Source organism: Citrobacter sp. Cu096 (genome assembly GCF_030332285.1).
GTDB classification, from domain to species: Bacteria; Pseudomonadota; Gammaproteobacteria; order Enterobacterales; family Enterobacteriaceae; genus Citrobacter; species Citrobacter meridianamericanus.
Map to the genome: position 1 here is coordinate 1,152,330 of NZ_JAOWID010000030.1, position 115,343 is coordinate 1,267,672.

Annotated in this window: 107 protein-coding genes and 3 pseudogenes (2 of these 110 cut by a window edge); 44 read left to right on the forward strand and 66 right to left on the reverse strand. The window is 51.6% G+C overall.

The window, feature by feature from the left end:
* Positions 1 to 776, forward strand: partial view of an aminobutyraldehyde dehydrogenase gene (gene patD, locus OGX99_RS19875; RefSeq protein ID WP_151219277.1) — the 3' portion only. It extends 652 nt beyond the left edge of the window; only the last 776 of its 1,428 coding nucleotides appear in the window; its start codon lies off the left edge, out of view; it ends in the stop codon at positions 774 to 776.
* 211 nt (positions 777 to 987) lie between these two features.
* On the opposite strand, the gene OGX99_RS19880 is transcribed toward patD, so the two are convergent.
* Both OGX99_RS19880 and yncL read right to left on the reverse strand, forming a co-directional pair.
* The gene (locus OGX99_RS19880) at positions 988 to 1,140 is read right to left on the reverse strand and encodes a hypothetical protein (protein WP_278237963.1); all 153 of its coding nucleotides are present in this window, start codon (positions 1,138 to 1,140) and stop codon (positions 988 to 990) included.
* 179 nt (positions 1,141 to 1,319) lie between these two features.
* Positions 1,320 to 1,415 (reverse strand): stress response membrane protein YncL, encoded by a 96-nt coding sequence (gene yncL / locus OGX99_RS19885; protein ID WP_071524268.1) that lies wholly within the window; start codon positions 1,413 to 1,415, stop codon positions 1,320 to 1,322.
* A gap of 192 nt (positions 1,416 to 1,607) precedes the next feature.
* On the opposite strand from yncL, the gene OGX99_RS19890 reads away from it, so the two are divergent.
* Positions 1,608 to 1,781, forward strand: coding sequence for a GhoT/OrtT family toxin (locus OGX99_RS19890; protein WP_016153148.1), 174 nt, complete (start codon positions 1,608 to 1,610; stop codon positions 1,779 to 1,781).
* A gap of 19 nt (positions 1,782 to 1,800) precedes the next feature.
* Here the strand turns inward: OGX99_RS19890 and OGX99_RS19895 are convergent, their stop codons facing one another.
* The 3 genes from OGX99_RS19895 to OGX99_RS19905 are packed head-to-tail and all read right to left on the reverse strand — an operon-like array spanning position 1,801 to position 8,250.
* Positions 1,801 to 3,960 (reverse strand): virulence factor SrfC family protein, encoded by a 2,160-nt coding sequence (locus tag OGX99_RS19895; RefSeq protein ID WP_286544837.1) that lies wholly within the window; start codon positions 3,958 to 3,960, stop codon positions 1,801 to 1,803.
* Entirely contained in the window at positions 3,957 to 6,938 is a 2,982-nt protein-coding gene (locus OGX99_RS19900) for a virulence factor SrfB (RefSeq protein WP_278237962.1), read from the reverse strand. The genes OGX99_RS19895 and OGX99_RS19900 overlap by 4 nt, the downstream gene beginning before the upstream one ends.
* Before the next feature lie 4 nt (positions 6,939 to 6,942).
* Positions 6,943 to 8,250: an SrfA family protein gene (locus OGX99_RS19905; protein WP_252838798.1), complete on the reverse strand. Its 1,308-nt coding sequence runs from the start codon at positions 8,248 to 8,250 to the stop codon at positions 6,943 to 6,945.
* Positions 8,251 to 8,532: 282 nt separating this feature from the next.
* Here OGX99_RS19905 and OGX99_RS19910 point away from each other — a divergent pair, with 282 nt between their 5' ends.
* Both OGX99_RS19910 and OGX99_RS19915 read left to right on the forward strand, forming a co-directional pair.
* Positions 8,533 to 10,131 carry an ABC transporter substrate-binding protein gene (locus tag OGX99_RS19910; RefSeq protein ID WP_151219273.1) on the forward strand — a complete coding sequence of 533 codons (1,599 nt, stop codon included), beginning with the start codon at positions 8,533 to 8,535 and terminating at the stop codon, positions 10,129 to 10,131.
* A gap of 17 nt (positions 10,132 to 10,148) precedes the next feature.
* Complete coding sequence (locus OGX99_RS19915; RefSeq protein ID WP_151219272.1) at positions 10,149 to 10,382, forward strand: YdcY family protein; 234 nt, start codon at positions 10,149 to 10,151, stop codon at positions 10,380 to 10,382.
* A gap of 60 nt (positions 10,383 to 10,442) precedes the next feature.
* Here OGX99_RS19915 and OGX99_RS19920 read toward each other — a convergent pair whose 3' ends face one another.
* On the reverse strand, positions 10,443 to 10,892 hold the full coding sequence (locus tag OGX99_RS19920) for a DMT family transporter (RefSeq protein WP_151219271.1): 450 nt from the start codon (positions 10,890 to 10,892) through the stop codon (positions 10,443 to 10,445).
* Positions 10,889 to 11,407, reverse strand: coding sequence for a GNAT family N-acetyltransferase (locus tag OGX99_RS19925; protein ID WP_187252395.1), 519 nt, complete (start codon positions 11,405 to 11,407; stop codon positions 10,889 to 10,891). The genes OGX99_RS19920 and OGX99_RS19925 overlap by 4 nt, the downstream gene beginning before the upstream one ends.
* A 37-nt stretch (positions 11,408 to 11,444) precedes the next feature.
* Between OGX99_RS19925 and OGX99_RS19930 the strand changes: the two genes are divergently transcribed.
* Together OGX99_RS19930 and curA are read left to right on the forward strand one after the other, a co-directional pair.
* Positions 11,445 to 12,020, forward strand: coding sequence for a helix-turn-helix domain-containing protein (locus OGX99_RS19930; RefSeq protein WP_151219269.1), 576 nt, complete (start codon positions 11,445 to 11,447; stop codon positions 12,018 to 12,020).
* A gap of 58 nt (positions 12,021 to 12,078) precedes the next feature.
* A complete protein-coding gene (gene curA / locus OGX99_RS19935) occupies positions 12,079 to 13,116 on the forward strand; it encodes an NADPH-dependent curcumin/dihydrocurcumin reductase (protein ID WP_252838797.1) in 1,038 nt (345 codons plus the stop codon).
* A 30-nt stretch (positions 13,117 to 13,146) separates the two neighbouring features.
* Here the strand turns inward: curA and pqqU are convergent, their stop codons facing one another.
* Positions 13,147 to 15,267: a TonB-dependent receptor PqqU gene (pqqU, locus tag OGX99_RS19940; RefSeq protein ID WP_187252398.1), complete on the reverse strand. Its 2,121-nt coding sequence runs from the start codon at positions 15,265 to 15,267 to the stop codon at positions 13,147 to 13,149.
* A gap of 258 nt (positions 15,268 to 15,525) precedes the next feature.
* On the opposite strand from pqqU, the gene yncE reads away from it, so the two are divergent.
* Positions 15,526 to 16,587 carry a 7-bladed beta-propeller protein YncE gene (gene yncE, locus OGX99_RS19945; RefSeq protein ID WP_286540576.1) on the forward strand — a complete coding sequence of 354 codons (1,062 nt, stop codon included), beginning with the start codon at positions 15,526 to 15,528 and terminating at the stop codon, positions 16,585 to 16,587.
* Positions 16,588 to 16,761: 174 nt separating this feature from the next.
* Here the strand turns inward: yncE and ansP are convergent, their stop codons facing one another.
* From ansP to OGX99_RS19965, 4 genes and pseudogenes are all read right to left on the reverse strand, one after another.
* A complete protein-coding gene (gene ansP, locus OGX99_RS19950; RefSeq protein ID WP_286544847.1) occupies positions 16,762 to 18,204 on the reverse strand; it encodes an L-asparagine permease in 1,443 nt (480 codons plus the stop codon).
* A gap of 278 nt (positions 18,205 to 18,482) precedes the next feature.
* A complete protein-coding gene (locus OGX99_RS19955; protein WP_286544850.1) occupies positions 18,483 to 20,024 on the reverse strand; it encodes a methyl-accepting chemotaxis protein in 1,542 nt (513 codons plus the stop codon).
* Positions 20,025 to 20,465: 441 nt separating this feature from the next.
* A pseudogene (locus OGX99_RS19960) lies at positions 20,466 to 20,603 on the reverse strand (zinc-binding dehydrogenase); the annotation flags it as partial.
* Positions 20,604 to 20,605: 2 nt separating this feature from the next.
* A pseudogene (locus OGX99_RS19965) lies at positions 20,606 to 20,947 on the reverse strand (LysR family transcriptional regulator); the annotation flags it as partial.
* 120 nt (positions 20,948 to 21,067) lie between these two features.
* Here OGX99_RS19965 and OGX99_RS19970 point away from each other — a divergent pair.
* Positions 21,068 to 21,685 carry a glutathione S-transferase family protein gene (locus tag OGX99_RS19970; RefSeq protein ID WP_151219266.1) on the forward strand — a complete coding sequence of 206 codons (618 nt, stop codon included), beginning with the start codon at positions 21,068 to 21,070 and terminating at the stop codon, positions 21,683 to 21,685.
* A gap of 69 nt (positions 21,686 to 21,754) precedes the next feature.
* Here OGX99_RS19970 and OGX99_RS19975 read toward each other — a convergent pair whose 3' ends face one another.
* Together OGX99_RS19975 and OGX99_RS19980 are read right to left on the reverse strand one after the other, a co-directional pair.
* A complete protein-coding gene (locus OGX99_RS19975; protein ID WP_286544854.1) occupies positions 21,755 to 23,065 on the reverse strand; it encodes an MFS transporter in 1,311 nt (436 codons plus the stop codon).
* 75 nt (positions 23,066 to 23,140) lie between these two features.
* A complete protein-coding gene (locus tag OGX99_RS19980) occupies positions 23,141 to 24,337 on the reverse strand; it encodes an L-talarate/galactarate dehydratase (RefSeq protein ID WP_286544857.1) in 1,197 nt (398 codons plus the stop codon).
* A gap of 271 nt (positions 24,338 to 24,608) precedes the next feature.
* On the opposite strand from OGX99_RS19980, the gene OGX99_RS19985 reads away from it, so the two are divergent.
* Together OGX99_RS19985 and pptA are read left to right on the forward strand one after the other, a co-directional pair.
* Positions 24,609 to 25,661, forward strand: a complete 1,053-nt coding sequence (locus tag OGX99_RS19985; RefSeq protein WP_502873436.1) for a LacI family DNA-binding transcriptional regulator — start codon at positions 24,609 to 24,611, stop codon at positions 25,659 to 25,661.
* 34 nt (positions 25,662 to 25,695) lie between these two features.
* A complete protein-coding gene (gene pptA, locus OGX99_RS19990; protein WP_151219263.1) occupies positions 25,696 to 25,923 on the forward strand; it encodes a tautomerase PptA in 228 nt (75 codons plus the stop codon).
* A gap of 28 nt (positions 25,924 to 25,951) precedes the next feature.
* Here the strand turns inward: pptA and OGX99_RS19995 are convergent, their stop codons facing one another.
* Positions 25,952 to 26,524, reverse strand: a complete 573-nt coding sequence (locus OGX99_RS19995; RefSeq protein ID WP_286544860.1) for a flavin reductase family protein — start codon at positions 26,522 to 26,524, stop codon at positions 25,952 to 25,954.
* 157 nt (positions 26,525 to 26,681) lie between these two features.
* Here OGX99_RS19995 and nhoA point away from each other — a divergent pair, with 157 nt between their 5' ends.
* Positions 26,682 to 27,527, forward strand: a complete 846-nt coding sequence (gene nhoA / locus OGX99_RS20000) for an N-hydroxyarylamine O-acetyltransferase (RefSeq protein WP_286544863.1) — start codon at positions 26,682 to 26,684, stop codon at positions 27,525 to 27,527.
* 56 nt (positions 27,528 to 27,583) lie between these two features.
* On the opposite strand, the gene OGX99_RS20005 is transcribed toward nhoA, so the two are convergent.
* The 7 genes from OGX99_RS20005 to OGX99_RS20035 all read right to left on the reverse strand — a co-directional run bounded on the left by OGX99_RS20005 (position 27,584) and on the right by OGX99_RS20035 (position 37,455).
* Complete coding sequence (locus OGX99_RS20005; RefSeq protein ID WP_286544865.1) at positions 27,584 to 28,477, reverse strand: PhzF family isomerase; 894 nt, start codon at positions 28,475 to 28,477, stop codon at positions 27,584 to 27,586.
* Positions 28,478 to 28,575: 98 nt separating this feature from the next.
* Entirely contained in the window at positions 28,576 to 29,256 is a 681-nt protein-coding gene (gene narI, locus OGX99_RS20010) for a respiratory nitrate reductase subunit gamma (RefSeq protein WP_187252403.1), read from the reverse strand.
* A complete protein-coding gene (narW, locus tag OGX99_RS20015) occupies positions 29,253 to 29,948 on the reverse strand; it encodes a nitrate reductase molybdenum cofactor assembly chaperone (protein ID WP_187259641.1) in 696 nt (231 codons plus the stop codon). The genes narI and narW overlap by 4 nt, the downstream gene beginning before the upstream one ends.
* Positions 29,948 to 31,492, reverse strand: coding sequence for a nitrate reductase subunit beta (gene narH, locus OGX99_RS20020; RefSeq protein WP_151219257.1), 1,545 nt, complete (start codon positions 31,490 to 31,492; stop codon positions 29,948 to 29,950). Before narH ends, narW begins: the two co-directional genes overlap by 1 nt.
* Positions 31,489 to 35,229 (reverse strand): nitrate reductase subunit alpha, encoded by a 3,741-nt coding sequence (locus tag OGX99_RS20025; RefSeq protein ID WP_286544869.1) that lies wholly within the window; start codon positions 35,227 to 35,229, stop codon positions 31,489 to 31,491. The genes narH and OGX99_RS20025 overlap by 4 nt, the downstream gene beginning before the upstream one ends.
* 49 nt (positions 35,230 to 35,278) lie before the next feature.
* On the reverse strand, positions 35,279 to 36,664 hold the full coding sequence (locus OGX99_RS20030; RefSeq protein WP_151219255.1) for a NarK family nitrate/nitrite MFS transporter: 1,386 nt from the start codon (positions 36,662 to 36,664) through the stop codon (positions 35,279 to 35,281).
* 212 nt (positions 36,665 to 36,876) lie between these two features.
* Entirely contained in the window at positions 36,877 to 37,455 is a 579-nt protein-coding gene (locus OGX99_RS20035; RefSeq protein WP_151219254.1) for a TetR family transcriptional regulator, read from the reverse strand.
* A gap of 116 nt (positions 37,456 to 37,571) precedes the next feature.
* On the opposite strand from OGX99_RS20035, the gene OGX99_RS20040 reads away from it, so the two are divergent.
* Entirely contained in the window at positions 37,572 to 39,059 is a 1,488-nt protein-coding gene (locus OGX99_RS20040; RefSeq protein WP_187252404.1) for an MFS transporter, read from the forward strand.
* Here the strand turns inward: OGX99_RS20040 and OGX99_RS20045 are convergent, their stop codons facing one another.
* From OGX99_RS20045 to yddG, 3 genes are all read right to left on the reverse strand, one after another.
* The gene (locus tag OGX99_RS20045) at positions 39,060 to 39,500 is read right to left on the reverse strand and encodes a GFA family protein (RefSeq protein WP_444505652.1); all 441 of its coding nucleotides are present in this window, start codon (positions 39,498 to 39,500) and stop codon (positions 39,060 to 39,062) included.
* Positions 39,501 to 39,583: 83 nt separating this feature from the next.
* On the reverse strand, positions 39,584 to 40,663 hold the full coding sequence (gene ompD / locus OGX99_RS20050; RefSeq protein ID WP_252838789.1) for a porin OmpD: 1,080 nt from the start codon (positions 40,661 to 40,663) through the stop codon (positions 39,584 to 39,586).
* 458 nt (positions 40,664 to 41,121) lie between these two features.
* Positions 41,122 to 42,003 carry an aromatic amino acid efflux DMT transporter YddG gene (gene yddG, locus OGX99_RS20055; RefSeq protein ID WP_252838788.1) on the reverse strand — a complete coding sequence of 294 codons (882 nt, stop codon included), beginning with the start codon at positions 42,001 to 42,003 and terminating at the stop codon, positions 41,122 to 41,124.
* A gap of 286 nt (positions 42,004 to 42,289) precedes the next feature.
* Between yddG and fdnG the strand changes: the two genes are divergently transcribed.
* From fdnG to OGX99_RS20075, 4 genes are all read left to right on the forward strand, one after another.
* Complete coding sequence (gene fdnG, locus OGX99_RS20060) at positions 42,290 to 45,337, forward strand: formate dehydrogenase-N subunit alpha (RefSeq protein WP_252838787.1); 3,048 nt, start codon at positions 42,290 to 42,292, stop codon at positions 45,335 to 45,337.
* 12 nt (positions 45,338 to 45,349) lie between these two features.
* Complete coding sequence (gene fdnH / locus OGX99_RS20065) at positions 45,350 to 46,234, forward strand: formate dehydrogenase N subunit beta (protein ID WP_151225463.1); 885 nt, start codon at positions 45,350 to 45,352, stop codon at positions 46,232 to 46,234.
* On the forward strand, positions 46,227 to 46,883 hold the full coding sequence (gene fdnI / locus OGX99_RS20070; protein WP_151219249.1) for a formate dehydrogenase-N subunit gamma: 657 nt from the start codon (positions 46,227 to 46,229) through the stop codon (positions 46,881 to 46,883). The genes fdnH and fdnI overlap by 8 nt, the downstream gene beginning before the upstream one ends.
* Before the next feature lie 132 nt (positions 46,884 to 47,015).
* On the forward strand, positions 47,016 to 47,618 hold the full coding sequence (locus OGX99_RS20075; protein ID WP_151219248.1) for an inorganic diphosphatase: 603 nt from the start codon (positions 47,016 to 47,018) through the stop codon (positions 47,616 to 47,618).
* 100 nt (positions 47,619 to 47,718) lie between these two features.
* On the opposite strand, the pseudogene OGX99_RS20080 reads toward OGX99_RS20075, so the two are convergent.
* From OGX99_RS20080 to sra, 4 genes and pseudogenes are all read right to left on the reverse strand, one after another.
* Positions 47,719 to 47,935, reverse strand: a pseudogene (locus tag OGX99_RS20080) (type II toxin-antitoxin system RelE/ParE family toxin).
* An 80-nt stretch (positions 47,936 to 48,015) separates the two neighbouring features.
* Positions 48,016 to 49,731 (reverse strand): ABC-F family ATP-binding cassette domain-containing protein, encoded by a 1,716-nt coding sequence (locus OGX99_RS20085; protein ID WP_151219247.1) that lies wholly within the window; start codon positions 49,729 to 49,731, stop codon positions 48,016 to 48,018.
* Positions 49,732 to 50,040: 309 nt separating this feature from the next.
* Complete coding sequence (maeA, locus tag OGX99_RS20090; protein WP_151219245.1) at positions 50,041 to 51,738, reverse strand: malate dehydrogenase; 1,698 nt, start codon at positions 51,736 to 51,738, stop codon at positions 50,041 to 50,043.
* Positions 51,739 to 51,916: 178 nt separating this feature from the next.
* The gene (gene sra, locus OGX99_RS20095; RefSeq protein ID WP_079937903.1) at positions 51,917 to 52,057 is read right to left on the reverse strand and encodes a stationary-phase-induced ribosome-associated protein; all 141 of its coding nucleotides are present in this window, start codon (positions 52,055 to 52,057) and stop codon (positions 51,917 to 51,919) included.
* Between the two features lie 227 nt (positions 52,058 to 52,284).
* Between sra and OGX99_RS20100 the strand changes: the two genes are divergently transcribed.
* Positions 52,285 to 52,716, forward strand: a complete 432-nt coding sequence (locus OGX99_RS20100) for an OsmC family protein (protein WP_005126807.1) — start codon at positions 52,285 to 52,287, stop codon at positions 52,714 to 52,716.
* Between the two features lie 45 nt (positions 52,717 to 52,761).
* Here OGX99_RS20100 and OGX99_RS20105 read toward each other — a convergent pair whose 3' ends face one another.
* The 6 genes from OGX99_RS20105 to OGX99_RS20130 are packed head-to-tail and all read right to left on the reverse strand — an operon-like array spanning position 52,762 to position 58,477.
* Positions 52,762 to 53,532 (reverse strand): 3-hydroxybutyrate dehydrogenase, encoded by a 771-nt coding sequence (locus tag OGX99_RS20105; RefSeq protein ID WP_151219243.1) that lies wholly within the window; start codon positions 53,530 to 53,532, stop codon positions 52,762 to 52,764.
* Between the two features lie 11 nt (positions 53,533 to 53,543).
* Positions 53,544 to 54,938, reverse strand: coding sequence for a GntP family permease (locus OGX99_RS20110; RefSeq protein WP_210905093.1), 1,395 nt, complete (start codon positions 54,936 to 54,938; stop codon positions 53,544 to 53,546).
* Between the two features lie 43 nt (positions 54,939 to 54,981).
* On the reverse strand, positions 54,982 to 55,905 hold the full coding sequence (locus OGX99_RS20115) for a 3-hydroxyacyl-CoA dehydrogenase family protein (RefSeq protein WP_151219242.1): 924 nt from the start codon (positions 55,903 to 55,905) through the stop codon (positions 54,982 to 54,984).
* A complete protein-coding gene (locus OGX99_RS20120) occupies positions 55,895 to 57,100 on the reverse strand; it encodes an acetyl-CoA C-acetyltransferase (protein ID WP_252838784.1) in 1,206 nt (401 codons plus the stop codon). Before OGX99_RS20120 ends, OGX99_RS20115 begins: the two co-directional genes overlap by 11 nt.
* A 10-nt stretch (positions 57,101 to 57,110) precedes the next feature.
* Complete coding sequence (locus OGX99_RS20125) at positions 57,111 to 57,767, reverse strand: CoA transferase subunit B (protein ID WP_151219240.1); 657 nt, start codon at positions 57,765 to 57,767, stop codon at positions 57,111 to 57,113.
* A gap of 2 nt (positions 57,768 to 57,769) precedes the next feature.
* The gene (locus OGX99_RS20130) at positions 57,770 to 58,477 is read right to left on the reverse strand and encodes a CoA transferase subunit A (RefSeq protein ID WP_252838783.1); all 708 of its coding nucleotides are present in this window, start codon (positions 58,475 to 58,477) and stop codon (positions 57,770 to 57,772) included.
* Between the two features lie 142 nt (positions 58,478 to 58,619).
* On the opposite strand from OGX99_RS20130, the gene OGX99_RS20135 reads away from it, so the two are divergent.
* Positions 58,620 to 59,510, forward strand: coding sequence for a LysR family transcriptional regulator (locus OGX99_RS20135; protein WP_286544885.1), 891 nt, complete (start codon positions 58,620 to 58,622; stop codon positions 59,508 to 59,510).
* Between the two features lie 19 nt (positions 59,511 to 59,529).
* Here OGX99_RS20135 and OGX99_RS20140 read toward each other — a convergent pair whose 3' ends face one another.
* The 7 genes from OGX99_RS20140 to OGX99_RS20170 are packed head-to-tail and all read right to left on the reverse strand — an operon-like array spanning position 59,530 to position 66,446.
* Positions 59,530 to 60,465, reverse strand: coding sequence for an ABC transporter ATP-binding protein (locus OGX99_RS20140; protein WP_286544888.1), 936 nt, complete (start codon positions 60,463 to 60,465; stop codon positions 59,530 to 59,532).
* The gene (locus tag OGX99_RS20145; protein ID WP_151219238.1) at positions 60,458 to 61,444 is read right to left on the reverse strand and encodes an ABC transporter ATP-binding protein; all 987 of its coding nucleotides are present in this window, start codon (positions 61,442 to 61,444) and stop codon (positions 60,458 to 60,460) included. The genes OGX99_RS20140 and OGX99_RS20145 overlap by 8 nt, the downstream gene beginning before the upstream one ends.
* On the reverse strand, positions 61,441 to 62,337 hold the full coding sequence (ddpC, locus tag OGX99_RS20150) for a D,D-dipeptide ABC transporter permease (protein WP_187252416.1): 897 nt from the start codon (positions 62,335 to 62,337) through the stop codon (positions 61,441 to 61,443). Before ddpC ends, OGX99_RS20145 begins: the two co-directional genes overlap by 4 nt.
* Positions 62,334 to 63,356, reverse strand: coding sequence for an ABC transporter permease (locus OGX99_RS20155; RefSeq protein ID WP_151219236.1), 1,023 nt, complete (start codon positions 63,354 to 63,356; stop codon positions 62,334 to 62,336). The genes ddpC and OGX99_RS20155 overlap by 4 nt, the downstream gene beginning before the upstream one ends.
* 43 nt (positions 63,357 to 63,399) lie before the next feature.
* A complete protein-coding gene (locus OGX99_RS20160; protein WP_151219235.1) occupies positions 63,400 to 64,962 on the reverse strand; it encodes an ABC transporter substrate-binding protein in 1,563 nt (520 codons plus the stop codon).
* A gap of 15 nt (positions 64,963 to 64,977) precedes the next feature.
* Complete coding sequence (ddpX, locus tag OGX99_RS20165) at positions 64,978 to 65,565, reverse strand: D-alanyl-D-alanine dipeptidase (RefSeq protein ID WP_151219234.1); 588 nt, start codon at positions 65,563 to 65,565, stop codon at positions 64,978 to 64,980.
* A 14-nt stretch (positions 65,566 to 65,579) separates the two neighbouring features.
* Positions 65,580 to 66,446, reverse strand: a complete 867-nt coding sequence (locus tag OGX99_RS20170; RefSeq protein WP_151219233.1) for a MurR/RpiR family transcriptional regulator — start codon at positions 66,444 to 66,446, stop codon at positions 65,580 to 65,582.
* 399 nt (positions 66,447 to 66,845) lie between these two features.
* Here OGX99_RS20170 and hdeB point away from each other — a divergent pair, with 399 nt between their 5' ends.
* The 4 genes from hdeB to OGX99_RS20190 all read left to right on the forward strand — a co-directional run bounded on the left by hdeB (position 66,846) and on the right by OGX99_RS20190 (position 71,032).
* The gene (gene hdeB, locus OGX99_RS20175; RefSeq protein ID WP_043016321.1) at positions 66,846 to 67,175 is read left to right on the forward strand and encodes an acid-activated periplasmic chaperone HdeB; all 330 of its coding nucleotides are present in this window, start codon (positions 66,846 to 66,848) and stop codon (positions 67,173 to 67,175) included.
* 155 nt (positions 67,176 to 67,330) lie between these two features.
* Entirely contained in the window at positions 67,331 to 69,274 is a 1,944-nt protein-coding gene (locus OGX99_RS20180; RefSeq protein WP_151225456.1) for a methyl-accepting chemotaxis protein, read from the forward strand.
* A 179-nt stretch (positions 69,275 to 69,453) separates the two neighbouring features.
* Positions 69,454 to 69,768: a helix-turn-helix domain-containing protein gene (locus OGX99_RS20185; RefSeq protein WP_151219231.1), complete on the forward strand. Its 315-nt coding sequence runs from the start codon at positions 69,454 to 69,456 to the stop codon at positions 69,766 to 69,768.
* Positions 69,761 to 71,032, forward strand: a complete 1,272-nt coding sequence (locus tag OGX99_RS20190; RefSeq protein ID WP_252838781.1) for a type II toxin-antitoxin system HipA family toxin — start codon at positions 69,761 to 69,763, stop codon at positions 71,030 to 71,032. The genes OGX99_RS20185 and OGX99_RS20190 overlap by 8 nt, the downstream gene beginning before the upstream one ends.
* 96 nt (positions 71,033 to 71,128) lie before the next feature.
* Here OGX99_RS20190 and OGX99_RS20195 read toward each other — a convergent pair whose 3' ends face one another.
* Both OGX99_RS20195 and OGX99_RS20200 read right to left on the reverse strand, forming a co-directional pair.
* A complete protein-coding gene (locus OGX99_RS20195) occupies positions 71,129 to 72,496 on the reverse strand; it encodes a glycoside hydrolase family 10-like protein (protein ID WP_286544894.1) in 1,368 nt (455 codons plus the stop codon).
* Positions 72,497 to 72,508: 12 nt separating this feature from the next.
* Positions 72,509 to 72,796, reverse strand: a complete 288-nt coding sequence (locus tag OGX99_RS20200; RefSeq protein ID WP_151219229.1) for a VF530 family protein — start codon at positions 72,794 to 72,796, stop codon at positions 72,509 to 72,511.
* Between the two features lie 698 nt (positions 72,797 to 73,494).
* Between OGX99_RS20200 and OGX99_RS20205 the strand changes: the two genes are divergently transcribed.
* From OGX99_RS20205 to OGX99_RS20235, 7 genes are read left to right on the forward strand one after another with little or no spacing between them, the layout of a single operon-like run.
* Positions 73,495 to 74,049, forward strand: a complete 555-nt coding sequence (locus tag OGX99_RS20205; RefSeq protein ID WP_286544897.1) for a fimbrial protein — start codon at positions 73,495 to 73,497, stop codon at positions 74,047 to 74,049.
* A gap of 14 nt (positions 74,050 to 74,063) precedes the next feature.
* Positions 74,064 to 74,777, forward strand: coding sequence for a fimbrial biogenesis chaperone (locus OGX99_RS20210; protein ID WP_247604998.1), 714 nt, complete (start codon positions 74,064 to 74,066; stop codon positions 74,775 to 74,777).
* Positions 74,764 to 77,241, forward strand: coding sequence for a fimbria/pilus outer membrane usher protein (locus OGX99_RS20215; protein ID WP_210905087.1), 2,478 nt, complete (start codon positions 74,764 to 74,766; stop codon positions 77,239 to 77,241). Before OGX99_RS20210 ends, OGX99_RS20215 begins: the two co-directional genes overlap by 14 nt.
* The gene (locus tag OGX99_RS20220; protein WP_151219226.1) at positions 77,238 to 78,581 is read left to right on the forward strand and encodes a fimbrial protein; all 1,344 of its coding nucleotides are present in this window, start codon (positions 77,238 to 77,240) and stop codon (positions 78,579 to 78,581) included. The genes OGX99_RS20215 and OGX99_RS20220 overlap by 4 nt, the downstream gene beginning before the upstream one ends.
* A 7-nt stretch (positions 78,582 to 78,588) precedes the next feature.
* The gene (locus tag OGX99_RS20225; RefSeq protein ID WP_210905086.1) at positions 78,589 to 79,245 is read left to right on the forward strand and encodes a fimbrial biogenesis chaperone; all 657 of its coding nucleotides are present in this window, start codon (positions 78,589 to 78,591) and stop codon (positions 79,243 to 79,245) included.
* A gap of 55 nt (positions 79,246 to 79,300) precedes the next feature.
* The gene (locus OGX99_RS20230; protein ID WP_210905085.1) at positions 79,301 to 80,065 is read left to right on the forward strand and encodes a winged helix-turn-helix domain-containing protein; all 765 of its coding nucleotides are present in this window, start codon (positions 79,301 to 79,303) and stop codon (positions 80,063 to 80,065) included.
* Entirely contained in the window at positions 80,052 to 80,522 is a 471-nt protein-coding gene (locus OGX99_RS20235) for a YqeJ family protein (RefSeq protein WP_252838774.1), read from the forward strand. Before OGX99_RS20230 ends, OGX99_RS20235 begins: the two co-directional genes overlap by 14 nt.
* 259 nt (positions 80,523 to 80,781) lie before the next feature.
* On the opposite strand, the gene OGX99_RS20240 is transcribed toward OGX99_RS20235, so the two are convergent.
* Positions 80,782 to 81,315: a GNAT family N-acetyltransferase gene (locus OGX99_RS20240; protein WP_286545330.1), complete on the reverse strand. Its 534-nt coding sequence runs from the start codon at positions 81,313 to 81,315 to the stop codon at positions 80,782 to 80,784.
* Positions 81,316 to 81,425: 110 nt separating this feature from the next.
* Between OGX99_RS20240 and tam the strand changes: the two genes are divergently transcribed.
* Together tam and OGX99_RS20250 are read left to right on the forward strand one after the other, a co-directional pair.
* Positions 81,426 to 82,184, forward strand: coding sequence for a trans-aconitate 2-methyltransferase (gene tam, locus OGX99_RS20245; RefSeq protein ID WP_286544902.1), 759 nt, complete (start codon positions 81,426 to 81,428; stop codon positions 82,182 to 82,184).
* Between the two features lie 131 nt (positions 82,185 to 82,315).
* Entirely contained in the window at positions 82,316 to 82,693 is a 378-nt protein-coding gene (locus OGX99_RS20250) for a GFA family protein (RefSeq protein ID WP_151225452.1), read from the forward strand.
* Here OGX99_RS20250 and OGX99_RS20255 read toward each other — a convergent pair.
* The gene (locus OGX99_RS20255; protein ID WP_286544905.1) at positions 82,690 to 83,604 is read right to left on the reverse strand and encodes a bestrophin family protein; all 915 of its coding nucleotides are present in this window, start codon (positions 83,602 to 83,604) and stop codon (positions 82,690 to 82,692) included. The two genes, OGX99_RS20250 and OGX99_RS20255, sit on opposite strands and share 4 nt — an antisense overlap.
* A 321-nt stretch (positions 83,605 to 83,925) precedes the next feature.
* Here OGX99_RS20255 and OGX99_RS20260 point away from each other — a divergent pair, with 321 nt between their 5' ends.
* Positions 83,926 to 84,813 carry an AraC family transcriptional regulator gene (locus OGX99_RS20260; RefSeq protein ID WP_151219188.1) on the forward strand — a complete coding sequence of 296 codons (888 nt, stop codon included), beginning with the start codon at positions 83,926 to 83,928 and terminating at the stop codon, positions 84,811 to 84,813.
* 14 nt (positions 84,814 to 84,827) lie between these two features.
* Here the strand turns inward: OGX99_RS20260 and OGX99_RS20265 are convergent, their stop codons facing one another.
* From OGX99_RS20265 to sad, 11 genes are all read right to left on the reverse strand, one after another.
* Entirely contained in the window at positions 84,828 to 85,391 is a 564-nt protein-coding gene (locus tag OGX99_RS20265; protein WP_151219187.1) for a helix-turn-helix domain-containing protein, read from the reverse strand.
* A gap of 18 nt (positions 85,392 to 85,409) precedes the next feature.
* The gene (locus OGX99_RS20270) at positions 85,410 to 86,132 is read right to left on the reverse strand and encodes an EAL domain-containing protein (protein ID WP_286540637.1); all 723 of its coding nucleotides are present in this window, start codon (positions 86,130 to 86,132) and stop codon (positions 85,410 to 85,412) included.
* Positions 86,133 to 86,139: 7 nt separating this feature from the next.
* Positions 86,140 to 87,174, reverse strand: coding sequence for a fimbrial protein (locus OGX99_RS20275; protein ID WP_286544908.1), 1,035 nt, complete (start codon positions 87,172 to 87,174; stop codon positions 86,140 to 86,142).
* Between the two features lie 82 nt (positions 87,175 to 87,256).
* Positions 87,257 to 89,755, reverse strand: a complete 2,499-nt coding sequence (locus tag OGX99_RS20280) for a fimbria/pilus outer membrane usher protein (RefSeq protein WP_187252452.1) — start codon at positions 89,753 to 89,755, stop codon at positions 87,257 to 87,259.
* 15 nt (positions 89,756 to 89,770) lie between these two features.
* On the reverse strand, positions 89,771 to 90,475 hold the full coding sequence (locus OGX99_RS20285) for a fimbrial biogenesis chaperone (protein ID WP_053088687.1): 705 nt from the start codon (positions 90,473 to 90,475) through the stop codon (positions 89,771 to 89,773).
* Between the two features lie 205 nt (positions 90,476 to 90,680).
* Positions 90,681 to 91,232: a fimbrial protein gene (locus tag OGX99_RS20290; protein WP_003843639.1), complete on the reverse strand. Its 552-nt coding sequence runs from the start codon at positions 91,230 to 91,232 to the stop codon at positions 90,681 to 90,683.
* 600 nt (positions 91,233 to 91,832) lie between these two features.
* Entirely contained in the window at positions 91,833 to 93,284 is a 1,452-nt protein-coding gene (locus tag OGX99_RS20295; protein WP_210905069.1) for a tagaturonate reductase, read from the reverse strand.
* 106 nt (positions 93,285 to 93,390) lie between these two features.
* The gene (locus OGX99_RS20300) at positions 93,391 to 93,918 is read right to left on the reverse strand and encodes a GNAT family N-acetyltransferase (protein WP_151219183.1); all 528 of its coding nucleotides are present in this window, start codon (positions 93,916 to 93,918) and stop codon (positions 93,391 to 93,393) included.
* Between the two features lie 80 nt (positions 93,919 to 93,998).
* Positions 93,999 to 94,358, reverse strand: coding sequence for a DUF4186 domain-containing protein (locus OGX99_RS20305; protein ID WP_151219182.1), 360 nt, complete (start codon positions 94,356 to 94,358; stop codon positions 93,999 to 94,001).
* On the reverse strand, positions 94,358 to 95,284 hold the full coding sequence (glsB, locus tag OGX99_RS20310) for a glutaminase B (RefSeq protein WP_151219181.1): 927 nt from the start codon (positions 95,282 to 95,284) through the stop codon (positions 94,358 to 94,360). Before glsB ends, OGX99_RS20305 begins: the two co-directional genes overlap by 1 nt.
* A gap of 159 nt (positions 95,285 to 95,443) precedes the next feature.
* The gene (sad, locus tag OGX99_RS20315; RefSeq protein WP_286544914.1) at positions 95,444 to 96,832 is read right to left on the reverse strand and encodes a succinate-semialdehyde dehydrogenase; all 1,389 of its coding nucleotides are present in this window, start codon (positions 96,830 to 96,832) and stop codon (positions 95,444 to 95,446) included.
* 102 nt (positions 96,833 to 96,934) lie between these two features.
* On the opposite strand from sad, the gene ptrR reads away from it, so the two are divergent.
* Positions 96,935 to 97,810 (forward strand): putrescine utilization regulator PtrR, encoded by an 876-nt coding sequence (gene ptrR / locus OGX99_RS20320; RefSeq protein WP_151219180.1) that lies wholly within the window; start codon positions 96,935 to 96,937, stop codon positions 97,808 to 97,810.
* On the opposite strand, the gene OGX99_RS20325 is transcribed toward ptrR, so the two are convergent.
* Genes OGX99_RS20325 through dtnK form a run of 3 tightly spaced genes read right to left on the reverse strand, consistent with a single transcriptional unit; the run spans position 97,807 to position 100,793 of the window.
* On the reverse strand, positions 97,807 to 98,568 hold the full coding sequence (locus OGX99_RS20325) for a DeoR/GlpR family DNA-binding transcription regulator (protein ID WP_151219179.1): 762 nt from the start codon (positions 98,566 to 98,568) through the stop codon (positions 97,807 to 97,809). The genes ptrR and OGX99_RS20325 overlap by 4 nt on opposite strands.
* A gap of 1 nt (position 98,569) precedes the next feature.
* Positions 98,570 to 99,556, reverse strand: a complete 987-nt coding sequence (locus tag OGX99_RS20330; RefSeq protein WP_151219178.1) for a D-threonate 4-phosphate dehydrogenase — start codon at positions 99,554 to 99,556, stop codon at positions 98,570 to 98,572.
* Positions 99,549 to 100,793, reverse strand: coding sequence for a D-threonate kinase (gene dtnK / locus OGX99_RS20335; RefSeq protein WP_286544916.1), 1,245 nt, complete (start codon positions 100,791 to 100,793; stop codon positions 99,549 to 99,551). Before dtnK ends, OGX99_RS20330 begins: the two co-directional genes overlap by 8 nt.
* Positions 100,794 to 100,963: 170 nt before the next feature.
* Between dtnK and OGX99_RS20340 the strand changes: the two genes are divergently transcribed.
* The 7 genes from OGX99_RS20340 to OGX99_RS20370 all read left to right on the forward strand — a co-directional run bounded on the left by OGX99_RS20340 (position 100,964) and on the right by OGX99_RS20370 (position 108,208).
* Positions 100,964 to 102,133 (forward strand): iron-containing alcohol dehydrogenase, encoded by a 1,170-nt coding sequence (locus OGX99_RS20340; RefSeq protein ID WP_286544918.1) that lies wholly within the window; start codon positions 100,964 to 100,966, stop codon positions 102,131 to 102,133.
* On the forward strand, positions 102,126 to 103,010 hold the full coding sequence (locus tag OGX99_RS20345) for a dihydrodipicolinate synthase family protein (protein WP_252838371.1): 885 nt from the start codon (positions 102,126 to 102,128) through the stop codon (positions 103,008 to 103,010). Before OGX99_RS20340 ends, OGX99_RS20345 begins: the two co-directional genes overlap by 8 nt.
* Before the next feature lie 76 nt (positions 103,011 to 103,086).
* Positions 103,087 to 104,499, forward strand: coding sequence for a sodium:solute symporter family protein (locus OGX99_RS20350; RefSeq protein WP_286544921.1), 1,413 nt, complete (start codon positions 103,087 to 103,089; stop codon positions 104,497 to 104,499).
* Position 104,500: 1 nt separating this feature from the next.
* A complete protein-coding gene (locus tag OGX99_RS20355) occupies positions 104,501 to 105,670 on the forward strand; it encodes a sialidase family protein (RefSeq protein WP_187259473.1) in 1,170 nt (389 codons plus the stop codon).
* Complete coding sequence (locus OGX99_RS20360) at positions 105,670 to 106,140, forward strand: NanQ anomerase/TabA/YiaL family protein (protein ID WP_252838369.1); 471 nt, start codon at positions 105,670 to 105,672, stop codon at positions 106,138 to 106,140. The genes OGX99_RS20355 and OGX99_RS20360 overlap by 1 nt, the downstream gene beginning before the upstream one ends.
* Positions 106,141 to 106,818 (forward strand): SDR family NAD(P)-dependent oxidoreductase, encoded by a 678-nt coding sequence (locus tag OGX99_RS20365; RefSeq protein ID WP_151219171.1) that lies wholly within the window; start codon positions 106,141 to 106,143, stop codon positions 106,816 to 106,818. It abuts the gene before it with no gap.
* A gap of 196 nt (positions 106,819 to 107,014) precedes the next feature.
* A complete protein-coding gene (locus tag OGX99_RS20370; protein ID WP_151219170.1) occupies positions 107,015 to 108,208 on the forward strand; it encodes a sugar transporter in 1,194 nt (397 codons plus the stop codon).
* Positions 108,209 to 108,245: 37 nt separating this feature from the next.
* Here the strand turns inward: OGX99_RS20370 and OGX99_RS20375 are convergent, their stop codons facing one another.
* Positions 108,246 to 108,911, reverse strand: a complete 666-nt coding sequence (locus tag OGX99_RS20375; RefSeq protein WP_151219169.1) for a MarC family NAAT transporter — start codon at positions 108,909 to 108,911, stop codon at positions 108,246 to 108,248.
* 257 nt (positions 108,912 to 109,168) lie between these two features.
* Between OGX99_RS20375 and marR the strand changes: the two genes are divergently transcribed.
* The 3 genes from marR to marB are packed head-to-tail and all read left to right on the forward strand — an operon-like array spanning position 109,169 to position 110,257.
* A complete protein-coding gene (marR, locus tag OGX99_RS20380; RefSeq protein WP_040231108.1) occupies positions 109,169 to 109,603 on the forward strand; it encodes a multiple antibiotic resistance transcriptional regulator MarR in 435 nt (144 codons plus the stop codon).
* A gap of 18 nt (positions 109,604 to 109,621) precedes the next feature.
* Entirely contained in the window at positions 109,622 to 110,005 is a 384-nt protein-coding gene (marA, locus tag OGX99_RS20385; RefSeq protein ID WP_003032424.1) for an MDR efflux pump AcrAB transcriptional activator MarA, read from the forward strand.
* 30 nt (positions 110,006 to 110,035) lie between these two features.
* Complete coding sequence (marB, locus tag OGX99_RS20390) at positions 110,036 to 110,257, forward strand: multiple antibiotic resistance protein MarB (protein WP_151225441.1); 222 nt, start codon at positions 110,036 to 110,038, stop codon at positions 110,255 to 110,257.
* A gap of 30 nt (positions 110,258 to 110,287) precedes the next feature.
* Here the strand turns inward: marB and eamA are convergent, their stop codons facing one another.
* Positions 110,288 to 111,187, reverse strand: a complete 900-nt coding sequence (gene eamA / locus OGX99_RS20395) for an O-acetylserine/cysteine exporter (RefSeq protein WP_286544924.1) — start codon at positions 111,185 to 111,187, stop codon at positions 110,288 to 110,290.
* 198 nt (positions 111,188 to 111,385) lie between these two features.
* Between eamA and ydeE the strand changes: the two genes are divergently transcribed.
* A complete protein-coding gene (ydeE, locus tag OGX99_RS20400; RefSeq protein ID WP_151219165.1) occupies positions 111,386 to 112,573 on the forward strand; it encodes an efflux MFS transporter YdeE in 1,188 nt (395 codons plus the stop codon).
* A gap of 40 nt (positions 112,574 to 112,613) precedes the next feature.
* Here the strand turns inward: ydeE and urtE are convergent, their stop codons facing one another.
* The 4 genes in view from urtE to urtB are tightly spaced (at most 9 nt apart) and all read right to left on the reverse strand, a layout consistent with a single transcriptional unit that may run on beyond the window.
* On the reverse strand, positions 112,614 to 113,312 hold the full coding sequence (urtE, locus tag OGX99_RS20405) for an urea ABC transporter ATP-binding subunit UrtE (protein WP_151219164.1): 699 nt from the start codon (positions 113,310 to 113,312) through the stop codon (positions 112,614 to 112,616).
* Positions 113,313 to 113,321: 9 nt separating this feature from the next.
* Positions 113,322 to 114,119, reverse strand: coding sequence for an urea ABC transporter ATP-binding protein UrtD (gene urtD / locus OGX99_RS20410; protein ID WP_286545332.1), 798 nt, complete (start codon positions 114,117 to 114,119; stop codon positions 113,322 to 113,324).
* The gene (gene urtC / locus OGX99_RS20415; RefSeq protein ID WP_286544928.1) at positions 114,119 to 115,192 is read right to left on the reverse strand and encodes an urea ABC transporter permease subunit UrtC; all 1,074 of its coding nucleotides are present in this window, start codon (positions 115,190 to 115,192) and stop codon (positions 114,119 to 114,121) included. Before urtC ends, urtD begins: the two co-directional genes overlap by 1 nt.
* On the reverse strand, positions 115,192 to 115,343 hold the 3' portion of the coding sequence (gene urtB, locus OGX99_RS20420) for an urea ABC transporter permease subunit UrtB (RefSeq protein ID WP_286544930.1). Its footprint extends 1,423 nt past the window's final position; the window shows 152 of its 1,575 coding nt (coding positions 1,424-1,575); its start codon lies off the right edge, out of view — the gene reads right to left on this strand; its stop codon occupies positions 115,192 to 115,194. The genes urtC and urtB overlap by 1 nt, the downstream gene beginning before the upstream one ends.

The window sequence follows — 115,343 nt, forward strand, 5'->3', positions numbered from 1 at the left end:
GCATGGTCTCCTTGACCGGCTCCATTGCAACCGGCGAACACATTATCCAGCATACTGCGCCTTCGATTAAGCGCACGCATATGGAACTGGGTGGTAAAGCCCCGGTCATCATTTTTGATGATGCCGATCTGGATGCGGTGGTGAGCGGCGTGCGAACCTTTGGGTATTACAACGCCGGACAAGACTGCACTGCCGCTTGCCGAATCTATGCCCAGAAAGGCATTTATGATGCGCTGGTTGAGAAACTTGGCGCCGCGGTTGCCAGCCTGAAAACCGGTTCACCGAATGATGAGTCGACAGAGCTGGGGCCAGTAAGCTCTCAGGCGCATCTTGATCGCATCACCAAAGCGGTTGATGAGGCTAAAGCGTTGGGGCACATCAACGTTATCACCGGTGGTAAGAAAGTGGAGGGGGCAGGCTACTATTTCGCCCCGACGCTGCTGGCTGGGGCAAAGCAAGACGATGCCATTGTGCAGAGGGAAGTTTTCGGTCCGGTGGTCAGCGTAACGGTCTTTGATGATGAAGATCAGGTATTGGCGTGGGCTAACGATTCGAAGTACGGGCTGGCATCCTCCGTCTGGACCCGGGATGTGGGGCGCGCGCATCGATTTAGCGCTCGCCTGCAGTATGGTTGCACCTGGGTCAATACACACTTCACGCTGGTCAGCGAGATGCCGCACGGCGGGCAAAAACAGTCTGGTTATGGCAAGGATATGTCGGTTTACGGGCTGGAAGATTACACGATTGTTCGCCATGTCATGATCAAGCATGAGTAGTCTCTGAAGCGCGAGCGGTAAATGGGGCACGGATAGCTAAATATTGGCAAACGTGCGTCTATACTATTCGTGCCACTGGCCTCGTCGCCATCGGACGGCGGTAAGTTGGAAATATCCGCGAGGTCAGGCTAATTGATACAACAAAGCCCCGGTTGAATATCGGGGCTTTGTGCTTTCAGGTATACCGTCCGGTTATTAGCGGCGTAAGCTGCTAAGTCAGGCGAGTAACGCACAAACGCTCAGAACCAGTCCCAGTTGTTCCGGCGTCAGACCTGTCGTCAATAATCGCCGGTTCAGCAGGCTGCCCAATAGTGAAGCAAATGCCAGTAACAATCCCGTTCAGCCAAGGGATCTCAATTTCCATCAGCATACCGGCACAACACCGAGGCGTTATTTAGATACCTAATGCCATAGAAGGATTAGGGGGATTACATACTAAGGATAATTTACCCGGAAGTGTGAGAGTGGGAAGATGGTGTACTAATGGCAGAGAGAAAAACCTCTCTGCCAGCGGACGCTGCGATTAATTAAACAAGAACCACATCAAGCAAACCAGCCAAACCTTGCGGAAATCAGACTGAAAAGTCCTACAGCAGCAAATATATTTATCAGCACCACCGTTTTACTGGAAACATTCATTTGTGCCACCTTTCGTTTAAACCCTTATGGGTATAGTACGGGTTATAACTATCCGCAATAGTACGAATTCCGAACACAATGAAAACGGTGTGTTTTACCGCTGTTTCTCTTAAAATAATTAATAAAACTTGATGTGGGTCATGAAAAAGAGCATATTGCGCGCGATTTCACCTTTCGGCCCGGATGCCTTACATGTCTCTGTACCAAAAAATGTTGGTTTTTTATGCGGTGATGGCCGCTATCACGGCAATCATCACCTGGTTTCTTTCCCGCGATAAAAAGCGGATTCGTTTTCTCAGCGCAGTATTAGTCGGGGCGACCTGGCCGATGAGTTTTCCCGTCGCGTTAATGTTTTCTCTCTTCTGATGACGGCGTAAACGCCGTTTCAGGCGGAAAGCAGGGCATCTAATCGTTTTCTGTCGGCGTCACTGACGTCCTGCGGATGCTGATACCCCACGTTCTCATTCGCACGGGTATATAAAGCGACCAGCCAGTCGTAAACGTAGCGACTTGCGCCGTGCGAAGGTTGTTCATCCAGTTTCGTCAGGCGTAACATTGGCTGTTGCTTAGGCGCGCTAAAAATAGCCGATCCTTTTTGGATCCTGCTGGCCGGACGCTGTTCCTCGGCAACGTTAGCAAATCCAAGCCAGGTAATAAAATCGCCAATATCGGCGTGAAGTTGCGCGGCGCAGACGTTTTCTCGCTGCAAAATGCGCTGTAAGCGTTGCGGCATCTCCAGGCGATAGCTGGCGGTAACGAGGATATCGGCAACCTGCCTTAGCGTACGGGCGTCGAGGCGTAACCGGCGCGCATTATTTTCATCGCGACACCACTGGCGCACGTGGTTTATCCACATTTTGTGCGCCTGATATCCGATCTCTTTGTTTTCCGGCGAGTGTTGCGTGTCGCGCACCTCGGCAAACAGGTCAATATCTTCATTAAAGAGTCCGCTCACCTGTTCCTCGCGTGGCTGCTGAATACGCAGCAGCGACTCAAAGAGGCGCATCGGCGGGAGCAAACCATCAAGGAGTTCGCCATGCTTTGCCGCCTGAGCCTGTAACTGGCGGATCACCCACTCATTGCTACCGGATTCGGCTTCAACGGGATGAATCCAGCCGATCAGGGTTTGGCGTACGTGCTGTTGGTGCTGCTCACGCAGGGAATCCAACCTGGCCTGGCGCTGCTGTGGCGAGGTGGCTTGAGTCAGCCACTCGACAAGGCGCTGTAAGCTGTGTTTATCCAGCGCCTGCAGTGTGCCCCAGTGCAGTCCGGGCTTACCCATTAATTGCTGTACGGATTCATCCAGGTTTTGCTGAGTGCTAAAACGCGCATCCTGCGGGGTAATGGCCCACACCACGCCCGGCAATGCGGCGTCATGTACGGGCTGAGTATCGTTAACCCAGCCCAGCAGCTTGCGGGTGATAGCAGGCGTCTGGGAACGGGTCGATACCGCATTACAGATTAAGAGCACATCCGGTTGCAGATGCTGGCGGTAATGTTCCAGCATCCAGCCTAATTTGGCCTGCCACAGTGGATGGAGATGAACATCCGGGGCGAGGGGAATATCAAGCAGATCGACATTCCCCAGTTCAGCGTTTTCAACTGTCAGGACCAGTTCGCGCGTGAGCAGCGCCAGTGATGCCTGAGGGAGACTAACCGCGTTGAGCAACTGATGATTTTCAACGGGATGAACCACCACATCGCTTTGCGCCTCATTCCCGGTTAACGCCATCTGGGTAAGAAAACTTTCCGCAGGTAAACCGAAATGATCGACCAGCAGGCTCAGCGGTGCCGCTAATTCTGACGCGTTCCCGGTTTGCTGCAGCGTATGCGCCAGCGCCAACCACTGTTGCGTCAGTTCTGGTTGCTCTCCCCACAGTAACGCCCAGGCGTTTGCCCGGGTCGTCAGGTCCAGTGCGGGTAGCAGCGTGGCAAACTGATGCCATAGCGTATCGTCGATTTGCTGCTGATTGGTTGGCACGCAGGCGCGCCAGAAGCGGCCAATCGACGCAACATCTTGTGCAGTAATGCCCTGTACTGGATGACGTTGACGTAGCGTTTGCCATTTTTCCAGGCGCGACTCAATAATCGATTTCTCAACCTGGCGATTGTCCGGGAGCGCACTGAACTGGGCGATAAACAGTTGTACCAGTTCGGCTTCGCTGAGTAACCGCAGGCGCAATGGCCATTCACTATCAAGCGGATTTTCTTCCTGCGTGAAACGGATCGCCATATTGGTTGGCGCATGACCGGGATTAATATGCGAAAAGTAATCAAAACTGCGATCCGGAGTGACGATATTCACTTTGCCATTGGCGTTGTTGCACAATGCCGCGAGCAGATGCGCTTTCGCCGATTGTGAATGTCCATATAACCCAATGCACCCTCGCGATGAAAAAGCCGTCTTTAACGCAGATTCCTGCACGGCGGCTAACGTGAGCTGGGCCAGCAGGGCATCTGCTTCATCATCAAGACGTGCCGAGCGCTGACGGGTATCAGATACCCATTCGATGACGGCCTGCGCGGTATTTAACATCTTACTCATTTCAGGTACACGCTCCCGCTATCAATCCAGTAATGGCTACCGCTATGGCGACGGTCTGCCAGCGTATTCAGTTTTAACGTTAAGGCATGGGCGGCAACGGGAGTGCCATCCTGTAACCAGGCGTCGCTCAGTACGAAGAATTCCGGTCCGCTTTCTTTGCTACCACCGCGTAGTTGCAACCGGACATTCAACACGCCATCTCCGGCGATGGTTTTTGCCAGTTCGGCAGAATTTATGCTGAGCGTATACAACGGCGTGGCAGGCCAGCGACTGTTTGCCAATTGACGGAAACCTAACGTCACGTTACCGCGCAAAGGAAAGTGCAGGCGGGTATCCAGCTTAGCGCCGGGCTTATCCAGATCGATATCGTGATACCAGATATTCTCATCGCGCAGCGTATTGACCGTATTATCCAGCACGCCGAGATATCGTACGGTTGAGTAAGCGCCGATATCGGCAGCTTTAAAGTTAAAGCGTGGAAGACGTAAATCCAGCGCCAGGCTACACAACATGGCACCTACTGCTGCGGTGGATTTGGGGTTACCAATCCGTCCTTGCTGGCTAAACGGATACCACTCATGTACGCGGTAGTTATCCATCCAGATCATACGATTAACCGGAACGGGCTGCAGATGGCGGATCAACGCCTGTACGCCGGGTAAACAGGCGGGTCTGCCGGTCACTAATAAAATATCGCAGCGATAGTGCGAAATGGCCTCACAGACCGCGTGCAGCGGCGCAGTCAGAGTAAATTGTCCCGCCAGTAACGCTTCTTGTAGCTGCCTGAACTGTACCTGTAAGGGAACGTTCAGAACATCAAACGCTGGCGATCCTGCTGGCAACGCATGGTCGATGGCCTGTTGGATATAATTCATCACGTTACGTGTGGGTCGCTGGCTGAGCAGCTCGCCAAAGGTGGCATGCAGCCCGGCTACCGGATCGTTAATATCACTTTGTTCCCAGGCAGAGAGCACCGCATGACCAAGCGGCATAAAGAGCTGTAATGCCGTTTGTTGACGCAAAATCGCCTGAGTATCGATGCGCCCGGAATCGCCGAATAGCGTCGCCAGCAATGCGGCGGCATCAGTCACGCCAGCCTGTTGTAAGCGGGTTTGCAACGCGGGCAAAACGCAACGCTGAATTACGTCCAGCAGCATGTCATCCCCCGCGACCTTAAAACCTTCACGGAACAACAGATGCGGGGTAATTTTGACGTTCGCCCCAACGCCATCATCAAGCTGGTAATGAACCACGGCCATATCCGTTGTCCCGCCGCCAATGTCGATCGACGCCACGCGCAGCGCACGACCTTTAGTCTCACCGGGTTCCGGCAGACGGTCCGGGCGGGCAAGGGCGTTAAAGAACGATTCAGTGTGGCCATCATAGTGGGAGATAGCCTCGTTATACAGCCACACCAGTTGCCCACAGCTGGCCTCATCCCATTCCATCTGGATCTCAGGTACGGGAACCACGCTCTTTTCTTGTTGTTTACGAGTGGTGAAATCTTCATCCTGCGGGTGCCAGCCCATCGCTTTCCACACCAACGCAATAGCCTCAAACATGCGCAGGCGGAAAATTTCGCGCTCCTGTTTGGGCATTGCCGACGGCAGGGTCAGGATCAACGTCCGCAACTGACGAGGAGAGGCCGGGAATCCAAGACGCAATCGCGTTGCCACGCTGTTAATTTGGCCCAGCGCCTGAGCCAGAATTTCGCACAGCATATGTGTCATCAGCGTGCTGCGACTGTATTGCGGTGAGAATACCGGCAGACGATCGTCCTGCGGCAGGCTAAACAGCGGTTGCCCGTCATCGTTCATCAGGTTCATCAGCGGGAAGGCGGTAGCCAGCGGCTCGCGCTGGGTTTTGCCATTCATCTGGCTAAAGCGCCAATCATGTAGCACCGGCGTTTCGTCCCACAGATAACGGCGTGGGCTGGAGATCCCACTGCTGCCTTCAGTGCCCATACGCTGCATCGCCAGCTTACGGGCTTCGTCACCCACGCGGACAATCGACGGCCAGATAAAGGCGTCATCACGACCGCTCTCCACAGAAAAGTGCTGCTTGCCAAAACGCGCTTCAGAAAACTCCAGTCGGCTGGTGAACAGTGGGTCGTTGAGATACTGCGGCTCGCTTAACGAACGCACCTGTAATTCAGCAGTCTGACGCAGTCCGTCATTGGCGTCGCCATGATCTTCAATCAGCACGCCGCAGGTGTGTGTATTACCAATATCCAGAATGAGATCGACGGGAATGGCGGGTGTACTGAGGGTGTGCGTAACCAGCTTCACTTCCGGCACCGAAAGTTGTTCGCCTAACAGGGTCAGCACATTCAGCCAGTGTGCCTGATATTCAAAATTACGCAGTGCCTGCTGGATCTCGTGTTCAGAGCGGTTCTCATGCTGTGTGACATGATGCATAAAAGACTCACGCAACCAGCCGTCAATCCATGTCTGGTCGAGGAAATCGGCAATTTCATTGTCATGCCAGGCCAGCGCGAATCGTGTCCCGTTGAGCAGGTCGTTTTCATTAGGCGTTAACGCTGCAGGGGCATTTTCAGTGAGCTGGCTGTCCAGAGCTACGGTAACGCGGTGGGTGTTGCCCGCGCTGTCGGGCTGCGCCAGTTTTCGTACCTGCACGCGTGCCCAGTTATCCGGACCTTCAACAAACGTGCGCGGTGGGTTAAAGCGCAGAAACGGCAGTGGCAGCCAGACGCCGTCGAGGACATCAAGCGAATAATGCAGCGTCTGGGTGCTTTCCGGTTTCACCACTTCGGGCTGACCGCCGGTACTGCCTGGCAAGGTATAGCGACCCGTTGCCAGATCGAAATCCAGCCGTAGTAGGGGACCGTTTGCCGTTTTGCGCACAAAGCGACCATGATGCGCAGATTCTTGCGGCGTCAGGCCAAAATCCAGGAATTGCACACCGCTATTGGCGATGAGCGTCACGCTCTGTTTGTAATCACACAGATTCACCAACATAAAATCAGGCACCTATCTTTTTGATCGTCAGAGGGATTTCCGCGTGATCGTCATAACGTGCGGTACACGCGGCGACGTCATTGGTTCCCGCTTTGCAGGTAATTTCAGGCATTGGATAACGTGACCCGTCCGTGCAACGGGCATTCCCGCGACTCTTAATCATTAATTCACCCGACTGGTGCAAACCGGAGAAAATCTCGGCTCGACAAACGATATTGTCACCATGAACCACGCGAGCAGTGCCTTTATTGGCCTGGATTTGATAGCGTAGCGACGGCGCTTTGCCGCTGACCGGATCTTTAACATCGACCATTACACGCCAGTTGCCGTTGAGAAAACGCGTTGTTCCTGCCTTCATCTGGTTGGCATCCATGACCAGCGCATCTTTCGGAATCGCGGCGATCACGACAGGTCCTTCCACAGGTTTCTCTTTCTTCGCGACCGGGATCACTTCAGCCCGATGCAGCGGCAGTGCAGATGTCAGTTCTGGCAGCGGAGCCATATCTGCCTTCGCAACGTCAACAGGGATGACTGCGGGAGTGGGCTGGACTGTCTGTTGTTTCCACAACAGTGGCCCTACAATGGCGGCAATGATTACTGCGGCAACCGGCAGGCTCCACAGCGGCAGGCGGCGCGCGGGTTTCTCTTGTGCCAGTGGCGGTGTGACTTCAGGTTCGTTAACTATAACCGGCGGCTGTGGTTCAGGTTCAGCCGGTTTAGCCAGCTCGACGACCGGCGTCAATAAAGGCGTATCAGCCTCGGCGAAGGTGATTTCCGGGCTGCTTTCTTCTTCCGGCTCCGGCTCTGCTACGGTAACGACAGGAGGAGTATCAGCAAGTCGCAGGCAATCGAGCACCTCGTCGCGAGGATTTTCGTTCAGATTGACGAAGCCCCAGAACGTAATAACGGGTTTGCCTTCAACCAAAAAAACGTGATTCTCACCAGGAAACTGGATGGCTTTTTCGAGCAGTGAGCCAAACAGCTGTAGTGAGGTTTTCCCCGATTGCAGGCTTTTACGGCTCAGAGCAGCCGCATTTTCCAGCGTGCTCCCCAGATAGCGCAGCGCACGAAAACGAGCCTCCTCATCAGCGGCTTTCCACGCAACGACTTTCCCTTCGATCGGGGAATACCAGTCCACCCGATCGCCGTTGTCGTTAATTTGTGGGATCGCCAGACAATCCACCATTGCCTGTTGTTTACGCAGACGAAGCGTTTCGCGAATTTGCAATGCTGAATCAAACACGGCCTGACCACCGCCACCCACGGCCTGATAGTCATCCAAATTGCCGCTGCGCAAGAGAGTTTTTGCCACGTTGTTACCCCTTAGACTTCTTCACGTATCTACTTTACGTTTTATAAAAACGAGCAAACGGTGAAAGAGAGGCAAAAAGGGGCTAATTTTCATGGCATAGAGTGCCGGGAAAAATCTTGACGTTTCGAAAAAGACTTAAGGGAAATTAATTCGCTTAGAGTGATGGATTATTCAGCGAAATACACCGGATTAGAATAACCTGATAGTGATTCGTTATTGGTCAGTTTTTGTCAGCTATGCTCTGATATCACGGTTAATAATAAAATAAGAAGGCTTATAATCATGATTGCAAGGAAAACGTTACTCGCGCTGACGCTCAGCGCTGTCATACCGTCAGGCGCTGCATTGGCGGCCAATACTGACACTATCATCTACTGCTCTGAAGCGTCGCCTGAGTCATTTAACCCGCAAATCGCCAGCTCAGGCCCGTCGTTTGTGGCCAGTTCACAAGTGCTGTATAACCGACTCATCAACTTCGACCCGGTAAAAAATACGCCGGTACCGTCTCTGGCGACGGACTGGACGATTTCGCCGGACGGTAAGATCTACACCTTTACCCTGCGTCAGGGTGTAAAATTCAACAGCAATAAATTCTTTAAACCGACGCGCGACTTCAATGCTGATGACGTGATTTTCTCGGTATTAAGGCAGAAAGATGCCGATCATCCGTACCACAAGGTTTCTCAGGGAAGCTACGAATACTTTAACGATGTCGGTCTGGATAAACTGATTAAAGAAGTGAAGAAGCTCGATGATTATCACGTTCAGTTTGTTCTGAATGAACCTAACGCCGCGTTTCTTGCCGACTGGGGAATGGATTTCGCCTCCATTCTTTCAGCGGAATATGCCGACGCGATGCTGAAAAAAGGCACCCCGGAAAACGTTGATAACTGGCCAATTGGCACCGGGCCTTACGTGTTGCAGCAGTACAAGCAGGATTCGCAAATCCGTTATCTCGCCAACCCGAACTACTGGGATGGTGCGGTCCCGACAAAACACCTGATCTTCTCAATCACGCCGAACGTTCAGACGCGGCTGGCAAAACTGCAAACCAATGAATGCCAGATAATCCCGGCACCAGCGCCCGTACAGTTTGACGAGATTAAAAAGAATAAAGATTTGACGCTGCATTCGGTTGACGCGTTGAACGTTGGATATCTGGCGTTTAACACCGAGAAAAAACCGTTTGATAACGTGCTGGTGCGTCAGGCTCTGAACTACGCAACGGATAAAAAGGCCATTATTAACGCTGTCTTTTTAGGTTCTGGTACGGTGGCAAAATCACCGATTCCGCCGAATATGCTGGGGTTCAATAAAGATCTGCAGGATTACGCATACGACCCGCAAAAAGCGAAAGAACTGCTGAAACAGGCGGGGCTGGAAAACGGTTTTGAAGCGACACTGTGGTCAATGCCGGTTCAGCGTCCGTACAACCCGAACTCCCGACGGATTGCCGAGATGATCCAGAGCGACTGGGCAAAAGTTGGCGTGAAGGCGAAAATTGTGTCCTACGAGTGGGGCGAATATCTTTCTGGAATGCGTAAAGGTGAGCATGACACCGCTTTGTTCGGTTGGATGTCGGACAACGGCGATCCGGATAACTTCGCCGATGTACTGCTGGGCTGCGACAGCATTAAAACCGGATCTAATGCCGCGCGCTGGTGCGATAAAGCGTATAATTCGCTGGTTGAAAAGGCGAAACTGGTGAGCAAACCTGAAGAACGCGCCGCGCTTTACCAGCAGTCACAAGAGATTTTCTATCAGCAGGCACCGTGGATTGCGCTGGCGAACGGTAAAACGTTCTACGCGACACGCAGTAATGTCAGCGGATACAGCGTGAGCCTGATGGGCAGTGATTTTTCGAAAGCAAAGTTAAATTAATGAGTTAAGGAGAGGTTATGTCGCATCTGGATGAGGTTAGCGCACGGGTTGATGCCGCCATTGAAGAGAGCGTCATTACGCATATGAATGAATTGCTGATTGAACTCAGCGATGATGACGTGCTGAGCCGGGAAGATCGCTACACCCAGCAACAGCGTTTGCGTACAGCGATCGCACATCATGGCCGTCAGCATAAAGAAGATATGGAAGCCCGTCGCGAACAGTTGACCAAAGGCGGCTCTATTCTTTGATATTTCCTTGCCGGACCTTATCCGGCCTACAGGCACATTCTGTAGGTCGGATAAGCGCAATTAAAATGAGCGTCGCGCCACCAACCAGGCCCCGACGACCAGCAGCACCGCACCACAGACTGGCCCCACCAGCGCCCGCAGCGGCACGCCGTGGCTGCGCAAAATATCCAGCACCAACCCGCCAATTAACTGGCTGGCGACCAGCACCGCGATAGTCGTCGCTGCGCCCACATTTTGATATCCGCTGATACTGGCAAAAACGAAGAACGATCCCAGCAAGCCGGGGATTAGCGTCCACCAACGTACGCTGGAGACCAGCTCTGCAAATCCTGCCGCACCTTGCTTAAACCACAATATGCTGACAAATAATACGATCCCGACCAGCGAGTTCAATAACATGGCGATGAGGATCGTCGAGGATGTCTGCGTAATGCGCACCATCAAGGTATTTTGCACCACCAGACCAATACCCGCCGCAATCAGAAAGGAGAGGGTCAGCGTCTGGTTCATCTGCCGGCATCCGGTTCGCGACGATCGTCTAACTGCAACTGCATGAAGGTCAGATCCAGCCAGCGGCCAAATTTGGTGCCAACCTGCGGCATTTGCGCGGTGGTTTTAAAACCCAGCGTGCTGTGCAGATGCAAAGACGCCTGATTCTGAGACTCAATACCGGCCACCATCACATGCTTGCCGCATACACGAGCTTCTTCTATCAGCCTGCTAAGCAGCGCTCGTCCCAGGCCCTTTCCCTGATGCTCAGGATGGACATACACCGAATGTTCAACGGTATGGCGAAATCCATCAAAGTTACGCCAGTCGCCAAAGGAGGCATATCCCGTAACCACGCCATTATCTTCACTTACCAGCACCGGATACCCCATCAACTGGCGGGCTTCGTACCAGGAAATACGGTTTTCGGCATCGACCGTTTGATCGTTCCAGATAGCCGCCGTATGCAGTACCGCGTGGTTGTAGATTTCGGCAATAGCTGCACAGTCTTCTTTGCTAGCAAATCGAATTGACATGTTGAACCTCAAGGCTTGTTCACTATAGTATTACAATATGAATACTATTGAAGACAGCATAAATCAACGGATCGCGGCAAGAATTCGCATTGAGCGGGAATCTCGCGGCTGGTCACTGACGGAACTTGCCGAGCGCGCGGGCGTGTCGCGGGCGATGATCCATAAAATAGAACGCGGTGAAAGCAGCCCAACGGCCACGCTGCTGGGCAGGCTCTCCGGCGCCTTTGGTATCAGCATGTCTATGCTGATTGCGCGGGCCGAAATGCAGGAGGGCAAGCTGCTGCGCTTCGCTGACCAGCCCGTCTGGCACGACCCGCAAAGCCATTATTTACGCCGCCATGTTTCGCCGCGCAGCGATCTGCCGATTGATCTGGTGCAGATAGAATTGCCTGCCGGCAGCGATATTCCGATGCCAGCCTCTTCTTATGTGCAGGCCAGACAGCTTATCTGGCTCCAGCAAGGGGAGTTAGTCTTTGTGGAGGGGGACGTGCGACATGAAATGCAGGCGGGCGATTGCCTGGAGCTTGGCCCACCAAATGACTGTCGGTTTATCAATGAAACTACACAACCCTGCGTTTACCTGGTTGTGCGGTTAAACCCTGGCGTCAGCTAAATGGCAGGTCCGGGCTGCTACTATTGATGGATTCATGCCAAAAGCAGAGGAGCACATCATGGGTCAACAGACTAATCGTAATCGCCGCTGGGTACTGGCTTCCCGCCCACATGGCGCGCCAGTTACGGACAACTTCCGTCTTGAAGAAGATGAGGTTGCAACGCCGGGTGAAGGTCAGATTTTACTGCGCACTGTTTTTCTTTCTCTCGATCCCTATATGCGTGGACGCATGAGCGATGAACCGTCTTACTCCGCACCGGTTGAGATTGGCGGCGTTATGGTTGGCGGTACCGTAAGTCGCGTAGTGTCATCTAATCATCCTGACTATCAGACTGGCGAGTGGGTGCTGAGCTACAGCGGATGGCAGGACTATGACATCTCCGATGGGAACGGGCTGGTGAAACTTGGCGATAACCCCGAGCATCCCTCCTGGGCACTGGGCGTTATGGGTATGCCAGGTTTTACCGCCTATATGGGACTGCTCGATATCGGTCAGCCGAAAGCGGGAGAAACGCTGGTTGTGGCAGCCGCGACAGGCCCGGTTGGCGCAACGGTAGGACAGATAGGTAAGCTCAAAGGTTGCCGGGTGATCGGCGTTGCAGGCGGCGCTGAAAAATGCCGCCATGCCACCGAAGTACTGGGTTTTGATGTCTGTCTCGATCACCACGCACAAGATTTCGCGCAACAGCTGGCAAAAGCCTGTCCACAGGGGATCGATATTTACTATGAAAACGTCGGCGGAAAGGTATTTGACGCTGTCCTGCCGTTACTCAACACGTCTGCGCGCATTCCGCTTTGCGGACTGGTCAGCGGTTACAACGCCACATCGCTCCCTGCCGGACCGGACAGATTACCTTTGCTGATGGCAACGCTGCTGAAAAAACGTATCCGCATGCAGGGCTTTATCATTGGTCAGGATTATGGTCACCGCATTCAGGAGTTTCAGCGCGAGATGGGACGTTGGGTTAAAGAGGGCAAAATCCATTACCGCGAGCAAATCACCGACGGTCTGGAAAATGCGCCGCAGACCTTTATCGGCCTGCTGACCGGCAAAAACTTTGGCAAGGTGGTTATTCGTCTTGCCGACGATGCGTAAATCGGAGGGCGGGAGTCATTCCCGCCAGTTTTACTCAAAACGCCATGCCAGATTAATTCCTAAACCGTAGTTTCGTCCTGGCGCCGGTTCGTAGTATCTGCCGTTTGACTCATTCACAATCACCGAGCCGACATAAGTTTTATCGAACAGATTATCCACCCGAGTGAACAGGTCGATCATGAGACTGCTGTAATAAAATTTATAACCGGTATTCAAACCAACAACGGTATAGGACGGGGCTTTCGCTGTATTTTCATCATTGGCCATAATGTTGCCCATATAACGAACTTCTGTTCCCGCATACCAACCTTCATCAGGCACGTAGCCCAGTGACGCAAATCCCATGTTTTGCGCTATGCCGGGCAGTCGGTTGCCGTTGCAGTTTTGATCGCCACAGACGTTGCTGCGATAAGTTGCATCCAGCCAGGTCCATGCCGCTTTTACGCGCCAGTTTCCTGCAAAACGTTGGTCCCAGGCTAACTCGGCGCCCTGACGGCGGGTTTTACCGGCGTTTTTATAGGTCGTCCTTCCACCGCTGCTACTGTCAACGACGATTTCGTCATCCGTGTTGGTCTGGAACAGGGCGGCGGTAAACAATCCGTCACCGATACGCGTTTTACTGCCAATTTCAACGGTATCATTTGTTGCAGGCTGTAGGTTAAAATTCATCCCACTTTGACCATCAGCGCGGTAAGACAATTCATTGATGGTCGGCGTTTCGAACCCGCGTCCCGCAGCCAGGTAAACGTTCCAGGCATCAGTGATGGCGTATTTTAACGACCCGGCAGGTAACCACTGGTGATAGCTGGCGTCACCGCTGTCATCTCCGTTACCTGGGGTAATATAGCGATCGTTAGAATCAAACCACACCGAACTGTAGCGAAGGCCTGCATCCAGCGAAAGCTTCTGCGTTAATTGCCACTGGGTTTGCAGATAGGGATCGAGATTCCACATCAGATTACGCTCGTTACGTCGTAAGTCGCCTTTCTGGCCATACTCCGGCACGCCTTCATCAAGGCGAAAGTTGTTGTAGCCTTTCCGGTTTTCGCTCATGTTTTCATAATTCAGACCGGTAGTGAAGGTCACGGGTATGCCCAGCTCACCACGGTGAGTCCAACGGTTATCTATCCCCTGATAATGACGCTGCAGGGTAATGACGCCTCCGGCGTGAGACGGTTTTAACTGAGGGGCCATTGGGATCGACTGGTACTGCGTGGTCTCACGTTCCCCCGCGTAGGTCATGATACTGATATCATCCTGCGCGCTAAGCTGGCGTTCATATCGCAATCCCGCCTGGGTCTGTTTGATGGTTTTTCGCGTATTAAATTGCTCTGCGCGAGGCGATTGCTGCGGATTAGACTGCCATTCCGACTCGGTAAGACCGCCGGGATCGTCGGCCTTGCTGTCTACACTATTGAAAATCAGTGTCAGTTTGCTCGCATCATCTATGCGCACGCCCAGTTTGGCATTGGCCAGACTTTTTTGCGCACTACTGCGATCGCGATATCCGTGGGTGGTAAACCGGGTTGTTGAAACGGTGTAATCCACATCCCCTCGTTGAGTACCATCACCCAGCGCGCCCGTTGCTTTTAACCCGTAGCGCCAGGTGCCAAAACTGCCGTAATAACTGCTGGCTTCAATGGTTGGCGGTTCATGACCCGTTTCAGTGCTGACATTCATCACCCCGCCGGAGGCATTGCCATACAAAGCCGAGAAGGGGCCACGTAAAACCTCAATATTTTGTACGCTGCTGATATCAATATTGGAGGTTTGACCCTGTCCATCCGGCATCGTTGCCGGGATCCCGTCGACGTACAAACGAATACCGCGGATGCCATACGTGGTTCGCGAACCAAATCCGCGAATCGACAACTGTAGATCCTGGGCGTAGTTCTGCCGATTTTGCACCTGTAGACCTGGGACACTAGTCAGGGATTCAGACAAATTAATTCGCGGCGTTGCCAGACGCATATCTTCGCCGTTAACGACGCTGACGGCGGCTGGGGTGTCCAGCTCAGAAACGGATTGCGGCGTCGCGCTCACGATCAGCGTTTGATCGTTGATCTCACTTTCTGCCACAGCACATGGGGAGAGCAGGAAAGACAGTAATGAAACAGGAAATGCAATAAAGCGAGCTGAAAAAATCGTCATGAACAAGGCCAGTAAATGATGTTTACGCCGTAAAATCGGCGGTAATCATGTGAATATTTTTATAAAAGATGAAATTTAGCGCTGTTGAATTGCGGTAAATAACCGGACAACCAAAACGATTGTAGTCAATATGTGAATAAGTGCTCCACTTTGAGATGAATAATGATTACTATTCTCATTACTACAAAGCAAAACTATGATTTTGCGCATTGAAGCTATGTGAAGCAGTAACAAACGAATTTTTCAAAGGGAGTCGTCATGTCTTTACGTCATCTGTTTTCACCGCGTCTGCGTGGTTCATTACTGTTAGGTTCACTGCTCGTTGCATCATCTTTTACTACGCAGGCTGCAGAAGAACTACTGCGCAAAGCCGTGGGTAAAGGCGCCTATGAAATGGCGTACAGCCAACAAGAGAACGCACTGTGGCTGGCAACCTCGCAGAGCCGCAAACTGGATGTCGGCGGGGTGGTTTATCGTCTTGATCCAGTCACCCTCGAAGTGACTCAGGTTATTCATAACGATCTCAAACCGTTTGGTGCCACCATTAACAACGCCACGCAAACGCTGTGGTTCGGCAACACGGTAAATAGCGCGGTAACGGCGATGGATGCCAAAACGGGCACAGTGAAAGGGCGTCTGGTGCTGGATGCGCGTAAGCGTTCTGAAGATGTTCGCCCGCTGCAGCCGCGTGAACTGGCCGCAGATGACGCCACGAACACGGTATACATTAGCGGTATTGGTAAAGAGAGCGTGATTTGGGTGGTGGACGGTGATGCCATTAAACTGAAGGACACCATTCAAAATACTGGCAAAATGAGCACCGCTCTGGCGGTCGACAGCAACGCTAAGCGCCTGTATACGGCCAATGCAGACGGTGAATTCATTACCATCGATACCACCACCAACAAAATTCTCATTCGCAAAAAGCTGCTGGATGATGGCAAAGAGCATTTCTTCATCAACCTGAGCCTGGACACGGCGGGTAACCGTGCATTTGTCACCGACTCTAAAGCGGCAGAAGTGCTGGTAGTCGACACCCGTAATGGTAACGTACTGGCTAAAGTCGCCGCGCCGGAATCCCTGGCCGTGCTGTTCAACCCGGTGCGTAACGAAGCCTACGTGACCCATCGTCAGGCCGGAAAAGTCAGCGTGATCGACGCGAAAAGTTATAAAGTCGTCAAAACGTTTGATACCCCAACATTCCCGAACAGCCTGGCGCTCTCCGCCGATGGTAAAACCCTGTACGTCAGCGTGAAGCAGAAGTCTACACGCGAACAGGAAGCTACCCAGCCGGACGATGTTATTCGTATTGCGCTGTAATTAACCGGAGGGGGAAACCCCTCCGATCATTTCTCCAAACCCTACGATACGCCTCGTCAAAGCTGGATAAAAAGACGGGAATGCGCGGGGAATTAACAGCAATGACGTCGCGCAGTTGATTGAAACTAACTAAAAAAGAAGGCCTGAAGGATTAACCTGTCAGGCCTTTTGTCATTACGGCGCAGTGCGGTGAATTTCAGCAACGCGCTTACGTACACCAAACCAACCCGCAACCAGCAGGATGGCTATCAGCGGTAATGATGCGATGGTATAAGTACCGTTCGGATAGTCAAACGCCATCAGTACCAGCACGCTCAGCAGGAACAGCAGCGTTAACCAGGAGGTAAACGGTGCGCCCGGCAGTTTGAAGCTGACATCTACCGTTTTGCCTTCTTTGATGGCCCGGCGCAGACGCATCTGACAGACCATAATAAATCCCCACGACGCAATAATGCCCAGCGATGCGAAGTTCAGCACAATCTCAAACACCTGCGATGGAACCAGATAGTTCAGGAATACGCCAACGACATACACGACCAGCGTGGCGAGGATCCCAGCCCAGGGTACCTGTTGACGGCTCATTTTCGCCATAAACTTCGGCGCAGATCCGCCCATCGACATGGAACGTAAAATACGCCCGGTGCAATACAGCCCGGAGTTAAGGCTGGAAAGCGCCGCAGTGAGCACCACAATATTCATGATACTGCCGATGTACGGCACACCCAGTTTGGAGAAGAAGGTGACAAACGGGCTTTGTCCTGCCTGATAGGCGTTCCATGGTAGTAACAGAACCAGCAGCACGACAGAACCCACATAAAACAGACCAATACGCCAGATAACGCTATTGATTGCTTTTGGCACCATCGTTTGCGGATCTTTGCATTCACCGGCGGCAGTGCCCACCAGTTCAATAGAGGCAAACGCAAAAACCACACCCTGTACAAGTACCAGCGCTGGCAGCAGGCCATGCGGGAAGAATCCGCCGTTGTCGGTAATCAGGTGAAAGCCCGTGGCGTTACCATCAAGCGGCTTTCCGGTACCTAAAAATACGGTCCCCACCACCAGAAAAATGAAAATCGCCAGTACTTTAACCAGTGCAAACCAAAACTCCATCTCTGCGAACCACTTCACGCCGATCATGTTCATGGTGCCGACAATGGCCAGTGCGCCGAGGGCGAATACCCACTGCGGCACATCGCCAAATGCGCCCCAGTAATGCATATACAGCGCCACTGCGGTGATATCGACAATGCCGGTCATTGCCCAGTTGATGAAGTACATCCAGCCCGCCACATAGGCGGCTTTCTCACCTAAAAATTCACGAGCATAGGAAACAAAACTGCCGCTGGAAGGGCGGTGTAAAACCAGTTCACCGAGCGCGCGCAGTATAAAGAACGAAAAAATACCGCACACCAGATAGACCAGCGCCAAAGCAGGCCCGGCCATCTGCAAGCGTGCGCCTGCGCCTAAAAACAATCCGGTACCAATTGCGCCGCCAATGGCGATCATTTGCACCTGTCGATTGCCCATCGCTTTGTGATACCCCTCTTCGTGGGCATTCAACCAGCGTCGTTTCGCCGCATGTTGCTCTGCGGCTTGCGTGTTGTTTGTGTTCATTACGTTTCCTGTTGACCTGACAAAAATTCAACGTCCTTTTTGCCGCACCTGCTGCGGCGAAAACAGCGTTACCCTTCATTGTGTTACGAGGGAAAACAGCCGGCCGAGCATCCTACATTCAATTGATCGGTTCCGCAAAGCCCCGATAACAAGAATTCAGTATTTTTGTACAGCCATAGCTGGCGCGGTGTGGCCTCGATTCAGCCAATAAAAAAGAAGGGGGTTAATACAAGGAGAGGCGCACTTATCGAGACATTTACCCGATAAGCGCGGCGTGTTTATGCCGATGCGCCAAAGACCTGAACGGCCTGCTGTAAACGTGATGAACGCTGGGTCAGATCGGCAGTCGCGTCAGTGACACGTTCCACCATCTCTGCGTTATTGTGCGTCATGGTGCCAACGCGTGAAATCGAATCATTAATCAGATCCAACGCCTGGGTTTGCTCGCGGGTGGCCAGACTAATGTCTTTGATCATCATCGACATCTGCAGTACATCGCCAATCATCCCGGTGAGATGTGTTTCCGTTTGCTCCACCATTTTGACCCCGCTATTCACGTTAGCGACGTTTTTTTCGATAAGTTGCTTGATCTCTTTTGCCGCGGACGCTGAGTGCTGCGCCAGATTTCGCACTTCTGCCGCCACGACGGCAAAACCACGGCCGGACTCCCCGGCGCGCGCCGCCTCAACTGCGGCATTGAGCGCCAGAATATTGGTCTGAAAAGCGATGCTGTCGATGACGCCAATGATGTCAACGATCTGCCCGTTGTCACGCGATATCGCCTGCATCATGGCGATAGTTTGTTTCATGATATCGCCGCCTTCTGCAGCGTTGGCGCTGGTTTTATCGGCCATAGTCATGGTATGAGCCGCCGTTTCAGCGGTTTGCTGTACTGCACTGCCAATTTCTTCAATGGCCGCAGCCGTCTGTTGCAGGTCGGCTGAGGTTTCTTCTGAGCGTTTATGCAGCGCCGTACCTTCTTTTGATACCCGTTGACTGATCGCGCGAATGCCGGAGATTTGCGTACTGACGTCATCGACCAGTGAATTCAGGTTAAGTCCGGACTGATTAACCAGCCGCATCAGCATTCCGATCTCATCCACCCGATTTAAATGACAGTTATCAGGTTTTCGTCCGGATACCACTTTTTTCATTTGCGTCAGTAGCGTATTAACTGGCTGACAAATTTGATACTTAAGGTAAATAGCAAGCATAAGAAATAATATTAACAACCCACCCGCCTGAATAAATGGGTTGATAGGGGCGAACTGAAATAACAAAGTGAGCAGGGCGGCTACTCCTAAAGAATAATTGACACGCTGGCTAATACTCAGCCATTTAAACATAGAAGCCCATGCCATTATGCCGCGACGAATGATAATGCCTTTATAAAGCCGAAAGCCTTTAAACTGCTGACTATTAATTTTTTGGTATAAGCTTTCACTATGAGTTATTTCATCACGCGAAGGAACGGTACGCACCGAAATGTAGCCAGTGAGCTTTTCATTGTGCCAGACCGGTGTAACGTTGGCGCGAACCCAGTAATGGTCGCCATTCTGCCGACGGTTTTTCACCATCCCTGTCCAGCTCTCTCCCTGCTGTAGCGTGTACCACATATCGGCGAACGCCGCGGGAGGCATATCAGGGTGGCGAATAATATTATGCGGTTCGCCCATTAATTGCTGTTCGTTAAATCCGCTGGCATCAATAAATGCGGAGTTGGCGTAGGTAATATGACTTTCTTTATCCGTCGAAGAAAGCAGCGTCGCTTTATCGTTAAGTCTGTGCTCAATTTGTGTAACGGGCGTGTTACTTTTCATAGAGACCCCATGATGGTATGTAAAATCCATACAAAAAATCCCCGCAATGAAACCAGGGGATATTAAAAGTTGTTTTAAATAAGTCTTAATAAGAAACGCTGCATTCTCTACTAATCATCAATTTTGTGAAAGTACTTAAAATAAAAATTTCCATTTAAACTATTCATTTGTTGTCATAAAAGTTAAACAATTAATACAAACATATAACGCGAAAGGCGGTTTGCCCTGACCTAAGTTAAATTAACTGCTATCTTACTGTTGAAATAAAACAAACTCAAAAGTATATTTTTTTACAGGGCGGATAACATCCCTATTATATTTTGTAGTGTACGCATACAAGATTTTTTAATCAGGAAGTGATAGGCATAGTGAAAATATCGCGCCAGAAAGAAAGCGCTGTCAGGAGCGCACCGTGAGGCACAAGGCTGCGCCGCACAGGGATTACAGGGTGACGACGATTTTACCCACCTGACCGTTGGCTTCCATGTAGCGATGCGCGTTGACAATGTCATCAAAAGCGAAGGTTTTATCAATCAGCGGTTTGAGCTGACCGGATTGCAGTCCTTCAAAGATAAACCGTTATCCGGGTAGCGCGACTGGAAATCGTTCAGGGCCGGGACTAATACCGAATGCGCCAGCGACAGGGGAGCGTTCACCCTGAGTTTTCCGCGCGGAGGGCGAGTGGGTGAGAAAGAGGTCATGATGTCATCAACATCACCAAGTAATATTTTTGTGCGCTGATAAAAAGCGTCGCCCTCATCAGTCAGACTCACTTTGCGGGTGGTGCGCTTAAGCAGCTTTACGCCCATCGCTTTGGTTACAGCAGGGCGATGCAGGTGTAACACATCGGCGGCTTTGGCAAATCCGCCTTGCTCCACAACCTGCACAAAAATGCTCATGTATTTAAACATACTGGAACGCATCTCTTACTCTCCTGGTGTTCGCTCTGGCACGGGTATTGTTATTATTAGAGTAATAATGATGACTGCATAGACTCACGAATGCTGCTCTACACTTAGGGTTTTAACATTGAGGGTTGCAGCATGATGAAAATCTATGGGGTGCCGGGCTGGGGATCGGCCATCAGTGAAGTTATGCTCACACTGGCGGAAATCCCTTATCATTTTATTAATGTCGACGGTTTTGACAGTGACGGCCCTCAGCGGGAGTTACTTAAAAAAATGAATCCGCTATGTCAGGTGCCCACACTGGTGCTGGAAAATGGCAATGTGATGACGGAAACGGCAGCGATCGCGCTGATGATCCTCGATCGTTGCCCTGAACTTGCGCCACCCGTTGGACACGCCGAACGCCAGCAGTTTCAGCGCCTGCTGATTTGGCTGGTGGCAAATGTCTATCCTACATTTACCTTTGCCGACTATCCCGATCGCTGGGCGCCAGATGCTCCGGCGCAGTTGAAAAAAAACTGCATTGAGTACCGGAAATCTCTCTATATGTGGCTGAACGATCAGCTAAACGCCGAGCCGTACGCATTCGGGGATCAGCTAACACTACTGGACGTATATATTGCCGTTATGCGCACCTGGGGGCCAGGGCATGACTGGTTTCAGGACAACACGCCGAATATTAGCGCCATCGCTGATGCAGTTTGTCAGCATCCGAGGCTGCGAACTGTCCTGAAAAACAATAAGATTATTTGAATAAAAAAACGCTGTTCCGCAGGAGTGCAAATCCCGGAACAGCGGGCGAACCTTCGCCATAAGGTAAAATTACGCGACGGAAGGCGTCAGCGTAATACGATCCAACGGACCGACAATAAACAGATAAGAAATCAGGCCAATCAGTCCCATCGAGCCGACGTACAGAATGGCGTAGTCGAATGACTGGGTATTCGCCAGAATGACGCCGATCACTAGCGGTGTAATAATACTTGCCATGTTGCCGCACATATTGAATACGCCGCCAGCAATGCCGAGCACCTCTTTAGGCGAGGTATCGCTGAGTACGCACCATCCCAGATTGCCAAAGCCTTTGGCGAAAAACGCCAGACTCATCGCTGCAATAACCACAAATTCTGATGAGGTATAATTGGCAATAACGATGACGCAGGAAAGTAACATACCACAGATAACCGGCAGCTTACGGGCGACAGTCAGGCTGTAGCCGCGTTTTAGTAGCCAGTCGGAGAACACGCCGCCTAATAATCCACCGATAAAACCGGCAATAGCAGGAATACTGGCGACAAATCCCACTTTGAGGATCGACATACCTTTAGCCTGGTACAGATAGGTAGGGAACCAGGTCAGGAAGAACCAGGTAATTGACGTTACGCAGAACTGCCCGATGTAAACGCCAATCATCATGCGATTGACGCAGACGCTTTTAATTTGCGCAAAGGTAATTTTCTGCGGCTCTTTTTTATTGCCCAGTGACGGTTCGCCACCACCTTCCCGTATATAGTCAATTTCCTGTTGGTTTACTTTCGGATGATGCATAGGATCCCTGACTTTGACCAGCCAGAAGATGCCAAGAATCACGCCAATTGCCCCGATATAATAAAAAACAAAGTGCCAGCTCAGATTATGCAAAATAATCGTCATGAGCGGCGTAATAATCCCTAACGAGATATATTGTGCGGCCTGATAAACGGAAGTGACAAAGCCGCGTTCGTTATTTGGAAACCACTGCACACTTAATCGGCTGTTGGCAGGAAAGGCCGGAGCCTCAATGGCACCCATCAGTAATCGTAAGATAATCAATACGACCAGTGGGCTGGCGTACAGATAAATTGTGCCCTGGAACATGGTCACCAGCGACCAGCCAATCAGGGCGCAACCGTAAACCAGACGAGAACCGTAACGATCAAGTAGCCAGCCGCCTGGCAACTGCATAATGACATAAGAAATACCGAAAGCGGAAAAGGCCAGTCCCATAGCTTCAGGATCAAAACCTAATTCTTTACTCATAATCGGAGCCACCACGGATAACGTCGCGCGATCGGCATAATTAAATACAGTGGCAAGAAACAGAAATATCAGAATGCCGTAACGCACTTTTGTGCGCTTTATTATTGTGTTCATCACCCACTCCTTTCATAAGGTTGAGAGCGTTTATGTAGGGGAAGAGGGCGGGTGTTATTTACCCGCCAAAGTCAATTAAGGACGTTTTCCAAACTCGCAGGTTAATTGCGTCCAGCGGCGCGCTTGTTCACTGATGCTGAACCCCAGACCGTGACGGTCAGATACCCACATCCGCCCATCGCGCAGCTCAAGCTGTTCATTAAATAGCGGGTTCAGCCATTCGAAATGTTCCAGCCATGGCTCAAGCGGATAAGCGGCGGACAAATGCAGGTGTACTTCCATGGCGAAGTGAGGTGCCAGTTTACGTCCGTGTTTTGCCGCCAGATCCATAATCTTAAGGAACGGTGAAATCCCGCCCACACGCGGCGCATCGGGCTGCACAAAATCACTGGCATTGCCGAGGATCAGCTGCTCATGTTCGCGGAAGCTGGTCAGCATTTCACCGGTGGCAATCGGGGTATCCAGCGCGGCTGCCAGTTGGGCGTGGCCTTCTACATCGTAGGCGTCAAGCGGCTCTTCTATCCAGATCAGATTGAACTGCTCCATTTTACGTCCCATACGGATGGCGGTTTCTCGATCCCACTGCTGATTGGCATCGACCATCAACGGGAAGTCATCACCCAGCGCTTCACGTACCGCGGTTAAGCGGCGAATATCCTCGGCGCAGTTTGGCTGACCAACCTTGAGTTTGATGCCGCCAATACCGTTCTCACGAGAAATAACCACGTTTTTGAGCACCTGATCCAGCGGCGTATGCAGGAACCCACCGGAGGTGTTGTAGCACTGCACGGAGTCCCGATGCGCACCCAGCAGTTTTGCCAGCGGCAACCCTGCACGCTTGGCTTTCATATCCCATAAGGCGATATCGATAGGGGAGATAGCCTGAACCGCCATGCCGCTGCGCCCCACGGAAGCCCCAGCCCACAGCAGCTTGGTGTAGATCTTGTCGATATCGTTTGGATCTTCGCCTAACAGGTTGTCGGCAATTTCTTTGGCATGCGCATAGATTCCCTGACCGCCAGCCCGCTTGGAATAACTAAATCCAACGCCTTCGTATCCGTCGCGACTGCGGATCTCGGCGATGATAATGGCAACTTCGGTTAAGGGTTTCTGACGACCGGTCAGCACTTTAGCATCGCTTACCGGTGTTGCCAGAGGAAGGAAAGCCAGGGACAGTTTGACCCACTCGATACGGTCGCCAGTTTCTGCCGCGGTTTTTCCATTGGCTGATTTGGCATAGGTCACGGCATCGGAATTAGCGCTTAAAGACATATTATTCTCTCCTGGTGATAAAAAATGATTGCGCTAACATTTTTAGTGTTAGCGCAATCAGTGCGCCAGCAAATTGATTGTGATTTGAACAACCGCTCACAAATATGGAGATGAAAGGGCAAGAACTTGTAAACAGCATCACATTCCAATATTTTATGGGAAAATGCACAATTCTTTATGATGGCGCTATCATTTTGTTTGATAACACTACGCTAAGCTGCTGTTTTCTTTTTGCTATGGTGGAGGGGCGCTGGCAATAGCCGAAATCATGATGAATAATGCCACGATAAATCAGCGATTTTTGACAAGGGCATCGACAGTGAAAAACGCCAGACCTCCGCGAGCACCCACGCTGGAAGATGTTGCCCGTACTGCAGGATTGTCACCCATGACGGTGAGCAGAGCGCTAAATAGCCCGCAGTTGGTGCGCCCGAAAACGGTGGAAAAAGTGATGCAGGCGGTACGCGCCACGGGGTATATCCCTAACGCGCTGGCCGGGGGGCTGGCTTCGCGTCGCAGTAAGCTTATCGCCGTGGTTGTTCCGCAAATTAACAACAATATGTTTGTCGATACCATTCAGACATTAAGCGATGAACTGGCTGAGCGCGGGTACCACATCTTGCTCTGCGTATCAGGTTACACGCCGCAAACTGAGGCCGAGCTGGTGGCGACGCTGCTTTCTCGCCGCCCGGATGGCGTCGTGCTCACCGGTATCCATCATACCGCCGAGTTGAAAAAGGTGATTCTTAATGCGGCCATTCCGGTTGTGGAGATCTGGGATTTAACGCCAACGCCCATCGATATGCTAGTCGGTTTTTCGCATGAAAAAGTGGGTCAGGCGGTGGCAGACTATTTGCTAAAAAAAGGTTATCGCCGTCCTGGTTTGCTATGGACTGCCGATCGCCGTGCAGGCCAGCGAAAACAAGGGCTACGTGATGCGCTGAGTCGTCATGATATTGCGGCTGACGCGCAGGTGGATGTTCCGCTTCCGGCTTCTCTGGCATTGGGGCGCAGCGGGTTGACGCAACTACTGGCTGAGCACACGTTTGATGTCATTGTCTGTAGTTCAGATACGTTAGCCCAAGGGGCGATTATGGAAGCCGAAAGCCGTGGTTTACGCGTGCCGCAGGAGCTAGCGATAATCGGTTTTGGCGATCTTGATTTTGCCGCCAGTAACCGGCCAGCCATCACCACCGTCAGCGTCGACCGACGGGCCATTGGACAACGCGCCGCCTCACTTCTGGCCGATCGTATCGAACAAATCCCGCGTGAAGACGATATTATTGATGTCGGATTTCACCTGGTTGAACGAGAGTCCGCATAAGTAACCTGCATCCCAAAACAATAAGGAACCTGTCATGCCGCACGTTGATATCAAATGTTTTCCTCGCGATCTGAACGAAGAACAGAAGGCCGCACTGGCGGCGGATATTACCGAAGTCATTATTCGTCATTTACAAAGCAAAGAGAGTTCAGTGAGCGTGGCGCTGAATGAAATTGAGCCCGAGGCGTGGCAGGGCGTGTGGGATGCCGAAATTGCGCCGCAGATGACGAGGCTGATTAAAAAACCCGGCTACAGCATGTGAAAGTAAACGGGCGATTATTGCGCCCGTATTATTCAGCCGCTGTTATGCGTTTCCCGTTGGTGACAAACGTTCCGGCGCCAAGATGATGCAGGGTATTGAGTAGGCCATCATCAAACTGCCAGCGTCCCTCAACGAAGACACGCTCATCAGCGGCAGCAGATACCACTTCGCCAAACAGGGTGTCATATTTTTCCTGTGCCGCAGTTGCAGGCAGCAGACGACACTCCATCCAGGCCAGACATTTCGCTTCTATTAACGGTAATCCCAGTACCGGACCTTTTACCACCGGAATACCATAGCAGTTAAATTTATCTTCTACGCGACCCGAAACGCTGCCTACCGCCCAGGTCCAGTTGGTGGCGGCCACGCCCGGAATAACGATGCCGAACTTGCCGCTACGCTCAATCAATTCACGCGACCAGGCGGTTTTATCGACAACAATTGCGATCCGCGGCGGTTCAAACTCCACGGGCATTGACCATGCCGCCGCCATCACATTGCGCCGCTCGGTATGCTCATCCCGGCTGGTGATTAGTATCGTAGGGCCGTGGTTAAGCAGCCGACTTGCATGTTTTAATTCGATTGAACGGAAATGGCTCATGGATGCTCCTGGTCTGAGAGATAACACACCACAATAGATATAGATATTAACGGTATTAGCGATTTTGTCGCCTCGTCTTGAGGAACAACGCACAATTTCGACAGCGTAAAATTAAAAATGCGTTATAAGTACTGCACCAATCGAACAGGAACGCCGTATGACGCCTTTTTTAACCGCTTATTTTGCCCGCATTGGCTGGTCAGGTTCGGCCAGCACCGACATTGAAACCTTAAAAGCACTGCATTTACTGCACAACGGTGCAATTCCATTTGAGAACCTGGATGTATTGCTGCCAAGAGAGATGCAACTCGACGATCAGTCGCTGGAAGAGAAACTGGTGACCGCGCGTCGCGGCGGCTATTGCTTTGAGCAGAACGGAGTGTTTGAGCGCGCGTTACGCGAAATCGGTTTTAACGTACGTAGCCTTCTCGGACGAGTGGTTCTGGCTAATCCGTCAAGCTTGCCGCCGCGCACGCATCGTCTGTTGCTGGTTGAATTACAGGGAGAGCAGTGGATCGCCGACGTTGGCTTCGGCGGACAAACGCTGACGGCGCCGATTCGTCTGCAGGCCGACATTGAGCAGCAAACGCCGCACGGTGAATATCGCCTGGTTCAGGAGGGTGATGACTGGCTTCTGCAGTTCCGCCATCACGATCACTGGCAGTCAATGTACCGCTTCGATCTGGTGGTGCAACATCACAGCGATTATCTGATAGGTAACTTTTGGTCCGCGCACTGGCCACAATCACATTTTCGTCATCATCTGCTGATGTGTCGCCATCTTCCGGACGGCGGCAAGCTGACGTTGACCAATTTTCATTTTACCCATTATCAGGATGGTCGTGCGGTAGAACAGATAAATTTACCCGATGTCGCCAGTCTGTATGCCTTGCTGCAGGAACGGTTTGGACTGGGTGTGGATGATGTGAAGCATGGGTTTACCCTGGATGAGCTGGCGACCGTCATGGCGGCGTTTGATACACATCCGGAGGCGGGGAAATAGAGGATGGGAATAATGCCGGATGCGGCGTCATCGCTTCATCCGGCTTACAGATTCAATCAAAAATCGATCGCCCATTCGGCATGAAACAGGATCACTGCCGAACCGGTAATAGTCACTTTTTCCGGCAGGTTATCACGGATAGCCACCGTCACATCAACAATACCGTCGCGCCCGAGCGCGCGGCCCTGATACCCCTGAACACGTAGCGTTTTCCCGTCATGCGCCATCACGCCATGGTGAACCAGCCACGCCCCCATTGGACCGTTGGCATTGCCGGTGACCGGATCTTCCACAATACCAATAGCAGGCGAGAACATGCGGCCATCGGTGGCGTTTTCGTCCTTGCGAATTTGAAAAGGGAAGAACCCGTTACAGCCAATTTGCTGGCTGATAGCGGTCAGGGCAGGCAAATCCGGGGAAAGGGCGTCGAGGTCCACCTCAGGCTTCAGCGCAATCATCACTTTAGAGTGTCCGGTGGTGGCTACCTGAATGGGTAATCCGGGCAGCATATCGTCTTCGCTCAGGTGCAGTGCATCGATTATCGCGGCACGTACAGCACCTTCCAGCGGAGCTTCGAATCCAGGTACGCCTTGTTCAAGGCTGATGCGATAGTCATTGTCACTTGCTTCAATATCGACCCGATGACGACCGGCGAGCGAGGTTTGCCAGACGGTGCTGTTGCCCAAACCCAGCACATTGGCGCGCACATAATGTGCTGCGACGGTAGCGTGCCCACAGATAGGAACTTCGACCGTCGGCGTGAAATAACGGATGTGAACATCGCTGTCGTCACTGGTCAGCAGGAATGCGGTTTCCGAATGACGTAGCTCGCGAGCAATGAGCTGCATCTGCGTTTCGCTCAGTCCGTCAGCATGCAACACCACTCCCGCTGAATTGCCACGAAAGGGTAGCGAGGTAAAGGCATCGACGTGATAAACCTGTGGTTTCATTAGCGTTCTCCCTGGGATGGAGAAGCATCATAACGTACAAAAAGCGGGATAGCGATCCAGGCCCGGTAAGCGCAAGCTATACCGGGCATCAGAGAAAATTAGCGGCGTGAACGCACTATCTGATAACGGCGGGTAAAGTACTCAAACGGCGCACTCCATACGTGGACCAGTCGGGTGAACGGGAACAGCAGGAAAATGGTCATTCCCAGAACCAGATGCACACGGAAAATCCACGCCACGCCATCCAGATGCGCAGACGCACCGCCCTGGAAGGTCACCACCGACTGCGCCCAACCGACCAGTTTCAGCATTTCACTGCCGTCAGGATGCTGCGCTGAGAACGGGATAGTGGTTAAACCGAGAATACATTGAATCAGCAGAACGCAGAGGATCAGAATATCGGCGGTGGAGGAGGTTGCACGAATGCGCGGATTAGTCAGCCGGCGCACCAGCAAGCCAGCGCCGCCAACCAGCGTCAGCACGCCACAAAATCCGCCGGCAATCATCGCCATCTGCTGCTTTACCGCAATCGGCAGGAACCAGGCATACATCCAGTGCGGCGTTAACATGCCAAACAGGTGACCGAAGAATATCCCCAGAATACCGATATGGAATAAGTTTGACCACAACACCATACCGCGTTTGTCCAGCATCTGGCTGGAAGAGGCGCGCCATGTGTATTGCCCGTAGTCGTAGCGTAGCCAACTGCCGAGGATAAACACCGTACCGCACAGGTACGGATAGATATCGTAAAAAAAGACGTTCAGGTACTGTATCATTTCGGGCCTCCCGCGCTGACGTCGACATACTGAGGTGCCACGTCCTGGCTAAAGCGTCGTTGATAATTTTGTAACGGTGAACTGTCACAGGCGGTGGCGTTATCCTCAATAAACTTCACCTGTTCCTCTTCCCAGACTGCATCCAGCGCCTGTCGGGTATCGTCGCGAGTTTCCGTGCCAACCTGTTTAGTGACACTGTCACTTGAGAGGGGGCTTCCTGCAAGCAGCAGCAGGGCATCAAACAGTTGATACCAGGGCGTATCACGCTGCTTCAAACGCCCACCCAGTAACGCCAGAATCGGTGCGACGTTCTGCAGCCCTTCTTTAGCCTCCGCTTCCGGTAACACGCTTAAGTACTCAAGATATAAAGGCAGGTGATCCGGCAGTTCACGACAGTCGAGCTGCAGCCCGACCTTTTCGTACTGCGCCAACAGATCAACCATTGCCTGACCACGGTCACGAGACTCGGCGTGCACATGTTCAAACAGCAGCAGAGAGGTGGCCCGACCCCGGTCAAAGATTTCGCACCATTCGGCTTGTTTATCCAGTAACGGCGCATTGAGCAGCGCCTGGCTAAATTCGCTAAGCATTGGGGCATCGCAGGCCACAAGCGCCAGTGCCTCGTCTTTACACTCCCATAGCAGCTCGTCGGGGTACTCCATCAGCAGGCCGATAACCTTCAGGATTTGCATTATTCCCCCTCCGCTTTATCGCGCACTTCTGTGATGTCGATAGCGTCAATACGGCTACTGTTGAACAGGTTGAATTTAGTGTCGGAGCCATGGCAGCCGTCACCGAAGGTAAAGCCGCAGCCGTTTTTCTCCGGGAAGGCATCGCGCGCCATTTCGCGGTGGCTGGTCGGGATCACGAAGCGGTCTTCATAGTTGGCAATCGCCAGATAGCGATACATTTCTTCAACCTGCTCAACGCTCAGACCCACTTCCTCAATCGCGCGAGTATCCGTAACACCTTCGACGGTTTGCGAACGCATATAGTGGCGCATCGCCATCATCCGTTTTAGCGCGCGCAGTACCGGGCCGGTATCGCCCGCGCTAAGCATGTTGGCGAGGTATTGAACCGGAATTCGCAGTGACTCAACCGCAGGCAAAATGTTGCCGTTGTGCGGCAGGCCACCGGCGTCGGCAATTGACTGAATCGGTGACAACGGCGGAACATACCAGACCATCGGCAAAGTGCGGTATTCGGGATGCAGAGGCAGCGCCAGCTTCCAGTCCATCGCCATTTTATAGACCGGTGAACGTTGGGCCGCTTCGATAACGTTGTGCGGAATCCCCTGTTTCAGCGCTTCTTCAATCACCGCCGGATCGTTCGGGTTGAGGAACACATCGCACTGACGCTCGTAGAGATCGGTTTCATGCTCGGTGCTCGCAGCTTCCTCGATGCGATCGGCGTCGTACAGCAATACGCCGAGATAACGGATACGCCCGACGCAGGTTTCTGAACACACCGTTGGCTGACCGGACTCAATACGTGGATAACAGAAAATGCACTTCTCTGATTTGCCACTCTTCCAGTTAAAGTAGATTTTTTTATACGGGCAACCGCTAATGCACAAACGCCAACCTCGACATTTGTCCTGGTCGATCAGCACGATGCCGTCTTCTTCACGCTTATAGATGGCACCGCTCGGGCAGGTGGCGACACAGCTTGGGTTCAGACAGTGTTCGCACAGGCGCGGTAAATACATCATGAAGGTGTTTTCGAACTGCCCGTACATCTCCTTTTGCATCTTCTCAAAGTTACGGTCACGGGCTCGTTTTGAAAACTCACCGCCGAGCAGCTCTTCCCAGTTGGGACCCCAGATAATCTTGTCCATCCGCTTGCCATCAATCAGTGAACGCGGACGCGCGGTGGGCTGATTCTTGCTCTCCGGCGCGCTATGCAGATGCTGATAATCGTAGGTAAACGGTTCGTAATAATCATCAATTTGCGGGATCACCGGGTTGGCGAAAATTTTGGTGATCACGCCCATCTTGCCGCCCAGACGCGGTCTGATCTTGCCGTTGACATCACGAACCCAGCCGCCTTGCCACTCTTCCTGATCTTCCCAGTTTTTCGGATAACCAATGCCCGGCTTGGTCTCGACGTTGTTAAACCATGCATATTCCATCCCTTCACGCCCGGTCCAGACGTTTTTACAGGTGACGGAGCAGGTGTGGCAGCCGATGCACTTATCCAGATTAAGAACCATGCCTACCTGTGAGCGTATTTTCATTTTTTCGCCTCCTGTACCTGATCGCGACCTTCATCATCCAGCCAGTTAATGTTTTTCATTTTTCTAATCATGATGAACTCATCGCGGTTAGAGCCGACCGTCCCGTAATAGTTGAAGCTGTATGCCAGTTGCGCATAGCCGCCAATCATGTGCGTGGGTTTCGGGCAGACGCGGGTAACCGAGTTGTGGATCCCGCCGCGCATCCCGGTGACTTCGGAGCCGGGGATATTCATGATTCGCTCCTGGGCGTGATACATCATGGTCATTCCCGGCGGCACGCGTTGACTCACCACTGCACGCGCGGTGAGCGCACCGTTGGCGTTGAAGGCTTCAATCCAGTCGTTATCCTCAATGCCCAGCTCTTTGGCATCGGTCTCGCTGATCCAGACAATGGGGCCGCCGCGAGAAAGCGTCAGCATCAGCAGGTTTTCGCTGTAGGTGGAGTGGATCCCCCATTTCTGATGCGGCGTCAGGAAGTTGAGCGCTTTTTCCGGGAAGCCGTTAGGCGGAACTTCGCGCATTTCGCTGACGCTGCGGGTATCGATAGGCGGACGATATGCCACCAGACTTTCACCAAACGCTCGCATCCACGCATGATCCTGATACAACTGCTGACGACCGGACAGGGTACGCCATGGGATCAGTTCGTGGACGTTGGTATAGCCTGCGTTATAGGAGACATGTTCGCTTTCCAGACCGGACCAGGTAGGACTGGAGATAATTTTGCGCGGCTGGGCCTGGATATCGCGAAAACGAATTTTCTCGTCTTCTTTGTTCAAGGCCAGATGCGTATGGTCGCGACCAGTCATCGCGCCCAGCGCTTCCCAGGCTTTTACCGCCACCTGACCGTTGGTTTCCGGTGCCAGGGCGAGGATTACTTCAGAAGCATCCAGTGCGGTGTCAATCAACGGTCGGCCTTTTGCCGGGCCTTCGCGTTTGGTGTAGTTCAGCTTGCCGAGGAAATCGACCTCCGTCTGAGTATTCCACGCAATGCCTTTCCCGCCGTTGCCGAGCTTATCCATGAGTGGGCCGAGCGAAGTAAAACGTTCGTAGGTGGCGGGGTAGTCACGCTCCACAACGGCAATATTGGGCGCTGTTTTCCCCGGCAGGAGATCGCATTCGCCTTTACGCCAGTCCAGAATGTCAAACGGCTGCGCCAGTTCTGCCGGGGAGTCGTGTTGCAGTGGTTGCAATACAACATCCGTTTCTTGCCCAAGGTGCCCGACACAAACCTCGGAGAAGACTTTGGCGATGCCTTTATAAATTTCCCAGTCGCTCTTCGATTCCCACGCCGGGTCGACTGCCGCTGACAAGGGATGAATAAACGGATGCATATCCGAGGTGTTCATATCGTCTTTTTCATACCAGGTGGCGGTTGGTAAAACGATATCGGAGAACAGGCAGGTACTCGACATACGGAAATCGAGCGTTACCAGCAGATCGAGCTTGCCCTCAATCGCTGCGGACTGCCATTCAACTTCTTCAGGTTTAATACCGTCGCTTGAACCGAGCGCCTCTCCCTGGATCCCGCTTTCGGTACCCAGCAGATATTTGAGCATGTATTCATGCCCTTTACCGGAAGAGCCGAGCAGGTTAGAGCGCCAGACGAAGAGGTTGCGTGGATGGTTCTTGCCGCTATCCGGCTGTTCGCAGGCAAAACGAATATCACCCGATTTCAGCGCCTGCGCGGTATATTCCACCGGAGACATTCCCGCTTGATCTGCCTTTGCCTTAACGGTCAGTGGGTTGAGGTTTAGCTGCGGGGCGGACGGCAGCCAGCCCATCCTTTCTGCGCGCACGTTAAAATCAATTAAATGCCCACTAAACTTCGATGCATCGGCCAGCGGAGAGAGGAGTTCCTGAGCGGTGAGTTTTTCATAGCGCCACTGACTGGAGTGGTTGTAGAAAAACGAAGTGCTGTTCATCTGACGCGGAGGACGGTTCCAGTCCAGCGCAAAGGCCAGCGGTAACCAACCGGTTTGCGGCCGCAGCTTCTCCTGACCCACATAGTGTGCCCAGCCGCCGCCGCTTTGCCCCACGCAACCACAGAACACGAGGATGTTAATCATCCCACGATAGTTCATGTCCATGTGATACCAGTGGTTAACGCCCGCCCCGAGGATGATCATCGAGCGGCCATGCGTTTTGTGCGCGGTATCAGCAAACTCGCGGGCGATTTGCTCGATATGACGGCGTGGCACGCCGGTAATTTGCTCGCCCCAGGCAGGGGTGTAGGCTTTCACTTCGCTGTAATCTTGCGCGCTATGAACATCATCCAGACCACGGTCGAGGCCGTAATTCGCCAGTACCAGATCATAGACGCTCACCACCGGGCAACGGCTGCCATCGGCGAGGGTAAGATGTTTTACCGGCAGTTGGCGAATCAGCACCGGCTCCTGTTTCACGCTGCGAAAATGTGGGTTTTCGTTGCCGCCGAAATAGGGAAACGCCACGCCGGTCACGTCATCATGCTGACCAAGCAGCGAGAGGGAAAGCTCTGTTTCAGTCCCTGCCGCCAGCGATTCGAGATTCCATTTGCCTTTCTCGCCCCAGCGAAAACCGATGGATCCGTTCGGGACAACAAGTTCGCCTTCGCGGTTGAAAGCCACCGTTTTCCACTCTGGATTGTTGTTTTCGCCCAGACCATCGACAAGGTCTGAGGCGCGCATCATGCGTCCAGGCTCGTAGGTGCCATCTTCGCGGGCATCCAGCAGCACCAGCATCGGCATGTCGGTATAGCGGCGACAGTAATTGAGGAAGTAATCGCTGGGATTGTCGAGGTGGAACTCTTTCAGGATGACGTGGCCCATTGCCATCGCCAGCGCGCTGTCCGTCCCTTGTTTGGGTGCCAGCCACTGGTCGCAGAGTTTGGCGACCTCCGAGTAATCCGGCGTAATGGCAATCGTCTTGGTACCTTTGTAACGTACTTCAGTAAAAAAGTGCGCGTCCGGGGTTCGGGTCTGTGGCACGTTAGAACCCCAGGCAATGATATAACTGGAGTTATACCAGTCGGCAGATTCCGGTACATCGGTCTGCTCGCCCCAGGTCATTGGTGATGCAGGCGGTAAGTCGCAGTACCAGTCATAGAAGCTCAGACAAGTTCCGCCCAGTAGCGAGAGATAGCGTGTACCTGCGGCATAAGAGACCATCGACATTGCGGGGATGGGGGAGAATCCGGCCACGCGATCCGGACCGTAGGTTTTTACCGTCCAGACGTTGGCGGCGGCAATCAACTGATTAAGCTCTTTCCAGTTGGAACGGATAAACCCGCCGCGCCCGCGCACCTGCTTGTAACTCAGGCATTTTTGCGGGTCGTTCATAATGGATTCCCAGGCCAGCACCGGATCGGGCTGGCGGGACAGGGCGTCGCGCCACAATTCGATTAGACGTTTACGCACCAGCGGATATTTCAGGCGGTTGGCGCTGTACAGATACCAGGAATAACTTGCGCCGCGTGGGCAGCCACGGGGCTCATGATTTGGCAGGTCAGGTCGGGTACGAGGATAGTCGGTTTGCTGAGTTTCCCAGGTTACCAGCCCGTTTTTGACGTAGATTTTCCAGCTGCATGAGCCGGTACAGTTAACGCCGTGGGTAGAACGCACAATTTTATCGAACTGCCAGCGCTGACGATAGCTGTCTTCCCAGTCCCGGTTGGTGTGCATCACTTGCCCGTGCCCCTCGGCAAATGTCTCACCCTTTTGTTTAAAGTAGCGAAAGCGATCTAACAGTTTACTCATGACATAACTCCTGCTTCGAATAACGTTGCCCGCACTGGCCAAAAGATGACTATTTTTTTTGTGATTTACGGCCGTATACCAGCCAGGTCACCAGCACGCAGACGATGTAGAACACAAGGAATATTTTCATGGCGCCGACCGGAGAGCCGGTCAGCGCCAGCGATGAACCGAACGCTTTCGGAATAAAGAAGCCCCCGACCGCGCCAATAGCAGAGATAAATCCCAGAGCGGCTGCGGTATCGGTTACCGCTTCACGCTGAGCCTGTTCTTCAGTACCACCGTGCAGCTTCACCCGGTAAATGGTGATTTTGCGAAAGATCACCGCAATCATCTGGAAGGTCGAACCGCTACCCAAACCTGCGGTCAGGAACAAGCCCATAAACACCAGGTAGAAGGCGACAAAGTTTCCTTCGCCAGACCCTGGCAGGGTAAGAAACAGCAGGGCACTAAACAGCGCCATAAAGATGAAGTTAATTAATGTGACGCGTACACCGCCGAACTTGTCAGAGATCACGCCGCCCGCCGAACGCGCAAGCGCGCCAATAAATGGGCCAAAGAACGCCAGTTGCAGAATATTCACGTCCGGGAACTGGGTTTTCGCCAGCATGGCAAAGCCTGCCGAGAAACCGATAAATGAACCAAAGGTGGCAAGATACAGCAGGCTTAATAGCCACAGATGAAAACGCTTCAGGACCGGTAACTGGGAAGCAATGGAGGCCTTCGAACTGGCAATGTCGTTCATTCCCGTGCTTGCCGCCACGGTGGCTATCAGCAATAACGGAACCCAAATCCATGCGGCATTGGCCAGCGACAGTAACGAGCCGTCGGCTTGCGGGACGCCCTGTACGCCCAAAAAGGTAAAGATGGGCAGAAAGATCACCAACGGTGCGATCAACTGCATCACGCTGACGCCAAGGTTGCCGAGACCGCCGTTAACACCTAACGCGCTACCTTGTTTCGCTTTTGGGAAGAAAAAGCTGATATTGCCCATGCTGGAGGCAAAGTTAGCACCAGCAAAACCACACATCAGCGCAATAATAATAAATACGCCAAACGGAGTAGCGGTGTTTTGCACGGCAAATCCGAGCCAGACGCAGGGAACGACCAGAATAATGGTGCTAAAAATGGTCCAGCGACGCCCCCCAAATATAGGTACCATAAAGGAGTAGGGAACACGTAATATCGCGCCAGAAAGAGAAGGCAATGCGGTTAATAAAAACAGTTGGTCGGTGGTAAAATTAAAACCAATTTTATTCAGATTGACGGCCACGGCGCTGAACAACATCCAGACGCAGAACGCCAGCAACAGGCAACTCACTGATATCCAGAGATTTCTTCGGGCAATATGCTTACCTTTATTTTCCCAAAAGGCGGGGTTCTCCGGTTTCCAGTCAGTTAAAAGATAACGATTATTTTTCTCATTTGATGCTGACATATTATTCTCCATGCACATGCCGTTCATGAAAAAGAAATAAACGCATACAGCGCCGCGCGGGTTCTTTTTAGAAACTATTGAAAAGTTTTGGGAATATTGACTGAAAGAATAGATAAAAAAGCGCAATAACGCGGCGTGATGGGGGGATTACACGTTGCTTAAGTGTTACCAATTGTAAATATAAAAGATGTATTATTAATTCATCTATAACATCAATTAACTAACTCTAACGTAATCATACGATCCAAATGGCGCTCGAACGCAGGATCGGCCATTTCTTCAATGCCTAATACATAGATGCCATCCAGACCGCAGACCAACGCAATCAAACGCCAGGCCACATCGGTAGCATCCGGGCCTGGAGAAAACTCACCTGCTTTCTGTCCCTGAGCAATGATAGCGGCGGTTTCTTCGTGCCACATCCGCATGGTCAGCAGGTAAGCACTTTTGATTTCCGGATCTTTATCCGCCAGAACCTGTGCTTCACGCCACAGTTTAATATAGGGTTCAAACCCGCCGTCTTCGCTGCCCAGCATGGCGTGAAGCCGTTCACGGAAGCTGGCGTTTGCGCTGACCAGTTCGGCATCCAGAAGGGTACGGATCAGTTGCACAAAAGCGAGGGATTTTAACTCACCGGCAGACGTAAAGTGATGGTGTACCTGGCCGGTGGACACCTGAGCTTCCGTGGCAATACGCCGCACCGTCATGGCAGTAAATCCTTCCTCAAGCGCGACGCGCATTGCCGCCTGCAGAATCACTTCCCGACGTTCATCCCGATTCAGATAGCTCATCGTTCCTCCCATACCCGTTTAGCACGCAGTGTAACAAAAAGTTGGACATATGTTCAATTTTCCGTAGGATCGCTGAAGTTGGACGTGTGTCCAGTTTCGGTTTCGAAGGGAATTTTATGTTTCGTCAGTGGTTAACGTTAGTGATTATTGTGCTGGTCTACATCCCTGTTGCGATTGATGCAACGGTGCTGCACGTTGCCGCGCCCACGCTGAGTATGACGCTGGGTGCCAGTGGTAACGAGCTGCTGTGGATCATTGATATTTATTCTCTGGTAATGGCCGGTATGGTGTTGCCCATGGGGGCGCTGGGCGATCGCATTGGCTTTAAACGCTTGCTGCTGTTAGGTGGAGGCTTGTTTGGTCTGGCATCGCTGGCCGCCGCCTTTGCCCACAGCGCCAGTTGGTTGATTGCCACCCGGGCCGTATTGGCAATTGGTGCGGCGATGATTGTGCCAGCAACGCTTGCGGGTATCCGCGCAACCTTTGCCGAGCAACGTCATCGTAATATGGCGCTGGGCGTGTGGGCAACCGTGGGTTCCGGTGGTGCCGCATTTGGACCGTTAGTGGGCGGCATGCTGCTGGAGAACTTCTATTGGGGTTCCGTGTTCTTAATCAATGTGCCCATTGTCCTGGTGGTTATGGCATTAACCGCGCGTTATGTGCCGCGCCAGGCCGGACGACGCGATCAATCGTTAAACTTCGGTCATGCGATAATGCTGATTGTCGCCATTCTGCTGCTGGTTTACAGCGCGAAAACGGCGTTGAAAGGGCATACAGCGATCGTGGTCATCGTACTGACATTGATAATTGGTGCGTTATTATTGGGGCAGTTCGTGCGCATCCAGCTTGCGGCCGCGCGCCCGATGATTGATATGCGGCTGTTCACGCATCGTATTATTTTAAGCGGCGTAGTTATGGCGATGACGGCGATGATTACTCTGGTTGGTTTTGAGTTGCTGATGGCTCAGGAGCTGCAGTTTGTACATGGTTTAACGCCGTATCAGGCGGGGTTATTTATGCTACCGGTGATGCTGGCCAGCGGCTTCAGCGGACCGATCGCTGGTATGCTGGTATCACGTCTGGGATTACGTTGCGTGGCAACGGCGGGTATGGCGCTGAGCGCCGTCAGTTTTTACGGTCTGGCAATGACGGACTTTAGTACCCAGCAGATTCAGGCCTGGATATTGATGGCTTTGCTCGGTTTTAGCGCCGCCAGCGCGCTCCTGGCCTCAACGGCGGCTATCATGGCGGCAGCACCGGCAGAAAAAGCTGCTGCCGCAGGCGCCATCGAAACAATGGCTTATGAACTGGGGGCCGGGCTTGGGATTGCTATCTTTGGTTTGCTGTTGAGCCGTAGCTTTTCAGCCTCGATTCTGCCGCCTGCGGGACTTAATCCACAGGAAATAGAGCGAGCTTCATCGTCAATGGGTGAGGCGGTACAACTGGCGCATTCGCTTCCGGCGTCCCTGAGTGATGCGTTGTTGTCAGCAGCCAGAGAAGCCTTTACCTGGTCGCACAGCGTGGCCTTAAGCAGTGCCGGCAGCATGCTTATCGTTTTGGCGGTAGGAATGTGGTTCAGTCTGGCAAAGGTACAGCGTCATTAACTAATGGGCTAAATGACAGGGGTAATCCATCTCTTCGACTTCTTTTCCACTGAGTCGAGCGTATTGCCCCGTCAGTCTCCAGAACGCAGGTTGTGTTTCCGTATAGATCTCTGCCGCTAACACCAGGCGGCGGCGATCCACCTCGTTCAGTTCCAGCAATGTCCACGGCACAAAATAACGATCGCTGCCCGTTAGGGTAAACCACAGGGGACATCCGCAACCGGAACAGAAGAAACGTTCCCCACGATTTGAAGAAGGAAAGTGTGAGGGTTCGGCTGAATCTGGCGACATCTGCGGGTGAGTGCTGGATTCCAGATACATAGCAATGCCTCCAGACCACTTTTGACATAGCGTACAGTGGCAGGCATAGACATCCAGCATTTCGACGTCGACGGTAAAATGACTCTGTCCGCAAAGACAACGACCAGTGAATGTCTGCACGGCATACTCCTTATGACCGAGTCTACATCAAGAGAAAAAGCCAGCCCCTGAAGGACTGGCTTTGTATTCAGGCTACAACAAAATTAGAACTGGTAGTTCAGACCAACAGCTACGATGTTGTCGGTGCTTACACCGGCAGCGCGGGTGAAGTTGTTGTCATCCAGCAGGTTGATTTTGTAATCAACGAAGGTGGACATGTTTTTGTTGAAGTAGTAAGTAGCACCCAGGTCTACGTATTCAACCAGATCCTGGTCGCCGTATACTGCAATGTCTTTACCTTTAGATTTCAGGTAAGCAACGGACGGACGCAGACCGAAGTCGAACTGGTACTGAGCAACAGCTTCAAAGTTCTGAGTTTTTTCAGCGATACCGTTTACAGAACCATAGGTGGTCATGTTGCGGGTTTCGGAGTAGGTGGTTGCCAGATAGATGTTGTTCGCATCATATTTCAGACCAGCAGCCCAAACTTCAGCGTTTTTACCGTCAGCTTTGAATGCGCTGCCAGCACGGGTCTGGGAATCGGTACGGTCAGATTTCGCATAGGTAGCACCTACGCCGAAGCCTTCATACTCATAAGTGGTAGACAGACCGAAGCCGTCACCGTTAGCTTCTTTGACATTAGAACGGTCGTTTTTGCCCTGGTACTGAGCAGCAAAGTTCAGACCTTCAACCAGACCGAAGAAGTCGGTGTTACGGTAGGTTGCAACGCCGGTAGTACGGCCAGTCATGAATACGTCAGTCTGGGTCCAGGTATCGCCACCGAACTCTGGCAGAACGTCGGTCCATGCGCCGATGTCGTACGCTACGCCGTAGTTACGACCGTAGTCGAAAGAACCGTATTCAGCGAATTTCAGACCAGCGAATGCCAGACGAGTTTTGTCGCTGTTGGAACCACCGGTGGATTCAGTACGGTTACCTTTGAATTCATATTCCCACTGACCAAAACCAACCAGTTGGTCATTGATCTGAGTTTCGCCTTTGAAACCCATACGTGCATAAGTTTTGTCGCCATCACTGCCGGTGTCATCAGAGAAGTAGTGCTGAGCGTGAACTTTACCGTACAGGTCCAGTTTGTTACCGTCTTTGTTATATACCTCAGCTGCGTTTACTGCACCTGCCGCCAACAGGCTAGTCACTGCCACTGCAACTAATTTAAGTTTCATTCTAAATAATCCTTATAATTATTTCTTGGTGTGTTTCCTAAACCATTGCTAAACGAGGGGTTCGTCAATGGCAAACTATTTTTAAATGACGCAGTGGTATAAGTTCAATAATAAGTTTCATAATATTGCGAAATATTTGAAGTTGTGTGATCCAGATCTACATAATATAACTGATTGCATTAATCTTTATATGTGACAGATCTGAATGGGTATATTTACATAGGGGACTATTGCCAGCCCTATGATTTAAATAGTGTTAGTTTCTCAGGTGTAATATATACATGTGAAGGGATATGGATAACCGCATAATATTTTCGGGCGTTAATTAATTACCACATATTTAACATTTAATTAAACAAATATAAACATAAAGCGCAGACAGAATGAACAATTATTATTCATCAATTTGTCTAAAGTATAGCCGGGTTTTATTTATTTGTGATAAAACCCGTATTTTTTCAGGCGCGCCGCGTTGCCAGCCAGCAAAGCAGCGAGCCAGCGCAGACCATCAGCGCACCTTGCCAGAAGGAAAGGGACAGCGGAGCACTGAGCAATACAGCAGCCAATGCGGAGGAAAGCACCGGGGTAAAATAAGACCCAACAGCCATGATGGTCACGTTACCGTGCAATATACCGATATTCCACGCAGCATAGGCAAATCCTAACGTTAATGCAGCGGTGAACATTTTAATCGTCATCGACGTGCTGAAAACCATTTCCGGCTGAGGAGTAATAAAATAGTAAACCCACAAACTTGCAGCCGTCAGTAAAACGAAGACGGTGATGCCATTAAAACCTTTTGCATATTTATTGGTCACCGTGCAATACGTTGCCCAGATAAAAGCTCCGAGAAAGGCGAGGAAATAGCTAAGCGGGCTGGTAGCGACATTGCTGATAATTTCACCAGGATTGAGACCATTTTCACCCCCCAATACCCAACAGACCCCGGTCAATGCGATGATTAATCCGGGAACCACCAACCAGGTTGTTTTCTGGCCATTAAATAAAATGGCAAATAATATTGTCAGGCTTGGCCAGAGATAGTTGACCATGCCGACCTCAATGGCCTGATGACGAGTTGCGGCATAACCCAGGGCCAGCGCTAAACATATTTCATAGCTCACAAAAAGCACACTACCGGCGATCAAATAACGTACAGGGATTTTTCTGATATCAGGAAAGCCAACAGTAAATATCAGCAACAAGCCGCTTAATGAAAAAATCATTGCCGCGCCACCCGCTGGCCCCAGTCCTTCACTTACTCCACGAATGAGACCCACCATGGTGCTCCAGAGCACAATGGCAATCAGCCCAATCAACGTTGCTTTTTGTTTTGTCATGCTATTTGTCTGTCCATGATACTGGCAAAAATTAAGCTGAAATTTATAGCACTTTTGCACCATAGCACGCTAATTAATTACCTTTTACCTACTCCCTTATGAGTACAAAGGTTAAGCAAAGAGCACTATTTAGTAGCGGAACCGTTTCGTTATTGATTTGACGCAAAAAAAATATGGATATAGCTGATAGTTTCGTCGCGAAGTTGTACATGTCATCTTTCAAACAGCCGCGCTGGCGCAATTTGAGAGATTTCCTGTACGAACCCCTGCAAAAAAGAGGAAAGCAATGGACGTCAGCCGCAGACAATTTTTTAAAATCTGCGCGGGCGGTATGGCGGGAACAACAGTAGCCGCTCTGGGTTTTGCACCCAAAATGGCACTGGCTCAGGCGCGAAACTATAAGTTGTTACGCGCCAAAGAGATCCGAAACACATGCACATACTGTTCCGTAGGTTGCGGGCTATTAATGTATAGCCTGGGTGATGGAGCTAAAAACGCCAAAGAATCGATTTACCATATTGAAGGGGATCCGGATCATCCGGTGAGCCGTGGGGCATTATGTCCTAAGGGCGCAGGATTATTGGATTACATACACAGCGAAAACCGTCTGCGTTACCCGGAATATCGCGCTCCTGGCTCCGACAAATGGCAGCGTATCAGCTGGGATGATGCCTTTACCCGCATCGCGAAACTGATGAAAGCTGACCGCGACGCCAATTTTATTGAGAAGAATGAGCAGGGCGTAACGGTTAACCGCTGGCTTTCTACCGGGATGCTGTGTGCATCTGCGGCAAGTAATGAAACCGGCATGCTGACGCAAAAATTTGTGCGCTCTCTCGGCATGCTGGCAGTTGATAACCAGGCACGCGTCTGACACGGACCAACGGTAGCAAGTCTTGCTCCAACATTTGGTCGCGGTGCGATGACCAACCACTGGGTAGATATTAAAAACGCCAACGTCGTGATGGTGATGGGCGGTAACGCCGCTGAAGCACATCCGGTGGGATTCCGCTGGGCGATGGAAGCCAAAAACAACAATGATGCCACGCTGATTGTTGTTGACCCTCGTTTCACCCGTACAGCCTCGGTGGCAGATATTTACGCGCCGATTCGTTCCGGCACGGACATCACGTTCCTGTCCGGTGTTTTGCTGTACCTGATTGAAAACAAAAAAATCAATGCTGAATACGTGAAGCATTACACCAACGCCAGCCTGCTGGTGCGGGATGACTTTACTTTTGAAGACGGTCTGTTCAGCGGATACGACGCACAAAAACGCCAATACGATAAATCGTCCTGGAACTATCAGTTCGATGAAAACGGCTACGCGAAACGCGATGAAACGTTAAGCCATCCTCGCTGTGTCTGGAATCTGTTAAAACAGCACGTTTCCCGCTACACGCCGGATGTGGTGGAAAACATCTGCGGTACGCCAAAAGCAGACTTCCTGAAAGTCTGCGAAGTGCTGGCTTCCACCAGCGCAGCCGATCGCACAACCACCTTCCTGTATGCGCTGGGCTGGACTCAACATACCGTCGGGGCGCAGAACATCCGTACCATGGCGATGATCCAGTTGTTGCTCGGCAACATGGGGATGGCAGGTGGTGGGGTTAACGCCTTACGCGGTCACTCCAACATTCAGGGGTTAACTGATTTAGGTCTGCTGTCGACCAGTCTGCCGGGCTACCTGACGCTGCCGTCAGAGAAACACGCGGATCTGCAAACCTATCTGGCCGCGAATACGCCGAAAGCCACGTTAGCCGATCAGGTTAACTACTGGGGCAACTATCCGAAATTCTTCGTCAGTCTGATGAAGTCTTTCTATGGCAATGCGGCGCAAAAAGAGAACGACTGGGGCTTTGATTGGCTGCCGAAGTGGGATCAGTCCTACGACGTCATTAAATACTTCCACATGATGGATAGCGGGAAAGTCACCGGCTACATCTGTCAGGGCTTTAACCCGGTTGCGTCCTTCCCGGATAAAAACAAAGTGGTGCAGTCGCTGAGTAAACTGAAGTATCTGGTGGTAATCGATCCGCTGGTGACTGAAACCTCAACGTTCTGGCAGAACCACGGCGAGTCTAACGATGTCGACCCGGCATCTATTCAGACCGAAGTCTTCCGTCTGCCATCCACTTGCTTTGCGGAAGAAGATGGCTCCATCGCCAACTCCGGCCGTTGGCTGCAGTGGCACTGGAAAGGACAGGATGCGCCGGGTGAAGCCCGCAACGACGGCGAAATTCTGGCCGGTATTTACCACCGTCTGCGCGATATGTATCGCACTGAAGGCGGTAAGGCCGTAGAGCCGGTGCTGAAAATGAGCTGGAACTATAAGCAACCGGACGAACCGCATTCCGAAGAAGTGGCGAAAGAGAATAACGGCTATGCGCTGGAAGATCTCTATGACGCCAACGGCGTGCTAATTGCGAAGAAAGGTCAGTTGCTCAGCAGCTTTGCACTCCTTCGCGATGATGGAACGACCTCATCCTCCTGCTGGATTTATACCGGTAGCTGGACCGAGCAGGGCAACCAGATGGCCAACCGCGATAACGCCGACCCGTCAGGTCTTGGTAATACGCTGGGCTGGACCTGGGCATGGCCGTTGAACCGTCGCGTCCTGTATAACCGCGCATCGGCGGATCCGCAGGGCAAGCCGTGGGATCCAAAACGTATGCTGATCCAGTGGAACGGCACGAAGTGGACGGGGAACGATATCCCGGACTTCAGCACCGCGGCACCGGGCAGTGGCACTAATCCGTTTATTATGCAGCCGGAAGGGCTGGGTCGTCTGTTCGCTATCGATAAAATGGCGGAAGGGCCGTTCCCGGAACACTACGAGCCGATGGAAACACCGCTGGGTACTAACCCGCTGCACCCGAGCGTGATCTCCAACCCGGCAGCACGTCTGTACGAGGCGGATAAATTACGCATGGGGACGAAGCAGGATTTCCCGTACGTCGGGACAACCTATCGTCTGACCGAACATTTCCATACCTGGACCAAGCACGCATTACTGAATGCGATTGCCCAGCCAGAGCAGTTTGTGGAAATCAGCGAAACACTGGCGGCAGCGAAGGGAATTAACAATGGCGATTACGTGAAAGTCAGCAGCAAGCGTGGATTTATTCGCGCAGTTGCTGTCGTCACTCGTCGTCTGCGTACCCTGAACGTCAACGGTCAGCAGGTTGAAACGGTTGGGATCCCAATTCACTGGGGCTTTGAAGGAGTCGCGCGTAAAGGCTTTATCGCCAACACCCTGACGCCGAATGTCGGTGATGCAAACTCGCAAACGCCGGAATACAAAGCGTTTTTAGTTAACATCGAGAAGGCGTAAGGGGGCGAACAAATGTCTATGGAAACGCAGGACATCATCAAAAGGTCCGCAACAAACTCCATCACGCCGCCGCCTCAGGGCCGTGATTACAAAGCCGAAGTTGCGAAGCTAATCGACGTCTCCACCTGTATAGGCTGTAAAGCCTGTCAGGTGGCATGCTCAGAATGGAACGATATCCGTGACGAAGTCGGCCACTGCGTAGGGGTGTATGACAACCCCGCCGATCTCAGCGCTAAGTCCTGGACGGTGATGCGGTTCACCGAAACCGAACAGAACGGCAAGCTGGAATGGTTGATTCGTAAAGACGGCTGTATGCACTGTGAAGATCCGGGCTGCCTGAAAGCATGCCCATCTGCCGGGGCAATCATTCAGTATGCCAACGGGATTGTCGATTTCCAGTCAGAGCACTGCATTGGCTGCGGCTACTGTATTGCCGGGTGTCCATTTAATATTCCGCGCCTCAATAAAGAGGATAACCGCGTGTATAAATGTACGCTGTGTGTGGATCGCGTCAGCGTTGGGCAGGAACCTGCCTGCGTGAAGACCTGTCCAACCGGGGCAATACATTTCGGCACCAAGCAGGAAATGCTGGAAATGGGCGAGCAGCGTGTGGAAAAACTGAAAGCACGTGGTTTTGAACACGCCGGTCTCTACAACCCGGAAGGTGTGGGGGGCACGCACGTCATGTACGTTCTGCATCATGCCAACCAGCCGGAGCTGTATCACGGTCTGCCGAAAGAACCTAAGATCGATACTTCTATCAATCTGTGGAAAGGAGCGCTGAAACCGCTGGCCGCTGCCGGATTTATCGCCACCTTCGCCGGACTGATTTATCACTACATTGGTATTGGTCCGAATAAGGAAGTGGACGACGACGAGGAGGATCATCATGAGTAAGTCGAAAATGATTGTGCGCACGAAGTTTATCGACCGCGCCTGTCACTGGACGGTGGTGATCTGCTTCTTTCTGGTGGCACTGTCGGGGATTTCGTTTTTCTTCCCGACGCTGCAATGGCTGACGCAAACCTTCGGTACGCCACAGATGGGGCGCATTTTGCACCCGTTCTTCGGTCTGCTGATTTTCGTCGCGCTAATGTTCATGTTTGTACGCTTTGTGCACCACAACATCCCGGATAAGAAAGATATTCCGTGGCTGAAAAACATTGTCGAAGTGCTGAAGGGCAATGAACACAAGGTGGCGGATGTGGGCAAATACAACGCCGGACAAAAAATGATGTTCTGGTCGATCATGAGCATGATTTTCGTGCTGCTGATTACCGGCATCATTATCTGGCGTCCGTACTTTGCGCAGTTTTTCCCGATGCAGGTTGTCCGCTACAGCCTGTTAATCCATGCTGCGGCGGGCATCATTCTGATGCACGCAATCCTCATCCATATGTATATGGCATTTTGGGTGAAAGGTTCGATTAAGGGCATGGTCGAAGGGAAGGTGAGTCGCCGCTGGGCGAAGAAACACCACCCGCGCTGGTATCGTGAAGTTGAAAAGGCCGAAGCCAAAAAAGAGAACGAGGAAGGGTTACAATAATCCATTAACGTTCTGCTGATAAAAATGGCGCTACCGACGTAGCGCCATTTTTTTTGCCAAAAAAACGTCATGTTTCTGTCATCTGGTAAACGTAAGGTGTTGTCTTTCCATTAAGAGAAGAGTTAAAAGACAATGCATCTGGTGAAAACATTACTCGCAGTCAGCGTATTTCTCTGTGCGTCCGTTCAGGCGCAGAATATCCTCGACTTTCCGCAGCCGGAGAATAACCCGGAAGAGTTTTATGCCGTGACTGAAATCCCGGCAGGCGGGATCATAAAATATGAAACCGATGCGAAAACCGGCTTTATCGTCGCCGATCGCTTCCAGTCGATGCCGGTTGTCTATCCGGCAAACTACGGTTCATTGACCCAGTCCCTGGCAGGTGACGGTGACCCGCTGGATGTGATTTTCTATACCCGGGCACCGCTGGCCCCGGGAACGCTGATCAAGTTGCGCGCGATCGGCGTGCTGAAGATGATCGATGGCGGGGAAAAGGACGATAAAATTGTCGCCGTGCCGGCAAGCAAAATTGACCCCACCTATGACGACATCAAAGAGTTGAGCGATTTGCCAAAGATCGAAGTGCAACGACTGGAGTCGTTTTTCCGCGTGTATAAAGAGTTGCCGGAAGGGCGTAAAAAAGTAGAGTTAAATGGCTTTAACGATGCAGCCACCGCGAAACAAGAGATCAAGCAGGCATGGGATGCCTGGAAAGAAAAACAGCCGAAGCAGTAAATGAAATGCCGGATGGCGTTAGCGTATCCGGCATTCACTTTTATCACTGCACTGCCAGCTTACGCAGGCGTGAAATATCCACGTTTTTTTGCCATCTTCATTAATGATAATCCTCGTAGTCCAATATGTACGCGTCGCCATTGACAAATTCAAAGGTAATGCGCCAGTTACCTGAAACAGGAATTGCCCATATGCCGTCGCGATCGCCCGCCAGTGGATGCAACCTATAACCGGGCATATTGATATCAGTAATATGGCTGGCCACATCGATAACAGCGAGTCTGTGTCGCACGCAATCGTCGGACATGCTTCGCCATAACGCCAGATGCTCTTCCATGAAGAAACAAGTCACGCAAGATTTGCCGGACAGGGCCAACGCCGCTGTCCGGCAATGGGTTTACTCCAGTTGTGAATTCAGACGCGCAATCTCCTTCCGCCATTGCGTCTGTAATTGCGGTTTCTGATGCTTCGGTTTGCGGGCGAGGTCGTCGGCCAGCCGCTGCTCCAGCTCAAGAAGTTTTTCCAGTACTTCATCTCCACTGCGATGGGGAGCAGGAACAACCTTTGCCACACTGTTATGCACCATTAACTCACTGGTGGCGCCCTGAATACGCGCGTTGATTGCCTCCAGGTCATGCCATTCGCTAAGCTCACCCTCGTCGATAAACCAAAACCGGTTGCAGCTTTGGCTGATAAGCTGACGGTCATGACTGACCAGCAACACGCCGCCGTGGTAGCTTTGCAGCGTTGCTGCCAGCGCCTCTTTACCTTCCAGATCCAGATGGTTGGTCGGTTCGTCGAGCATCAGCAGGCCGTAGCGAGCTAGCGAGAGCCCAACAAACAGCAGCCGGGAGCGCTCACCACCACTTAAAACACTGACTTTCTGCGCGTGGCGGATCCACGGAAAACCCGCGCTAATCAGCGCCATTTTGCGGATATCAGGCTGAGGCGCAAAAGGCTCCAGCGCGTCAAATAGCGAATCGCTATCGGCAAGCTGATGCAACGTCTGGTCGTAATACCCCAACGTAACGCGCGGGTGCAACACCAGCGAAGGTGATACCAGCTGTGACTGAAACTGTTGCCAGATAAGCCTTAACAGCGAAGATTTCCCGCAACCGTTGCGTCCGACAATCGCCACCCGATCGCCGCTTTTTAACCGAATTCCGGCAATGGAAAACAGCGTATCTGCGCCGGGAGCAGGGGCCACCGACAAATTAGTCATCTCCAGTAAACGATCTGCACGCAGGGCATCGCCATGCAATGTTAGTGTCCACTGACTTCCTGCGGTCACTTCCGTCTGAACGCCCTTCAGGCGTTGCACCTGCTTTTCCATCTGCTTCGCTTTGCGGGACAAATCCTCGTTGTCGTAGACCCGCCCCCAGGTTGCCAGCCGTTTAGCGCTGGCGGTAACCCGGTCTATCTCCTTTTGTTCAGCCTTATGGCGCAGAGCATCGCTGGCGTCTCTTTCTGCCAGAGCCTGACGCGCCTCGCTGCAGGGTAGATCGAAGGCATGGAGAGTACGATCGCGCAGGATCCAGGTTCCCTGCGTCACCGCATCCAGCAATTGCGGGTCGTGAGAAACCACCACAAAACTGCCAGACCAGTTCTGTAAGAACTGTTCCAGCCACAGTAATGTTGGCAAATCCAGATGGTTACCCGGTTCATCCAGCAGCAGCAGATCGGGATTTCGCATCAGCGCCCGCGCTAATAAAAGCCGCGTGTGCTGCCCGCCGCTCAGCGTCTGTGCAGTGAGGTGCAAATTCTCCGACGTAAAGCCCATTTCGGCGAGTAACGCTTCAACTCGCCACTGCTGGCTGGCGCGCTCATGTTCGGGAAGTTGAGCAAGAACCGCCTCCTGCAACGTTAGCGGCAGTACATCGTCGGGTAAATGTTGTTCTACACGGGCGAGTTGACAGTAATTCGCCTGCGCGATTACGCCACTGGTGGGAGAAATGGTGCCATCAAGCAGCTTTAACAACGTGCTTTTGCCGCAGCCGTTATAGCCGATAAGCCCGATGCGGTCGCCTTTTTTCAGGGTAAATGTGAGATCGTCGAATAGCGTGCCAAATGCCGTATCAACGTGTAAGGATTGTGCGGTTAGTAATGTGCTCATTGTTGCTTACTCAAGAGTTACAGGCGTAAAAACGCCTCGTCAAACATCGCTGACGATAACCCGGTAAGCCCGAGAGAAGGGGATTTAGAAGTTAGCTTCGCTCAAGCAGAAGTTATCGCAGCACGATACCGATAACGCTTGAGCACTGGCGATCGCCAAAAGCATGTGAAACGATGAAACGTTCACAGTACAGCATAAGTATCCTCCTTTTATATTTCCGAATGTTAATCGATGGTGAAAGTGTAATCGCAAGCTGCTGGATTGTGCAAGTGTTGAACACCCGGCAGCAACGTGCCACCGGGCAAAGCGTCAGATAGAGGTTCGACGGTAATCGCGATATTCTGCCTGCCAGAAATTATCGTCAATCGCCTGTTGCAGCGCTTCAGCGGACGTTTTCACCGCCACACCTTGCTGTTGGGCCATTTTACCGACGGCAAACGCAATGGCGCGGGACACGGTCTGAATGTCTTTCAGCTCAGGCAACACCAATCCTTCGCCGTTGAGCACCAGCGGTGAATACTGTGCCAGCGTTTCACTGGCCGACATCAGCATTTCATCGGTAATGCGCTTAGCGCCAGAAGCAATCACGCCGAGGCCAATACCCGGGAAGATGTACGCGTTATTACACTGGGCGATAGGATAAGTTTTCTCTTTCCACACTACCGGTGCGAACGGACTACCGGTCGCAACCAGTGCGTTGCCTTCGGTCCAGGCGATAATATCCTGCGGCGTGGCTTCTACGCGGGAAGTCGGGTTAGACAGCGGCATGACGATCGGACGCGGGCAATGCTTGTGCATTTCGCGAATGATCTCTTCGGTAAACAGGCCAACCTGTCCGGAAACCCCGATCAGGATGTCCGGCTTAACGTTACGTACCACGTCGAGCAACGACAGTACATCTTCTTGCGTATCCCAGTGCTGCAGATTTTCGCGTTTTTGCACCAGTTTGGTCTGGAAAGAGAGCAGGTTGGGCATTTTATCGGTTAACAGGCCGAAGCGATCGACCATGAACACACGTTGACGCGCGGCTTCTTCGCTTAAACCTTCACGCTGGATTTGCGCGATGATCTGCTCGGCAATCCCGCAACCGGCGGAACCCGCCCCGAGGAAAACGATGTTCTGCTCGCTCAGCTGGCTACCCGCCGCACGGCTGGCCGCAATCAGCGTACCGACAGTAACCGCCGCGGTGCCCTGAATATCATCGTTAAATGAACAAATTTCGTCGCGATAACGGGTCAGCAGCGGCATGGCGTTTTTCTGCGCAAAATCTTCAAACTGCAACAGCACGTCAGGCCAGCGATGCTTCACAGCCTGGATAAATTCATCAACAAATTCGTAGTATTCATCATCGGTGATGCGCGGATTACGCCAACCCATATACAGTGGATCGTTCAGCAATTGCTGGTTGTTAGTCCCGACGTCCAGTACCACTGGCAGAGTGTAAGCCGGGCTAATCCCGCCACACGCGGTATACAGCGACAGTTTACCGATTGGAATACCCATCCCGCCGATCCCCTGATCGCCAAGACCCAAAATACGTTCCCCATCGGTGACGACGATAACCTTGATATTGTGGTTAGGAACATTTTGCAGGATATCGTCCATATTGTGGCGGTTCTGATAAGAGATAAACACGCCGCGTGCGCGACGATAGATCTCAGAGAAACGCTCACAGGCCGCGCCTACTGTTGGGGTATAGATAACCGGCATCATCTCATCAAGGTGATTATGCACCAGTCGGTAAAACAGGGTTTCGTTAGTGTCCTGGATGTTGCGCAGGTAAATATGTTTATCGATTTCGGTTTTGAATCCCTGATATTGGATCCAGGCACGTTCGGCCTGTTCTTCAATCGTCTCGACCACTTCCGGCAGTAACCCCAGCAGGTTGAAGTTACGGCGTTCTTCCACACTGAAAGCGCTCCCCTTATTCAGTAAAGGAAATTCCAGCAGTACCGGGCCAGCGTAAGGGATGTAAAGGGAACGCAATTTTTTAGTTTCGTTTTCCATGTCACTCACTCTTTTTTGAATAACCGTCCCTGGCACTCTTATGATCGTATCGGGCCTGTCCGCCAGGGAAACAGGCGAAGTATAAAGCATTGTGAATGGGTTAAGGGGTTTTATAAGCAAAAACACCACTGCGGTTGCAATGGTGTTTATCTCGTTACTCAGTCATACGTGCGAAAGGCTATTTGCCGTCAGTGCGGCGCTTTCTTCCGGTAGGATTATTGACCACGTTGGTTTTGTCACCTTCGGTCACGACTTTGCGTTGATTTGAGATTTTGTGGTCCAGTCCAAGAATATGGCGGGCCTGACGGTTCGATTTCATTCTAACTCCTTTATCCTGTTACTGGTTTCAAGGGCGAGCCCGTATAAGAACGGACGAAATACAACCTGATAGAAAGCCGATGTTCAACATAACGGCTTTCTGGATGGTCGGTCATTTTATCTGAAAGGTCAATGCTTAAGCAGGAAATGAGAACTATCCCTTATGTGTCATGCTTTTTCTCAGCCGTCCTATACTTGTAACTCCAACGACAACACAGGAGAGCGATAATGACTATCCATAAGAAAGGTCAGGCACACTGGGAAGGCGACATCAAGCGCGGGAAAGGTACCGTGTCGACCGAAAGTGGGGTGTTGAATCAGCAACCGTATGGGTTTAATACACGATTTGAAGGAGTGAAAGGCACCAATCCTGAGGAGTTGATTGGCGCGGCCCATGCAGCCTGCTTCTCAATGGCGCTCTCGCTCATGCTGGGCGAAGCAGGTTTTACGCCAGATGCCATTGATACTACAGCCGACGTTTCTCTGGATAAAGTGGATGCCGGGTTTGCTATCACCAAAGTGGCGTTGCACAGCCAGGTAAGCGTCCCGGGGATAGATGCCGCCACATTTGACGGCATCATCCAGAAAGCGAAAGCTGGTTGTCCGGTATCCCAGGTGCTGAACGCGGAAATTACACTGGATTATCAACTGAAGTCTTAATAAGTATGCGCCGGATACGACGGGGTCTTATCCGGCCAATGTAATTTATTGCGCCACCCAGCCGCCATCCATATTCCACGCGACGCCACGTACCTGCGCCGCACCGTCTGAGCACAAAAACAGCGCAAGCTCACCCAGCTGTTCCGGCGTAACGAATTCGCGTGACGGCTGCTTTTCCGCCAGCAGAGCGTCACGCGCTGCATCAGGTTCAGCCCCGTCGGCAATACGCTTATCAATCTGCTGCTGGACCAGCGGGGTCAGCACCCAGCCGGGGCACAGCGCATTGCAAGTGATTCCCGTCTGCGCGGTTTCCAGCGCAATGGTTTTGGTTAAACCCACCACGCCATGCTTCGCTGCCACATAAGCGGATTTGTCTTTTGACGCCACCAGACCATGAACAGAGGCGATATTAATGATGCGCCCCCAGTTACGCGTGCGCATGCCGGGAAGTGCCAGACGCGTGGTGTGAAAAACAGAAGAGAGGTTAATAGCGATAATCGCGTTCCACTTATCAACCGGAAAGGTCTCTACCGGTGAAACATGCTGGATCCCGGCGTTGTTGACCAGAATATCCACACCACCGAATTCGCTTTCGGCATAACGCATCATGTCGGCAATTTGTGCTTCATCGCTTAAGTCTGCGCCATGATAGCCCGGTGTTTTGCCATACTGCGCAACGGCATCTTTGGCGGCATCGACATCACCAAATCCGTTGAGGATCAGCATAGCGCCTGCTTGCGCCAGCACCTGCGCGATGCCTAATCCGATACCGCTGGTAGAGCCGGTAACCAGGGCTACTTTTCCCGTTAAGTTCATGATGATTCTCCTTAAACAATTCCGGTGGTGTAGAAAACGCCGATCACAAACAGCACGGCCAGACTTTTAATTATGGTAATGGCGAAAATCCCACCATACGCCTGACGGTGGCTGAGACCGGTAATAGCCAACAGCGTAATCACCGCCCCGTTATGCGGCAGAGTATCCATGCCTCCGCTGGCCATAGAGGCGACGCGGTGGAAGACTTCAAGTGGGATATTTGCGGCATGAGCGGCAGCGATAAAGGTGTCCGACATGGCGGCGAGCGCAATACTCATGCCGCCAGATGCTGAACCGGTGATCCCGGCAAGCGTGGTGATGCTAATTGCCTCATTGAGCAACGGATCGGGAATGGCAGCCAGCGCTTTTGACAGTACGAGGAATCCGGGCAGGGCGGCGATCACCGCGCCAAAACCGTATTCTGACGCAGTGTTCATGGCCGCGAGGATTGCGCCGCCAACCGCCGTTCGGCTGCCTTCCGCCAGGCGACCTTTAATGTTGCGATAGCCGAACACCACCACCAGCAAGATCCCAGAGATCAGCGCTGCTTCTACCGCCCAGATAGCGGTGATTTTACCGACTTCGGTGGTAATCGGTTTGGCAAGACCCGGAAGTTCCAGTTGATGCGTGGCACCATACCATTGGGGGATCCAGCGGGTAAACAGCAGGTTAAATACCCCGACCAGGATCAGCGGCGAGATAGCAATTATCGGGTTCGGCAGGTTAATGTTATCCGGCGTTTCCGGTTCATTTAACAGTTCAGTGCCATAGCCTTCGTTTTTCGCCTGTGCTTTACGGCGCTGGCGTTCGAGATAAACCAGACCGACAACGATGATAAACACGGAACCGATCAGACCCAGCCAAGGCGCGGCCCAGGCGTTAGTCCCGAAGAAGCTGGTTGGAATAATGTTCTGGATTTGCGGCGTACCAGGTAGCGCATCCATGGTGAATGAGAACGCGCCCAGCGCCACGGTTGCCGGGATCAGGCGCTTCGGAATATTGCTCTGGCGGAACAGTTCCGCCGCAAACGGATACACCGCAAACGCCACCACGAACAGCGACACGCCGCCGTAGGTCAACAGCGCACACACCAACACAATCACCGGAATGGCGTGACGACGCCCGAGAATGTTGATGGCGGCGGCAACGATCGATCGAGAAAAACCGGATAACTCAATTAACTTGCCAAATACCGCTCCCAGTAAGAATACCGGGAAGTAAAGCTTCACAAAACCGACCATTTTTTCCATAAACAGGCCGGTGAAGGCAGGGCCAACGGCGCTGGGTTCGGTCAGCAATACAGCACCTAATGCCGCGATGGGGGCAAACAGGATAACGCTGTACCCGCGATAGGCTGCCAGCATCAGCAGGCCCAGCGCTGCCAGGGCGATTAATACACTCATCATGACTCCTCAATATCATTGTTATAGTGGGGTACAGAAAGAGAAGTTACGGTTTCAGGGCAAAGCGCAGCTGATGCTCTCGGCGTTGCTGGATATACTCCTTGCGCGAATCATCCCAGCGATAAAACCCCTGGCCGCTGCGCAAGCCGGTATCACCAGAGGCAACCTTATCCGCGACCAGCGACATCATGTCGCTACCGGTGGCCAGTTCCGGCAGCAGATGCCGACAAATGTCCTGCACCGTAGAAAGTCCGGTCATATCTGCCGCCTCCAGCGGGCCAACCATCGCATAGCGGCGACCGAGCGAGGCGCGCATGACCTGATCCACCACCTCTGCGCTGGCGATACCGCTTTTTACGATATGTAATGCTTCACGCAGCAGCGCAAATTGCAGGCGATTACCGACAAAACCAGGTGCTGCGCGGTCGAGGACGACGGCTTCCAGTTGCATCGAGAGCAGCAGCTGTTGCAGCTCACGCAGGTATTCCGGTTTCGTGGCGGTGCCGGGGACAATTTCGACCAGCGGGATAAAATGTGGCGGGTGCCAGAAATGGGCGATGAGCAGCCGCTCAGGATGGGCGAGCTTTTCTGCCAGCGCATCCGGCGGCAGGCCGCTGGTATTACTGGCAATGACGGCCTCCGGCGCGATCAGTTTTTCCAGTTGCGCATACAACGCGTGCTTTAGCCCGAGCCGCTCCGGGATGGCTTCAATCAGTAATCCGCACGCAGCAATCTCCGGTAGCGAAGTCGTACCGTGCAGACGACTCACAACCTGATCTTTTTCGTCAGCGGCAAACTTTTCGGCGGTGATCAGTTCATCCAGAATACCGCTGGCAACGGCGCCAATTTCAGCAATTCGGTCGCTATCGGTGTCATACAGCCAGACATCGTGACCATAACGAGCAAAGTGGGTGGCAATACCGACGCCCATTAAACCCGCGCCCAATACGCAGACATATTTACTTTGCATGAGGGACCTCCTGCAAACGCTCTACCGCCAGGGCTACGCCCTGACCGCCGCCTACGCACAGCGTAGCCAGCCCTTTGGTCGCGTTACTACGCGCCATTTCGTGCAGCAGCGTCACCAGAATTCGGCAACCTGATGCGCCGATGGGATGGCCCAGCGCAATCGCACCGCCGTTTACGTTCACCCGGTCGCTGTCCCAGTTCAGGGATTCACCAACCGCCAGCGCTTGTGCGGCGAAGGCTTCGTTGGCTTCAATGAGATCGACATCATTCAACGTCCAGCCCGCTCGCTTCAGGCACTGGAGTGTGGCCTCTACCGGCCCAATGCCCATAATGGAAGGGTCGACGCCGGAAACGGCGTAGCCCGCCACCCGGGCAAAAACCGGCAGATTGAGTTCTGCTGCTTTGGCGGCGCTCATCAACATCACTGCGGCGGCACCATCGTTGATTGAAGAGGCGTTCCCGGCGGTCACTGTGCCGTTACCAGGGCGAAACGCTGGTTTGAGCAGCGCCAGCTTCTCAGCCTGGGTATCCGGGCGAGGCTGTTCGTCATGGTTCACAACGCGCGGCGGTTTTTTACCCTGCGGGACGATGACCGGCGTGATTTCCGCGATAAAACGACCGGCTTCCATGGCGGCAGCCGTTTTTTGCTGGGAACGCAGAGCAAAGGCGTCCTGCTGCTCGCGACTGATAACGAATTTATCCGCCAGATTTTCCGCGGTAATTCCCATGTGATAATCGTTGAACGCATCCCACAAGCCGTCATGTACCACGCTGTCTTGCATACTGGCATGGCCCAACCGCAGACCGGCTCGCGCACCGTCGAGAAAATAGGGCGCATTGCTCATGCTCTCCTGACCACCGGCTATTACGATTTGCGCATCGCCGCAGCGAATCGCCTGGACCGCCTGATGCACCGCCTTCAGGCCCGAACCGCACACCAGATTAATGGTTAACGCGGGCGTGGTTGCCGGCAGTCCTGCGCGTAACGCCGTTTGCCTGGCCGGATTCTGGCCGCAGCCTGCCGTTAGTACCTGACCTAAAATCACCTCATCAATTTGTTCAGGCGCCAGGTTGGTTTTTTCCAGCAGAGAACGGATCACTACCGAGCCTAACTCAACGGCGGAAAGTGGCGCCAACGCGCCATGAAAACTGCCAATCGGAGTACGCGTTGCGGCGACAATAACAACATCCTGCATGGTCAGATCCTCAGCTAAATTGCATTTCGGGGACGTTTTCGGGAACGATCAGCTTGCCGGCTGTTCTGGCGACAATCTCATCCACGCTGATGCCCGGCGCACGCTCACGCAGAATGAACGCGCCATCGGCGATCTCCAGCAGCGCCAGATCGGTAAGCACGCGTTTAATGCAGGCCACGCCGGTCAGCGGCAGGGTGCAGGAGGGAAGCAGTTTCGACTCACCACTTTTGGAGGCATGCGTCATCACCACGATGATGTTGTCAGCACCAGCAACCAAATCCATCGCGCCCCCCATGCCTTTCACCATTTTTCCGGGGATCATCCATGAGGCGATATTGCCGTTAACATCCACTTCAAACGCGCCGAGTACCGTCAGATCGACGTGGCCACCGCGGATCATGGCGAAGGATTGCGCCGAGTCGAAGATCGCCGCGCCTTTGCGCGCTGTAACGGTCTGTTTTCCGGCATTGATCATGTCTGCATCAATTTCGTCTTCCGTGGGGAACGGGCCCATACCCAGCAAACCGTTTTCTGATTGCAGCATGACGTCCATGCCATCGGGAATGTAGTTCGCCACCAGAGTGGGAATACCAATCCCAAGGTTGACGTAATAACCGTCGCGCAGCTCGCGGGCGACACGCATCGCCATTTGTTCACGCGTTAACATGGTCAGGCTCCTTTGTGGCGAAGGGTGCGTTGTTCAATACGTTTTTCAAATTGCCCCTGAATAATGCGGTTAACAAAAATTCCTGGGGTGTGAATAGCGGCGGGGTCAAGCTCTCCGGGAGGGACAATTTCTTCGACTTCCACGACGGTGATTCGCCCGGCCGCGGCCATCAGTGGATTAAAATTCTGTGCGGTGTGACGGTAAATAACGTTGCCGTACCAGTCGGCTTTCCAGCCCTTAACCAAGGCAAAATCACCAGTAATTGCCTGCTCCAGGATGTACGGGCGTCCGGCAAATCCACGAACTTCTTTTCCTTGTGCGACCGGGGTTCCGTAGCCGGTTGCGGTAAAGAATGCCGGGATCCCCGCGCCGCCTGCCCGAAGTTGCTCCGCCAACGTGCCTTGCGGCGTCAGGATAGCGTCCAGTTCGCCGTTGAGTACCTGCTGCTCAAACAGAGCGTTCTCACCCACATAGGATGCGACAACTTTACGCACCTGCCGCGTTTCCAGCAGTACACCAAGGCCAAAACCATCCACGCCGCAATTGTTTGACACCACCGTAAGCCCCTGAACTTTCCGACGGCGTACTTCGGCAATCAGGTTCTCAGGGATCCCACATAAGCCAAAACCGCCCGCCAGCAGCGTCATGTTATCGGTCAGTCCTTCCAGCGCCTCTTGATAAGTGGCAACCCGTTTATCCAGTCCAGCCATACACTTGCCCCTCCAGTTGTCCTTGCCGACATCATTGGGGGTGAAAAATGATTTGTTAATTTTAAATTTGTGACTCAATCATTGGGTTTTTTTATCAATTTAATGTTAATTAAAGGTATTCAACAAGTTAAAGAAATGCGAAATGGGAATGAGCATCAAACAGTTACGCGCGTTTTTAGCGGTAGCTCACACTCTGAATTTTGCTCATGCCAGTGAAAGACTGAATATGTCGCAACCCGCATTAAGCCTGGCGATTAAAGGACTGGAGGATTCCCTGGGCGGGGCGTTACTGTTGAGAACCACCCGCAAAGTGACCCTGACGCAGGAGGGAGAAACGCTGCTGAACATGGGACGACAACTGCTGGCGGACTGGGAGAATACGGAAGAGGCAATGCGCCAACACTTTACGCTGCAGCGCGGTAAAATCTCGATTGCCGCCATGCCTTCATTTGCCGCTAACGTCCTGCCATCGGTACTGAAAACATTTCGTGACTCTTACTCTGGTATCAACGTAACGGTACACGATGTGATCAACGAACAGGTGATTGAGATGGTCAGCGAAGGGCGGGTAGAGATGGGTATCGCCTTTGAGCCTGACTACTCAGGTCATCTGCATTTCACGCCGCTCGGCGTGGATCGTTTTATTGCGATTGTGCCGCCGACATGCCGACTGGCGGGGAGGGATCGTATTGCGTGGCGCGAACTGCTGACGCTGGATTTCATCACCCTGCAACGACCTTCCGCCGTGCGTCTGATGCTGGAAGAACAGCTGGTACAAAGCGGGCATACGCTGGAGGTGGGGCTGGAGAGCCATCAACTGGTGACAGTTGGTCGCCTGGTGGCGAGTGGACTGGGCGGCAGCGCCGTGCCAGCATTGTGCCGTACGCAAATGACCGAGCTGGGCGCAATCTGTATCGATCTGGATACGCCGGTGATCCAACGTCGGATCGGCGTTTTGCGTTCGGCACATCATAAGTTATCTACCGCCTCTGAAGTGCTGGTGGATTCACTGAAAAAGGCGTATCGCACCTGACTTTTCTCAACGGCTCAGGTCATGTAACCGCCCGCCAGCAGCGAACGTCACATCCGGTATCACTTTTCAATAATGCCTGTTTCTTCTCACAACCGCTGGTCACAAGCGGGCATCTGTCACGGAAAAAACAGCCCTCTGGCAGAGTTCGATTTCCCGGAAGTTCGGTTTTCCGCAACACTAAATCTTCCGCCAACGGCGCTCCCGTTTTAGGGACGGAATCCAACAATAATCGCGTGTAGGGATGGGCGGGTTGAGTGAGAACCTGCTGCGCATCGCCCAGCTCAACAATTTGCCCGAGGTACATTACCGCCACGCGGTCGCTCATATGGCGGACCACCGACACATTGTGCGAGATCAGCACGTAGGTCAGGTTTCTGCGCGCCTGCAGTGACACCAGCAGGTTAAGTATTTGCGCCTGTACGGAGATATCCAGTGCCGAAGTGGGTTCATCAAGTACGATAACATCCGGCTCTGACGATAGCGCCCGGGCGATGGCAATACGCTGACGTTGTCCACCGGAAAACGCATGCGGCAGACGATCGAGATATTCTGGGCGGATTCCCACCTGTTGGGCCAAATCTTCGGCAAGCATGCGGCGCTCACGTTCCGGATTCCGTTTTTGGATCCATACCGGCTCAGTGATAGTTCGCCACACCGGTAAGCGAGGATCCAGCGATGAAAGAGGATCCTGAAATACCATCTGCATACCGTTATGTTGCTTGTCACCACGGCGGCCATAGTTTCCCTTACTGGGTTTCAGCATGCCCATCAGCAGTTGCGCCAGCGTACTTTTTCCGCAACCAGACTCGCCAACAATTCCCAGCGTTTCCCCTTGTCGGATCTGTAAATCCAGACCGTTGAGCGCATGTACTCGCTCCGTTACTTTGCCGAGCCAGTTTTTACGCGCAGGGAAGTTGACATGGACATCCTGCAGATCCAGTAAAAAGTCAGACATGTGTTGTCTCCAGTTGCGGGTACCAGCAGGCAGATTGTTGCTCCGCGCCTCCCTGACTGCTTAACGCGGGTGTTTCTTCACAGCGAGGGCCAGCCGCAAAACAGCGCTCGCGAAATGCGCATCCCGCCGGCAAGCAGGTTAAATTCGGTACGGTGCCGGGAATGGCAGGCAGCAATGCGCGCGGTTCGCCGTGTTCCGGCGCACATTTCAGCAAGCCGATGGAATAGGGGTGCGTCGGGTGTTGAATAACGGTTTGCGTCGGGCCACTCTCAATCACGCTTCCGGCATACATGACGTATAACCGATCGCATAGCTGTGAAACCACAGCCATATCATGGCTGATAAATAACACAGCAGTACCGCTGGCTCGCGCTTTTAATTTCAGTAACCGCAGCACCTGCAGTTGCACCGTGACGTCCAACGCGGTGGTTGGTTCATCGGCAATAATAAGCTCTGGCTCGCAGGAAAAGGCCAGCGCGATCATGACACGCTGGCGCATCCCGCCGGAAAGCTCAAACGGGAAACGTTTCATGACTTCCGACGCGTCCGGGATTTGCATCTCTTCGAGTAAAGCGATGGCTTTCTGACGGGCATCCGTGCGGCTCAACGCCTGATGATGACGGATAACCTCCACCATTTGCTGACCGATACGTCGGGTTGGATTCAGTGCCGTCATGGGTTCCTGAAAAATCATCGCGACGCGTGCGCCGCGCCATTGACGCATTTGCTTCTCGCTGGCATTGAGCACATCTTCACCCAGCAGCGAAACGCGTCCCTGGTGAATATGATAACTCCCCTCCGGCAGCAGACGCATGGTGAGCATGGCCGTCACGGACTTACCGGAACCGGATTCACCCACCACACCAACGATCTCTCCGCGGTTGATGTGTAACGAGACATGGTTCAGCGCATGCACCTCAGCTTTATAGCCGGGGAAACTCAAATGTAAATCTTCGATTTCCAGCACGGGTTGTGTCATGACTGTTTTCCTCCGGCTTTCGGATCCAGCAGATCGCGAATACCATCGCCAAAGAGATTAAAGCCCACGGCGGTAATCAGAATTGCCGCGCCGGGGAAAGCGCAATACCACCACTGATCAAGCACATAATTGCGGCCAATTGCGACCATCGCGCCCCATTCAGCGCTCGGTTGCTGTGCGCCCAACCCAATAAACCCGAGCGTGGCAGCCATCAGGATCGCACTGCCGATATCCAGCGAAGCCTGCACAATGAGTGGGGGCAGAGAATTACGTAAAATGTGCCAGCTAATAAGATGCCAGCGTGAAGCCCCGTAAGTGCGCGCCGCCTGTACATAGGTGAACTGACGCACCACTAACGTTTGACCGCGGGCGAGGCGCACATAAAAAGGAATTCTTACGATCGCAATCGCCAGCATGGCGTTAAACAAGCTTGGACCCAGCGCGGCAGCCAGCGCCATCGTCAGCACCAGCGAGGGAATAGACAGCATAATGTCCATCATGCGCATAATGATCGCATCTGCACGTCCGCCCATAACACCTGACAGGCAGCCCAGCAGTGAACCCGCTCCTCCGGCAATACCCACTACCACCAGACCCGCAACGACCGACTGCTGGCTCCCCACCAGAACGCGGCTGAACAGATCGCGGCCAACTTCATCGGTACCAAACCAGTGAGTTGCTGACGGGGGCAGCAGGCGCGCACTTAAATCGATGGCGTTTGGGTCGTGAGGGGTTATCCACGGCGACAGCACCATCAACAGCAGTATCAATACGATGATGACCCCGCCAACCAACGTCAGCGGGCTGCTTTTCATCATCCAGAACAGTTTGGCCCAGTCCGTGCGACGGCGAACGGTCTGCGGTGCCGCGGGCGTTTCTTGTGTGAGCATCATTGTGCGCCTCCACGTCCAATTCGAGGGTCCACCCACAAATAGAGCAAGTCCACCACCAGGTTGACCAGCACATAGGCGAAGGAGACCACCACGGCAAATCCCATTACCGCCGGGAAGTCGAGCGCCTGAATTGATGTCACTACCCAGGCGCCCATCCCCGGCCAGGCGAAGACCGTTTCGGTCAGCACCGCACCGTAGAGCAGATCGCCCAGCGCCAGGCCGAGGACAGTGATTGATGGAATGAGTGCGTTAGGCAATGCATAGCACAGCACGATGTACCAGCCCGGTAACCCGCTGGCGCGAGCGGTACGAATGTAATCTTCACTGAGTTGCTCCAGCATGGCAGAGCGAATCTGGCGGGCAACGATTCCGAGATGCACAAAAGCCAGCGTCAGCGACGGCAGGATCAGATGCTGAAGCGCATTGAAAAAGACTTCGCCATTGCCTTCCAGCAGTGCATCAATCAGGTAGAACCCGGTGACGTGAGCGGGTGGATCCAGCCAGTCGTCTAAACGCCCGCCGCCGGGTAAAATTTGCAGATGACCATAAAACAGCACAATAACCCCCAGCCCCAGCCAGAATGCAGGCGTAGAGATGCCGGTGATCGCCATCAGGCGAACGAGGTGATCAAGCCAGCGGTTGCGCCAGACCGCAGATAAAATGCCCAACGGAATACCGATGAGCAGCGCCAGCAACAAGGAGCAGAAAGCCAGCTCAAGGGTGGCGGGGAAGAAGATGCGTAGCTCATCCAGTACCGGACGGCCGGTACGAATGGAAGTGCCTAAATCGCCATGGAAAATATCGCTGACGTAGCGAAAAAACTGAACATACAACGGCTGGTTCAGCCCTAGCTGTTGGCGAATATTTTCGACAATTTCATCACTGGCGCGATCGCCTGCCAGCAGCCGTGCGGGGTCGCCAGGTATCAGGTGTGAAATAATAAAGGTGATTACGCAAACACCGATCACCACCAGAATAAGTCCCCAGCATCGCTGGCGTAAAATGCTCCAGAACGTCATTAGCTTCCCCTTGCGGAGCCGAGCGGCTCCGCATCAACGTGGCTTATTTACTCATGGTGGAGATATTGAAGACCTGTTCCAGCATGGGGTTGAATACAAATCCTTTAACGTCTTTGTTCATCGCCAACTGATAATTTTTCTGGAATAAATAAACGTAGGCAGCTTCATCAATTACGATGGTTTGCGCCTGCTGGTAATCCTTGGTTCTGGCCGCCTGATCGGTGGTCGCCAGGGCGCTACGCAGCAGCTTATCGACTTCACTGTTTTCGTAGAAGGAGCGGTTACCGGGTAAACCTTTCTTGTCTGACTCAAACCAGTAATTCATAAACATGTACGGGTCGGCAAAATCCGGGCTCCAGTTGCCAATGGCAATGTCGTAATCTCCCTTACCTACACGGTCACGCATGGTGGCGTTTGCCAGTTTCTCCAGCTTCACCTTAATACCCAGTTTGCCAAGACTTGCCTGAGTGGCGAGCGCGATAGGTTCCCAGTTAGGGTCATTATCAGAGTACAGGAAGCTCAGGCTTTCAGGTTTGCTGGCAACGTTGTCCCACGCCGCTTTCGCTTTGGCCTCATCAAAACTATACTGCATGGCCTTGTCGTCAAAACCCCACATGCCTTCAGGGATCGGACCACGCATTTGCTTCCCGTTGCCGCTGAGGATCCCATTTACCATGCCTTTATAATCGGTGGCCCACGAGATGGCGCGGCGTAAATCCACCTGATTGAGCGGCGCTTTACTGTTGTTCAAATACAGATAGGTCACGCGCAGTGAGGGATAATCCGCTACGTTAACTTTGCCTTCCTGTTTTAAGGCCGCAAGCTGGTCTACAGGAAGCGCATCGGCAATGTCGATATCGCCACGTGACAATTGCAGTCGGCGGGAGGCGCTTTCACCGATGATTTTTACCGAAACCCGCTTAAACGAAGGTTTTTCACCGGCATAATACGGGTTAGGAACCAGCACCAACTGCTGTCCTTTTTGCCAGCTTTTAAGCATGAACGGACCAGAGCCTGCCGTGTTTTGCGCCAGGAATCCGCGGGCATCGTCTGCAGCATGCTCTTTTAAAATGGCCGGGTTAATGATTGAGGCTCCGTCATTCGCCAGCGTATACAGGAACGGCGCAAACGGCTGACTGAGGGTAAACTTCACCGTCGTGTTATCGATAGCCTCAACCTTCAGATCTTTCGGGAATGCTTCTGCAGGGCCCTGGCCAATTTTGAGCAAGCGTTCAAAAGATTGCTTTACCGCATCAGCCGTTACCGGCGTCCCGTCGGCGAATTTGGCATCGTTTTTCAGGGTAAACGTCCACTCTTTCTGGTCGTCAGAGGCTTTCCAGCCGCTGGCTAAATCACCTTCAACTTCCGTGGAGCCTTTACCGCCGTCGGTTTTGTACTGAACCAGTCGCTGATAAGAGGGGTAGGTGACCGTCCAGTCGTTGTTATCGATGGTCACGGCGGGATCGAGCGTTTGTGGATCGGCTGCTTTACCAATCACCAACATATCTTTGGGAACGGCGGCCTGTGCGGCGGGCAGGGCAAACGCCAGCGCAACGGCAATCAGAGCGGGGCGAAAAAACGCGTTTAACGCAGGTGTAGTCTTCATAACCAGGCTCCAGAATCAAAGGGGATGTTGTGTTGCTGTGGGAGTGACAGTGTAACAATCTATCTGATCGTCAAGCAGCGGATAGCGGGCGGCATCAGGTAATTCAAAATGCCACCACTCGCTGTTGATACCGACAAAGCCGCCGCCGAACATAATGGCATTGAGCAGCAGGCGATTACGCTGTGCAATCGGAGGAACAGACGGATGCCAGGCATGGGAACGGTCGTGCATTTCATCAAAACCGGCTCCCATATCAAGGACCTTGCCGCGATCGTCCATTAACGTAACGTCAATAGCCGTACCGCGGCTGTGATTAGAACCAATCGCCACATCGACAACGTACTGAGGATCCGGACACGCATTCCACAGCACCGCCTGTGCCTGCTGCGGGCGATACGCGTCGTACACAACAAGCTTCAGGCCCGCCAGTTGCGCAATACTGATGCTTTTAGCCAGCGCGGTTACCGCCTCGGTGTGCAACAGACAACGTGCTTCCCGGTAAATTGGCGCACCGGTAATGTTATCTGCAGTAGCGTATTTAAGATCGATATGCAGTGACGGGAATATCACTGACAGATCGACCAGTTCTGGGGTCTCTGACATAGCACGTTTCCTGTTTATTGTTCAAATTGACCAAATTGTTGTTGTAACTGGCGATTGGTTTGCAGGCGTTCTGTGAGGGAGTCACCCAGTTGTGCCACCACCGCAGAGAGTAATAAGTTGAACAGACAGCTCACCGGTGCCAGTGAATCCCAGAAATGCCCGGTGTCAGTTTTCACCTGAAGCAAATCAATGGAATAGTCTCTGGCCCACGGGCACCACACATCGGTGACCAGCGCCAGCGGAATGCAGCGCTCTGTGGCGATACGGCAATATTGTCTGGAGACCGCAGAGTAGGCGCGCATATCGGTGATCACTACGTAAGGCTGGGTGAAACCCGAATTCAGTGATTCCACCCAACTGCCTGAAAGCCCTTCGGAGTAGCTGACTTTAGGCCGCAGGTATTCCAGATGGCTGAAAAAAGCGTTGGCGATCCCGCGGGTAGACTGGATCCCAAGGATAAACACGGCTTCCGCATGCGCCAGCTGTTGCGCAATGCGTAAAAATGTCTCGCCCTGAGCAAGCTGATAAACGTGGGTAATAGCGTCGATTTCCAGTAACAGCGACTGCTGCGCGCGATCGGGCAGACTTTGTTGCTGGTGCCAGGAGTCCAACCGCTCGTTCATACCCCAGGGCTGATAGGGAACTACGGGTAGTTCTCGCAGGCTGGCTTTTGCATCTTCCAGATTGCGAAAGCCCAGTTTACGCAGATAGCGTCCAACGGTAATGCCGCTGGTTCCGGTCGCCTTCGCGATACCATCCGCCGTCTCAAAAGGGATCTGTACAGCATGGGCTAACAGCCATCCGGCCACGCGCTTTTCGCTGGGCGTCAGCTGGCTAAAGGTCTGCTCTATGCGGGTAAATAACTCAGGTTTCGCTGTCATTACTTTCTCGCTGTTAGTTGTCTGTCAGATTACGGCTCACTGTTAGCGAATTAACAATGCAGGACGCGTGCCAGGCTGGTAACAGCGGCATGCTGGCTGTTTTTGTTAAAATTCAACTCAAATTCGTTAACCAATGATCAACATTTGTGCAGCGTAGTTCAGTTTTGGTGCAGTGACAGGGGTATGGAGTATGAATCTACTGATTTCGTCGGAACGATCACATTGTGGCCACGTTTTGCGCTCGAACATCAGAATCAGTAATGTGAAATATAAATTTCAGCCATATCCATGGTGTTGATCTTTATTCTTATGAAGGTAGGGGTATTATTTTTTGCGAACTACATTAACGGTTTGAAGCGCAAGTGTAGATATTATTTATATTATAAATGGAGTACTACAATGAATAAATTCTCCCTTTCTACAGCAGGTATTCTGGTCGCAGCGCTGTTAACCAGTGTCAGCGTCAATGCAGCAACTGATAACGCTAAAACTGAAGTGACTCCGAAAGGCATGAGCTGCCAGGAGTTTATTGATTTGAACCCGCAAACTATGGCTCCAGTGGCTTTCTGGGTGCTCAATGAAGACGAAGACTTCAAAGGTGGTGATTACGTAGACTATAACGAAACCGTCACTACCGCAGTTCCTCTGACCGTTGAACTTTGTAAAAAACATCCGCAGAGTGAATTAAGTAAAATAAAAGACGAAATCAAAAAAGAATTATCAAAATAAGATTAAGTTGTTATTTAAACCCAGTCCAAGTGCTGGGTTTTGCTATTCGTGACAACGTCACTTATTTATTTTGTGATACTTAAGAAAACTTTATAAAGATATAAACGCCTGTGCCGATACTGGATAAAACTTAGCCTTTCGCACAAGGAGTTTGTATGGCCTGGTATCCCACTCGTATTTCAACGCGTTTAACCATCGGCGGCATTCTGCTGCTTGCAGTCACGACGCTTGTTATTGTGGCGATTATGCTCTGGCGTGGTCAGCCGCGCGTTGTTGAAATCAACACAGCACTGATCGAAGAAACAGGGCAAGGTTTAACCCGTCAACTGAGTACCGTGTTGTCCCGAATTGAAGGCGAGACCGTCAGCCTGTCACGACTGGCTGAAGTATTGCCCAACGATGAATCCCTCTACCAAAGCGTCGTTCCACATCTGATTGGCGAAAGTAAAGACTCGATTATTACCGGCGGCGGCATTTGGCCAGAACCAGGCGCCTTTACCGCTGGCGTGGAGAAGCGCAGCTTTTTCTGGGCGCGTAATGCGGAAGGTAAACTGGTGTATTCCAACGACTATAACGTCGAAGGATCAAGCGGATACCATAATGAAAGCTGGTATCAGCACGCCAAAAACCATTCACAAAACAGCTGCCTATGGTCTGATGTGTATCAGGACGCCAGTTCGGGCGTCAACATGGTAACGTGCAGCGTGCCATATCAACTGGCGAGCAAGTTTGCCGGGGTTGCTACCACCGATATTCGTCTGGATAACGTCGCCACCTTTATGCAACAGCAGGGAAACAGCACCGGAGGTTACGCGTTTGTGGTGGACAAACAGGGGCAAATTCTCTACTTCCCGCAGGCCGATTTGGCAAAATATAAAACCATTAATGAACTGGCGCAAAGCGCGCAATGGCTTATCCCGGTGGAAAACGGCCTGAAATCTCTCCGCCCGACAGATGGGGTGAAGACTATTACGCTTGCAAACGACAACGTTCTGAATACGGCGTCCCGGGTGATGCTGTTCCCGATGGCAGATACCGGTTGGGTAGTGGGACTGGTGACGCCTGAATCACGTATCGTCGGCCTTGCTAAAGTGATGATGCAGGACGTACTGGAAGTGTTGATCCCGATTATGACGCTGTTGCTGGTTGGATCCTGGCTAGTGGTTCGCCGACTGATTTCGCGTCTCGATGATACTCGTCAGGCACTTGATGACATTGCACAGGGAGAAGGCGATCTTACCCGTCGCCTGGATGTGCGTGGTAAAGATGAGATTTCAGCCATCGCCGAAGCGTTTAACCTGTTCGTCGATAAAATCGCAGCCGTCCTGATCACCGTCAGAAGCAGTAGCGTGGTAGTGGCGAATAACGCCGTCAGTCTGGCAGACAGTAATATGGAACTTTCATCTCGCGTAACGCAGCAGGCCGCGGCGCTGGAAGAGAGTTCAGCGGCGATGGAACAATTAAACGCAACCGTTCATCAAAATGCCAGTAATACACAACTGGCGGATGAACTCTCCGATAGCACAGCGCAAACGGCCAACCGCTGCGGCGATGTGATGCAGGGCGTTATCTCTACGATGGACAACGTCAGCGCGTCATCCGGCAGAATGGTAGAAATTGTTGCAGTCATCGACAGCATTGCGTTCCAGACCAATATCCTCGCCCTCAACGCTGCGGTTGAAGCCGCCAGAGCGGGTGATGCAGGCAGAGGCTTTGCCGTTGTGGCCTCCGAAGTGCGCACGCTGGCCCAGCGAAGTGCCACCGCTGCACAGGAAATAAAAGCGTTGATAGATGAATCCGTTTCTCATGTTGGTAGCGGAAGCCAGCAAATTCACCATGCGGGCGAACGTCTGGGAGAACTGGTCAGCAATGTACGTCAGGTACGTCAGCTGATGGGGGAAATTCGTGTGGCGGGTGAAGAACAGCGTAAGGGCGTTTCAGAAGTTACGCTGGCCGTTACCGAAATGGACAGCACCGTTCAGCAAAACGCCTCGTTAATTGATGATGCCGCCGCACGTACGCAGGCATTGAAAGAGGAGGCGGAACAGTTGGCGTTGTTGGTCTCGTCATTCAGATTGCCTGAGCCTTCAGTTGCCTGATAACGACACGATATCCGGGTGCAAACGTTGTGCCCGGATAACTCCAGTATAATGATGCTTAACCACGAATTATCGATTTAACTCCTTTTTATTGTGTCTTACAAAACTTTGAATCATTCCTCGCTTAACTCTATAATATTGGGTGTAAAGTCTATTTTATCCCTATAAGAGCCAATATTATGGATTTAATGCTCAATACAGCAGCCGATATCGTCAAACTACTTTGCGACAGATTGCGTAAGGAACGACTCGCGCGGCAAATGACGCAGGCTGATGTTGCCGCGCGTTCAGGGGTCGGTGTGAATACCGTTTCAAATCTGGAAGCGGGTAAGAATGTAGGATTTGAGAATCTGGTCAAAGTCGCGATGGTGTTAGGCTATGGTGAGGCGCTGGAGGGCTTATTTAAACCCAGGATTGACAGTCTGGATGATATTTTGCGTTACGAGAAGAGCGCAGCACGCCAGCGGGTGAAAAGGAAAAATACTGATGCCTGAGCAAGTCGATGTCTTTTATGAAGGCTGGGGTGAAAAATGGTTGTGGGGAAAACTGGTGTCTTCCACAGCCCTGACCGGACGCCCGTTGATCGCTTTTGAATACAGTGAAGACGCCATACGTAAGGGGCTGGAGCTGTCCCGGCTAACGTTACCGCTGAACGGTCCCCGTTTACGCAGGGATTTCCCGGCTCATCAATTGGGATTACCTGGTCCCGTGTACGATTCGCTACCTGATGGCTGGGGGATGCTGTTGATGGATCGGTTATTTAAACGCCGTGGACTCAACGCAGCGCGCATAGGACCTCTGGAGAGGTTAACCTGGGTCGGCAATAACGCAATGGGTGCCATGACGTTCCGGCCCGTTCAGTCAGATGTCGAGAAACTTTCAAAAGAGGATGTTCCTCTTGAACAACTGGCATCTGAGGTTCAGGAAGTCCTGAGTGGAGAAGGCGGGGAATTCTTGCAAAAACTTCTCCAGATGGGAGGTTCACCACAAGGGGCAAGGCCAAAAGCGTTACTTTATCGTGACAGTGTCACGTCAAAATTCACCACTGTGCCCCTCCCGGGGAGCGAAAGCTGGTTGATTAAATTTCCTGCCAGGCACGAGCATGCCGAGGTATGTGCCATCGAAGCAGTATACGCAGAATGTTTGCGGCAATGTGGGATTACCACGCCAGATACAGCGTATTTCAATCTGCCTGACGAGCAGGCGGCGTTTGCTACCCGCCGTTTCGACCGTGAGCAGTCGGTCCGTATTCCTATGCAGAGTCTGGCGGCATTTACCGGTGCAAATTACCAGATACCCGGTGCTTTAGATTACCGGGATTTTCTGCGCGCCACACAGATTTGTACCAATGATGTCAGAGAAAAAGCGAAAGCGTTCGAACGCGTGGTTTTCAACGTGGCATTTAACAACCGCGATGATCATCCCAAAAACTTTGCCTATTTAATGTCAGCCGACGGAAACTGGACTTTGGCCCCGGCTTACGACGTGACCTGGTGCGAAGGGCCAGGCGGATATCACCAAATGGACGTGCTGGGAGAAGCGCTGGATATCGAAAGAAAGCACCTGCAGCAGCTTGGCGAACAGGAAGCCGAGCTATCAGCTGAGCATGTGAACGCCATAATCGACAAGATCTGCCACTATGCGACAGCGCTAAGCGTTACAGCCAAAGACAAATACGCCGATCAGATAACACAAACTACGCTGAATACGATACAGAAACAGATTAATGATAATGTCCGCAGGTTAATGTCCAGGTGATGCCGAGACAGTCCCCACATGGACTGAAGACGTCGGCCTGAGCGGGGAAAAATTTCCCCGCTACATTTCCCCGCTAAACAGACCAGAGGACAACCATTAACGTCCCCAACGGTTGCGAATATAAGTTACCGCTTCCTGCGTTTGCGGTTGATTAAGATAATCTTCGCGAAACAGAATAGTGCCGTTAATGTGCGGTTCCGACTCGTTCAGATCGAGCTGTTTTTTTAACTCTGGTACACCGCCTTTAACCGTCCAGTCTGGTTCTTTTCGCGACGGCTCGCCGACTTTGTAAAGCGCCACCCCTATATAGAGGCGAGTGTTGGTTGATTTCACGACATCTGCCCACCATTTTGCCAGCACATCGTATCGTGCCGCATCGCGGGCGAAGGGCCAGTACAGTTGCGGGGCGATATAGTCCAGTAGCCCCAGTTGCACCCAGCGGCGGGTATCGGCGTATGATTCATCATACGCTGCCGCGCCGCGCGTGTCGGACCCCGCTGGATCGTGCGAACGGTTGCGCCACACACCCGCAGGGCTGACGCCAAACTCGACTTCAGGTTTGAGTTTCTTGATGGTTTGTGAAACCTGGGCGATCAGACGTTGCGTGTTATCACGCCGCCAGTCTGCTTTGGATGCGAATTCCTGGCCGTATCGTCTGAAAGTCTGGCTGTCGTTGAGCGCAGAACCGGGAGACTCGGTATAGAAGTAATCATCAAACTGCACGCCGTCAATCGGGTAATTCTCAACCACTTCAGCCACGATGCTGGTTATCCAGTCGCGAACTTCCGGAATGCCGGGATCTAACACAAAACGCTCGCCCGAGGTGCGGATCCAGTCCCGATGCAGAACATAAACGCTGGAAGGCGTCTGTGACAGCGTATTGTTTAATTCGGTGATTGTCGAAGGTTTGGTGTTCACGGATACGCGGTAGGGGTTAAACCACGCATGGACTTTCATGCCGCGTTTATGCGCTTCATCAAGCATAAACTGGAGCGGATCGTAGCCCGGATCCTGACCAATCGTTCCCGTCAGAGTATCTGACCACGGCAATATTTTTGATTGCCATAGCGCGGTGGCATCAGGCTTTACCTGGAAAAAAACGGTATTAATACCAAGACGTTTCAGATTGTCCAGCTTGTCAGTCAGCGCTTTTTGCTGCTGGCTGATGCGAACGCCAGGCGAACTGATGTTGACAGATGGAATCGGTGGCCAGTCCAGACGCGAAACCGTTGCCAGCCAGATACCGCGCACTGGCTCTTTGCTCTGCAGTGATTTGTTTACCGGAGTCTGTGGGGTGATTTTGGAACCTGGCGGCTGTGAAGAACAACTGCCGAGTAGCAACATACTACCTACCAGCAGCGTGAACCATTTCATGTTGGTGAGCGGCAGTCTGGCTCGGGAACGGGCGAGTAAATTCGCCAATTTTTTTTGATAATTTCCTGAAATAAAACCGGATGCAGACATCAGATTTGGCTCTTATTTCTTCTTGTTGCGGCTGTTAGCCCAGGGATCAATGGCCGGTTCGGCGGTGTTATTTGAGGCCTGGTCATCCAGAGAATCAAGGTACAGCGCTTCAACTTCTGCCCGCGCCCACGGCGTACGACGCAGAAACTTCAGACTGGATTTAACGCTCGGTTCATTTTTAAAACAGTTGATGTTAATGCGTTGTGCCAGCTCAGCCCAACCGTAACGATCAACCAGTGCATTGACCTGCATTTCAAGCGTTACGCCATGTAAAGGGTCTTTAGAAATATGAGCATTCATATGAAGTCCAGTTCAGTGGTTCCAGATTTTGTCAGTAGAGCGACGGAAAGAAGGTTACAAGAAAGCGAAGCTGCCAGCAATGGCAGAAACCGGTATGACGCGCAAGCAGAACGCCATACCGGCAATGGAGGGTTCAATACTCTTTAAAGGCCAGTTTCAGACGGGCAATTAACAGTTTAAACAGGTAACTCATCAAGGTTCGTTCACCGGTCTTGATCGTCACGCTGGCGGGCATTCCCGCTTTAATTTTTAATTCGTTCTGTGGGGATTTCAGTTTGGCAATGTTAATTGAAGCTTCAATTCATGAGGGAAATATAACATCATCTCAGTCATCTGGATGACTGTTGCTGCATTAATTTGTGATGAACATCGTTATTATTGTATTTGATTCAGGTTAAGAAAATTTTTCTTATGGAAATTATCATTATCATTAAAACTCAATAAAAGCAATTAGTTAGAATGAAAATATCGAAATTAAGATCTTATTTAAGATCGACCTAATATGATTTGAGAAAACAAAGGTTTTAATTTCTGGGATTATTCTTAAACTAGCCGTCATCGTAGGGTTACTCTTACGGTGTCATAAGACATTACTGATGTCGCTGCATCCCTGAATAAATACTCCACGCTAAGCGGAGAAGGGTTATTGCATCATTTTATTACGATGCCAGTGTATTTATTAATTAAGGATAGACAATATGAAAACCAATATTCCTCATGCCAGTTATATATTTGCAGCTGGTGGCCTTGCATTATTGTTTGCGCAGATAGCGTATGCTGATTCAGCAAATACCATCACCTTTAAAGGCGAAGTGACCGAACAAACTTGCGAAGTCACGGTTAACGGTGTAAATGCACGGCCAGTAGTATTACTGCCATCTGTTGCGAAAAGCGATCTCGCGTCAGCAGCATCTTCAGCAGGCCTGACAACATTCACCCTCGGCGTGACCGGCTGTACAGTTGATTCTAACGCGTTGGATATTAAAACCGTCTTCGTTGCAAATAATATGACCGAACGCGGTAACCTGGCTAATACAGGTACCGCGCAAAATGTTGAATTACAACTGCTGACCGATAGCGCGGGTACTACGCCGATCGATTTACGTACTGGAACTCCGGTTGCAGGAATTACCGTTGCGGCCGGAAAAACATCCGGTGAGCACGACTTTGCCGTGCAGTATTATAGCCCGAACGGTGGGGCAACCGCCGGGACAGTTGTTGGCACTGTGCAATACGCCATTTCCTATTTGTAAGCGAGATCTGCGTGATGAAAGGATTGGCTATTAGTTTGGCAGTAATGATGATGTGCTTCTGCGCGCAGGCAAGCATAGTGATGACCGGCAACCGGATAATCTATCCGGCAGACAGTCGGGAAGTCAGCGTGCAATTAACTAATCGCGGCGACGTCCCCGGCGTTGTTCAGGTTTGGCTTGATGATGGCGATGCACAATCAGTACCACAAACTGCGGCCGCTCCTTTTGTCACCACACCACCGGTCTTTCGGATGGCGGCCCACGCGGGGCAAACTGTGCGGTTGCGTTACATCGGTAAACCCGTCGCACAGGACAGGGAATCACTGTGGTGGTTTAACTTCATTCAGATCCCGCCCACAAATAAGGACGCGCAAACCGATAACCAGCTTCTGGTGCTGGTGCGTAGCCGCGTAAAAGTATTGGTCAGACCGAAAGGGCTGGTGGGTTCACCGCTGGAGATGGCGAACACCAGCCGGGTCTGGCTGCAGAATGGCAAGCTGCATTTCCGCAATAACAGTGGTTACTATCTCGCACTTTCGTCACTTGACGTCAGCGGCACGGGAAAAAAACAGCGCATTCAGAGCGAAACGATCGCACCGTGGACGACGATGTCATGGCCTGCAAAAATTTCGCAATTGAACGACGCGCAAATGCGCTGGATTAACGATCAAGGAGCCTCATTAAGCGGGCGTGTGGCGCTGGAGAAGCAGGACAATGTCCGAGACTAATCCACGTTGGTGGTGGCTGTTTTTGCCCATTGCGATGCCTGTTTTTGCCAGCGATTACACCTTTGATGAAACATTGTTGCTTGGAAGTGGCTACGAGAAAGGCCTGGCAATGCTCAACGATCCGGATGCCGTGGTTGCGGGACGTTATAGCGTGGATATCTGGCTCAATGGACAATATGTAGGGCGGGATGATGTATTGTTTCGCCAGAATACCGCAGGGCGTACCGAACCTTGTCTTCCGGCTAAATTTTGGGATGAACAGGGCGTAACAGCAGCACCGGAACAAGCGCAGGAATGCTTCGCCCCTGAAGCTCGGATCAGCGGTGGACGGTGGGATTTTGACCAGAGCCTGTTGCGTCTGAATCTCAGCGTGCCTCAGGCCGCATTAAAACGTACCCCAATGGATTATGTACCGCCGTCGCAGTGGCAAAGTGGCGAGAGTGTGCTGTTCAGTAACTACAATCTGCACGCTTATCACAATAAAAATAACGGTCAGCAAAGTGATTACGGCTGGCTGGGTCTGAGCAGCGGCTTCAATATGGGGAGTTGGCAATTTCGCCAACAGTCATCTGCCAACTGGCGGCGCGATGGCGATCGTGAAAGCCAACGCTGGGATGCGCTGCAAACCTGGCTTCAACATCCTGTTGCAACACTGGAGAGTTTACTGACGGTAGGCGAAAGCTACACCTCGGGAAATCTGCTTGGCAGTATGGCGTTTACAGGTGTCAAACTGGAAACCGATCAACGGATGTGGCCGCAGTCGCGACGCGGCTACGCCCCAGAAATTCGTGGCACGGCATCGACACCTTCACGCGTTGTGGTCAAGCAGAATGGTCGAACGCTTTACGAAACCAGCGTACCACAAGGCCCCTTTGTACTTGATGATTTGCCGAATACAGCCTGGGACGGTGATTTACAAGTTGAAATCACCGGCGCCGATAACAAAAAGAGTAGCTATACCGTGCCATATGCCAGCGTACCTTTATCACTGCGTCCCGGCGTCTGGCGCTACGGTCTGGTGGCAGGGAAGACCCGGGATTACAGCGCTGCCGATGGTCTGTTTACCGATTTCACGCTGGAGCGCGGGATGACGAATCTCCTGACCGCCAATGGCGCTTTGCGGATCGGCGACGACTATCAGGCACTGCTGATGGGAGGCGTTCTGGCTACATCGATGGGCGCTTTTGGTGTCGATATTACCGGTTCGCGGGCCCGGATTTCTTCTCAAACTATGAGTGGCTGGCGGTTGCAAACCAACTGGAGCAAAACGTTCAACCCGACAGGCACTCACGTCGCGCTGGCGGGGTATCGCTATTCCACAGAAGGGTATCGTGACTACGGTGACGTCCTGGGTGAGCGAAGCGTCAGTGGGAGCAATGCGCAGTGGCGCTCGGATACACTGCGTCAAAAAAACCAGTTCTCCGTTACGGTGAACCAAACACTGAACAGCTACGGAAACCTATGGCTGTCGGGATCAATGATGGATTACTACAGTGACCGTGGCAACAGCACACAATTGCAGGCTGGTTATAACACCACCTTTGGACGAATGACGTTAGGTATGTCATTCAGCAGACAGGATACCTGGTGGCGTAACGGCGATCGGTCACAAGTGCAAAAAGAAAACATGGCAACGATTACCGTCTCAATGCCTTTCGGTATAGGCGAACGTGAGCATACGCTGGCGCTGTCGGCGAGTCAGGCTCAACATGCAGGGCGCAATGCACAGTTGGCATTGTCTGGTGCGCTTGATCAGGATGAAACCCTCAATTACGCGCTGTCCACGGGCTGGCAACAAGGGCAAGAGGAATCGAACAGCGTGACCGACTGGAGTGGTTCGCTGCAAAAAAATACTGCTTTCGGCACGCTAAACGGCAGCGTTTCACAGTCACAAAACTATCAACAATGGGCTGCTGGTGTTCGCGGGGCACTCGTTGTACATCGCCATGGCATCGTTGCCGGCCCGTGGGTTGGCGACACATTTGCTCTGGTAGAAGCGCCAGGCGCTGCGGGAGCCAGAGTAGGGGGTGGACAGGGTGCAACCGTGAACAGTGGGGGTTATGCGCTGGTCCCCTCGTTGACACCTTATCGCTATAACAACGTGACTCTCGACGGTAGCGGAATGAACACCAACGCAGAGCTTCAGGAGAGTCAACGCCGCATTGCGCCAATGGCAGGGGCCGCAGTAAAACTGCGTTTTGCAACGCTCTCTGGCTATCCGTTACTCATCACTGTGAAGAGTGACGTGACGTTACCGATGGGAGCGGCAGTGACCGACAGTCGAGGCCGGGTAGTGGGGATGGTTGCCCAGGCTAATCAGGTATATGCCCGCGTTGAAGACGAAGAGGGACTATTGATGCTGGAAAGCAGTGATTGTTCGTTGCCGTGGAAACTTAACCCACAACAACGTACAGAACCATTAATTGCATTAACGGTGGATTGCGTAATAAAAGGGCGCTCATGAGACTATTTTTTCTGGTGCTGGCGCTGTTTTCTTGCCAAACGCAGGCCGCCTGTGAATACATTATTTATCCATACAAATCAGGGAGTAGTGGTGCACAAGGCACCCACAGACTCAGTGCAAGTACGGACGGCATCGCCAATGACTGGCGCTCCGGCGGCGGCAACGATGCCTGGAACGGATTATTGCCGGGATTGAGTAAGTCTGTTGATATCACCAGTAATAGCAGCTTTCAGCCAGCAGGGACGATACTGACTTCCAGCGGCGGGATCCCTTTTACTACATATGCCCATAAAGGCGGTGGTTACGATCCTGAGCAGGTATTTTTCCGTTGTACACCGGACACTGCCGGGCAACTTTATGAAGCCTGGTCAACGAACGGCGATGACATCGTGGCTGGCTGGTATGAAGCAACGGATGTACCTGGCGCGTATCTGACCATAATGAAAAACGTCGCATTACGCTTGACGCATGACGCGACAGGTAGCGTCTTTACCGACAGTTGGCAGCAACGCCCACTGGAGAACCTGGATCTTGACACCAATGGCAACTTCCTGATTAAGGCCAAGAACTTCTCGACGATAAGTGCCGAGTTGATTAAAACGCTGGATACACGCTATTACGCCAACCAGGCACAGTCTGCTACTTATAATAGCTATGTGAATCCCAATGCTTACGTGGTTTTTCGTGGGCCAGGTACAACTTCGTGGGGTATCAAGATAGGTCAGCCGCACCGTGGTGGAAATTGGGCTGGCTGGGCGAATGACTGGCCATCAGTGATCAGCCTGTACAACAACGGGATCTTCGTCAAACGTGCAGCAATGTGTCAGGTCACTGATTTTACGCCGGTAGTGCATCTGCCGCCAATTTCCGTGGCTCAGCTTAAGCAAGGGGAATATTCCTCAGCCCCCTTCCAGATAGGATTTGCCTGCGAATCAACGGTGGTTTCCGGTGTGGCGACCGGGAAGAGCAATGTCGCAATGGGGCTGCTTGCGCCGGAAAGCAGCGTCAACAGCGCATGGGGTTTTAATTTGATTACCGGTAAAACAGTAACCTGGCTATTGGATACGCAATATGGCGCTCCCGGGCGGGCTCGCGGCGTTGGCGTGCGTGTTTACCGTGCGGGTAATCCGGTGAATTTTATGGCGGTGTCGACTGTCGGTAGCGGTAGCGAAGGCGGCTGGATGCCAGTCATTGGCAGCAATACGCAGCAAAATGGCAGCCAGGATGGCATCAATTACTACAGCGAAAGCTTCGAAGCTCGTCTGGCAAGTTTTGGCGCGGATACGTTAACGGCGGGGAGCTACCAGTCACATGTACAAGTTTTATTGCGTATTCAGTAGCCTCTGGATGCTGGCATTTGGCCTACATGCGGCGGTTAACATCAGTACTACTCGGGTCATTTTCAACCACGGAGAAACTCAACGCTCGGTGATGTTAGTCAACGACGGTAAATATCCCGTGGTGGTTCAAAGTTGGGTAGATGACGGCACCCCAGAGAAAGGGCCATCACAGGCCAGTTCGCCTTTTATCGTGCTTCCCCCGGTGCTAAAAATTCTCCCCGGCGAACAACGCGAGATAAAGGTTATGACGTCCGGTGCGGGGCTTGCCAACGATCGCGAATCATTATTCTGGCTCAACGTGTACCAGGTTCCAGCGGAGGTGAAAAGTAGCTCAACTGGTGAAAAAGTGCGCTTAACGTTAAGAAATCAGCTAAAAGTCCTATGGAGACCGAAAAACACAGGCGTGTTGACTGAAAAAAGCATCAATCTTCTGAGTTTTCACCATGAAAGTGGGGAAATTTATGCTGTTAATCAGAGTTCCTGGAACATAACTCTGGCTAATGTATCTTCAGGAGACTATTCCATAACTGGAATAGTGGTTTCACCGCGTTCCCGGCAGGTAATTTTTAAATCCGCGCCTCCTGAAATGCTGAATAATAAGATAAACTTCACTGTGATTAACGATGAAGGAAATCGTTGGGGATTTTCAACTGTCGTAAATTAACGCTGGCAGTGCTCGCACCAGCTAAAATGACAAAAATCCATATTCAGGGAACATAATGGCACACGTGTTTTTGCTTAACAGTACCGTTGTATTCTGGCCAGAGCGGAACGTACTCTACGCGAAATCAGATGAGACCAAACGTATAACATTAAGCAATCCGGCAACCCGTTGTTTACTATTATTAATTCAACAACAGGGTCAAGTTATTGGCCGTGATTATTTTTTTGAGCATGTCTGGTATATTAACGGTGCGCAGGTCACCAATAATACGTTCTATCAGAATATCTCCTTGTTACGTCGCGCTTTTAAAGAACTTAGCCTGAATGAAGAACTTATCGTAACCGTGCCGAAAGTCGGGATCCGTCTGGAGCCGCAACTGGAAGTGCTGGAACAGAAGATAGAAGAGCCGCTCAGCGATCACCCCGTCACGCCATCGGTAACGTCGGTAAACACAGTGACAAAATCACTGCGTATGCGCACACTGTGCTGGATTTTGGCGAGTGTGGTGTGCTGCGTTTTAGCCGCAATAGTGACCTGGGAGGCACAGTTTGATCCCAGACTCAGTCGTTATGTGCCATTAAGCGTAGGGGAGGGATGTCACTGGTACGCCAATCAGGATGTGCTTAAATTTGATCAGCACCAGCAGTTTATCAAAACAAGTACGCTGGATTGTCAAAGCTATCCCTGGGTTTATCTCACGCTGTATCCCAATTTCCCGCGGATCTCCGCATTAACTTGTCGAAAGCAATTTAGTCGCTGGCGGGATAATGATTGTGTGACCCATTATTATTTCGCGGAGTCCAGACATGTGGGGACGTAATATAAAATGGTGCCTAGGCATCATCTTAGCAGTAGCGTTAACAATTGCAGCCACGGTGACGTTACAAAACTGGCAGCGGTCGCATTTCGATTGCTCTGGAGAATTAGTAATGGAGTATCCAGATATTCGTGGTGATATTTCAGTCAGATACGTTTTTAATGGCAGCAATGGGGTGGCTATTTTACGCGGAAAAATCACTGATAATAACGGTGAAAACCTGGCGGTAAATCAAAATGTCTGGTTTACCTTTACCCGCAAGGATGATGATTACTTTATGGAATCCGGAAATGTCGCTTCAAGTTCCGGTGGCACTAACATTCATCCATTGTTAGCGAGAACGTTGCCAGATTTTTTCCTTAAACCCAAAGAGCCATTTTATTTCAGCATATTGCGACTCAATAGCAATACATGGCAGTTCTATACCAGCCGTTCGCCGTCGGTATTTTGTCAGCGTTAAACCACTGAGATTGCACTCTGTATAGCGTTTGCATACAGAGTGCTTTGCTCAAAGCATCTCAACTGCAGGAGAGCGAACCTTGTTCATGATTGGTTATTAGACAGAGAAATCAGACGGGGCGAAGGGTGGACAGGTCCATGGGGTTAGAAGCCTAATGCGGTATAAATTCAATTTAACATAATATACATTATGCGCACTTACATAGAGTAAGAAAGAACCTGAGTTTTTTTGGTCGTCCTTGTGCAGCTGAAACATAGTGTTAAACAGCGCTGCTGCGTATCAGACGATACAGGACATGTTGTGCTAATCGATGATCTGGCGGCAACGCGGGATGTACAAACTCTTCTGCTTTACTCATGCCAAGGCGTATCATCAGGTTCTCAGACGGTTTGTTCAGCACCGAAGTAAATGAAACCACCTCAGTTAACGCCAGTTCCTCGAAAGCAAAAGTCAGGCAGGCTTCGGCAGCTTCCAATGCCAACACCTGATGCCAGAATGATTTCGCAAGACGCCAACCTATTTCAGTACAGGGTGAAAAATGAAACTTATCTGGTTGTGGATGTAAACCTACGCAGCCCACAAACTGGTGTGTTTCTTGTAGTTCAACGGCCCAAAATCCCCAGCCGCGCTCTGTAATGCCTTCCTGGAATCTTGCGGCAAGATTGTCGCTTTCCGTCCGTAGCAATGGAGCCGGAAAAAAACGCATCACATCGGAATCGGTATTTAACGCGGCGAATGGCGCTCTGTCTTTCGCTTCCCACTGACGGAGAATCAGTCTCGATGTTTCCAGCATAAATCTGCCCTTATCATTCATTTTCATATAATCTTCTAAAAGAAGCTGCTCATCGGCAAGGACTAATGAACCCCCTTTCCGCCTTTTCTTCTTATACTGGAGATTCATACATGGCCGACTGGAACCCTTCGCTTTATTTGCAATATGAAACTGAACGTTCAAGACCCGCAGCGGAATTACTTAGCAGAGTGGCGTTAGAAAGTGTTCGTTCAGTTGTCGATCTTGGCTGTGGTCCGGGAAACAGTACAGCATTACTGCATCAGCGCTGGCCTTCAGCTCAAATAACTGGGGTTGATACCTCACCCGCGATGCTGAATGAAGCGCGCAACACATTACCAAAATGCCATTTTATTGAAGCGGATATCAGTACGTTTCAGGCAGAGCAACCCGTGGATCTGCTTTATGCCAATGCATCGTTACAGTGGGTACCCGAACACTATGATCTGTTCCCAAATCTGGTATCGCTGTTGGGTCACAACGGCGTTCTGGCGGTGCAAATGCCGGATAACTGGCTGGAACCTACGCACGTTCTGATGCGCGAAGTGGCTTATGAACAGGGTTACCCCGATCGGGGCCGAGCGCCGCTACCTGGCGTACATGCCTATTATGATATTTTGACCGAGGCGGGCTGTGAGGTGGATATCTGGCGTACGACGTATTATCACATTATGGATTCTCATCAGGCGATTATCGACTGGGTAAGCTCAACAGGCCTGCGTCCCTGGTTGCAGGATTTGAGTGAAAGCGAGCAACGTCAGTACCTGGCGCGCTATCATGAATTACTTCAGGCGCAATATCCACTACAGGAAAATGGCAAAATTTTGCTGGCATTTCCACGTTTGTTTATTGTTGCCAGACGCAATAATTAAGCATTTATCATCAGATAGATCACAGGAATGAACTATCGTCTATGAGCGCCCTCGCCTTTTTATCATAAGTATCTAGTGACAATGTCGGGCATCTGCTAGTGTCTTGCAACGTGATTATGACGGGGGTTGTTATGTCTAAAATCTACACTGGTGGGTGTCTGTGTGGTTCTATCCGCTTCACTGCCAGCAGCCCTAATAATTCCCATACCTGTTCCTGCAATATATGCCAGAAACATACTGGCGCACCGACCGTCGTCTGGATTGAGTTTGATGCGGAAAATGTTGAATGGACGGGAAAAGCCGGAAGACCAACAATCTGGCGCTCATCAGAGACAGCCAGTCGAGCCTTTTGCCCCCAGTGCGGCAGTTCTGTGGGCGCTATTGATGACGCCCCGGTAATTGCGCTTTTAGCCGGGGCTTTTGACGATCCTAACGATGAAGACCTGGCGCCAGAGTTTCATTCGTTCTACGAGATACGGCCGATCTGGTGGCAAAACGAGCGCAACTAGGTTAATTGGTAATGCTTATCCGGCATGTGCTTTGCTGGCACATTTGTTTCATCATTCATTTGCAGCAAATCGATTTCGATTGCATTGCAAATGGCATCCAGCGGCAGATCGTTGTTCTCAGTGCCAAATGGATCTTCAAGCTCTTCGGCAAGCGTGTCGAGCGAAATAAAAGTATAGGAAATAAGCACTGAAATAAACGGTGTCATATAGTGCAGATCTACCACCAATGCGAATGGCAACATGATACAAAACAGGTACACAGTACGATGAAGGATCAAGGTATAAGCAAACGGCACCGGGGTATTAGCAATCCGCTCACAACCGGCCAGTACTGCAGACATATCATTTAACCTATTGTTTAAACTGTGAAATAATATGTCAGACAGTTGACCATTACGTCTGCGTACGGCCAACCACTCGCCCATCAGCAACAAGATGCGGTTTGCCGGTGATTGTGAGGCAAATACCGTCTGTATATCTTTCTCGCTCAGGTACTTCGCTAACGGCTCTGCCTGAGGCTGTCGGCGTAAAGTCATGCGTAAACAGTGGGCAAATGCGATTTGCAGATGAACAAAATGCCTCAGATCAGCGTCGTCCGGTAAGGTGGTTTTAACCTCTCGCAGTAATGAGCGGGAAGTTATCATCAACTGCCCCCACAGGTGTCGGGCCTCAACGTAACGTGAATAGCAGGCGTTATTGCGAAATCCCAGAAAAATAGCTATCGCCACGCCGAGAATGCTGAACGGTGCCAGGGTAAATTTGATACCCAGCATCGTATACCATGGCAGGATGATAATAACCACAATAGAAAGAAGTAAATTAAGAAGCAGCCGGGTAAAGATTTTTGATAATACGGAGCCATGCCAGACAAATATCAGGCGTATCCAGTGTTGTTGAGGTCTAACGATCATGGTTATCTTAGAAATGGTTGGGAGCCAACGCATTAAACTTGATTGTGATCAATGTTGCAAGCTTCTGACCACACCAGCTTCTTCCCTGCTAAAAACTTAGTCAACTCCGTTGTTACGGAACGGTGTTTTTTGAAAGTGCTTATTGTATGTTGTAACTAAATAAGATTTATCATTACCATTCGGAAAATACCTCACATTCGAAACAGATAACGTATGCTAACTTTATATTGAATGACCGGACGGGTATTGTATCTTCAGTTTCTTAGTGGTCATTACAGTCATTCATTGGGATATAAATTACATAAAATCAGAGAATAAATTATGTACATTAAAGAATGGCTCGCGAATCAGACGCATGTTGCCACCTCCGTTTTTCATCTCGGTAGGTACTGCGACGACTGGAAAGCCTCAACATACCCAACCGGTATGCCCAGTTTTCATTTGGTGCTGGAAGGGCAATGCTGGCTTCGCTTCACCGATCGTAACACTGTCGTAAACCTGTCCGAAGGTGATATTGTATTCTTTTTCTTTAATATGCCATTTTATTTAGTCTCTTCTCCCGAGGCGAATACCGAGAATATTCCAAAAAAATCGATGTATTCCATCAGTGAACCTAAAGATGGCGATACCGCCCTTCTGTGCGGTTTTTTGCACCCAAAAACCATACAGGGTGAAATTCTTTTTGCTCTACTGCCGGAATTCATGATAATCAAAAAAGATGATACATCCAGCCAGAAAATAAGCCAACTGGTTGCTATTTTACAGCTGGAGTGTTCAGTCTCACAGTCAGGGTGCGAACTGGCTCTCGCACGACTCACCGATCTTTTATTGGTTTACATTGTTGAGCAAATTGTTGATGAACATCTTGTCGATATAAAACTGTTGGATATTTCACAACACGCCCCCTTCTCTGATCTTTTATTGCAGATTATGCATAACCCTACACTCGACTGGTCAATTGATATGATGGCCGGTAAAGTAAATATGAGTCGCTCAACCTTTATCAGAAAGATAGATGATATATGCGGTTATACTCCTAATGAGCTGGTAACCCGACTGCGTATTAACATCGCCATTAACTTATTGCGCAGAGGCTACAAAGTTGAAGAAGTAACATCACGTGTGGGCTATGAGTCATTATCCGGATTTAATAAAGCCTTTCGAAAAATCACGTCGAGCACACCCGCTGATTTTTGGAAAGCACGTTAGTTATCAATGCAAAACTACTCTGCCATACCGTGCATGTCATGCTGTTCATAACGCAGGTATAGTGAAAACGGATGGCTCAATAACCCACTAAACTTTTTAAGGTTGAGCAATAACATAATATTATATTTGTGGCTAAAGAGCGTTTTTATGGCAATATTCAAGTCATCCGTAATCACACGCTGACTCTTATGCAATAATGTCATTGTTATGATATGATGTTGTCTTCTGGTTAAATATATTTTAGGTTGCCATTCATAGAACCTACCATGAACAACCAATTCTCTTAAATCTTGTACCTGAATTGCTCGTGGGATAAACCTAACCTTCATTCCAGGAAAGCATTTTTTAATCCCAAAAGGTGACATAATATACATGCGTTCAGGTTCAATCAACGCAATCCGCTCGGCCAATGGCGTATAAATGACATTGTTTTTAAAAGTATCTAATATCACATGAGCATGCCGATGACGTTGCAGACAAATATCTTCTACACAACGGATATGCTCTGTCATATCCGGACCCAAAATACAGGAAATTGAATAAAATAAAAAACGATCCTGAGTAATGACGAGATACACCTTTTTATCCTGTGAAAATTAGCCTGATGGCGCGGTTAAGACGGAGTTAATCCATAATGGAACTTCTGGAATGCGATCAATATCGGTACGCTGAAACAGATGCCCCTGAAGCCAGCAATGCGGGGTCGTCATCAGAGCCATTGTGTGGCCGGTGTGTTCTACTCCCTCCACGATGACATTTCCTGCAAAACGAGTCAGATCGCGGATAACCTTTCCCAGCCATGCCTCATCGCTGACATGGTGTTGCCAGAAAAAAGACTTATCAATCTTCGCCCCACTAAAATATCCCCTGATCAGCAAACCAAAATTGTTATGGCTTCCGGAGCCAACATCATCCAGCCACATTGAGGCATGGGGCCGTAAATGATGCAGTAATCCCCGTTTTTCTTTGTCTGAGGTGGGGAAATGCTCATGTACCTCAAGACGAATAAACGGCATTTTAGCGATCATAGAAAGTACGGCCTTGTCACGAAGAAGCCATACAGCCGTATCAGCATCCACATTCAGTGAGATAACGATGTGGTGGCGAACCAACCAATTTTGCCAGCAGCTAACACCGTGCAGTTGGCGCACAAAATTTAGCCATTTATACTCCGGCGTGAGAATATCGGTCACATCGTTGTACGAGACCGTATTCCCTTCAGGCGTCGTAAACGATGTCAGCACTTCCATGGCAACCAGACGCCCCGCCATGGTATAAACCGGCTCACAAACATAACGTTGCTTATAGCTGTTTATCATGCTGCGATTACTGGTAATTAATAGTGTAAGTCAGGCTAGTTTTGATCGACCCGCCCTGCACCGAATCGCTGGTTCGGATGATACGCGCGCCCAACGGAAAACGGACTGAACCACTGCTGTCTCCAACCGTCGGCGTGACAACCATACTGCCCGCGAGATTCTGCGCAACGTAGGTTCCTGATTGTTTCGAGGCGAGCTGTACGCCAAATCCTGATGCGGTGGCCGTATTATCCAGAGCGACAATTCCATTTACGGAATCAATAGCGGAGGTGTTCGGTGTCAGCGTCATAGTAAGTTTGTTGGGCGCAATACTGCCTGACTGGGATACGTTGCCAGAATTAAAACCTTGAATATTGTACTGGGTATAGCTTCCATTACTGTTATTACCCAGGAATGTAGAACACCCGGTCAATGTCACTGGCGTATCCACCCACACACTGGCGTCACCCTGATTTCGTAAGAGTGTGGTGTTAGTCGTTCCCAGATCCCAATTAAAGTTGGGCGTCGTACACGTTGGCGTTTGCAGCGTAAAACCGCCGGTAATCGTATGCCATGCCACTCGAGTCGGATTATTGTCGGCATCTATAGCATCAATTCTCACTTGCGGAAAAAGTGCGCTATTCACTGTTCCGGCAGTAATTGGCCCCATTTTGACCAGCTCAATAGTAAAATCTAGCCACCCTCCCGGATTGACCTCACCAGTAAGAGAAGTGGTATTGAATGGTAAGTATTTATTCTCAAAAGGATTACGAAAGCGTATCCCCAGGCCATTAATGCCCGTCTGATAAATATTACTCTGACCTGGATACAGCGAACCGCCAGACAGACCCATTCGCACCGCGGCCCCTCCCTGTGTGCAGTTCACGGTTACGGTGGCATAGCCTCTTACCTGCTGCACTCGGATATTGCTACCGACAGGAAAGTCCTCTCCAGCACTGAATGTTGCCGACTGCAACGCAACCTGGACGGTGTACTGATTATTCGTCGAGCAGACGGCAAGACTATGGCCAGCAAATAACAGCCCGCTCGTCGCAACGAGCAACTGAACTATCCGCAGATGTATTTTGGAACGAATCAAACTGAACATGTATTCTCCATGATCGTAAATCAAAGCGGCTGTTGTCTTAGCGTCCGCACGAATAGGTTATCTGCTGCATCGCTTTCGCTTCATCCGTCACGCTGAACGGCATAATGCAGGTACTGGCTTTGCCTGTTACATCATGGGTGGCAAACAGCTGGCCTGTTTTTGTATTTACCCGGGCGTAGACCATTCCACCTTGCCCTACCATGCCGACGGTATTGCCCTGACTATCCGTTACCGTCGCGCCGAAGGATAAACTTACTTCTGGTCGCGCTGGCGTCAGCAGTAGGGCATAGCCTTGATGCGTGGCAAATTCCGCCACCACTACCGCACCTGCGCGCGGCACCACATTTTGAGTGGTATTTTCGAGTTCAACCTGGTGAGACAAATTTTTCGGATCGAGGCTGACCGAATTTCGCTGATAAGGCATTGAGGCAGGCATGACGGCATTGCCCCAGCGGTCCAATTTTAATCCCGGATAACTCAGCACTTCCGCACCTGCAGCACCTGGGGCATTCACTACCACCCAAGTGTCACTGGTATAAGGCGTAAAGGTTACTCCGTGTGGATGCGCCACTATCGAACCTGACAACCCACCAGACAAGGTATGGTTATCCCGACCTACACCTACAGACGCATTGACGGATGTCCATGGTGAAAGGTACTGACCGCTTACGCTACCGGTACTGCCACTTTGTTCACTGTGGGTTCCCGAAACGCCCCAGCTCATCTGCTGCTTATCTCCGCCAGTTCCGGCCAGCGCTACCTGCTCAGCCAGGCCACCGTTATCATGGGAAACCGAACTACTAAACGTGACAGGGCGCTCCTCACCCAGCGGCAAACTGAAGGAAACCAGCCAACTGGTTTCCATGTTTCCCTCTGGGGCACGGTTACGCGTAGCGGTCAGGGTATAACTCAATCGTTTCCAGCGGTTTGAGTAACCAAACTGGTATTGCATGTCGTTCCCATTGCGATTCCAGTAATTCTGCGAAAGCCCGGTGGCAGAGAATGTCCCCCAACCTTCCGCCAACCCCTGACTTAACGTCAGGCTGTATCGGTTTTTGGTCCGGTACAGTAACCCGGCATAAATCGCATCCCCTTTCTGCAAGTTCTGGTATTCCATGGCCTGAGCAAAATCCAGATAATCACGCGTGGAGAAACGATATGCGGCCAGCGCAATATTGCTCTGCGTGTCAGAAATGAGTTTGTTGTAGGTAATGCGATAACTTTGCCCGCTCAGTTTGTCTCTGCTCGTGGAGGTCATAGCCTGGGTCACATCCAGCGCCACGGCACCCAGCGGGGTCGATACCGCGCTGCCGGCCTGATACGCCTGATAGCCATCGCTAAATTGGGTTCCACCATACAACGTCAAGAAGTTAGTAATACCCTGCTGCCAGGTCGCCTGATAAAAAGGCTGACCGTCACGCCCATTCGACTGACGGTATTTTCCTGCCACCGCTTCATAACGCGATGCGCCAGGGCGCAACAAATCTGCTACCGAGGCGTAAGGCACAAGGAATGTGCTTTCACTACCGTCCGCTTCGCGTACGGTCACGCTGAGGTCGCCACCATAACCGGTAGGATAAAGATCGTTAATAACAAAAGCCCCTGCCGGAACGGTAGTTTCATAAATCACATTCCCGCTCTGCCGTACGGTGACGCGCGCATGGCTGCGGGCGATCCCGCGGATTTCAGGTGCATAACCGCGCTGTGATTCAGGCAACATTTGATCATCGCTGAATAGCGAGACGCCGGTATATGACAACGAATCAAAAAGACGTCCTGAGGTATTAGCTTCACCCACCAGGAAACGACCGCGAACAGAACTGACATCATGCTGGAGGTAAGTATTAATGCTTTGATAACGATTGCCGCTTCCGGTCTGATTGGTCAGACTACCGTTATGTCGCAGATACCAGCCTCCAACGTTAAGCCCGCTGTTCAGACTCAAATACTGAGAGTTAAACGTTTCACCGCCAGATGATGATTGATAGGCACTGGCGTTGTAACCCATAAATGCCGCCAGACTGCCATCCTGCCAGAGCGATGGCGACACGGTACCGCGCGCCGTTTTCGCGAGATCCTGCTGGGGTATGGCAATAACCAGCTTTTGCTCGCTGTTATTCCATGTGAGTTTTGCTGATGGGATCACCTGCTCTACGGGCACGCAGTTGCCGCGGGTCAGCTTATCCGTGTCGTGCAAAGCGGACGGCATAATATTCAGGTGAGCCAGCAACTCTGGAGTCATGCAGGCAACAACCGTCCCTTGAGACGTTTTATTGAATGTCATTTTCTGCGTTGTCACCAACTCATCATTTAGCCAGATATCTGCTAAATACTCTCCCGCCGGCAAGTTGTTCCCCTGCCTGAACTGCTGCAGGTCGATACCCGCTGTATACGCGCTGTCAAGAAATGTGGTGTTGAACTCAACATCATCGTCTGGCGCTGCCATTGCCATAACAGGTATGATCAGTAATGACGCATATATCCAGGCAACGGGCTGCCCTGCCGACAGCATTTCAGCAAGATAAGTTTTACGCATGAGTATCCCCTGGTATTACAACCGGTTTACAGGTTCTGTAACCGATGAGCCGTAATCGTTAATCGCTTCCACGGTAAGGCCATCCGCCACTACACCAGAGGGAAGCGTCAGATCGAGACTGCCGTGCGGTGCCAGCATATCGGCGGGGATCGTTGTTTTTTTGCCTGCGTGCGTCGCGGTTACAGCCACGGCAGAAACGTAGTACGCCGTCGGATTACTCAGGATGATATGATTACCCTGCGCCTGCCAGCGCAGCTGCGCGATTGCCGTACGAGCGCCTTTGTCGTCAAGTGTGACAGGGCGATAAAACAGCTTGATCCGTGATCGAAAGGCCACCTGTACCTGATTTGTCCCTTTCTCACCTACAGGCGGGATTTCCAGCACGTTTAACCAATAAACGCTCTCTCTGTCGGCGGGCAAAGCAGTCCCGGTATATGACAGGCGTAACGTTTGTCCTGCGTCGGCATTCACCCGCGTCAATGGAGGAGTCAGCACAAAAGGAGTGCGCATTGCGTCAGGTTTAATTTCTGGATTACCGTCATCGGTCCAGCTTTGCAGCAATACCGGATATTTTCCTGGATTCGTAATTTGCACGCTGATATCTTTTTCCGCAGCATGATAAATGACTCGGGTGGTATTGATTTGAATACTGGCATACGTCGCTGGTATTCCCGTAGCCAGTAAAAGCGCTGTAGCAGAAAAGAATCGGTGCAGTTTCATAGTATTATTGCCTTTAAAACAGAATATTTAACGATATGCTCTTTATTTTTATAAAATCCGGAGAGGAAGGTTCGACATAAAACCTTCCACTCCGGCTTGTTACGAAGTAAGAAAATTACTGGAGTTTATAGAATACTTTGAAAATGTTTATCTATATTATTCGGAGAAATACTTTTACCAAATTTTCTTAAGTAATATTCTGATATCAGTTATAGATCAGCGAATACGTTACGCTAGACGCAACCGCACCAGCAGTAGCTGCCCCCGTTGCATAATAGCGTACGGCATATGGCAGAGTTGCATTACCACCACTAATAGGCACGTAGTTACCCGTGTTCTGCGCAATGTCGCCAGCCTTAATTGGCGTATTCCCGGAACCGTCAACAAGCTCCAGCACAACATTGGACGCACCTGTTGTATTGGTATTAACAAGACGACCATTACTGTCTACATTTGCTCCTCTTTCAAAAAAGGCCTTAACAGTGCCCGCGCCTGCTGGGTTAGTCGACGCACACCCAGTGACATCCATTTTAAAAGATGTCTGACCCGCGACATTACCTGCGGTACCTAAAATATTTGCCTGAACAGTTGGCAGCGTCACAGCCGCCGCAGTACTACCTGTTGCGCCATTAATCGTAGCACTACAGGTCTGGTTATTTACCGCACCGGTAAAATTAATAGTACCATTTCCGGCTGCCTGAACAGCAGAGACAGCAAATACGCTGCTGAATGCAACGATAGCGGCGATTTTTTTCATTATGTTGTTCCTGATAAAAATATAACGAGTTGTTGTGCATTTCAAAAAGAACAGAGTCTCTCTGAGAAGCTGAATCGATTATCAACAGGCTCAAAATTAAATCAACAACTATTTAATCAACGAAAAAAACTGAAAACATAATTATTTCCTAAGATTTCCTCACTGATAATAACTTACGCGACAAATATCTCATCAAAAATTTCAATTGGTATCGTTTAATGAAATTTTTGTAATCCCCACCCACTAAAAGCCTTCATTTTTTCATGGTTTTTATATAGCTTTATTTATAACTTTTTTTACAGATTGGATCAAAAATGTTATATGCAGAAACAGGTAAAATGCACTTAGTTTTATATGTCGTTAGAGATAATGGTGGTGATAATACCCATGGGAACTACTTTCATCATGATGCTATTATGGTGTGTGGTGTAATTCTATAGTTTTATAATTAAAAAAAGTATAGTTTGCACGGGTGAACTACGGAAAAAACATAATTTGTATTACAAAATAAAATAGCTCAGGGAGAGTAACCTCTCCCTGAATTAAACACCTTTGCGGCCTGCTAAAATAAAAAGCTTATAAATGAATATTAAGCATTTTTTAGCACAGTGGTTTCACGGCTTCACGCATGCCTTTTGCCAGGATGGCATCCAGATCGGCAGAAACCTGCTCCACCAGCCCAGAAACCTGGGTCAGGTCTTGCTCCCAATGTTCTTTGACCGCCAGTACAGAACGCACCAACGCCTCAGTACTTATCTGGCGATCGCGATGTTGGCTCCACAGTTGTTGGAAACGTTCAATCCAGTGCGCATCATCCTGGACCGGATAAGACTCACCGTTACGCTCCCCGCGGTAGAACGCAATCAACGCCGCCAGCGCAAACGTCAGACGTGCGGGCAATTGACCGCTGGCCTGTTGCCCGGCCAGCAGTTGCGGCAATATGCGGGTACGGAATTTAGTCATGCCGTTCAGGGCAATCGACAACAACTGATGCTTGATGTACGGGTTGCAGAAACGCCCCGTCACCGCACTGGCAAAGGACGCCAGCTCATCGCGCGGTAAATCCAGTACCGGAATGATTTCTTCATAAATGGCTTTTTCAACAAAGGCACAAATTTCCGCATCATTCATTGCTTCACCCACGGTGTCGAGCCCTGCCTGCCAGGCAACAGGAACCAGTGCGGTGTGTGCGCCGTTGAGAATCGCCACTTTCCGTTCTTTATACGGTTTGATGTCATCAACAATCAGAACGTTGAGCGGATATTTATCCAGACGCAGTTCCGCAGCTAACGACTTCGGTCCCTGAATAACAAACAGATAGAAGTGTTCTGCCGTATCAAGAAATGCATCGTGGTAACCCAACTCAGCTTCAAGTTTCGCCACCTCGTCACGCGGATAACCGGTAACAATGCGGTCCACCAGCGTGGAACAAAATGCGTTGGCCTGATCCAGCCACTGAATAAACGCCTCCGGTAGCATCCACTCCTGAGCGTAACGCAGAACCAGTTCACGCAGCGCATCACCATTGTAATCAATCAGTTCGCACGGAATGATAATCCAGCCTTTATCTGACGCGCCATTAAAATGGCGGAAGCGTTCGAACAGCAGTCGGGTCAGTTTAGCCGGATAGCTTACTGCTGGCGCATCCTCAAACTTGTCGCCCGCGTGATAGCTAATGCCTGCTTCAGTGGTGTTAGAAAACACAAAACGGATATCCGGATTATGCGCCAGCATCAGGAACTCATCGTATTCGCTATAGACGCTGATTTCGCGGTTAACCGAACGAATCAAACGGGCATCGCTCACGGCTTCGCCCTGCTCATTCAAACCACGAATGATGGTGGTATAGAGACCATCCTGGGTACTCAGCGATGGCGGGAAAGTACTTTCGATAGGACGAACAATGACCACACCGGCGTTTAGATCGGTATGTTCATTCAGCAGATCTACCTGCCAGTCAACAAAAGCGCGCAGGAAGTTACCTTCACCAAACTGAATAATGCGTTCAGGATACTGAGCACCGGGGAAATCGCGACGATTTAGTGTTTGCACAATGGGTTCCCTTTTTAATTAGTCATACAACCTGATTTAATTGGTACAATAGGTTATCAAACTTTAATACATTGAAACCCTGTTTTGATCAATCCCCAGCAACAAATTAGAGGTATTTATAGAAAAGTGTGGTCCCGGTCAGCGTCCCGTCTGGCATTTTGGCATAATCGGGTATCACCCCTACTTTTTGCCATCCGCAATTGTGGTAGAACAACTCAGCGCCACTGCCCGTCGCTGTATCGAGCACCAGCAACGTTTTACCTTGCTCACGTGCGCAGCTTTCCAGTTCGCTCATCAATTTTCTGGCAACGCCGCCCCGTCGTGCCGAGGTGTGCACCAGCAGTTTAGCGACATCCGCACGATGAGGCTGATTTTCGGGTTGATTGAGAATAAGCTGGACGGCACCGACAAGCGCCCCCTGAGCGTCCTCCGCGCCCAGAACAATCCTTTCACCACGAGTAACACTTTGTGCGACGTTCAACCAGAATGGCCGTGATTTATCACGATTAAAAGGTGACATAAAGCTAACGGAAGCGCCGTTATTGACGCATGTTTCAAGGATATCGCTGAGCTCGTCGACTCTCGACAGAATCTGTGCCGCGCTCAGCACAAAGCAGGGGGTAGAGGAAGCCATTTTTTCTCCTTAGATTGACGCCTTCATACTGCTTTTAACAAAAGCACAACACAAGGAGTCGTATCATAGGATTATGTTATCTATGGCTTATTCATTTGGAGCACTAACCAGTGATAAATCACCATAACAACGTAACGTTGTTGTTCGTTGCTTAACGCCACACCCTGAGGGATATCATGCCATTTCGCCAGGCATCCCCGACAGCAGGTTGCCGTGGCATGTTGAGCGATAAATACCGGATGTCCGCGCATGGGGGTCTGTTTGCCATCATTGGCAGGAAACGCCGGAGCCAGTCGTTTAGCAATAAAATCCACAGCGTGTTGTTCAATAACCGGCGCACCTTTATCCAGACAATATTGTCTCTCTTTGTGACCAAGACGAAAGCGCGAGCGGAACGTTGATTTCGCCAGCCGTGCAAAAAGAGGATCGAGCCTATTCATCAGTAAACCGAGCGCCCCAGCTGTTGCGTTAATTGCTCCAGCACCGCGATGCCGGCCAGTGAGTTTCCCGCCGGATCTAACTCAGGACTCCAGACGGCAATCGCCATCTCGTGGGGAACGATAGCCACAATACCGCCACCGACGCCAGATTTCGCCGGTAAGCCAACCCGCCAGGCAAATTCCCCTGCGTTCTGATACATGCCACTTGTCGCCATCAACGCGTTGATCTGCCGGGCCTGCATGGGTGTAACCACCGGCTCCGTAAGATGAAAAGCATGCCCTTGATTTGCCAGAAAGACGAATGTACGCGCCAGTTCCACACAGCTCATTTTCAGGGCGCAGTAGTGAAAATAATTTTGCAATACGGTGGTCACGTCATGATGGAAATTGCCAAAGGACTTCATTAGCCAGGCGATAGCCGCGTTACGTGCTGAGTGCTCAAACTCAGAGCGCGCCACCGTCGCATCATAGGCGATATCCGACACGCCGCTTAATGCCCGTACCACTTCCAGCATCCGTTGACGCGGTGCGCTCAGACGCCCTTGCAGCATATCGCAAACCACCAGCGCCCCTGCATTGATGAAGGGATTACGTGGGATCCCCTGCTCCATTTCCAGCTGCACCAGGGAGTTAAAAGGATGACCGGAAGGATCTTTACCGACGCGTTGCCAAATCTCATCTTCCTGATAGTGACGCATCGCCACGACCAGACTGAGCACCTTTGAAATTGACTGAATAGAAAAGCGCTCTTGCGCATCCCCCGCCTGGTAGTGCTGTCCATCAACGGTGCAAATGGCAATACCCAGTTTTGAACCGTCGACGGAGGCTAATGCAGGAATGTAATCAGCGACTTTACCTTGACCAATCAGCGGACGAACCTGCTGCACAATGGTCTCTAAAATTGAATTGTTCATGGCCCTGGCCACAACATGCTCCTTGCTCGCAGGTATGAAAGGCCTGCGAGTATAACAGAGCTGAATACGCAGCGTCAGGCCGGAAGGCGGAATCTGGCTATAGCCTGCATAAGCTGGTGAGATTCATAATATACAATTTCGAAAGGTGCCCCCGACGGAGGCACCACACCATCAGAGGCGGTTTTTCCAGACAGTTTGCACGTTACAGAACTCATACAGACCAAAGTGTGAAAGCTCGCGGCCAAACCCACTTTTCTTAACGCCACCAAACGCAACGCGGGCATCGCTGGCGCTGTAGCCATTGATGAATACGCCCCCACATTCCAGGCGTGCCGCCATCTTCTGAGCCAACGCTTCATCCGCCGTGAATACCGTGGCTGATAAACCGAAATCACTGTCATTAGCCAGTGCTAAGGCATGTTCCGCATTCTTTGCCACGGTAATCGCCGCGACCGGACCAAACAACTCCTGACGGAACGCCGTCATCTCCGGGGTGACATTACCCAGTACCGTCACGGCATAATAGTTGCCCTTACCGGCAATTTTTTCCCCGCCGAGAAGCAACCGCGCCCCTTCAGCAAGGGAGGCTTCGACCTGCTGGTGCAACTCATCACGCAGATCAAATCGCGCCATCGGACCCAGATCGTTTTCTTCATTTAACGGATCGCCCATTTTCAGCGCGCTCGCGGCCGCCACAAAGCGTGAGGTAAATTCTGCCGCAATCCCTTCTTCGATTATAAAACGCTTGGCTGCCGCACAAACCTGCCCGGTATTTTGATAACGTCCGGCAACCGCAGCTTTAACGGCCAGCTCGAGGTCGGCATCATTAAGGACAATAAACGGATCGGAACCACCCAGTTCAAGCACGCATTTTTTCAGCGCTGCGCCCGCCTGAGCACCAATCGCCGCACCAGCACGAACGCTGCCCGTCACCGTTACGGCTGCGATACGTGGGTCATTGATCATCTGACTCACCCCGGCGTTATCGGCATTCACCCAACCGTACACACCTGCAGGTACGCCGGCATCAACCAAAACCTGCGCGATAATCGCAGCACAGCCGGTTACGTTAGGCGCATGTTTTAACAGATAGCCATTTCCGGCCAACAGAATTGGAATGGCGCCACGCAGTACCTGCCAGAGTGGGAAGTTCCACGGCATGACCGCCAGAATGGTTCCTACGGGGCGATACTCAATCACCGCCTGATTGTTTTCCACCAGCGTGGGTTCCGGATTGAGCATCTCCGGTCCATGTTCGGCGTACCAGTCACACAATGCGGCTGATTTGGCCACTTCAGCACGCGCCTGCTTGATGGGTTTCCCCATTTCACGTGAGATACACTGCGCCATCTCTTCCGCGCGATTACGCAGAGCCTGCCCGATATCACGCAGCGTTTGCGCACGGTGCTCAACGGAAGTGTGTTTCCATTCGCTGTAACCATTCGCGGCAAGGGTCAGTGCATGAGTAATCTCTTCCGCGCTGGCCCACGGCATCGCCGTTAACATTTCGCCATTAGCAGGATTGACAGAAATCGCATGTGTTGCTGCAGTGATAGTCATAGTTGCCTCTCTTTATCGCAGGGTATGGTTATATCATGCGCATATTTACTCTTTCTGAAAAATGAATAATATTAACCGCTCCATTCACGAATAGAGAATATTATGGACCTGACGCAACTGGAAATGTTCAATGCCGTCGCGGAGACGGGCAGTATTACCCAGGCTGCCGCGAAGGTGCATCGTGTGCCATCCAACCTTACCACCCGCATCCGCCAGCTTGAGGCCGACCTTGGCGTCGATCTGTTTATTCGTGAAAACCAGCGTCTGCGGCTTTCCCCGTCAGGACACAACTTTTTACGCTATAGCCAGCGGATCCTCGCACTGGTTGACGAAGCGAGAATGGTTGTCGCCGGGGATGAACCGCAGGGATTGTTTTCGCTTGGCTCGTTGGAAAGCACCGCTGCCGTGCGCATTCCTGCGACGCTGGCTGAATATAATCAGCGTTATCCCAAAATTCAGTTTGCGCTGGCGACCGGTCCTTCAGGCACAATGCTGGATGGTGTGCTCGACGGGACGCTGAACGCTGCCTTTGTTGACGGACCGATTACCCACCCAGGCCTTGAAGGAATGCCGGTCTACCGTGAAGAGATGATGATTGTCACTCCGTACGGTCATCCTCCCATCCAGCGGGCCAGCGACGTTAACGGGTGCAGTATTTACGCCTTTCGGGCCAACTGTTCCTACCGCCGCCATTTTGAAAGCTGGTTTCATGCCGATCGCGCCATGCCCGGCACTATTCATGAAATGGAGTCGTATCACGGGATGCTGGCCTGTGTGATTGCCGGCGCGGGGATCGCGCTGATCCCACGTTCGATGCTGGAGAGTATGCCAGGACATCATCAGGTCAACGCCTGGGCGCTAAGCGAAAACTGGCGCTGGCTGAATACGTGGCTGGTATGGCGCAGAGGCGCAATGACGAGGCAACTGGAAGCGTTTATTGAGGTATTGAACCCCCAGTTGTCGCAGACCAGGGATTAACTGGCAATAGTCAGTTGGCAGGGTAGCTGTTCCAGTTGCTCGCGCACGTCTTCATTGAGATGCGCATCGGTCACGATATCCGTCAACGCATCCAGATGTGTAACGTTAAACAGTGACCATGCGCCGTATTTCGAACTGTCCGCCAGCAGTACCCGACGTTTGGCATTAGCAATCAGGTCGCTTTTCAATCCGGCCTTCTCTTCAGTCGGCGCGGTGATCCCTCGCGTTATGTCCCAACCGTTGCAGCTCAAAAACGCGATATCTGGCCAGACGTTCTGCAGCAGTTTACGTCCATGTTCACCGATGCAGGACTGACTGGAATCATCGATACGTCCGCCAATAATGGTCACTTCAATTTGTTTAAACTCAGAGAAGAAAAGCGCAATGTGCAGATCGCTGGTGATAACCCGCAGCGGCAGATGGGTGAGCTGACGAGCCAGCTCAATCATTGTCGTCCCCGCGTCGAGAACAATAGCATCACCGGCTTTCACCAGGTTTGCCGCCGCACAGGCGATAGCCTGCTTTTCCAGCAGACTACGCTGCATTTTCTCATGCGTGGTAGGTTGTGAAGGAATAAACCGGTTAAGCGTGACGCCTCCGTGGGTACGGCTGATGACACCTTCCTGGTCAAGCTTGATCAGATCGCGACGAATGGTCGCCGGAGAGGCCTGAGTCACAGCGACGAGCTGTTCAACAGTCGCCAGATTATGCCCTTTCAGATAATCCATAATCTGTTCTAACCGATTATATCCCTTCATTTTATTCCCGCGTAATTTGCATTGCTAACTGGATAGACACCGCCATGCTCTCAGACTTGGCTTTTCCTGTCCAGGCAATATCAAACGCCGTACCGTGGTCCGCAGAGGTGCGAATAAACGGCAATCCGGCGGTGATATTCACCCCATCATAAAATCCCAACAATTTTAGCGGAATATGGCCCTGATCGTGATACATCGCCACCACCATGTCGTACATACCTTCGTGGCACTGCATAAATACCGTATCCGGTGGACAGGGTCCCGTAACATTTACCCCTTCCGCTTGCATTGCACGCACCGCAGGTCCGACAATCGTTATCTCTTCCTCGCCAAACAGGCCATTTTCGCCGGCATGGGGGTTGACGCCAGCAACCGCAATACGTGGATTATCGAACCCTACCCGACGCAGGAAATCATTCGCCACCTGAATGACCGTTTTTACACGTTGCTCGCTGAGCGTATCAAGAAATTTGCGCAACGCGATGTGGGTGGTAACGTGAATGACTTTAAGCTGATCGGTATAAAGTACCATCGCGTAGTCTTTGCTGTTGGTCAGTTGTGCCAGCAGTTCGGTATGTCCGGGATAATGATGTCCCGCCAGATGCAACGCTTCTTTATTCAGCGGCGCGGTAGCAATAGCCTTAACTTCACCACTTAGCGCCAGTGCTGTAGCGCGTTTTATGCAGCGATAGGCCAAATCTCCCGCCTGCGCTTGCACCACTCCTGGCTGAAGAGCGGTAGGATCGGCAAGCGGTTCATCAATCACGTTGATAACACCTGGGGCGAATTGCGCCAGGTCTACGCTGTCGATAACCCGAAGTTCCGCTGGCGGTGTGACATTTAATGACTGGATACGACGCAGCGTTTGGGCACATCCCACAACCACAACCGGCGCGCCAGAGAGTTCTCCCTCCACCAGCGATTTAATAATAATCTCAGGTCCAATACCGGCAGGATCGCCCATTGTTACTGCAATAATGTTATTCACTTATGTTCTCCTCGATAAAATTTAAAACCTGACGCAACGTCGTTTCGTCACCGAATCCCCCTGCCTTTGTCATAACCGGGCGTTGCCAGTCGCCACCGACAAAATGACCGTACGGCACGCACTGGGCCACACGGTCGGTAATTCGAAATCCTGTTGCCTTAAGGGCGTCTGCAACCGCCATCGCCACATCGCCACCAGAGAGATACAGCGCGCCTGGCGATACCTCTTGCAAAACCTGGCGGATAAGCTGTCCAAGAAACAGGCAGATTTTTTCACCGAGCTGAACGCGATTCATCTCCATGCGCACGCACAACTGCGGAATATGATGGCGCGCTTCACTGTCGGGACTTGTGTGAACGATGCAGTGTTTACCAGAGGCGAGGATTCCAACAATGCGCTGCACGTACGCTGTTGAACCACCGCTGAAAATATTCTCGATATCGATGAATACCATCCCCACTTGCGGGTTCTGGTACACAGCGGCAACCTGTTGTTGAGCGATTTCACTCATTGATCCCACAACAGCCAGCAAGCGCTGGGAAGAAGGTGCCCGCACATGGCGCGCCAGTGCATCACAGATTCCGGCTGACCCCACCAACAACGGCAGCTCATCCTGCATCAGCGCTTGAGTAACAATCACATCAAGGTCAGCGTCAGTCCGGGCATCCACAACCCAAATCTGCGGCGTCTCAACAACAGGCTCATGCAGGTGCTGCGTGTAGTCATTTAGAGACATCGACCGACACGCAATGGTGGTTTGCGCCTGTATCACTTCACAGATATCAGCACTCATCACCGGTGTTTTAGGATCGCTGGCAAATTCGGTATGCGTTACCGGAACGCCGTGAATCAGGCATTGCCCTTGCTCGGTGGTACGGCCTGCGGCAGGATAAGCAGCCGCTAAAATGGCACGTTTTTTGCCCGTAACTCGCATCAACGCGTCCAGTTCCGCCCCCGGATTACCCCGCAATGTTGAATCGATTTTCTTCAGCCACTGCGTCTGAGGTTCTGCCTGACAGGCAAGAGCCAAATCGCTTACCCTCGCCGCGGCTTGTTGAGCATCCAGTGCCCGGCTATCGCTGTTTATGACCAGTGCATCCGTATCAACGGAATAAGGCACGGTGAACGCAACGTTCACCGTCATTCCCGTCATCGCCAGACTCACTCCCGCATCATTTCCCCCCGTAAAGTCATCAGCAATGACAAGGATCTGGGGTCTTACAACATGTCTACTCATCCATGCTCCGGGTTGTTGAATTTTGATAATGATTATATTCAATCACATTTGATTAAATGTGAGCAAGCTCAAGTTATTCAGTTCCGAGATAAATTATAAATTTAGCCCATGATGAAATCGCTTTTGAAACGAAATGAGCGAATTCAATCACTCACCTACAGGAGAATGTTGTGGCAACAATCAATAGCACCGTGATTAGCGGTTCAAATGCCATCCCCGCGCTGGAACCAATACTGACAGGCAAGCACCAGCTATTGCTGGTGACCGATAGCAATATCGTCAGGCTGGATGCAGTGGCGCAGATCCGCACCTTGCTCAGTAACGATGGCCGCCAGGTCACACTTATTGATAGCGTGCCTGCCGAGCCGGGTCATCATGACGTTGCGGCACTGTTAGAAAGCGTTAAAGGTCTTAACGTAGAGATGGTGATAGGTATTGGTGGTGGCAGCGTACTGGATGTAGCGAAGTTGCTCTCAGTCTTATGTCATCCTGAATCCTCTTCTCTTGACGCCATGCTGGCAGGCGAGAAACCGTTGCACAGCGTAGCTTCAGTGCTGATTCCAGCCACTGCAGGGACGGGTTCTGAAGCAACTCCTAATGCGATTCTGGCGATCCCGGAACAAAACACCAAGGTCGGCATCATTTCTCCGGTGCTATTACCCGATTACGTTGCCCTGTTGCCGGAACTGACGACCAGCATGCCAGCGCATATTGCGTCATCAACCGGAATAGATGCGTTATGTCATCTGATTGAGTGCTTTACAGCCACCATCGCCAATCCGATCAGTGACAATGCGGCGCTCATCGGGTTACAGAAGTTGCTAAAGAACATCGAAACCTCGGTTAATGAACCGAACAATTTGCTGGCTAAACTTGAAATGCTGTGGGCGTCATATTATGGCGGAGTCGCGATTAATCATGCCGGAACACATCTTGTCCATGCACTCTCTTACCCACTCGGAGGTCGCTATCACCTGCCTCATGGTATAGCCAATGCCATTCTGTTAGCCCCTTGCATGAAAGCTATCCGTCCTCATGTGGTCGACAAGTTCGCTCAGGTCTGGGATCTGTTGCCTGATGCCGATCGGACCCTGAGTACCGAAGAAAAATCATTCGCGCTGGTGGAATACTTCTCCGCACTTGTGAAACGACTCAACCTGCCCGATAACCTGGCAACGCTCGGGGTACCACCCACAGATATTTCCACTCTCGCCAATGCCGCGCTCAACGTAAAACGTCTTATTAACAACACCCCCTGTCAGGTAAGCCATGACGATGTTAAGGCTATTTATCAAACACTTTTTCCAGAACTGATTACCAAAGGAGTGAATCATGAGTAAGAAAATTTGTGGTGTACTGACGGCAATCGTCACCCCCTTTGACAACGAAGGGGCGCTAAACCTCCACGAGCTCAAAAATCAGGTTAATCGCCAGCTAAACGCCGGCAACGGCATTTTCTGCGGCGGTACGAACGGTGAGTTTTTTGTGCTTAACGAGGAAGAAAAAATAGCAGTGACCCGCACCTGCGTTGAGGAAGTCGCTGGACGGGCAAATGTGGTGGCGCATATCGGTGAAATCTCAACCCGTGAAACCATTCGTCTGGGCAAGCAAATTGAAAAAATGGGCGTCGATGCCGTATCGGTGATTACCCCGTATTTTGTTCCGCTCAAACAGCAGGAACTGATTGCTCATTATACCGCGATTGCCGACGCGCTATCGGTGCCGGTATTTCTCTATAACATTCCGGCACGTACGGGTAACACCATTGAACCAGAAACCGCAAGCGTACTGGCGACGCATCCCAACATCATTGGTATCAAAGACAGCGCCGGGAGCTATGAAAGCCTCGAAGGTTTCCTCAACGCCGTCAAAGATATCGAAGGTTTTGATGTGCTAAATGGGCCGGACTCGCTGATTCATCAAGGATTCGTTGACGGTTGTTCAGCCTGTATTTCCGGTTTGGCGAACGTAGCGCCAAAAGAAATTAACGCTATCTGGACGCGATTCAAGGCCGGTGATGTTGTCGGATCGCGTGAAGCGCAGGAAAGCGTCACGGGTTTGCGAACCGAGCTCTATAACGTTGCGTTCTCGCCCGCCGCAGTCAAAAAAGCATTGCAAATCATGGGACATGAGGTAGGCGCAAGTCGTTACGCCGTCACGTTTAGTGAGCAACAGGAAAATACTATCCGCCAGATAGTGTCGCATCTCGCCCACTAAAGGATTTCTCAATCGTCACAAGAATACCCGGGAGCCTGGCGCCCCCTGGATTCGTACGCCCTGGAGGGCGGCTAAGATGAACTCATTTACCTCTTCAGACACTCTGATCATTGTAGAGATCGTGATTGCCTATATTATTTTTACAACCTGGCTCACTTTCCGCCTACGCAGTAAAAATGCTGGCGATTTTATGGAAGGCTCGCGTGCCATGCCTGCCTTCATCGTCGGTATTCTCCTTATGTCCGAATATATCGGCGCCAAATCTACCATTGGTACCGCTCAGGCAGCATTTGAAGGCGGAATAGCCGCATCCTGGTCTGTTCTCGGTGCCGCTATAGGTTTTCCTCTGTTCGGTCTGATACTGGTTAAACGTATCTACAATACAGGGAAAATCACTATATCGGGTGCCATTGCCGAGAAATATGGCAACAGCACAAAAAACATTATCTCTATCATCATGATTTACGCCCTGCTGCTGGTAAACGTCGGAAACTACGTCAGCGGCGCCGCGGCGATTTCGACAGTACTGCAGGTCAATTTACCTGTTGCCGCCTTTATAACCACCATTGTGAGCACCTTCTATTTTGCCTTTGGCGGCATGAAAGGCGTTGCCTGGGTAACGATGCTGCACAGTGCCCTAAAGTACATTGGTCTGTTGATCATTATGGGGTTTGCTCTCTCAAGAACCGGCGGTTTCTCACCGATGATTGAACAAATGCCAGACTTTTACTGGACCTGGGATGGCAACATCGGCGCGGGTACTATCGTCGCATGGCTCATCGGTACCATTGGTTCTATTTTCTGTACACAGTTTGTGATCCAGGCGATTTCATCAACTAAAGATGTCAAATCCGCCCAACGATCAACATGGATCGCCTTCTTCTTTTGTTTACCAATTGCTTTTGCTATCGCCATTATCGGTGTGGCGGCGAAGTTTCTTCACCCAGAAATTAACAGCCTGTATGCAATGCCCATTTTTCTGCAGGATATGGACCCATGGCTGGCCGGGCTTGTGACAACGTCACTTGTAGCCTCTATTTTTGTTAGTGTCAGTACCGTTGCTCTGGCTATCGCCTCACTGGTGGTGAAAGATTTTTATGTGCCAATGCGTAACCCTACCAAGGAACAGGAGTTTAAAGCGACTCGCTGGATCTCCTTGTTCATTGGCTTCCTGCCGCTGATTTTCGTCCTGCTGGTACCGGAAGTATTAAAGCTCTCCTTCTTTACCCGTGCGATCCGACTCTCCATTACCGTCGTCGCCATTATCGCCTTCTATGCGCCGTTCTTTAAAAGCACTCGCGGTGCAAACTGTGCCCTGCTGGGAGCCTGCGTGGTGACATCCGTTTGGTATCTGCTGGGTGACCCGTTCGGTATCAATAATATGTACATCGCCTTGCTGACGCCTGCGGTGATTATGATTCTCGACCGTCTAATCCCTAACAAATCCCAGCAAGCTACTCCCAAACCTGTCGAAAATAATGGAGTCTAAAATGACCGTAACCGTAAATCGCGATGGCATGCTGCGAAAACTCGAACAAGATGAGCGTGTGGTTATTGCCATGCTGCCTTCAGAATGCCCGCAGAATCATGCCGCCAATATTATGCCTCTGCCCGATGGCTCACTGATGTGCGTCTGGTTCGGCGGTACTCAGGAAGGCATCGCAGACATCTCAATCTGGAGCTCACGTCTGCGCCCAGGAAGCGAGCGCTGGAGCCAGGCTGTTAAACTGTCTGATGATCCGGGTCGCTCAGAGCAAAACCCTGTGCTGTTCCTCGCGCCAGATAACGTCTTATGGCTGCTTTGGACCGCCCAGATCTCTGGCAATCAGGACACGGCTATTGTGCGTTATCGTCAATCACATGACCTTGGGGAGAGTTGGGGCGAGACAGGTACCCTGCTGGATAAACCGGGCACCTTTATCCGCCAGCCAATTATGGTGATGGACAATGGCAACTGGTTGCTTCCGGTTTTCTATTGCCGCACACGTACGGGCGAAAAATGGGTCGGTAATGATGATATTAGCGCAGTCAAAATTTCATCCGATCGCGGTAAAACCTGGCGTGATGTGGAAGTTCCGCAAAGTCTTGGCTGCGTTCATATGAATATTACACCGCTGCTGGACGGCTCACTTATCGCCCTGTACCGCAGCCGTTGGGCCGACAATATCTGGTACAGCACGTCCACCGATATGGGTGAAAGCTGGTCGGCACCACAACCAACGACATTACCCAATAATAATTCCTCAATTCAGGTTACTACGCTGGATGATGGCAGGCTCGCGCTGGTATTCAACGCGATGAACGCGACCGGAGCCAGTGAGCGCCGCACATCACTGTATGATGAAATTGACGATGGCGATGATGACCGCATCCAGCCGGTAGTGACATCAGGCCGTTCGGCTTTCTGGGGCGCACCACGCGCACCGATGACCATCGCCCTCTCTGCCGATGGGGGTAAAACGTGGCCCTGGCAGCGTAATCTTGATGAAGGCGACGGTTATTGCATGACCAACAATTCACAAGAAAAACTCAACCGTGAGTTTTCCTATCCCAGTATTAAACAGGGTGCTGATGGTCAATTGCACATTGCTTATACGTATTTTCGTCAGGCCATTAAATACGTTCGCCTCACTCCGGAATGGATTCAGGAGGATCACTGATGATTATCGGTAATCTTAACGTTCTCGATCTGGCAGGGTTACCCTTCTGTCTGCAGGATATACTGCGCGATCCCCGCTGCCATCTCGCGGCCTTACAGGCACGAGAAGATGGCCGATGGCAGCCTGATAATGTCGACTGGTTTTGTACTCTTGGCCCAGCGCAAACCCAGCAAGCCTCGCAGCGTCATACTGAATACCATCGCCAGTGGGCCGATATACAGGTAGTTTTGACAGGAGAAGAGCGTATCAACGCGGGGGGAAAATTTGCTTTTTTCAACGGTGATGAAGAACGCAAACCCGACCTTTTTATTTCTACAAAGGCTGAACTGAATGTCACGATAACGTTACGAGCAGGAGATTTTGCCGTCTTTATGCCTGGTGAAGCGCATCAGGCATTATGTGCGGTCAGCCAGCCAGGAACAGTCCGCAAAGCCGTGTTCAAAGTTCCCCTGTCATCTCCGGAGGTTTAAATGCGTCACGCGATTGTCACCGGAGCCAGCTCCGGGATCGGCGAGGCCATTGTCACTCAGTTGCTCAATGACGGCTGGCAAGTAACAGGTTTGTGCCGCTCCTCCGTCGCACGCAGCGATCCTGCGTTTTGCTGCGTGAATGTGGATCTGAGCGACAACTCATCTTTATGGGAGATAATGCCAACGCTCGCCACACCTGACGCTATTATTCATGCCGCAGGTATTATGGCTGCGGCACCGCTGGGGGAATTGAACGCCGACATCAGCCAGCGATTATGGCATTTACATATTGAGGCCGTCGAAACGCTGGTCAATTACTTTGCTCCCCGGATGGTCGCTGGCGGGCGGGTGGTGGCCATCGGAAGTCGAACCTCTCGTGGTGCGGCTGGTCGTTCACAGTATGCGGCAACCAAAGCCGCGTTGGTGGGAATGATCAGAAGCTGGGCCGCAGAACTTGCACCAAAAGGGATTACAGTGAATGTGGTCGCCCCAGGCGCTACGCAAACGCCAATGCTGAAGATGCCTGGCCGTGAAAGTTCTCCTCCCAACGTGCCACCCATTGGCCGCCTGATTAAACCTCAGGAAGTCGCTTCGCTGGTCGCCTGGCTGGTATCAGAAAATGCCGCTGCGGTAACCGGGCAGGAGTTAGTCATATGCGGCGGGGCATCGTTGCGCTAAATCCCCATCCGGGCGAGATACCCTCGCCCGGAATTTCATTAATAATGAAATAGTTAAAAATACGCAGAATGTTCGGCAGCAAATTATGTCATCCAGTCAATGAAATGCGATCTGAATCACAAAATGATTGTATTTTCGCCAGCAAACGTTTTAAGATCGTGCCCTTACCTTTTCGCAGCTAATCCACCTATTAGATATGACAACAGACACTGTTTCCCGCAAGGTCGCGTGGCTACGGGTAGTTACGCTTGCTATTGCCGGTTTTATTTTTAATACCACCGAGTTTGTCCCTGTCGGTTTGCTTTCCGACATCGCACAAAGCTTTAATATGCAGACCGCTCAGGTCGGGATCATGCTGACGATCTACGCCTGGGTTGTGGCCTTGATGTCGCTACCCTTCATGCTGCTCACCAGCCAGGTAGAACGCCGCAAGCTGCTGATCTGCCTGTTTGTCGTGTTTATTGCCAGCCACGTACTCTCTTTCCTGGCATGGAATTTTACCGTGTTGTTGATTAGTCGTATTGGTATAGCTTTCGCACACGCCATTTTCTGGTCGATTACCGCATCGCTGGCGATCCGCCTTGCTCCGGCCGGGAAGCGCGCGCAGGCACTCAGTCTGATTGCGACCGGCACCGCGCTGGCGATGGTGCTGGGGCTGCCTATCGGGCGCATCGTCGGCCAGTATTTTGGCTGGCGCACTACCTTCTTCGCCATTGGTATGGGGGCGCTAATTACTCTGCTTTGCCTGATTAAGCTCCTGCCAACATTACCCAGTGAGCATTCCGGTTCATTAAAAAGTCTGCCGGTGTTATTCCGCCGTCCGGCGTTGATGAGTCTGTATGTACTAACGGTGATTGTGGTCACCGCGCATTACACGGCCTATAGCTATATTGAACCGTTTGTGCAGACTGTCGCCGGGCTGAGCGCAAACTTTGCTACCGTACTGTTGCTGGTTCTGGGTGGTGCGGGTATTGTCGGGAGCGTCATATTCGGCAAGTTGGGTAATCAACATGCCTCCGTACTGATTAGCAGCGCCATTGCCCTGCTGACGATATGTCTGGTGCTATTACTGCCCGCCGCTGGCAGCGAAATGCATCTGGCTGTCCTGAGTATTTTCTGGGGCATCGCCATTATGTTGATAGGTCTGGGCATGCAGGTAAAAGTGCTGGCGCTGGCCCCGGATGCCACCGACGTCGCTATGGCATTGTTCTCCGGAATCTTCAATATCGGTATTGGCGCTGGCGCCCTGGTGGGCAATCAGGTGAGTCTGCACTGGTCAATGTCTACGATTGGTTACGTAGGCGCAGTGCCTGCCGTTGTAGCGTTGATATGGTCAGTGATTATCTTTCGTAAATGGCCGGTATCGCTGGAAGAACAGCCCCAGCATTGATAAAAAGTGCCCGGTAGACCATACCGGGCACCTTGCTTTACGCGTAAGTCTTAATAATTTCCAGCACGCCGTTTATAATAAACTGCACGCCCATACACACCAGCAGGAAGCCCATCAGACGGGAAATCGCTTCGATCCCCCCTTTGCCGACCAGGCGCATGATCCCCCCGGAACTGCGTAAACAGCCCCACAGAATAACCCCAACCACCGCAAAGATAATCGGTGGCGCAACCATGATCACCCACTCTGGAAATTCGGAGCCATGACGCACGGTGGAGGCCGAACTGATGATCATCGCAATCGTACCCGGGCCTGCAGTGCTTGGCATGGCCAGCGGGACGAAAGCAATATTGGCCGTTGGTTCGTCCTCCAGCTCTTCTGACTTGCTTCTCGCTTCCGGAGAATCATGCGCCTTCTGCTGTGGGAACAGCATGCGAAAGCCGATAAACGCAACGATTAATCCACCTGCAATACGTAATCCGGGAATAGAAATCCCGAACGTATTCATTACCACCTGCCCGGCGTAGTAGGCCACCATCATAATGGCAAAAACATAGACAGATGCCATGAGTGACTGACGGTTACGCTCGGCGCTATTCATGTTGCCTGCAAGGCCGAGAAACAGCGCCACGGTGGTTAACGGGTTTGCCAACGGTAACAGGACTACCAGCCCCAGTCCTATTGCTTTAAACAAGTCCATCATAATGTCATCTTTCCTGTGCGTTTTTCGTCAACGGCAAGTATAAGGGCAAACTCAAGGGTTAAGCCATGTTGTCGATGTAAGGATTCATTAGCTCTCTTTTCGCATAAACCCTACGGATCAGAATGTTAAAAACACGTTATGCCTGGCGTGCTCCTGATGTTTTAGCAAAACGTGGCATTTGCTGACCCATTCATTTGACTTATATTTGCCTAAGCAATAATATCAGCCGTGACTAACTACTTGCCAGGGCAACCATTGTGAAAAGCACCAGTGATCTGTTTAACGAAATCATCCCACTGGGTCGTTTGATCTATATGGTTAATCAGAAAAAAGATCGTTTACTAAACGACTATCTGTCACCGCTGGATATCACGGCATCGCAGTTCAAGGTGCTCTGCTCCATCCGTTGCGCGGTGTGCATCACCCCTGTCGAATTGAAAAAAGTGCTGTCTGTCGATCTCGGCGCCCTGACGCGGATGCTGGACAGACTGGCCTGTAAAGGCTGGATTGAAAGGCTTCCGAATCCACATGACAAGCGAGGCGTGCTGGTGAAACTCACCGAGCATGGCGCAGCAATTTGCGAGCAGTGTCATCAATTAGTAGGGCAAGACCTGCACCAGGAACTAACAAAAAACTTAACGGCGGATGAAGTCACCACGCTTGAGCATTTGCTTAAGAAAGTCCTGCCGTAAACAGAAAGAGGTATGACGATGTCCAGACGCAATACTGACACAATCACTATTCATAGCATTTTGGACTGGATCGAAAATAACCTTGAATCGCCGCTCTCGCTGGAAAAAGTGTCAGAGCGTTCAGGTTACTCCAAATGGCACCTGCAACGGATGTTTAAAAAAGAAACCGGTCATTCACTTGGTCAATACATCCGCAGCCGTAAAATGACTGAAATAGCGCAAAAATTAAAAGAGAGTAACGAACCGATCCTTTATCTGGCGGAGCGTTATGGCTTTGAATCACAGCAGACGCTGACCCGAACATTCAAAAACTATTTTGATGTTCCGCCGCATAAATACCGTATGACGAATATGCACGGCGAATCACGTTATTTGCTGCCACTCAATCAATGTAATTGCTAATCGCCAGTTAACGACGTAACCGAGGAAATCATGAAACTTCTGTCATATGCGATGCTGGCCCTGATGTTTGCTTTTTCGGGCCAGAGCATGGCGGAACAAACCGCGCAACCTGCTGCCGCACAAAACAATCGCGACGCGATGATTATGCCCTCAGCACACGATCAGTCCCCGTTTGATTTTAATCATATGGGCGCAGGTAGCGACAAGTCCGATGAATTAGGCGTGCCTTATTACAATCTGCGCAACCTTTAATTTTATTGCCCCGTCACTGCGGGGCTTTTTTTACCCTCTCGCCTGGGCAATCTTACGCCAACGAAAGCCAAACACATTGATATACAGTCCAGCCATTATCAGTAATGCACCAAGCAGCTGTAATCCGCTTAGCGTTTCGTCCAGCAGTACGGCCGCACTCGCCAGACCAACAACGGGTACCAACAGCGACAGCGGTGCGACACGCCAGGTCTCATAACGTCCGAGTAATGCTCCCCAGATGCCATAACCCACAATGGTCGCCACAAACGCCAGATAAACCAGCGACAGGATGGTCGTCAAATCTACCGCCACCAGACTTTGGGCTATTTGCGTTGGACCATCAAGAAGTAATGAGGCCAGGAAAAATGGAACTATCGGGATTAATGCACTCCATACCACTAACGACATCACGGCCGGGCGCGACGTATGCTGCATGATTTTTTTGTTAAAGATATTGCCGCAGGCCCAGCTTAGCGCTGCCGCCAGCGTCAACATAAAACCGAGCATACCGACATGCTGTCCGTTCAGACTGGCCTCAATCAGCACCAGTACGCCAAAAACGGCCAGCGCAATTCCTACTAACTGTTTGCCCTGCAGACGTTCGCCAAAGGCGAATGCCCCCAGAATGATGGTGAAAAACGCCTGGGCCTGCAATACCAGAGAAGCTAACCCGGCGGGCATACCGAATTTGATGGCGCTGAAGAGAAACGCGAACTGCCCAAAACTAATGGTCAGGCCATAGCCGAGTAAAAGCGAAAGCGGAATTTTCGGGCGGGCAACAAAGAATATAGCCGGGAACGCCACCAGCAAAAAACGTAACCCTGCCAACATCAATGGCGGCATATTGTGCAAACCCACCTTAATGACAACAAAGTTCAGCCCCCAAACTACGACGACCAGTAACGCCAATAACCCGTCTTTACGCGACATACCACCGCCCCTGCAAATATTAAATTTTTGTAAACAAGTTAAAGTAACGGAAATCGTTGTACCGTAACAGATCATTAATTCAGGTAGGCTATACAGGGCATTTTCGGACAACTTATTGGGTGTACATCACACTTTTAGCATGCTATTTGTTTCTGATATCTAAAAAAAACATAACAACATGCATTGTCGGGCAGGAAAATGAATATCTCTCTGAGAAGGTCCACTCTCGCTTTACTCGCGTCATCTTTGTTATTAACCATTGGTCGTGGCGCCACGCTGCCTTTTATGACGATCTATCTCAGCCGGCAGTACAACCTGAGTGTCGATCTAATCGGTTATGCGATGACGGTCGCTCTGACCATTGGCGTGGTGTTCAGCCTTGGCTTTGGTATTCTGGCCGACAAGTTCGATAAAAAACGCTATATGCTGCTGGCTATCTGCGGCTTTGCCTCCGGCTTTATCGCTATTCCGCTGGTGCATAACGTCGTGATAGTGGTTTTGCTCTTTGCCCTGATCAACTGCGCCTACTCCGTCTTCGCCACGGTGCTGAAAGCCTGGTTTGCCGATAACTTGTCTGCGACCAATAAAACGAAAATTTTCTCACTTAACTATACCGTGCTGAACATCGGCTGGACCGTTGGTCCACCGCTGGGCACGCTGCTGGTCATGCAAAGCATTAACCTGCCATTCTGGCTGGCTGCTGCATGTTCTGCGCTACCTCTGGTGTTTATCCAGACGTGGGTAAAACGTTCACCGGCAGCCGCAGACGGTGTAAACACCGCGGTTTGGTCCCCTTCAGTACTGCTGCGTGACAGAGCATTATTCTGGTTTACGCTGTCAGCCTTTTTGGCGTCATTCGTTGGCGGCGCCTTTGCGTCCTGTATTTCGCAATACGTTATGGTGGTTGCAGACGGCGATTTTGCCGAGAAAGTGGTGGCAGTCGTCCTGCCCGTCAACGCCGCCATTGTGGTATCACTGCAATACGCCCTCGGGCGCAGGCTCACCGCCACCAATATCCGCCCGCTAATGACAGTGGGCACACTGTTCTTTGTGGTCGGCCTGGTGGGCTTCACCTTCTCCGGTAACAGTCTGCTTTTATGGGGACTTTCTGCTGCCTTTTTCACTATTGGTGAGGTCATCTACGCGCCAGGTGAATACATGCTCATCGACAACATCGCACCTGCTGGCATGAAAGCCAGTTATTTTTCCGCCCAGTCGTTAGGCTGGCTGGGGGCAGCGGTAAACCCATTAGTTAGCGGCGTCATTCTAACCACATTGCCGCCATGGTCGCTGTTTGTGGCGTTGATGGTGGCAATCGTTCTTGCCTGGGCGCTGATGATAAAAGGCATGCGCGCCAAACCCTGGGGCCAGACGGCGGTCTGCTAGTTATGTTCGCGACAGAGCCACAGTCACTCTGTCGCGTATCTCAGATGGCGACCAGACCCCGAACGCCCTCGGACTCCATATTTTTACCCTCACCACTTTGAATTATGCTGCCCCGCGACATAAGCAGGTACTTATCGGCCAGCTGCTCGGCAAAATCATAGAACTGCTCCACCAGCAAAATGGCCATGTCCCCACGGTGCGCCAGCTGGGAAATCACCTGACCAATCTCTTTAATCACCGACGGCTGGATCCCCTCGGTGGGCTCATCAAGGATCAACAACTGCGGGCGACTTGCCAGCGCCCGTCCAATCGCCAGCTGCTGCTGTTGCCCGCCGGACAAATCGCCGCCCCGCCGATGTTTCATCTCCTGTAGCACCGGAAAAAGCGCGTAAATATCATCCGGAACGCCTCGGGCCTCCTGCGTGGAAAATCGGGAAAGACCGAGCAAAAGATTCTCTTCTACCGTCAGACGCGGAAATATATCGCGCCCTTGTGGGACATACGCCACACCGGCCCTGACCCGCTGATGCGGCTTCCAGTGAGTAACATTTTTCTCCTGCCAGAACACGTTTCCGCTGCGGGCGGGAATCAGCCCCATCAGACACTTCAGAAGCGTCGTTTTACCCACGCCGTTACGTCCCAGCAGACATGTCACTTCGCCGATATGCGCTTCGAAGGTCACGCCTCGCAGAATATGGCTGCCACTATAATATTGATTCAGTTCTTTCACCTGCAGCATCTGCACTCCTTAACGCCCGAGATAAACTTCAATAACCTGCTCGTTGGCCTGCACTTCACACAGACTCCCCTGAGCCAATACTTGCCCCTGGTGTAATACCGTGACGCGATCGGCGATGGTTTCGACAAATCCCATATCATGCTCAACAACCATCAAAGAATGCTTCCCGGCAAGCTGGCGAAACAGCTCCGCTGTGTATTCCGTCTCCGCATCCGTCATACCCGCCGCAGGCTCATCCAGCAGCAACAGATGCGGTTCCTGTACCAGCAGCATGCCAATTTCAAGAAATTGTTTTTGCCCGTGAGATAGCAGCCCAGCTGAGCGGGCGCGCTCATTGCCCAGTCGCAACAGTGCCAGTATTTCATCAATGCGATCCCGCTGTTCGCCTGAAAGACGCGCCCGTAAAACGCCCCAAACAGATTTATCGCTTTTCAGCGCCAGTTCCAGATTCTCCTCCACCGTTAACGCTTCAAATACCGTGGGCTTCTGGAATTTCCGCCCGATCCCCTGGCGCGCAATAGCAATGGGATCCAGCATGGTCAAGTCGGTAGACTGATCGTATATCGCACGACCACTTTGCGGCCTGGTTTTGCCGGTAATGACATCCATTAACGTCGTTTTTCCGGCACCGTTGGGGCCAATGATGCAACGTAGTTCCCCAACGCCAATATTGAGCGAGAGATCGGTCAGTGCCTGAAATCCATCGAAGTTAACGTTAATTTTTTCCAGCTGTAGCACCGGGTCAGTCTGGTTGCGAAACCGATCTCCCGGCATCTGGCGAGTAAATAGCCCTTCATCTGGCTGCATCATTTGCCTCCCTTGCGAAACAGACCCATTACACCTCGGGGTAAAAACAGCGTAACACCAATAAAGATCAGGCCAAGAAACAGCTGCCAGTATTCAGGCATAATCACGGTAAACAGGCTTTTAGCGCCATTCACTAACACGGCGCCGAATACCGGGCCGATAAGGGTTCCTCGCCCACCGAGGGCAACCCAAATCGCCGCTTCAATCGAGTTGGTCGGCGACATTTCGCTGGGGTTAATGATCCCCACCTGCGGAACATACAGCGCCCCTGCCAGGCCACACAGCACCGCTGAAAGCGTCCAAACCAGCAGTTTGAAACCTTTCGGATCGTAACCACAGAACATCAGACGGTTTTCGGCATCACGCACGGCAGTCAGAATACGACCGAACTTACTGCGGGCCAGCGCCAGTCCCAACCATAATGCCAGTACCAGCAGCATGACCGTCGCGAGAAACAGCGCGATACGGGTTGAGGTGGCGGCTACCGGGAATCCCAGAATAGTGGTAAAGCCGGTAAAACCGTTATTCCCCCCAAAACCCGTTTCGTTGCGAAAGAACAGCAGCATTCCGGCGAAAGTCAGGGCCTGGGTCATGATGGAGAAATAGACCCCTTTGATTTTTGACCGAAAGGCAAACCAACCAAATACCAGCGCCAGCAGGCCAGGAACCAGAACGACCAACAGTAGCGCCCAGATAAAATGTTGCGTTCCCCACCAAAACCAGGGCAGCTCGGTCCACGACAAGAATGACATGAAGGGCGGCAATCCTTCTCCAGAGGCCTGGCGCATCAGGTACATTCCCATCGCATACCCTCCCAGCGCAAAGAAAATACCGTGGCCCAGGGAGAGCATTCCTGCATAGCCCCACACCAGATCCAGCGCGACCGCCACAATGGCATAGCAGAGAATTTTCCCGGCAAGCGTCAGCGTCCACACCGATATAGCCAGCGGATGGTCCGCAGGTAGCAGCGCAAGAAACGGCAGAATAATCAACGCCAACAGTAACCCCAGGCCCAGCACACGTGTCACGCGTGGCGCTTTACGCGCCAGCGTTAATGTCATTGGCATCGTCATCAGTCAATAACCCTCCCTTTTAGCGCGAACAGCCCCTGCGGACGCCTCTGAATGAACAGTATAATCAGCATCAGAATCATAATTTTGCCGAGTACCGCCCCTATCTGAGGCTCAAGAATTTTGTTGAAGATCCCCAGCCCAAACGCAGCAG

Excerpts from the sequence above, each read along its gene's own strand:
- OGX99_RS20355 (WP_187259473.1), top strand. The coding sequence starts at position 104,501 with ATGACCGTAACCGTAAATCGCGATGGCATGCTGCGAAAACTCGAACAA.
- OGX99_RS20085 (WP_151219247.1), bottom strand. The coding sequence starts at position 49,731 with ATGAGCACATTACTAACCGCACAATCCTTACACGTTGATACGGCATTT.
- OGX99_RS20200 (WP_151219229.1), bottom strand. The coding sequence starts at position 72,796 with ATGAATGCTCATATTTCTAAAGACCCTTTACATGGCGTAACGCTTGAA.
- OGX99_RS20105 (WP_151219243.1), bottom strand. The coding sequence starts at position 53,532 with ATGAACTTAACGGGAAAAGTAGCCCTGGTTACCGGCTCTACCAGCGGT.
- OGX99_RS20205 (WP_286544897.1), top strand. The coding sequence starts at position 73,495 with ATGAAAACCAATATTCCTCATGCCAGTTATATATTTGCAGCTGGTGGC.
- OGX99_RS20370 (WP_151219170.1), top strand. The coding sequence starts at position 107,015 with ATGACAACAGACACTGTTTCCCGCAAGGTCGCGTGGCTACGGGTAGTT.
- OGX99_RS20280 (WP_187252452.1), bottom strand. The coding sequence starts at position 89,755 with ATGCGTAAAACTTATCTTGCTGAAATGCTGTCGGCAGGGCAGCCCGTT.
- OGX99_RS20035 (WP_151219254.1), bottom strand. The coding sequence starts at position 37,455 with ATGAGCTATCTGAATCGGGATGAACGTCGGGAAGTGATTCTGCAGGCG.
- maeA (WP_151219245.1), bottom strand. The coding sequence starts at position 51,738 with ATGGAAAACGAAACTAAAAAATTGCGTTCCCTTTACATCCCTTACGCT.
- curA (WP_252838797.1), top strand. The coding sequence starts at position 12,079 with ATGGGTCAACAGACTAATCGTAATCGCCGCTGGGTACTGGCTTCCCGC.
- OGX99_RS19900 (WP_278237962.1), bottom strand. The coding sequence starts at position 6,938 with ATGTTGGTGAATCTGTGTGATTACAAACAGAGCGTGACGCTCATCGCC.
- OGX99_RS20220 (WP_151219226.1), top strand. The coding sequence starts at position 77,238 with ATGAGACTATTTTTTCTGGTGCTGGCGCTGTTTTCTTGCCAAACGCAG.
- OGX99_RS20170 (WP_151219233.1), bottom strand. The coding sequence starts at position 66,446 with ATGACAGCGAAACCTGAGTTATTTACCCGCATAGAGCAGACCTTTAGC.
- fdnI (WP_151219249.1), top strand. The coding sequence starts at position 46,227 with ATGAGTAAGTCGAAAATGATTGTGCGCACGAAGTTTATCGACCGCGCC.
- OGX99_RS20195 (WP_286544894.1), bottom strand. The coding sequence starts at position 72,496 with ATGTCTGCATCCGGTTTTATTTCAGGAAATTATCAAAAAAAATTGGCG.
- OGX99_RS20360 (WP_252838369.1), top strand. The coding sequence starts at position 105,670 with ATGATTATCGGTAATCTTAACGTTCTCGATCTGGCAGGGTTACCCTTC.
- OGX99_RS20345 (WP_252838371.1), top strand. The coding sequence starts at position 102,126 with ATGAGTAAGAAAATTTGTGGTGTACTGACGGCAATCGTCACCCCCTTT.
- OGX99_RS19890 (WP_016153148.1), top strand. The coding sequence starts at position 1,608 with ATGTCTCTGTACCAAAAAATGTTGGTTTTTTATGCGGTGATGGCCGCT.
- OGX99_RS19975 (WP_286544854.1), bottom strand. The coding sequence starts at position 23,065 with ATGAACACAATAATAAAGCGCACAAAAGTGCGTTACGGCATTCTGATA.
- OGX99_RS19910 (WP_151219273.1), top strand. The coding sequence starts at position 8,533 with ATGATTGCAAGGAAAACGTTACTCGCGCTGACGCTCAGCGCTGTCATA.
- OGX99_RS20285 (WP_053088687.1), bottom strand. The coding sequence starts at position 90,475 with ATGAAACTGCACCGATTCTTTTCTGCTACAGCGCTTTTACTGGCTACG.
- yddG (WP_252838788.1), bottom strand. The coding sequence starts at position 42,003 with ATGACAAAACAAAAAGCAACGTTGATTGGGCTGATTGCCATTGTGCTC.
- OGX99_RS19985 (WP_502873436.1), top strand. The coding sequence starts at position 24,609 with ATGAATAATGCCACGATAAATCAGCGATTTTTGACAAGGGCATCGACA.
- eamA (WP_286544924.1), bottom strand. The coding sequence starts at position 111,187 with ATGTCGCGTAAAGACGGGTTATTGGCGTTACTGGTCGTCGTAGTTTGG.
- pptA (WP_151219263.1), top strand. The coding sequence starts at position 25,696 with ATGCCGCACGTTGATATCAAATGTTTTCCTCGCGATCTGAACGAAGAA.
- ptrR (WP_151219180.1), top strand. The coding sequence starts at position 96,935 with ATGGACCTGACGCAACTGGAAATGTTCAATGCCGTCGCGGAGACGGGC.
- OGX99_RS19880 (WP_278237963.1), bottom strand. The coding sequence starts at position 1,140 with ATGGAAATTGAGATCCCTTGGCTGAACGGGATTGTTACTGGCATTTGC.
- OGX99_RS20325 (WP_151219179.1), bottom strand. The coding sequence starts at position 98,568 with ATGAAGGGATATAATCGGTTAGAACAGATTATGGATTATCTGAAAGGG.
- hdeB (WP_043016321.1), top strand. The coding sequence starts at position 66,846 with ATGAATAAATTCTCCCTTTCTACAGCAGGTATTCTGGTCGCAGCGCTG.
- ansP (WP_286544847.1), bottom strand. The coding sequence starts at position 18,204 with ATGAACACAAACAACACGCAAGCCGCAGAGCAACATGCGGCGAAACGA.
- dtnK (WP_286544916.1), bottom strand. The coding sequence starts at position 100,793 with ATGAGTAGACATGTTGTAAGACCCCAGATCCTTGTCATTGCTGATGAC.
- OGX99_RS20305 (WP_151219182.1), bottom strand. The coding sequence starts at position 94,358 with ATGAATAGGCTCGATCCTCTTTTTGCACGGCTGGCGAAATCAACGTTC.
- OGX99_RS20140 (WP_286544888.1), bottom strand. The coding sequence starts at position 60,465 with ATGTCTGACTTTTTACTGGATCTGCAGGATGTCCATGTCAACTTCCCT.
- OGX99_RS20155 (WP_151219236.1), bottom strand. The coding sequence starts at position 63,356 with ATGACGTTCTGGAGCATTTTACGCCAGCGATGCTGGGGACTTATTCTG.
- OGX99_RS20225 (WP_210905086.1), top strand. The coding sequence starts at position 78,589 with ATGCTGGCATTTGGCCTACATGCGGCGGTTAACATCAGTACTACTCGG.
- narW (WP_187259641.1), bottom strand. The coding sequence starts at position 29,948 with ATGCAAATCCTGAAGGTTATCGGCCTGCTGATGGAGTACCCCGACGAG.
- nhoA (WP_286544863.1), top strand. The coding sequence starts at position 26,682 with ATGACGCCTTTTTTAACCGCTTATTTTGCCCGCATTGGCTGGTCAGGT.
- OGX99_RS20350 (WP_286544921.1), top strand. The coding sequence starts at position 103,087 with ATGAACTCATTTACCTCTTCAGACACTCTGATCATTGTAGAGATCGTG.
- tam (WP_286544902.1), top strand. The coding sequence starts at position 81,426 with ATGGCCGACTGGAACCCTTCGCTTTATTTGCAATATGAAACTGAACGT.
- OGX99_RS20040 (WP_187252404.1), top strand. The coding sequence starts at position 37,572 with ATGTTTCGTCAGTGGTTAACGTTAGTGATTATTGTGCTGGTCTACATC.
- OGX99_RS19995 (WP_286544860.1), bottom strand. The coding sequence starts at position 26,524 with ATGAGCCATTTCCGTTCAATCGAATTAAAACATGCAAGTCGGCTGCTT.
- OGX99_RS20145 (WP_151219238.1), bottom strand. The coding sequence starts at position 61,444 with ATGACACAACCCGTGCTGGAAATCGAAGATTTACATTTGAGTTTCCCC.
- OGX99_RS20075 (WP_151219248.1), top strand. The coding sequence starts at position 47,016 with ATGCATCTGGTGAAAACATTACTCGCAGTCAGCGTATTTCTCTGTGCG.
- OGX99_RS20190 (WP_252838781.1), top strand. The coding sequence starts at position 69,761 with ATGCCTGAGCAAGTCGATGTCTTTTATGAAGGCTGGGGTGAAAAATGG.
- yncL (WP_071524268.1), bottom strand. The coding sequence starts at position 1,415 with ATGAATGTTTCCAGTAAAACGGTGGTGCTGATAAATATATTTGCTGCT.
- ddpX (WP_151219234.1), bottom strand. The coding sequence starts at position 65,565 with ATGTCAGAGACCCCAGAACTGGTCGATCTGTCAGTGATATTCCCGTCA.
- urtE (WP_151219164.1), bottom strand. The coding sequence starts at position 113,312 with ATGCTGCAGGTGAAAGAACTGAATCAATATTATAGTGGCAGCCATATT.
- OGX99_RS20210 (WP_247604998.1), top strand. The coding sequence starts at position 74,064 with ATGAAAGGATTGGCTATTAGTTTGGCAGTAATGATGATGTGCTTCTGC.
- OGX99_RS20005 (WP_286544865.1), bottom strand. The coding sequence starts at position 28,477 with ATGAAACCACAGGTTTATCACGTCGATGCCTTTACCTCGCTACCCTTT.
- ddpC (WP_187252416.1), bottom strand. The coding sequence starts at position 62,337 with ATGATGCTCACACAAGAAACGCCCGCGGCACCGCAGACCGTTCGCCGT.
- ompD (WP_252838789.1), bottom strand. The coding sequence starts at position 40,663 with ATGAAACTTAAATTAGTTGCAGTGGCAGTGACTAGCCTGTTGGCGGCA.
- OGX99_RS20160 (WP_151219235.1), bottom strand. The coding sequence starts at position 64,962 with ATGAAGACTACACCTGCGTTAAACGCGTTTTTTCGCCCCGCTCTGATT.
- OGX99_RS20125 (WP_151219240.1), bottom strand. The coding sequence starts at position 57,767 with ATGTTAACGCGTGAACAAATGGCGATGCGTGTCGCCCGCGAGCTGCGC.
- ydeE (WP_151219165.1), top strand. The coding sequence starts at position 111,386 with ATGAATATCTCTCTGAGAAGGTCCACTCTCGCTTTACTCGCGTCATCT.
- OGX99_RS20235 (WP_252838774.1), top strand. The coding sequence starts at position 80,052 with ATGTGGGGACGTAATATAAAATGGTGCCTAGGCATCATCTTAGCAGTA.
- OGX99_RS20180 (WP_151225456.1), top strand. The coding sequence starts at position 67,331 with ATGGCCTGGTATCCCACTCGTATTTCAACGCGTTTAACCATCGGCGGC.
- yncE (WP_286540576.1), top strand. The coding sequence starts at position 15,526 with ATGTCTTTACGTCATCTGTTTTCACCGCGTCTGCGTGGTTCATTACTG.
- OGX99_RS19925 (WP_187252395.1), bottom strand. The coding sequence starts at position 11,407 with ATGTCAATTCGATTTGCTAGCAAAGAAGACTGTGCAGCTATTGCCGAA.
- OGX99_RS20230 (WP_210905085.1), top strand. The coding sequence starts at position 79,301 with ATGGCACACGTGTTTTTGCTTAACAGTACCGTTGTATTCTGGCCAGAG.
- urtD (WP_286545332.1), bottom strand. The coding sequence starts at position 114,119 with ATGCAGCCAGATGAAGGGCTATTTACTCGCCAGATGCCGGGAGATCGG.
- OGX99_RS20365 (WP_151219171.1), top strand. The coding sequence starts at position 106,141 with ATGCGTCACGCGATTGTCACCGGAGCCAGCTCCGGGATCGGCGAGGCC.
- OGX99_RS20255 (WP_286544905.1), bottom strand. The coding sequence starts at position 83,604 with ATGATCGTTAGACCTCAACAACACTGGATACGCCTGATATTTGTCTGG.
- OGX99_RS20185 (WP_151219231.1), top strand. The coding sequence starts at position 69,454 with ATGGATTTAATGCTCAATACAGCAGCCGATATCGTCAAACTACTTTGC.
- OGX99_RS19930 (WP_151219269.1), top strand. The coding sequence starts at position 11,445 with ATGAATACTATTGAAGACAGCATAAATCAACGGATCGCGGCAAGAATT.
- OGX99_RS20120 (WP_252838784.1), bottom strand. The coding sequence starts at position 57,100 with ATGCAGGATGTTGTTATTGTCGCCGCAACGCGTACTCCGATTGGCAGT.
- marA (WP_003032424.1), top strand. The coding sequence starts at position 109,622 with ATGTCCAGACGCAATACTGACACAATCACTATTCATAGCATTTTGGAC.
- OGX99_RS20250 (WP_151225452.1), top strand. The coding sequence starts at position 82,316 with ATGTCTAAAATCTACACTGGTGGGTGTCTGTGTGGTTCTATCCGCTTC.
- pqqU (WP_187252398.1), bottom strand. The coding sequence starts at position 15,267 with ATGACGATTTTTTCAGCTCGCTTTATTGCATTTCCTGTTTCATTACTG.
- OGX99_RS20260 (WP_151219188.1), top strand. The coding sequence starts at position 83,926 with ATGTACATTAAAGAATGGCTCGCGAATCAGACGCATGTTGCCACCTCC.
- OGX99_RS20115 (WP_151219242.1), bottom strand. The coding sequence starts at position 55,905 with ATGCAAAGTAAATATGTCTGCGTATTGGGCGCGGGTTTAATGGGCGTC.
- marB (WP_151225441.1), top strand. The coding sequence starts at position 110,036 with ATGAAACTTCTGTCATATGCGATGCTGGCCCTGATGTTTGCTTTTTCG.
- narI (WP_187252403.1), bottom strand. The coding sequence starts at position 29,256 with ATGATACAGTACCTGAACGTCTTTTTTTACGATATCTATCCGTACCTG.
- sad (WP_286544914.1), bottom strand. The coding sequence starts at position 96,832 with ATGACTATCACTGCAGCAACACATGCGATTTCTGTCAATCCTGCTAAT.
- OGX99_RS19970 (WP_151219266.1), top strand. The coding sequence starts at position 21,068 with ATGATGAAAATCTATGGGGTGCCGGGCTGGGGATCGGCCATCAGTGAA.
- sra (WP_079937903.1), bottom strand. The coding sequence starts at position 52,057 with ATGAAATCGAACCGTCAGGCCCGCCATATTCTTGGACTGGACCACAAA.
- OGX99_RS20110 (WP_210905093.1), bottom strand. The coding sequence starts at position 54,938 with ATGATGAGTGTATTAATCGCCCTGGCAGCGCTGGGCCTGCTGATGCTG.
- OGX99_RS20100 (WP_005126807.1), top strand. The coding sequence starts at position 52,285 with ATGACTATCCATAAGAAAGGTCAGGCACACTGGGAAGGCGACATCAAG.
- OGX99_RS20215 (WP_210905087.1), top strand. The coding sequence starts at position 74,764 with ATGTCCGAGACTAATCCACGTTGGTGGTGGCTGTTTTTGCCCATTGCG.
- urtC (WP_286544928.1), bottom strand. The coding sequence starts at position 115,192 with ATGACGATGCCAATGACATTAACGCTGGCGCGTAAAGCGCCACGCGTG.
- OGX99_RS20290 (WP_003843639.1), bottom strand. The coding sequence starts at position 91,232 with ATGAAAAAAATCGCCGCTATCGTTGCATTCAGCAGCGTATTTGCTGTC.
- OGX99_RS20375 (WP_151219169.1), bottom strand. The coding sequence starts at position 108,911 with ATGATGGACTTGTTTAAAGCAATAGGACTGGGGCTGGTAGTCCTGTTA.
- OGX99_RS19980 (WP_286544857.1), bottom strand. The coding sequence starts at position 24,337 with ATGTCTTTAAGCGCTAATTCCGATGCCGTGACCTATGCCAAATCAGCC.
- fdnH (WP_151225463.1), top strand. The coding sequence starts at position 45,350 with ATGTCTATGGAAACGCAGGACATCATCAAAAGGTCCGCAACAAACTCC.
- OGX99_RS20240 (WP_286545330.1), bottom strand. The coding sequence starts at position 81,315 with ATGCTGGAAACATCGAGACTGATTCTCCGTCAGTGGGAAGCGAAAGAC.
- narH (WP_151219257.1), bottom strand. The coding sequence starts at position 31,492 with ATGAAAATACGCTCACAGGTAGGCATGGTTCTTAATCTGGATAAGTGC.
- OGX99_RS19895 (WP_286544837.1), bottom strand. The coding sequence starts at position 3,960 with ATGAGTAAGATGTTAAATACCGCGCAGGCCGTCATCGAATGGGTATCT.
- OGX99_RS19915 (WP_151219272.1), top strand. The coding sequence starts at position 10,149 with ATGTCGCATCTGGATGAGGTTAGCGCACGGGTTGATGCCGCCATTGAA.
- OGX99_RS20135 (WP_286544885.1), top strand. The coding sequence starts at position 58,620 with ATGGGAATGAGCATCAAACAGTTACGCGCGTTTTTAGCGGTAGCTCAC.
- OGX99_RS19955 (WP_286544850.1), bottom strand. The coding sequence starts at position 20,024 with ATGAAAAGTAACACGCCCGTTACACAAATTGAGCACAGACTTAACGAT.
- OGX99_RS19920 (WP_151219271.1), bottom strand. The coding sequence starts at position 10,892 with ATGAACCAGACGCTGACCCTCTCCTTTCTGATTGCGGCGGGTATTGGT.
- OGX99_RS20300 (WP_151219183.1), bottom strand. The coding sequence starts at position 93,918 with ATGGCTTCCTCTACCCCCTGCTTTGTGCTGAGCGCGGCACAGATTCTG.
- OGX99_RS20270 (WP_286540637.1), bottom strand. The coding sequence starts at position 86,132 with ATGATAAACAGCTATAAGCAACGTTATGTTTGTGAGCCGGTTTATACC.
- OGX99_RS20130 (WP_252838783.1), bottom strand. The coding sequence starts at position 58,477 with ATGGCTGGACTGGATAAACGGGTTGCCACTTATCAAGAGGCGCTGGAA.
- OGX99_RS20025 (WP_286544869.1), bottom strand. The coding sequence starts at position 35,229 with ATGAGTAAACTGTTAGATCGCTTTCGCTACTTTAAACAAAAGGGTGAG.
- OGX99_RS20030 (WP_151219255.1), bottom strand. The coding sequence starts at position 36,664 with ATGTCAGCATCAAATGAGAAAAATAATCGTTATCTTTTAACTGACTGG.